Origin of the sequence: Deinococcus piscis, from assembly GCF_014653275.1 — a bacterium.
In the GTDB taxonomy this organism is placed as follows: domain Bacteria; phylum Deinococcota; class Deinococci; order Deinococcales; family Deinococcaceae; genus Deinococcus; species Deinococcus piscis.
Map to the genome: position 1 here is coordinate 1 of NZ_BNAL01000005.1, position 104,134 is coordinate 104,134.

Genomic DNA, 104,134 nt, shown 5'->3' on the forward strand with positions numbered 1-104,134 from the left:
ACACAAGACATTTCCGCCTGGATGACCCACGCCTATCCTGGAATATTCTTATGTCAAATGCTCTAGAACTCGGCTGGGACACAGTCAAGCATGTGATGGGCGGCCAGTTTATTCCGGCGCTGTGGTATGTGCGGCCCGGCCACACCGTCTTGGACATCGGTGGCACCCGCTGCCTGGAGAACCGTCACCTGTACCGGCTGTGTGCCGCCCACTCGGTGCAGTACAGCCGCGCCGAGCTGGTCGCGCTGGCAGAAGCCGCCCTGATAGACCACGACCAGGATTCGGTGCTTCACGTTGTGGCAACGGAGGCTGAGGTGCCCGCCCTACAGGCCCAGGGCTACGTGGTCAGCGCACAGGAGGTGTACTACGACGCGCTGCCCTGAATGGAGAAAGCCTGAATGCAGGTCAGTGCCATACTGCGCCCATGTCCCTCAGCGTTCAGCCCCTCACCGCTGCCGACGAAGCTGATCTGCTCGCCTTTGAGGGGGAGAACCGCTCCTTTTTTGCGCGCACCATTGGGGACCGGGGCGACGCTTTTTTTTGCCGAGTTTGCGCAGCGTCACCGTGCCCTGCTGGCTGAGCTGAAGCGCGGCGAAACACTGCCTTATCTGGTCCGGGACAGTGCAGGCAAGCTGGTGGGCCGGGTCAATTTCACGCGGGTTCAGGCAGGCCGCGCCGTGCTGGGTTACCGCTTTGCCGAGGAGGTGCCTGGGCGCGGCTACGCTACGCAGGCAGTTCGGCAGGCGCTGGCTTTGGCCCGTGCGGCAGGTATCCGTGAGGTAGAAGCTGTCGCCGCGCTGGACAACCCCGCTTCAGCGCGGGTGCTGGAAAAGCTGAGCTTTCAGGCCGTGCCGGGTGGTCTGGAAGAAGTGGAGCGAGGTGGGCAGCCAGTCACGGTACAGCGGTTTCGCCAGCAGCTCAGTTGAAGGGGCAGGCCCACTAGGTTTATCCATCCTTTATGCTGTAGGCCAATGGATGCCAGAGACGAGCAGAAAAGCGCTTACGCCCGCGCCGGCGTGGATATTGACGCCGGCCACCGCGCCGTAGAACTGATGAAGGACGCTGTAGCCCGCACCCATACGCCTGCCGTGCTGGGCGGCATCGGCGGATTCGGTGGCCTGTTCAGCCTCAGCGGTCTGAAGGACATGGCAGACCCGGTGCTGGTGGCGAGCACCGATGGCGTAGGCACCAAGACCAAGGTGGCGGTGAGGACCGGGCGCTTTGGGGGGCTGGGCCAGGACATTGTCAACCACTGCGTGAATGACATTTTGGTGCAGGGGGCGCGCCCACTGTTCTTTCTGGACTACGTGGCGATGGGCCAGCTTTCGCCGGAGCGGGTGGCCGAAGTCGTGACGGGTGCGGCCCAGGCCTGCGAGGCGCTCGGTGTGGCCCTGCTGGGCGGCGAAACGGCCGAAATGCCCGGTGTCTACGTGGAAGGCGAGCTGGATATCGTGGGCACCATCGTGGGTGCGGTGGACCGCCCGCGCCTGATTGACGGGCAGCGGATCGAGGCAGGCGACGCGGTGATCGCGCTCCCCAGCAGTGGGCTGCATACCAACGGCTACTCGCTGGCCCGCATGGCGTTGGATGACCTGGACTGGCAGGAAGCCAGGGACGACCTGAACGGCGAACGCCTCGAAGACCTGCTCACTGTGCCCCACCGCGCTTACCTGGGGGCTTTTGACGCGCTGGAGGCGGCGGGCGTGGACGTTCGCGGCATGGGCCACATCACGGGCGGCGGCCTGGTGGACAACCCACCCCGCGTCTTCCCTGAGGGCATCGGTATGCAGGTGGACCTGAGCAGCTGGACCGTGCCGCCCGTCTTTGAACTGATTGTACAGCGCTCTGAGGTGGACCGACAGGAAGCGTTCCGGGCGCTGAATATGGGCGTGGGCTTCCTGTTTATCGTGCCAGCCGCCCACCGAGAATCCGCGCTGTCGGCCCTGCGTGGGGCGGGCGAGCAGCCCTGGGTGATTGGTGAAATGGTGAAGGGACAGGGCGGCAGCCTTGGCTAAGGCAGAGCAACCGCGCCGCGCCCCTTTTGGCTTTCAGTTGCCTGGGGGCGGCGCATCCGCCGAATTCTGGGTGGTGCGGCACGCTGAAAGCAGCTGGAACGCGTCAGGCCGCTATCAGGGCCAGACCGATGTGCCGCTGAGTCCTCTGGGTGAGCAGCAGGTGGCCTCACTGGCCGGGCGGCTGGCTGGACAGCCTTTTGCAGCGGTGTATTCCAGTGATCTGGAGCGGGCCCGCCTGACCGCTGAGGGCCTGGCAGCGGTCCTGGAAGGCACGCCAGCCGTGCAGCTGGAGCCGGGGCTGCGCGAGATTCAGGTGGGCGAGCTGGCGGGCCTGACGTCTGGGGAAATCGCGCAGCGCTTCCCTGAGTATCTGGAGGCGCTGCACCGCGACCCCTGGGACACGCCCCGGCCCGGTGGCGAGAGCATGCATGACCTGTTCAGCCGCAGCCGCCTGGTATTTGACACGCTGCGCGAGCGGCACGCGGGCCAGCGGGTGCTGGTGGTGACCCACGGCGGTCTGGTGCGGGTGGCCGTGGGCCTGGCGCTGGGCGAGGAAGCAGGCCGCCAGGTCTGGTCGCGCCTGTCGGTGGCCAACGCTTCTTTGACCCGCGTGATGCTGGGCGCGGAGCATGGCACCTTGCTGGGCTTCAATGACGACGCCCACCTTGAAGGGCTGCTGGAAACCTGGGAGAGCCGTGGCCCGGCGGGTCCCGTGACCTGAGTCCTGTGGCCTAATCATCTGTGGCCTGATCAATAGGAAAGCCCCGCCATTCCGTGTCGGCGGGGCTGATGCGTAGGGCTTAAAGGCTGAGGACAGCTTTACTCGTCGCCGGACGGTTCTTCCGAAGTGATAAAGGGCAGATTGCGGTCCAGTTGGGCGCGGTCCAGACCAAAGCCGTAGACGTAAGCGTTGGGAATGGTAAAGCCGAGATAGTCGATGGTGATTTCGACCTTGCGGCGCGAGGGCTTGGACAGCAGCGAGGCGATGCGCAGCGATGAAGGATGGCGGCCCTCCAGGTAGCTCATCAGGTAGCTGAGGGTCAGGCCCGTATCTACGATGTCCTCCACCACAATCACGTCCCGGTCCTTGATAGGGAATTGCAGGTCCTTGACCAGTTTGACCTCGCCGGTGGATTCCTGGCCGCCGCCGTAAGAGCTGGCCTGCAAAAAGTCCACCGTGACCGGCATCTGAATGGCACGGACCAGGTCGGCAAAAAAGGGAAATGCGCCGTTGAGGACGCAAATCAGGTGCGGGACGCTTCCCACGTGGTCAGCTTCGATCTTGCGCGCCAGTTCCTGAATACGGGCCTGAATTTCTTCGGCAGTGATTTGAACGGGCCCTTGCCCCGGCTGATGAGTCATGGCGACAGATTAACACCCAGTCAGCTGGCACACAGAAGACTGACACAGAGGCCCCCTTCAGGCGTTCTGGTGAGTCTTCTGTGCTGCGGGCCGGTGGCGCTACTCCCCGCGCCTGGGCAGCTGATAAGCGGCGCTGCGCCCCCCACCGGTCCGGGCCAGGTGCCCGCTTTGGACCAGGCCGCGCAGCACCCGCCAGGCTTGCGGCTGCGTCAGGCCGCAGGCTTCCCGCAGGTCGGCGTTGCAGACGCTGCCCCGCTCACGGGCCAGGGCCAGGGCGATGGCGCGGATTTCGGCGCGGCTGGGGCCGTGCAGGTGGGCCGCCTCGGCTGCCGGCAGGTCGGTGAGGTCAGGGTGCGGCGGTTGAGCGGCAGGAGCGGCGGTGGACGGAGCGGGCTGGCTGGGAACTGGCTGGCTGGGAAATGGCTGCTCGGGAATTGGCTGATGGGGAGCCGCTGCGGCAGATACAGCCGGCACCTGCTGGCTCTGAAGCGCCGTGGTGGGCACTGATTTGCCCCAGCCGCCTGCCCAAAAGTTGGGCGCGCCACGCTCTGCCAAGGCCGCAGCCGGCGCAGGCACAGGCGCAGCCACTGGAGCCTGCATGGCCTGGCGCAGATTGGCCCGCTGAAGCGCTTCACGGGCCTCAGCGCCCAGCAGGTAAGCGATACCCCGGCCGACGCCTGCTCGCTCAATCAGCCCGATGTCTTCCATCTGGCGCAGTAGCCGGGGCGTGCGGTCTTCGGCCAGTTGTAGGGCGCGGGCCAGCGCCGCGCGGGTGGCTTCGCCCTCGCGGGCCAGCACGCTCAGCACAATCAGCATGTCCAGCGACAAGGTTTGCAGTTCTTCTTGCTTGCGGGCCACAAAGCGCACGAACTCGGCGTCAAACCCCATCGAGTGCAGGCTCAGCTCCACCGCGTCGGGGTAGGTGGTGAACTCGGGCGGTTCTTTGCCGTGGCGCAGCATCAGGCCAAACATCTTGTCTACGCCCACACCGGCTTGCTCAATCAGTCCCAGGCGAGCCAGCACCTCGGCCAGCAGGGGATTGCGGCGCTTGGGCTGGTGCCGCAGGATGTTGCCCGGTGTGATACCGCCCGGCAGCCCACCGGGGTTGAGGATATCCAGCCGGTTGGGGTACAGATGCACGTGCACGGCGTCGCGTGACTGATAGTCGCGGTGGGTCAGGGCGTTGAGCAGGGCCTCGCGGTATACAGTTTCGTCCTGCTCCCAGACCTCGATCCGGAACAGCCCCACCTGCACCGGCGTAAAGCGGTTGCGGGCCTGAATCAGCTCGGCCAGACGGCTGAGCGTGGCGGGGATGGGCCGCACCAGGTCTTCGCGGAAGTGAAATTCCACATCCAACGTCTGGTGATGATAGAAGCACACTTCGGCCTGCGGAATGTGGGCCCGGATGGCTGCTGGGGTTCCGGCCAGCAAGATGGCCGCCAGGTTGGGGCGCAGGGCTCCGCCGCTGGGGGAGAGCAGGCCCAGCTCCCGCAGAAAATCAATGTCGGGCAGCCCAGCGATAGGCGCGGCCCGCTGCCCCCCGCTGCGCTCGGCGAACAGGCGCAGGCGGCCCACCTCGGCGGTATCCAGGTCGGCCAGCGAGGCGTCGGGGGGAATGGTGGCGGTGTAGTCCACGTCCGCCACCGGCTCGGCTTCGGTCTGCGACACCGGCACCAGATGCTGTCCGTTCCAGGCCAGCACGGCGCCGCCGGGGTCCGACAGCACATAGGGCGCACGCGGCACGAATACAGACAGCACTTCGCGCCCGCCCGGCTGGCGGTGGCTCTGGACATTGACACTCAGCCGCCCGCCCGACAGCTCGAAGATGGCGTGGGTCAGCATCAGCGGGTGCAGGTCCTGCACGCCGTCATCTTCGCCGGCTCCCACCAGAATGGTGCCCCCCCGTGCGTTGGCCAGCCCGATGGCGTAGCGGGCCAGTTCATCCGGCAGGACTGCGGCACTCAGGTGAATGCATTCTGGTCCTGGCGGGGGTACGGCTCCCAGGGGAGACAAGGAAGAAGGGGGGGAAACGGCGTCTGTCACTCGGCCCAGTGTAGCCCCTGACGCGCTGGTGCGGGCGCGGGGAAGGCTTAGGACAGAACTGAGCTGGCAAGTGCTGAACTGCTGACCTAGTAGGCGGCCACCGGCTCCAAGATGGCCTGCTCCAGTCGCTGGGCCGCCACACTGCGTTCCTTGAGGCTAGAGCGGTGGCTGCGGACCAGGTCAGTCAGGGCCAGCAGGCGGTGCAGCTCCGGGTCACGCTGGGCCGCGGTGACTGCTTCGGGGCAAAGTGGCGTGAGGGGGAACCCCTCCGACTCGCCCCCTGCGTACGGCCAGACCAGCGGGGCCGTCTCCACACACGGCAAGGACACGGCCCCGCAGCCGGTGGCGACGCCGCAGACCAGCTGATCCCCTTGCTGCGGTGCAGGCAGGAAATAGGGCACACCCTTGACCAGCACATTGACCAGCGCGGCCCGGACGGGCGACCAAGTGCCGGGACGCAGCAAGCGGGCGTCGGTCAGGTGCTCGTAGGCTTGCTGCACCTGAGATTGGCTGAGGCCCAGCGGCTTGCCGAGCAGGGTGTGCGAGTGGGTCGGTGCGTCATGTTGCAGAAGTTTGAGGGCCACGAGGAGGTCTTGGGCGCTTAACATGCGCTTAATCTAGGAGTCAGTTGTCAGCGCCTTGCCAGCAGTCGGCGTGGAACTGTTCACCGGGTGAGGCTGGTTTCTCGCTCAGCTGCGAATCTTCTGGCGGCCCAGCAGGGCGCGGCCCAAGGTTACTTCGTCGGCGTATTCCAGGGCCGAGCCCACCTGCAGGCCATAGGCGATGCGGCTGACCTCTGCGCCTAGCGGCTCCAACAGACGCTGCAAATACAGCGCGGTGGCGTCGCCTTCCACGGTGGTCCCGGTGGCCAAGATCACTTCCAGACCTTCGCGGGCGCGGGGCAGCAGCTCCTTGATATGCAGCTGCTCAGGGCCTACGCCGTTCATGGGGCTTAGGACGCCGTGTAGGACGTGGTACAGGCCCTGATATTCGCCGCTGCGCTCCAGGGCGATGACGTCACCCGGTTCTTCTACCACACAGATCAGATTCTGGTCGCGGGCAGGGTCGCTGCACACGTCGCACAGCTCGGCGTCGGTGATGTTGAAGCATACCGGGCAGGTGTGCAGCTCGGATTTGGCCGCCAGTAGGGCCGCTGATAGCCGCTCAATGTCCTCGCTGGGCTGCTCGAACAGGTGGAAGGCCAGTCGCTGGGCGCTCTTGGGGCCGATGCCGGGGAGGCGCGACAGTTCACGGATCAGGGCGACCAGACTGGGGGGATATTTCACCGCAACAGCGTAGCGTCTGGGGCGCGGCGCGATTGTTGGCCAGTGCGGGGAAGTTTGGCCAGTGTGGGGAAGTTGGGCCGTGGCGTCCTCCCACAAAAAAGCCCCCACCCGGGCGGTAGGGGCTTGAGGGAGCCTGAGCAGAGGCAGGCGTCAGAAGCCAGGGATAGACAGGCCGCGTGTGGCTTCCTGCTGCAAGTCGTCTACCTGCCCAGCCGCGTCCTGAATGGCGGCCAGAATCAGGTCCTCAAGCGCTTCGACATCGTCGCCGTCCACGGCTTTGGGGTCAATCTTGAGGCTCTGAACTTTGCCGTGGCCGTTCATGGTCACGCGGACCAGGCCGCTGGCGGTGCCTTCAACCGTCTTGCCCGCCAGGTCTTCTTGGATGCGGTTGGCGGCGCTCTGGGCTTGCTGCATTTGCTTCATCAGACGTTTCATGTCCATGCGCAGCAGTTTAGAGCAGTTCTCAGCACGGACGCGGCACAAGACCGCCCTGAAGCCCAGAGCCCGGACCAAAGCAGCCATGCCGGAGTGGCCGGGCAAGAACCGGGCTGCAAAGAGGCCGTGCTAAACTGAGCTCCGTTTGGTTCCTCTGACTGGCAGCAGGGACCGTGTGGCAACCGGGCCACAGGGATTTGAAGAAGGCCGTACTGGCCAAAAAGAGACAATAGCCGCTGCTCCCGCGCCCAGTGCCAAAGAGCGTAGTGCCAAAGCGCACAGTGCGGAAGTGGCGTGCGGAGGTGATAGCTATAGCGAAAGATCATAAGGTCAACGAGCAGATTAGAGTCCGTCAGATTCGCCTGATTGGGGCGGATGGAGAGCAGGTCGGAATCATCGATACCAGAGACGCCCTAAGAATGGCGCGCGAAAAGAATCTGGATTTGGTGATGGTCAGCCCGCAGGCTGTGCCGCCGGTCTGCAAACTGCTCGACTATGGCCGCTTCCGCTACGAGCAGCAGCAGAACGAGAAGGAAAACCGCAAGCGGGCCCGTACCCAAGAAGTCAAGTCCATCAAGTACCGCGTCAAGATTGACGACAACGACTTCAAGACCAAGACCAATCATGTCCGCCGCTTTCTGGAAGCTGGTCACAAGGTCAAGGTCACGATCATGTTCCGTGGCCGTGAGCGCACCCACCCTGAGCTGGGCGAGCGCATCTTGGTGCGGGTGGCCGAAACCCTGCAAGACATCGGCACCCCCGAGAGCCGCCCCAGCATGATGGGCATGGACATGAACATGGTCATGGCTCCCAAGCCCGGCGCGGTCAAGAAGAATGTCAAGGTGGAGGACATCGAAGCGCAGAATGCCGCCGAAGATGCTGCAGCTGCCGCAGCTGAGGCCGTTGAGGCCGCTGCCCCGGCCAGTGAGGCAGCCGAGTCTGCTGAGCCCGCCGAGCAGCCCAGCGCCTGACTTTAGGACGCCGGGGATAGTGCCCTAAAAGAAAAGAAGAGTGCCCCAAGAAGAGCCGCTCCATTGGAGCGGTTTTTTCATTGTTCCTGCGGGTAAGGGCACAGTTTAGTTATGCCAGCGCACGGTCATTCCAGCTCATGCAGCTCGGCGGGCAGCGTGCCGCCTACGGCCACCCAGGCTTCCAGCAGGTCGTCCGGTGGGGGGGCCAGCAGGTGCAGCGGCTGCTGTGTGAGGGGATGTGGCACAGTCAACTGCCAGGCATGCAGTGCCTGACGGGGCATGGTTTCACTGGGGCGGCCATAGACTGTGTCGCCCAGAATCGGACTGCCCAGGTGCGCCAGATGTACCCGAATCTGGTGGGTGCGCCCGGTACGCGGCTCACAGCGGACCAGGGCCAGCGTGCGCCCGTGCCCATCCGGATGTGCGGCGAGTGGAATGAAACGGGTCTGCGCTTCACGGGGATGTGCGCCGCCCACGGTCATCTTTTGGCGCTGCACCGGGTGGCGGCCCACTGGGGCGTCCACACTCGCCGGTCCCGCCGCTTTCCACTCGCCAGCCGCAATCGCCAGATAGACCTTCTGCGTCTCGCGGGCCTTGAAGCTGCCGCTCAAAGCCGCGTGGGCCTGCACCGTTTTGGCAACCACGATGACGCCGCTGGTGTCCTTGTCCAGCCGGTGCACGATGCCGGGGCGGTAGCCTGCTGGGCTGTCGTGGTCCTCTTGCTGCGGCAGCGTCATGCGGCCCAGCAGGGCATTGACCAACGTGCCGCTCACCAGGCCAGGGGCCGGGTGCGTGACCATGCCGGGCGGCTTATTGACCGCAATCAGGTGGTCATCCTCAAACAAGATGTCCAGTGGGAGGTTTTCTGGCGCTACGGTCAGTTCGGCGGGCGGCGGAGGCGAGACGGTAAGAGTTTCGCCCCCGCGCAGCCGGTGGCTTGCTTTGGTCACGGCCCGGCCCTCCACTTGGACCAGGCCAGCCGCAATCCAGCCCGCCACCTGCGAACGGCTCTGGCCGGTCAGCTCGGCGGCGGCGGCGTCCAGGCGGCCAGGAGGGGCTTCGTAGGTGGTGGAGTCGGGTGGAGTCAAGGGGGTCTTTTCCTTTGGCACGTGGCGAGAAGAGGTGGGCTGTCTGCTGCCTTGGGCGCTCGCTGTGGCTTCCGCGCAGCCGCCAGAAGCGAACCTCAGCCCAGGCTCAGCCTCTGAGGGCCGGAATGCGTAGCCCGCCGCGTCCGTCCCAGCCCTTGAAGGCATAGAAGCGGCCCGGTTCGCCGGTGCGCAGGTAGTCCAGCAGGGGTTCACGCATAGGGGGCGAGTCCAGCCGCTCGCTGGCATCTTCCGGAGTACAGAAGCGGGCCTCGGTGATAAAGCCGTCGGGGTCGCTGGGGTTGAGCAGACCCTCCCAGGTGGCCTCGAACGCCACGGCAATGGCCCGCTCGCCCCGGCGCTCATCCTCGATGTGAACGGTGTACACCATGTGCTGAATTCCGGTCAGCTTGAGGCCGGTTTCTTCCCAGATTTCGCGGTACAGCGCTTCGAGCAGCGTCTCGCCTGGCTCAACCACGCCGCCCGGCAGGGTATAGCGGACCCGGCCCTGACCCTGCCAGTCGTTGCCGACCAGCAGCACCCGGCCAAAGCGGTCACGCAGAATCCCAGCGGCCACCAGCAGGTCACGCCGAGGCACGCTGGGCGCTCCCATCTGCCCCGGCGTCGGCGTCGGCCAGTTCCAGCAGTTGCCGCTCACGTTCGCTGCGGGCCAGAGCGCCCACCAGGTCTTCCAGGCGGCCACCGATGACCGTTTCTAGCGGGAAATTCTTGGTGTCACCTTCCAGGCGGTGGTCGGTCACGCGGTTCTGGGGGTAGTTGTAGGTGCGGACCTTTTCGCTGCGGTCCCCGCTGCCGATCTGGCTGGAGCGGGCTTCGCGCTCGCTGGCCTGCTGCCGCTCGCGCTCACGCTCGGCCAGGCGCGAAGCCAGAATCATCAGGGCTTTTTCGCGGTTTTTGATTTGGCTGCGGCCATCTTGGCAGACCACCATGATCTCGTCGGGGGTTCCGGCGCGGTAGGTGGCCCGCACAGCGCTGTCGGTGGTGTTCACGCTCTGGCCGCCTGCGCCCTGCGAGCGGAACACATCAATGCGCACTTCGCTCAGGTCCAGCTGCACCTCGCTCTGCTCCACCTGAGGCAAGACCGCCACCGTCACGGTGCTGGTGTGGATGCGGCCCTGGGATTCGGTGGCTGGGACGCGCTGCACCCGGTGGACTCCGCTTTCCCACTTGAAGGTGCGGTAAGCGTAGTCGCCCGTTACCTCGCAGACCACTTTGGCAAAGCCGCCCAGATCGCTTTCATTGCTGTCCAGCACTTCTAGGCGCAGGCCCGCTGCCTCGGCGTAGCGCGAGTACATCCGCAGCAGGTCGGCGGCGAACAGGGCCGCTTCGGCTCCGCCCGCGCCCGAGCGAATTTCGAGGATGGCGTCGTTCGGGTCGAGTGGGTCGGTGGGCAGCAGCAGGAGTTCCAGCTCGCCTTTCAGCTCGCCCAGGCGCGTGTCAATGCGCTCCAGCTCGGCCTGCGCTATCTCACGCAGTTCGGGGTCGGCCAGCAGCTCGCGGCTGCCTTCTTGCTCGGCGGTTAGGGCTTCGTACTCACGGTAAAGGTTCACCAGCGGCGAAAGTTCGCGGTGACGGCGGGTCAGCCGGGCATATTCGCGCCCACCTTCTGCCAGCACCGCCGGGTCACCCAGCGCACGCTCGACCATTCCAAATTCACTGACCAGCTCGGACAGGCGTGGGCTTAACATCCTGGCCCCCAGTCGTCTGGCTCGCGCTCGGGGCCAGCGCCCAAGAATTGTTGAGAGAAGTACACAGCTTGCATGAGAGACAGTGTACCGGCTGGACGGATGAGGAACGGGGAGGCAGGCTGGATTGCGCTGGCTGGAGCGACGTCCCCTTGATTTCTCTCTCTGCCTACCGTACGGTAAGTAAGAACACCGGCTTAGACTTCTGCTTCGGCTGCCGCAGCGGCCATTCCAGGCCAGCCAGTAACGGTCAGACCAGCCGGTAACGATAGGAGGAAAGAACATATGGACGAATTCATCATTCAACCGGCGCTGCATCAAGCGGTAGGTGGCGTGACCTTGCTCGTGGCCCTGGTCACGGCACTGCTGACCCTGCTGGGTGCCCGGCGCGGCCAATTGACCCCGGCAGCGGCGGCCTCGATGATTGCGCTGCAAGTGGCGCTGCTGGTTCAGGCGCTGATTGGGATCAAGCTGCTGGACCAGGGCATGGGCGTGCTGCAAAAATATGTCCACTACCTCGGTGGCGTGGGCGCGGTGGGCCTGCTGATGCTGTTTTATTGGCTGCCTCACCGCTCGGAAGCGTCCCGCGCCAGGATGGCAGCGGGCCTGACCGCCGCTTCACTGGCGTTCACGGCCATGACCTTTTTTATTGGCAACTACTATGTGAACAGCTTGCAGGGCTAGGTTTGCAGGCTTAGGCATAGGCTGCTAGATTGCGGCTCATGTGGGCCTGACTGCACCCCAATGCGGTCAAATCACGGCCCTGATTTCAGAGGTGACGTATGGACGACAACATTCAAACTACTGTCCGCGCCACCCGACCTGACGGCCTGAACTGACTTGGCCTGTCAGACAAATGCAGAGGGTGGCACATCGCGCCGCCCTTTTTCTATTTGTCTGGAGGCAGACTGTATGTCTACCCAATTTTTTGCCGCCGTCATCACGCCCGATACCGTCACGCCCACGCAGCGCCTGAGTGTGGGTCAGCTCATCAGCGAACGCTACCGCCGCAGCTGGCCCACCGAGCCGCCGCTCGCGCCCGCCGCCGAAGCCGAGAATCTGTTTGCGGGGCCGCAGAGCGAGTGGCGCGTGAACTGGGCCGTCTTTGATGACGCCAGCGGCGAAACTGCCCTGGCCTGGGCGCAGCTGACCGGCAGCCATAAACACAACACCCACTGGGTCGCTCTCTACTTGCTCACCCACCCCAGCGCTGAGGACGCGGGGCACGGCCCAGCGCTGCGGGCGGCGCTCTGGCCGCTTGCCAGAGCGGAGGCTCAGGCGCGGGGCGTCAGCGTCATTGGGTCGTGGGGCGTGGACCGCTATCCAGGCCACGTGCAGTTTCTGCGGGGCGCTGGATTCCGCCAGACCTTGAGCAACGCTGCGGTGCGCCTGGACCTGCGCGCCGTGCCGGACACACTGCTGGGGGCCTGGACCGCCCGCCCTGACTCTGTTTCTGGCGCTGATCCGTACCGCCTGCACCGCTGGACCCGCGTGCCGGACGAGTACCTGGAGCGCATGGCCGACCTGCAAGCGGTCATCAACGATATGCCCAGGGGTGACTCGGAACAGGGCGAGCTGGTCTACACCCCGCAGCACATCCGCGAGCGTGAGGCGCAGGTGGCGCTGGACGGCGAAATCCGCTTTCTGGTGGCGGCAGAGGACACGCGCACAGGGGAGCTGGTCGCCTACAGCGAAACCTACTGGGGGCCAGACCGCGCCGCGCTGGTGTATCAGGGAGCCACCGCTGTGCGCCGGGGCAACCGGGGCCAGGGCCTGGGCCGCTGGGTCAAGGCCGACATGGTGCGTTGGCTACAGGCAGCGGCTCCGGGTGCTGAGCACATCAGAACCAATGTGGCCGAGGAAAACGCTGCGATGAATGCGCTCAACGCGGCGCTGGGATTTCAGCCCTACGCGGTGACGTCCGAGTGGGAGGTGCGGCTCAGGTAAAGCCCGCGCCCGGTGCCATGGCCGCATACTGAGGCCATGACAAACTCATTTCCAAAAGGGTTTTTGTGGGGCGGTGCCGTGGCGGCCAATCAGGTGGAAGGGGCCTGGAACGAGGACGGCAAAGGCCCCAGCACCGCCGATGTGGCCACTGCCGGCAGCCGCGAGGTACCCCGCGAGTACACCGACGGGGTGCAGCCGGGGCGCTTTTATCCTTCGCATGAAGCGGTGGACTTCTACCACCGCTACCGCGAGGACATCGCCCTGTTTGCTGAGATGGGGTTCCGGGCTTTCCGCACCTCGGTGAACTGGAGCCGCATTTTCCCGAATGGGGACGAAGCAGAGCCGAACGCTGCGGGGCTGGACTTCTATGACCGCCTCGTGGACGAACTGCTGGCGCATGACATCCGCCCGGTGCTCACCCTGTCGCACTATGAAGTGCCTTACGGCCTAGTCGAGCGGTACGGTTCGTGGCGGGACCGGCGAATGGTGGAGTTCTTTGCCCGCTACAGCGAAAGCGTACTGGCCCGGCTGGGTGACCGCGTGGACCACTGGCTGACCTTCAACGAAATCAATGCGATTACCCTGTTCCCGTTCGTACCGGCGGGCCTGCGCTTTGCTGAGGGCGAGAACCGGGACGCCGTGATTTATCAAGCGGCGCACCATCAGCTGCTGGCCTCGGCGCGGGCAGTGGAGCTGGCGCGGCAGTATTCGCCGGGGTCGCAGGTGGGCATGATGATGCTGTATCCCACGACGTATGCCCAGACCTGCCACCCGCAGGACGCGCTGGAGCGGGTGCAGATGATGCGCCCCCACTGGCTGTTTCCGGAAGTGCAGGTGCATGGCCGCTACCCCAGCTGGGCGGAGGCGTTTTTGCGCGGCAAGGGCGTGACGCTTGACCTTCAGCCAGGTGACGCCGAGCTGCTGGCGCGGGGCACGGTGGACTACATCGGTATCAGTTACTACATGTCGGTGGTCGCCAGTCACCAAGACGGCGGGGAAATCTCGCACGGCAACATTGCGGGCGGCTTCCGCAATCCGTACCTGGCCGAGTCCGACTGGGGCTGGCAGATTGACCCGCTGGGCCTCAGACTGGCGCTCAACGAACTGAATGACCGCTACCACAAGCCCATCTTCGTGGTGGAAAACGGGCTGGGGGCCTACGACGAACTGACCGCCGACGGGCGCGTCCATGACCCTTACCGCAGCGAGTATCTGGCCGCCCACCTGCGCCAGATTCACGCCGCCATGACCGAGGACGGGGTAGAGGTGATGGGCTTTACGCCCTGGGGCTGCCTCGACTGCGTGAGTATGTCCACCGGGCAAATGAGCAAGCGCTACGGCCTGATTTATGTGGACCGTGACGACGCCGGGCAGGGCAGCCTGCGCCGCATCCGCAAAGATTCCTTTGAGTGGTACCGCGAGGTCATCGCCACGGGCGGAGCGAGCGTGCTGAAGGACTAAAGCAGGAAACGCAGCGCTCTAACAGGCTGCGTTTCCTCTGCCTGTCATCTGGGGATGCGCCTGAGCCTGGCCCTCAGTTGGCGGCTGCCGGTGTTGCAACTTTGCTGCCGAAACGGACCCGCAGCCCACGCAGCTCGTAGCCTTTGACCACTTCATTGTAGCTCAGGTTGGGGCTGCGTTTCAGTTCCAAGTCACGCCACATCAGCAACCGGCGCAGGAAGGCGTCGCTCTCACGGATGGCCAGGAAAGCGCCGGGGCAGCGGTGGTGCCCGTCTCCGAAGCTCAGCACTGGGGGCTGCACGCCGCGTGGCAGTGGACGGTGGGGGCACAGGTCCCCGGCATCCTCGCCGACCACGCGCCCGTCCAGGTTCGCCTGCTGCACGTTCAGCGCCACCAACGAGCCAGCGGGAATGTTGACGCCGCCCACCTCAATGTCGTTCTGTACCCGGCGAAACAGCTGGGTGACCACCGGCTCCAGGCGCAGGATTTCGTACAAGATGGCCGTCCGGTCTTGCTCAGGCGAATGCAGGTATTCGCTGCGCAGCTCGGGGTTTTGCAGGAAATGCCAGGCCGCCGACGAGATGAATTCGCGGGTGGTGACCATGCCAGCAGTGCCGTAGGTGAGGCATTCGGTCAGGATTTCCAGGTCGCTGTAGCCGCGTTCCAGCAGGTATGAAATCAGGTCGTCCTTGGGTGCTTTGCGGCGCTTGGCGATGGCGGGCTTGACATCCAGAAAGAAGAAATTGAGGGTGTGGGCCTGCATCAATATGGTCTTGGCAGCGGGCATGGGCGGGGCAGCAGGGTTGCTGTCGCCGCCGCCGTCCACAAAATGCATGATGCGGGTCTCCATGCCTGGCAGGGCCGAGTCGGTCAGGCCGATGACCTGCGCGGCCACCTGCACCGCCAGCCGCAGCGAAAGGTCATCCAGATTCATCTCGCCCCGCTGCCACAGCTCGGCAATCAGGTCGTCGGCCAGGCGGGCAATAAACGGCTGGTACTCGGCCACATGCTTGGGGGTGAAATAGCGGGCCGTAGAGCGCCGCATTTCGTGGTGGGGTTCGCCCTCAGCAAACAGCACCGGTGGGCGGCCCAGTACTCCGCCCGCTTTGCCAGCATTCTCGGCCATGAATCCAGCCTGCGCCACGTCGTCCGAGCGCAGAATCTGGCGCGAGAGTTCAAAAGAACCGATGTGATAGACGCCGTCACTGCCCTGGACCATGTCCTGGCCGGGCTCGGGCAGCAGGGTGCTGCGGTGGGTGAGGGAGCGGGTGGGGGTGTCCCCGTGAAAAGGGCAGCCGGAAGGGGGGGTGGTCATGCGGGGTCTCCTGAAGGTGGGACAGAGGAAGGCGGGGTTGGATGCAGGGCACTCAGGGCGCGGCTGACAGTGAGGATGTCCGGCAAGTCCGGCTGGGCAGAAAGCCTGGCGATGGACTGGCCGACGAACTCCAGCACGGTGGCCTGGGCCTGCGCCTGCGATGCCTGCCCCGCTGCGGTGAGTTGCAGGGTCGTGCGGCGGGCGTCTTGGGCGTCGGGCTGCCGGGTCAGCAATCCGGCCTCTTCCAGCCGCGCCAGCGTCCGGCTGATGTCGTAGCGCGGCACGCCCAGGGCTTCGGCCAGCGCACTGGGCTGCTGGGTGCCGCCCTGGACGTAACACAGCACGATAAATTCGCGCAGGCTGAGGCTGTGGCGCTCACGCAGCAGGCCTTCGCCAGCGCGGGTCAGGCCCTGCCAGACATCCCACAGGCTCATCAGAAACTGCAGGGCGGGGGGGGTGGAGTTCATTGATTGCATTATGCAACCAAACCATGACAGGAGTGTGACCGGAGTTTCACCGCGCGGCCCAAAGGTGCTGCGGCTCCCGGCACCCCGCCCGGCGGTTCGGGAATACTGCGCCTATGTCTTCCACGCGGCGCGAATTCCTGAAATACGGTGCCCAGTTCATTGGCACGGCGGCGGCGTTTGGCGGAGGGCTGACCTTGCTGACCCGGCGGGCCGCGCCTGCCCAGGAGCTGTCCGCGTCTGGCCTGGCCGCAGAAGTGCCGCCCCACCAGACCGACGAGCTAGGCGGACTGGTCACGCCATTCGCCCTGGCGACCTCTTATAACAACTTCTACGAGCTGGGCTGGGGCAAGGGCGACCCGGCGCGGCAGGCCGAGTTGCTGCGCCGCTATATCGCGGCCCAGGAGCCCTGGACCGTAACCTTTGGCGGCGAAGTGGAGCGGCCCGGCACCTACGACCTCGCCGCGCTGCTGGGCTGGACGGACGAGCAGGAGCGGACCTACCGCCTGCGCTGCGTGGAAGCCTGGAGCATGGTGCTGCCCTGGCGCGGGCTGCCGCTGGGCGAACTTCTCAGGCGAGTGGGCTACACCTCGCAGGCGCGGTATGTGCAGTTCACCTCCGTCTTTGCGCCGGATGCCCTGCCGGGCCAGCGTTCCAGCACGTTGGACTGGCCCTATGTAGAAGGTCTGCGGCTGGACGAAGCCCTCCACCCACTCACCCTGCTGGCAACGGGGCTGCATGGCGAGGCGCTGCCCGCCCAGAATGGTGCGCCCCTGCGGCTGGTGGTGCCCTGGAAATACGGCTTCAAGTCGGCCAAGAGCGTCACGCACATCACGCTGACCCGCGAGCAGCCAGCCACCACCTGGAGTGTGGCCGCACCCCGCGAGTACGGTTTTTATGCCAACGTGAACCCGCAGGTGGACCACCCGCGCTGGTCGCAGGCCAGTGAGCGGCGGCTGGACGGCACTGGCGGCCTGTTGGCAGAGCGCCGCGAAACCTTGATGTTCAACGGCTACGCGGACGAGGTGTCCGGTCTGTACACGGGCCAGGATTTGCGGAGGGACTTTTAAATGTCGGCTGTGACGCCCCCACGCTCCGCTACAGGCTCCGGGCCGCTCCCCTGGCTGAAGCCAGCAGTGTGGCTGGGCGGCCTGTCACCGCTGGCTGTGATGGCGCTGGACGCCTGGGCCGGGGCGCTGGGAGCCCATCCGCTGGAGCGCCTGCTGCTGCAAACTGGCCTGCTGGCCCTGCTGACTCTTATTTTGTCGCTGCTGTGTACCCCACTGCGCCAGTGGACCGGCTGGACCTGGCCCGCCCGCATTCGCCGCGAGCTGGGGCTGCTGGCCTTCGGGTACGCCTGCGCCCACCTGCTGCTGTATCTGCTGGACCAGGGCGGACTGGGCGGTCTGCCCGCCGACATTGCCGAGCGGCCCTTTATTACGGTGGGCCTGCTGGCACTGGCGCTGCTGCTTCCGGCGGCGCTCACCAGCGGCAAAGGCAGCGTGCGGCGGCTGGGTTTTGCGCGCTGGCAGCGGCTACACCGGTTGGTCTACCCGGCGGCGGCCCTGGGAGCGCTGCACTTTTACTGGGGTGTGAAGGGCGACAAGGCGGAGCCGCTGCTGTACGCCGGGGCGCTGGCGGTGCTGCTGGGCTGGCGGGTGTGGCGGAGCCGCTTCGGTGGCCGGAGGGTAAAACGTGACTCTAAGTGATGACCTCGCTTATCTGGAAAGTTGGATGCAGCAGCACACGCCGCTGGCCCATGCAGGCCTGTTCCCCCCACTCTCTGGCGCGGAATTGATCAGGCTGCGCGGGCAGTTGCTGCGCGCCGGATATGCTGCGCCGGATGACGTTCTGACGCTGTACAGCTGGCATGGCGGCTCGGAAGCGCCGCTGTTCGGGCTGGAATGGTCAGAGCCTGGAATGCCTACGCAGGGGATAGAGGAAGATGTTCCCTTCGCCGCTTCGCACCCGCCGGGCCATATCCGCGAAACTTTTGCACCACCAGGGTACTGGGGTTTTCTGCACGACAGCGGCGGCAATTTTGTAGCACTGGACCTAACACCCGGTCCAGCAGGCCAAACAGGGCAGGTGATAACGACGGGCCAGGACGAGCATCACCGCTTCGTGCTGGCGGCCAGCGTGGGCGAGTTTGTGCGGATGTATGTGGAGCGGCTGCGGGCCGGGGCCTACGCCATCAGGCCGCCGGAGGGAAGCAGCTTGGGCGAGCGGGTCTGCCTGTTGGACGGTGCCGGGCAGCCGGTCGAGGACTACCACTATCTGGCGGACCTGTTTCCTGGCTTTGGCGCGTCGCCTGCCGTCTACGCCGACCTTGGCTGACCCTTCACGGCCACACCGTTACCGTGCCTGTCCCGCCATCTAGCCGCACCCGTGCCCCCAGCGGAAGCGTCAGCTGCGGCGAGGTGTGCCCGAAGTCCACATTGGTGACCACCGGCAGGTCTTCGCGGCCCGCTTCTTTCAGCACGCGCCGCACTCAGCCATGCAGGTCCTGCACTATCTGCGGCGTGTAGTCGCGGGGCCGGGCCAGCATCAGTCCGCTTAGCTCCTGCAAGACGCCTTTGGCAGCCCAGTTCCGCAGCCAGTAGCCCACCTGTGAAGGGGCAGGTACGTCGTTGCTGGTTTCCAGCGCCATCACCGCGCCGCGCCAGAGGGGGAGCGGCAACTCGCCGGGCGTGCCGCTGAGCATGTCCAGAATCTCAATGCAGCCGCCCAGAAGGTGCCCTTCGCTGCTGCCGGGTTGCAGCCAGGTCCAGCCGTCCCCAGGTTGGAACTCGCGCCTTATACCCTGCGCGGCTTCGTCCTGCCAATCTTGCGGGGCTTGGGTCCACTCGGGCGCGGGAGAGAGGGAATAGGGGTTCAGCGCCGAACGCCTGCTGGATGCTTTGCACGGTAAACGGGTGCATTCCGCCGTCCTCGGCCAGGTCGGTCAGCACGGCGGGACCGTGGTAAGCCATCACGCCTGCTTTCAGGAATTGTGTCAGCGTGACGGTGGCGTCGGAGTAGCCCATAAAGGCCTTGGGGTGCTGCCGGAGCAGCTCACGGTCAAGGAGGGGCAGCAGCCGGATAGAATCGTCTCCGCCGATGACACTCACCATGCCGTCTATATCGGGATTTTCCAGCGCCCAGTGCAGGTCGTCGGCGCGGGCCTGGGGATTGGCGTACAGGTACTCCGGTCCCCGGAAGGCATTCGGCGCGGCCACGATCGCCCAGCCCAGCGACTTGGCGGCCTGGCGCACGCCCGCTGCGTAGCGGTGCGGCACCTCGGTCACGAAGCCGGCGCTCAGGCTGAGGGCGGCCACGCGGGAGCCGCTGACGAGGGGCCTGGGGCGGATGAAGTGCGGTGTCTCCATGCGTCAGGGTAGCGGGGTTCCGCCAGGGGCTGATAGGCAAAATGGCGGAGGTCGCTTGCTGTCTTCTATCAGAATCGGGGCAGATTGTGGCCATGACTGCGTTTAGCGGTGGTGGCCTTTCTGCTTTCCGTTCGTGACTCTGGGCCGTAAGCCTGCTGCGCCGCCTGCCCGGTCCACTCCGAGCGAGCTATTGCTGCGTGCCTTGCCGGCTGGGGACGTCATTTTCCCGAATGTGCGCCTCAATGACCTCTTCCGCATTCAGGCCAATGGCCAAAGACCCCGCAAAGATGACGGAACAGCGGCGGCAAGGGGTGCAGGCCCACGAATTTAGCAGTGTGCACTTACGCTGCTATCAATAAGCTGGAGGATGAACGGTCTACGCTGGGTTGACCTCAATTAACCAGGGTGTGGAGCAAGCAATTCCAGCGTGCGGCGCTGATGCTCCTCGCTGGGAGCAAGGTTGACCAGAATCAGTTCGTCCGCCTGTACCTCCTCTACAAAAGCAGCGAGGCGGTCAGTCACTTCAGCCTGCGTACCGACGAAGGTGCGTTCAAGCATCCGCAGAATCTGCTGTGCCTGGGGGTGCTGGCGCACCGCCACCAGGTCCTCAGGGCTAAAAGGCCGACGACTCCCACGGTTCAGGAAAGCGTCCAGCCATCCGTCCTCGGCGCGGCGGCGCTGCTCATGGGCGGTTGCGGCATCATCAGCGGCAATCACATTGGCAGCAGCAATAAAATGGGGTTTTGCAGCTGGGCCTGCCAGCGGGCCGCTGGGGTCGAAAGTCTCGCGGTAAATTTGCGCCGCTTCATTGAGCGCCGCAGGAGCAAAGTGCGAGGCGAAGGCGTAGGGCAACCCAAACTGTGCCGCCAGTTGTGCGCCGAACAGCGAGGAACCGAGAATGTACAGCGGCACATGGGTTCCTGCCCCTGGATAAGCATTCACACCTGCAACACGGGTCTGATCACTGAGATAAGCATGCAGTTCCAGCACATCCGAAGGGAAACGCTCGGCCTCATGCCCGTCGCGGCGCAGCGCCCGCATGGTCTGGCCGTCAGTGCCCGGAGCGCGGCCCAGTCCCAGGTCAATGCGGCCTGGGTACAGTGTTTCCAGCGTGCCGAACTGCTCGGCAATCACCAGTGGCGAATGGTTGGGCAGCATAATGCCGCCAGCTCCCAGACGCAGATTCTGGGTTTGGCCTGCCACATGTCCAATCACCAGTGCGGTGGCCGAGGAAGCAATGTTGGGTGCGTTGTGGTGTTCGGCAAACCATAGGCGGTGGTAGCCCAGCCCGTCAGCAGTCTGGGCCAGCCGCACGCTGCGGGCAATGCCTTCGGCGACGGACTCGCCTCTATTCACGCGGCTAAGGTCAAGAAGAGAGAGGGGAACGGAAACAGGCATAGGTCTTTTCTCCTGGATGTTGGGGGCCGCTCCGGCACTTCAGGCCGAGGCGGCGCGGTTGTTCTGCACGATTTCATCGTGGGTGGGCGTACGGCCCAGCACCATCAGGTGTTCCATCGCCGAGTCGCGGTTGAGCGGGGCACGCTGCTGGTCGGCTGCCGCGAGGGCAGTCCGCAGCTGTGGCAACGTCAACTCGGTGCAGTAGGCTGGCGTGCCGGGTTGCTGCCGCCAGGACTCGGTCAGAGGGCCAGCGTCTAGTGCGTCGAAACCGCTGTCGTGTACGAGTTGCGCCGCAATCTGCTTGCCCCCGGCATCATCTCCCGCGACGGGCAGGGCAATGCGTTCTGCTACTCCAGCAGGTTTGCCCCGGTTGCGCAAAGTCTCGGCCAGCACCGCATTCCACGCCTTGACGACTGGGCGGCCCAGTTGCTCACTCACCCAAAGGCTTTCTGGCTGACCCGCTTCCAGTTCCGGCAGCTCACCATCCCGGAACGGGTAATAGTTGGTCGTATCAATCAGCACGGTACTTTTGGGGACATGGCTGAGCAACTCGGCCAGCTGCGGAACATTCGCCAGTGGCACCGCGATGATGATGACCTCTACATCTTTGACCGCGTCTGTCTGGTCAGCAGCCGTCACGCCGATGCGGGCGGCGAGGTCGCGTAGGGAAGCTGCTCCTCTGGAATTTGCTAGTTTGACGCTATGCCCCTGAGCGGCCAGCTTCTGTGCCAGGGTTCCGCCAATATTGCCTGCTCCAAGTATGCCGATGTTCATGCTGTTTCTCCTGTAGTCCGTGTCGGCTGCTGATAGCCCTCGGCCATCAGGCGGCGTAGGCCCGCCAGAGAAGTGCCTTCCGTCCTATCCGCGCCTCTGACCCAGGCCACGGCGGCCACTCCCAGAAACAGGTCACGGCCTGTAAGGTCAGACCGGGCGTGTCCAGACTGCTGCGCGGCGCCGAGAAATTGCCCTGTGGTGTCTATCAGTTCGGTGCAGGGCCGGGTCAACGGGTTATCTGACTCGCTGGCCCGCGCCGCAGCCATCAGCGGTTCAGGCAGGCCGCTGAACGAACCCAGGTAATCCTCCAGGGCACTCAACCAGGTCTGAAGAGCCTCCAGAGGAGCTTCCAGTTGCTCAGCAGCCGTCTGGCGCTGAGCGAGTTCTTCTGAGCGGGTCTGTAGCACGGCGGCCAGCAGAGCCTCCCGAGTCGGGAAGTGGCGGTAGAGCGTGCCTGGGCCAATGCTTGCTTCCCTGGCAATGGCGTCAAGAGAGGTGTTCACCCCATGCTGCAAAAAGTGGCGCTGGGCCGTTTCCAGAATCAGGGCGCGGTTCCGCAGAACGTCAGCCCGGGGCTTACGCGTCGCTTCAGTGGTCAATGTCGTTCCTCCTTAGACTGTCTTGCAAAGTGGAGACTTCCTCCGTATCATCTTACCATGAACCGGAGAGATACTCCAGATAAGCAGATGATACTCGGGATGCACTTCGGCAACGGCTACGGCTCACAGCCGCACGCCTGGCGGATGCCGGGAGTGCCCAGGGGTGGAGCCACCGACTTTGATGCCCAGGTGCGCTACGCCCAGGCCGCCGAGCGGGGCAAGTTCGATTTCCTGTTCCTGCCCGACTTCCTGGGGCTGGACACTGACATTTCCCACCACCCTTCCATGCTGACGCTGGAGCCGCTGCTCACGCTGGCAGCGGTGGCGCGTGGGACTGAGCGCATCGGTCTGGTGACTACGGCGTCTACCACTTTCAACGAGCCGTACAACCTCGCCCGCATGTTCAAAACCCTGGACGTGATGAGCCACGGACGGATGGGCTGGAACGTGGTGCCGACTTCCGACCCCACCAGCGCGGCCAACTTCGGCAAAGCGCCCATGCAGCGCCAGGAAAAGTACGAACGCCTGCATGAAATGGTGCAGCTCGTACAGTCGCTGTGGGGCAGCTGGGGCGAGGACGCCTGGATTCATGACCCCGCAAGTGGCCGCTACGCCGACGCATCTAAGATTCAGCCCGTCAACTTGCAGGGCCGCCATGTGGCGACGCGGGGGCCGCTGCCCATTCCGCCTTCGGAGCAGGGACAGCCGGTCATCTTTCAGGCGGGCGGGGGAGACTACGGCCTGCAAGTGGCGGGGCAGTATGCCAGCGGCGTCATCGGCGCGACCTTCAGCATCGACGACGCCCGCGCCCAGCGGACAGCGCTGCGCCGCGCTGCTCAGGCGGCGGGACGCGACCCCGACGAAATCAAATTCTTCGCTGGCGTGATGCCCGCCCTGGGCGCGACCAAGCGTGAGGCGATTGACCGCCGCTTGCAACTGGGCCAGGACATCTTCCCCTCCCGCGTCCCTTACCTGGGGCAAATGCTGGGGTTGCGGCTTTCTGAAAGTCGCCTGGAAGAGCCATTGACTGAGCAGGAATTGCAAATGGCGCGGGCCAACCCGGGCGACCCCCGTTCCGCCACGGCGCTCAAGGTCGCCCGCGAAGGCTGGACGATTCGGGAAATCTTGGCGCACGGCGTCATCGACTACCATCCCACGCCCGTCGGCCCCGCCGAAGTGACCGCCGACCACATGCAGGAATGGTTCGAGGCAGGCGCGGTGGACGGCTTCTGGGTGTCTATCGACGTGTTCGAGGATGGTATAGACGCCTTCGTCGACGGCGTGATTCCGATTTTGCAGGAGCGTGGTCTGTTTCACACCGACTACGAGGGCACCACCCTGCGCGACCATCTGGGGGTGCCGCACCAGTACGGGCTGGATGCGCGGCTCGCTGGCGCTGAGGGGTGACTCTCAAAAGTTTCTCTATTCGTCCCGCATCTGGATGACGACTTTGCCCTTGGCCTTGCCGGATTCGGCATAAGCCAGGGCCTGCGCGGTCTGCTCAAACGGAAAAATGCGGTCTAGGTGTGGCCTGAGCGTGCCATTTTCCAGCAGGGGGGTCAGGCTTTCCAGCCTCCCGCCATCGGTGTGCATGAACCAGTAGCGGTAGTGGGCCTGCGCTTTTCTGGCCGCGGCGTTGGGTTTGGCCGACAGTGCCATAAACACAGGCCACAGCAAGGGGCTGAGTCCCCGTGATTTGGCCGTTTGTACATCCGGCCCATCCGAGATAGAGACCACCGTCGCCCCAGGGTTGACGGTCTGGAAACTCCGCAGCAGGTTCTCCATGCCGATGCCGTCCAGCACCGCGTCCATGCCGCGCACCACGTCCTCGAACTTCTGGGTGCGGTAATCCACCACGGTTTCGGCTCCCAGACCCTTCACGAAGTCGGTGTCCTTGCCGCTGACGGTGGTCGCCACCCGCAGGCCGAGGTGACGGGCCACCTGAATCGCCATGCTGCCCACCGCTCCAGCGCCACCGTGAATCAGCACCGATTGACCCGCCCTGAGCGGTGCGGCTTCGGTCAGGACTTGATGGGCGGTCAGCAGCACCATCGGCAGGGAAGCGGCTTCAGCGTGGGTCAGATTGGTCGGCTTGTGGGCCACGGCAGCTTCCGCCGTCACGATTTCCTGTGCAAACGTGCCGATTCGGTCATCCTGCACGCGGGAATACACGGCGTCTCCGACCTTGAAGCGGGTGACCTCGCGGCCCACCTCGCTGACCACGCCGGAGCAGTCGTTGCCCAGAATCAGCGGGAATGTGTAGGGCAGGATGACCTTCAGCGCCCCACTGCGAATACGCCAGTCCAGCGGGTTGACGCTGGCCGCGTGAATCTGAATCCGAACGTCCTTGGGGCCGAGCGGCGCAGGTGGGAACTCGCCCCACTCCATAACCTCGGGGCCGCCGTATTTGCTGATGTAAAACGCTTTGTTCATGCTTGCTCCTCTGCGTGTGGGCTGGCCGTGCGTTCGCTGCGGCGCTTGATGGCCTGATTCAATGTCTCGAAGGCGGGCAGCAGTTGACGGGTCAAGAGGGGACGCAGCAAGGGAGCGAGTGCGCCCTTGTAGTCCTCGCCGTGATGGAGCACAGTTTGGCCTCCGTACGTCGTGCTGAGCAGGAAAAAATGGTCGATGTCGAGCAGTCCCGGTAAGGGCAGGCCGCCCTGCCAGCGCAGTTCAAACCCCGGCTCGGCTTGCATCACGTTGGCCCTGAGCCGGATGCTTTGCCCTGCCGAGGGCTGAAGCACAAAGCGGATTGGCTCGCCGGGACGCAATGGGCCCGTCAATTCGGTGATGAGTGGATTCCACCCGGGATAGCTGGCGGTGTCGGTCAGCACAGCCCACACTTCTTCATGGGAAGCGGCGATGGTGGTGTCGGTGCGGAGAGTGAAGCGCTGGCGGGTGGCCCATGCGAGTCCGGCGATGCCGAATAGAAAGGTTCTTTTCTTCATCTCAGCGCCCCAGAAACTCGGCGGCGATGGGGGCAAACTCCGCGTGATACTGGAAGATGCCGCCGTGTCCTGAATTGGGGTAAATGATGAGTTCACTGCCCCGGATGCGCCGGTGGAGGTCATGCGAAAGCGCCGTGGGCACCATCCGGTCATGGTCGCCATTGGCAATCAGGGTGGGTTGAGTGAGTTTGGACAGGTCGGCGGGGGCTGAACGTCCGTACCTCTGAATCGCCTTCAGCTGGGTTTGGAACCCTTTGACACTCATGGCCTTGTCGCGGTCAGTCTGACGCTCCTGAAGCCGCCCAATGAAGGCCCGGCCCGCTGCCCGGCCAACCGCGTCACGATTGAAAAACAGGTATTCCTTCGGGTCGCAGCGCCCTGCGCCAGCCCGCAGCATGTCCCAGTAGGTTGTCATCACTACCTTGTCAATGTCCCGTCCGCCGCGTGGCCCCGTGCCCGTCAGCACCATCTTCCGCACCAGCTCGGGGTGCTTGACCACCAAGTCCTGGGCAATGAATCCGCCCATGGAAAAGGTGAAAAGGTCGACTTTTTCAAAGCCGAGGGCCTGGATGAAGGTGTAAGCGTCGTCGGCCATCGCCTCGATGCTGCCCGGCACTTCGCCACTGGCTGAGCCGACCCCACGCTGATTGAAGGTGATGACGTGGCGAGTTCGGGCAATCGCGTCGACAATGCGCGGATCCCAGTTGTCCAGCGTGGCCGCCAGATGGACAAAAAAGACGACGGGAAGGCCGCCCCGTGGCCCCAGTTCACGGTAAGTGTAGGCAACGCCCCCTGCGCTGAGGGTCTTGGTCGGCGCTAGGGCGTAAGAAGTGTTGATGGGGAGGGGATTGGTCATGGTAGTAGGGGTTCTCCTGGGCAGGAGGAGTGGCCTGCTTACCAATATCTCCTCTCTTTGCTATTTTATATTATGAGTATCATACGAAATAAAAGGTGATATGTACTACTTTATCTTTGGTGTAAACGCCTCCAGCGCGGCTTCGCGGATTTCCTCGCAAAGTGCTGGGTCATTAACTGCCCTCGCCAGGATGAGTGACCCGACCATCGCGCTGACGGTGGACAGAGCTTTTTGCCGCGCCTCCGCTTGAGTCCGCTCAGGCATCTGGTGGGCCACAACTTCAATCATCTCCCTGATCCTGGCCGTCGCGGCTTGCCGGACTTCTGGAGCCTGACGGGGCATTTCTGACCCCAGAGCGGCGATAGGACAACCGTGTTCGATGTCTTTCAGATGCTCGCCAGATAAGTAGCTCTGAATCATGGCGGCGGCGGCCTGCTGGGGCGGTACGGAAGCGGCTACGCGACTAGACCAGGCCACCGTTTCTGTCCCCGCACGGTCGGCGGCGGCGGCCAGCAGGGCTTCCCTGGACGGGAAATGGGCGTAGAAGGTGCCGTGGGTGAGTCCGGCTTCCTTCATGATTTCGGACACGCTGGGGCCGCCGTACCCACTGCGCCGAATGGCGCGGGCGGCCGCTTCGACAATCCGTTCGCGGGCCGCCTGCTTTTCTGCCGCCCGCTGGGTTCCTTTGTACTCTCGCATGACAGACATCATACGAAATTGTCGGGTCAGCGTGCCGTGATTACGGAGTGCCTGTGCCGCTGGAAATCGAAAAATGTTGTGCGGTACGGCCACTCTCGTCTAGTGTTCGATTTCGCGCGAATCGGGTGGTGACCGCTTGGAGTAGTCCCGACACCTGTCACGAAATATCGAAATGAACCCTTTTGTTAAGCCTAAAGTTGTCAGGTTGGGTCATATCCACAATCACCGTTGCTGCTGAAATAGGTGATGTCGGTCAGATCAACTTCTTCTCCTTCAGGACCGAAGAGGAAAGGATTGATTTCCACTTCCATTTCTCTTCGGCCTTTGGAGAGAACGACGGGTTCTGTGGAGGTGGAGTGCTTGGTGAACTTCTACAGCCCCAGCACGCCCAGCGGAGCCGTCACCTGTAGTTCACGGCTAAACTTCTCCACCATCGCCCGCTCTTCTGGCGTCGCCACCGTGACTTTGCTGCTCAGGTCCGGCAGCGAGCCACTGCCCTGTGAGCGTGCCAGTTCACCCAGCACGCCGGCCAGGTCCACCTGCGGCAGGCCCAGCGCCAGGTTCACCTTTTGCCGGACAAAGGCGTAGCGCTCGCGGCTGAGGTTCTCGGCCACCAGGCCCCGTTCCAGCGCGGCGCGGGCGTCGGCCACCGAAGTGCCCAGGGCGCGCACGGCCTGCACGGCGGTCCAGGCGTTCACCGGCTCACCGGCCTGAATGTCCGCGTAAATCTGCTGAAGCTGCGGGAACGTGCCGCCCATGCTCGCCCTGACTTCACGGCGAATCCGCACAAACTTTTCCAGCTCGGCGCGGGTGAGCGGAGCCTGAAGGTCCTCGGCGCTGCCAGCGCGGGGCTGCGGCGCACTCGGGCTGCCGTTCAGGGTGGTGTCCAGCTGGCCGGTCAGATTCCCGATGGCGGGCTGCACAAATCCGAACCAGCCCACGCCCAGCGCGATGAGGGTGACGGCAATAGAACCGAAGCAGCCCAGGGCGCTGCACCCCAGTTGACGGATCATAAGAGAGTCTCCTGCATGGCCCCAGCATAGGGGGGAGGAGTGAGCTGAAAGCTAGAGCGCCGCCGCTGCCTGCCTCTGCGCTTTGATCCGCTCACGGTCGCGGGCCTTCAGCCAGCTCCAGAACAGCATGCAGGCCAGCAGCGCTTCGGCCAGGTCGCCCCAGTAATACATTCGCCGCGCCGCCGCTTCAATCACTTCGGGCGCTTGCCCAGTCCCGCGTGGGTACAGCCCCGCGAACATCAGCTTGCCCAGCACGGCATGCAGCGCAGCTCCTGCCAGCAGCGTGCCCAGCCGCCAGGCAAAAGGTGCCCGCAGCGGCGATGGGTCTACCCCGGCGACCACAGAGCTGTACAGAAACCCGGCAGCGATGATGTGGAAGTGCGCCAGCAGGTGCAGCCACCCGCTCTCCAGCATGGCGGCGTACAGCGGGGTGAGGTACAGCAGGTACATCCCGCCCACATTCAGCGTAAGGGCTACCAGCGGATGCATCAGCCAGCGCAGTGGCGCAGCGTGCAGCAGTCCGGTCAGTCGGCGGGCTGCTGACACCGGCAGGCTCCGCAGCAGCAGGGTGAGCGGCTGTCCTAGCACCAGGGCCAGCGGCGCGAACATGCCCAGCAGCATGTGCTGCGTCATGTGGACGCGCAGGTCGGCGTGCCCGGCAGCCATCAGGGCGGGGCTGAGGCCATAAGCCACGAGGAGAATGCCCAGCGCGAACATCAGGCTGCGGCCCAGCGGCCACTCGCGTCCCAGCTGCCGCTGCCGCCAGAGCAGGGCCGCGTAGACCACGCCGCCAATAAAGACCAGCAGGTAAAGCGGGGCCAGGCTGGGGTCGGGCAGGCCAGGGCCAGACCCTACGCCGTGACTGGTGTGCCCAGCCCCCATCACTGCGGTTGGTGCGCCGCCGGGTCAGCCAGGCCGCGCCGCCACAGCGTCACGCCGGTCAGCAGCAGGGCCAGGGCCACCACGTTCCAGGTCAGGTCATAGGGCAGAATCTCCACGCCGTAGCGAATCTGGTGGATTGCCAGCACCTTGTGGTTGATGGTGCCGTCCCAAAGTTGAAAAGCTCCCATGCCGGTCACGACACCAGCCGCCAGCATCCGGCCCGAAAAGGCGCGGGCTTGCAGCATGTCTGCCGTCATAAAGGCCCCTGCGATCAGGGCAATCATCTGCGCAGCGTGAAAAACGCCGTCGCTGAACAGGCCCACCTTGGGGGTCGATTTGTCATAGAAGTGGTGCCAGGCGAGCAGCTGGTGCAGTCCAATCTCGTCGATGGCGGCCACCAGGCCGATGCCCAGCAGGACACCAATCCAGGCGTTGCGGCTGAGTTGCGCTGGGGTCAGGGTCGGGCTGGGCTGAGCTGAAGCAGCGGAAACGGTCATACAACCTCCAGGGGCGGAAAGGCAGCAAAAGGGGCAGCGTGGCAAACATGCTCGGGGGGCACCTTTACTCTGACAGGCTGACGCCCGCCAAACCCTGAAGTATTCGACATAGGTGAGGGAGCTGACTGGCAGGCGGGCACCGGGCCGCGGACTGAGAAACGCCGCAGAAGGTCAGCCTCTGCGCCGAGTGGCGGCGTCTGGGGAGTGCCACACGAGCAGCGCCCGGCCCTGATCCAAGCGGGCTTGTACTTCGCCGCTTGCCGCCTCGTTGCCCGCTGCCTCATTACTCAGCGTCCAGCCGCTGCCAAGGGGAATGTCGGCGCAGTCCAGCGGCCAGCGCACGCCGAGCAGGGTCAGCCCGCGCAGTTCACTGACCGCCACCACGCTGAGGACAGTGTGTGGAACCAGCTTCAGGCTCAGGTCTTGGCCCGCAATGAGTGGGCGGGCGTGTTCGTTGCCGCTGGTCAGCCAGATGTCCATCCCTTCTTCGGCCAGTCGCAGCGCTCCCAGCAACAGCGCCGCCGTGTGATCAAAGCGCCCCCCAAACGCCCCCACAAAGACCAGCCGGGTGCAGCCTGCTGCCAGCGCCAGGGCTGCCGCCAGCTCGCCGTCGGTCTGATCCTTGGCCGCCGGATGAACCTCACGCGGCGCGTCCAGCTCAGTACCACTGGAAGAGTCGAAGTCACCCACCCAGCGGTCTACTTGGAGGCCCAGGGCCAGGGCGTGCCGGGCTCCTCCATCGGCGGCCACCACCAGGTCGGGTGTGGGCAGCCAGCTCAGGTCAGCGGGCAGGGTCAGGCGGCCTGCCACCAGGATGAAGGCGGTCTTGGGGTCAGGGCTGCCCGTCATCGGCCTGCCCGTGATTGGGCTTCTACCGGTCCCCGGTCATCCGGCACTTGCAGCACACCCGCTTCATCCACCTGCACCGAGAGCTGCCCACCTTTTATCAGGCCATGTTCACGCGGGCTGAGGTGCAGCCGCAGTGGTCCCAGCGGATGATCTACCGTCACCTCGCTGCCGCTGTCAGTCAGGACCTGTGCGGTGATGTGGTAGGAGTCGCCTGCACCCAGGCGCACCGCCTGTTCGGGCACCACCCGTGCGGTTCCATTCGGTCCTTTGAAGATGTTGGCATGTCCCAGAAAAGCCGCCACCCAGGCCGTTGCAGGCCGGGCAAACAGGTCTGGCCCGGGGCCCACCTGCACAAGCTGTCCGGCCCGCATCACCCCCACACGCCCAGCCACCGCCAGGGCTTCGCGCTGGTCGTGGGTGACCAGCAGCGCGGCTGAGCGGGTCTGGGCCAGCAGCGATTTCAACTCGCCGCGCAATTCGTGGCGCAGTTTTTCGTCTAGGTTGCTCAGCGGCTCGTCCAGCAGCAGTAGCCCGCTGCCGGTGGCCAGGGCACGGGCCAGGGCCACTCGCTGCTGTTGCCCGCCGCTCAGCTGATCGGGGCGGCGATGTTCCAGCCCCGACAGGTCCACTAGGGCCAGCGCTTCACGGGCGCGGCGCTCGGCCTCGGCGCGGGGGGCGCGGCGCATCCGGGGACCGTAGGCCACGTTGCCCAGCACACTGAGGTGCGGAAACAGCGCATAGTCCTGAAACACCATGCCTATATCCCGCGCTTCGGGGGGCAGGCCCGTCATTTCCCGGCCCTCCATCATGATCTGACCGCTGTCTGGGCGTTCCAGGCCCGCCACGCAGCGCAGCACGGTGCTTTTGCCGCAGCCGCTCGGTCCCAGCAGCGCCAGAGTCTCGCCAGCGGCCACGTCCAGGCTGAAATCCTGTACGGCCACCGTCCGCCCATAGTGCTTGCTGAGTCGCTGAATGCTGAGGGCGGTTGGAGCAGTTGTGGGACTGGACATCTCCCGTCTATTGTGACCCATGACTCTTCAGCCTGACCAGCACACGGCCCTGCTCCTCGTGGATATTCAGGAGGGTTTCCGCTCTGTGCAGTGGGGCCAGCGCAACAACCCCCAGGCCGAAGCTCAGGCGGCGCGGCTGCTGGCCCGCTGGCGCGAGCGGGGCTGGCCGGTCATTCATATTCAGCACCTGTCGAATGAGCCCGATTCGCCGCTGAAAAAGGGCAGTGCGGGCGCAGCGTTTCAGGCGGCGGTGCAGCCTCTGCCGGGGGAGACAGTCCTGACCAAATCGGTCAATAGTGCCTTTATCGGCACGGGCCTGGAAGAACTCCTGCATGACCAGGGCCTGACGGGGCTGGTTATTGCGGGCCTGACCACAGACCACTGTGTCAGCACGACCACCCGCATGGCGGGCAACCTGGGCTTCCAGACCTGGCTGGTGGGCGACGCTACGGCGACGTTTGGCAAGGTGGATGCTCAGGGCCGAGCTTTTGACGCCGAAACCTTGCACCAGGCCCACCTCGCCAGCCTGCACGGTGAGTTTGCCCGGGTGGTGCAGACTGAGGAGCTGCTGCGGGACTAACCGGATTTACGTCACTTCGCCCTCGCCGCCGTCCAGCAGCCAGAAGCTCAGCAGGGCCAGGGCCAGCAGGATGGTCGCCAGGGCGCAGGCTTCGCCCAGGTTGCGTTCGCCGGGGCGGCCCAGGCGCTCGTACAGTCCCACACTGAGGGTGGCCCATTCCGGGCGGGTCAGGACCAGCGTGGCCCCGAACTCGCCCAGCACCGTTGCCAGTGACAGGGCCATGCCGCCGCGCAGGGCAGGCAGGGTCAGCGGCAGTGTGACCGTGCGCCAGCTCTGTACCCCACTGGCCCCCAGGGTGCGGGCGGCTTCTAGCGTGTGCGGTGGCAGTGCCCGCAGCGCTGGCAGCAGCGAGCGTGTGACCAGTGGGTAGGCCAGCAGCACATAGGCCGCCACCAGCATGGGCAGGGTCGCGGCCTGGCGCGGATAGGCCAGCAGGTAGCCCACCGCCAATGACACTGGCGAGACCATCAGCGGCAGCATGGACAGCAGGTCCAGCAGCCGTGAGCGGGCCAGATAAGCGCCCAGCGCGTGCAGCCCACCCAGCAGCGTGGCCCCGGCCAGCGCCCATAGCCCAAAGCGCAGGGTGTTGCCCAGCTCGCGCCCGGTCTGCGGGTCACTGACAACCGCTTGCCAGTAGCTCAGGGTCGGCCCCGCTGCGCCCAGCACACTGCGGGCCACCACGGCCAGCAGCGGCGCGAAACACAGTGTCAGGACCAGCGCCATCAGGCCCAGGCCCAGCCAGAGCGGTGCCCCAGCCGCACGTGGCAGCGTGTAGGCCGGGGTGCCCTGCCCGCGTCCGGTCAGGTTCACATACACCCAGGTCGCGGCCAGTGTCAGCGCCAACTGGCCCACAATCAGGGCGCTGGCCTCGCCCAGCCGCAGCTGGTAGGCAGTCAGGGTATAGATTTCCACTTCTAGTGTGGCGTACCGCGCCCCACCCAGGATCAGCGGTAGCCCGAAGCTGAGCGCCGAGTAGAGGAAGGTCAAAATGGTTCCGGCTGCAATGCCTGGCAGCGCCAGCGGCAGGCCCACGCTCAGCGCCGAGCGCCAGCCGGAGGCCCCCAGCGTGCGGGCCGCTCCCAGCAGCGAAGGTGAGACCCGCGAAAAGCCGCCGTGGCTGAGCCGAATCATTACCGGCAGATTGAAAAAGAGGTTGCCCAGCAGAATCAGCAGTGGCCCATCACTGACTTGAAAGGGGAGTGCCCCATTCAGCCAGCCTTGCGGTCCCAGCAGGGCATTGAGGCCCAGCACCGCCACCAGGACTGGCGTCACGAAGGGCAGTAGCAACAGCCGCAGCAGAAGTTGACCCCCAGGCAGCCGGTAACGTGACAGCAGATAGGCGAGCGGCACGCCCAGCGCAGCAGCCAGCGCAGCGGTCAGCCCAGCCTGGGTCAACGTCCAGGCCAGCCGCCCCTGAAAGTAGGGCTGCGTCCACACGTCCAGCTGAATGCCGCCGGCCAGCAGGGTACGCCCCAGCGGCAGGGCCAGCAGCAGCGCCAGAAAGGCGAGTGAAGGCAGGGCGACCAGCCAGCCGGCGGGAGCAGTTCGCCTCACTTCCGCTGAACGTTCTCCACCCAGGCATCTATCAGTGCCTGCGGGTTCTCCGTCAGCTCAGCCCCAACGGGTGCCAGCTCGGTGGTTTCGGCCAGGGCAAAGACCGGGTCTAGCGGCGTCTCTGCAGCGGCGGGGTACACCCACATGTTGGTGGGAATATCCCGCTGCACCTCGGGGCTCAGCATCCAGTCCAAAAAGGCCCGCGCGGCAGCTTCGTTGCCAGTGCTTTTCAGGATGCCCACGCCCTCAAGTTGCAAGTAAGACGTTCCCGGAATAAAGAGGTTGCCCGTCGGCGCTTCGCTGGGCAGTTTGGCGGGGTCGTAGCCCTCGGCGTAGAACACCTCGGCGGCGGGGCTGGAGCCGTAGCTCAGCACCAGCGGATACTGTCCGCCTGAGCGCGTAAATTCGGTGTTGTAAGCGTCACTCCAGCCGCCCACGATTTTCATGCCGTTTTGCTCGGCTTCGTTCCACCAGGCCCAGGCCCCCTGCTCGCCCAGCTCGTTTACGGTGGCCAGCAGGAAAGCCAGCCCCGGCGAGGACGTGGCCGGTGAGGGCACCACCAGGCGGCTGGCATAGTCTTTGCCCTTCAGTTCGTCCAGGGTTTGGGGCAGTGGCAGGCCGGTCTTGGCCCAGGCTGCGCGGTCATAGTTCAGGGCGACCACGCCGTAGTCCACGGTGTTGAGCAGGCCACTTTCATCCAGGCGGTAGTCTGCCGGTACGCCGCTCAGGGCGGGGCTGCGGTAGGGCAGCAGCAGGTCTTCGGCGCGGGCACGGGGCAGCATGGAATTGTCCAGGCCATAGACCACGTCGGCCAGCGGAGCTTGCTTGGTCAGAATCAGGCGGCTCAGCATCTGCCCAGCGTCCCCAGCTTTGATCAGTTCGACGTTGACCCCGGTGGTCTTCTCGAATCCTTCCAGCAGTCCCTCACTCAGCGCAAAGGAATCGTGCGTGATGACTTTCAGGGTGCCGCCGATTTTGTCGGTGTTGCTGGCGGGTGTGGCTGAGCTGGCGCTAGCCGTCCCCGCCGCACTGCTTACTTGTGCGGCTGAGGCCTGCCCGCTCTGTGCCTGCTGATTCTGTGGCTGAGTCTCCGTCTGCGGTTTGGGCGCAGTGCAGGCGCTCAGGCTCAGGAGTGCGGTCAGGGTCAAAGCGGGCTTCAGGGCAGAGTTTAGATTCATGTGGCATGCTCCTCCGGTCTGTAGCGCAGGAGCAGTGCGGGTAGGGCCTGGGCCGGTGGCCGCATCGCTTCCTCCGCTGGCACGACCCAGTTCAGGTTCAAAGGGTGTCTCTCAGCCTGCCGGCCTCTGTGCGGACCAGGCAGGCACCCCTGCGACGTTCCGCATGAGCATAGCAAACCGGTTCCTGAGCTACGGCACTTGACCAAGTCCGGTCCTGAGAGTTGGACACGCGCTACGGTGCGCCATGACTTCGCCTCTGCTGCTTGTTTGCACCACTGTGCAGGACGCTCAGGGCTGGTGCTGCCGGCTCGGTGCTGCGGTGCCCGCGTGGCCGATGGACTGTGGAATCTCCCAGGTGGACCCATGCAGCCAGGTGAAGACCCGCGCGACGTGGCTGCCCGCGAAGTGCTGGAGGAAGTCGGCCTGAAGCTGGAGCCGACGGAGCTTCGAGGTTTGGGCACCTGCTTCTTCAACTGAGTATCAGAGGAGGATGATTCGCGTGTTCGGGGAGCATCCTTCTTCTTTCATGCCCGGCTGTCTGCGCGGATAGGCTGCAAAGGAGTCCACCCCCTCGACAAGACCGACGCCGTGCAATGGGCTGATCCAGCGCGGCTGCGGCCCGGTTGTCTGCCCTGGCTCCCGGAAGCCTTACGCCTGCATCTCTTGCAAGATGTGCGGATGACCCAGCAACTGGAAGCCTCGGAGGCGGAGCACTGGACTGTGCTGGACGGAGCAAGTGGTCCGCTCCAGTGAGTGCCCGCGACCTGTGATTAGGTGTGTGTGCGCTATGCGGGATTTCAGTGTGCCTAAAGGCAAATTCATAAATACAGGTTCTGTAAACCCGCCCTTGAATAAATCTACAGTTTTCACTCAACAAGCTCCCAGGCAGGTGAGGCAGACTACTCAGCGTAACGGAGCGGGAATCACACTTGCCCGCGAGTTTTCCCGTCACGACTTCAAGTATCTGGAGGTACTTCTTATGACTATGATTAATGACCAGCTGGTGCGTTTGTCCGACCTGAGCCGCGATGAGCAAATGACTTTCTTCAACGACAGCGATGTCTTCAACCCCATCGGCGCTACCGCTTACGGCGCCGGCGGCGAGAAGATCGGCAGCGTGCGTGATGCGCTGGTCGTGGCCAACACCGGCGGTATCCGTTTCCTGATCGTGGACGCTGGCGGCTGGTTCAGCAGCAAGGAAGTGCTGGTGCCCGTGGGCCACGCCCGCATCGACGACAGTGGCGTGTACTTCGACAGCCTGACCAAAGACCAAGTGGGCAGCATGCAGGAGTACCGCTACGGCGAAACCTACACCGAAGACCAGTTCGTGCAGGACGAGCGCGTGCTGCGCGGCAACATGGACGAAGCCCAGTACCGTCAGCAGGCTTACGCCACCCCTGACCGTCTGCAACTGCTCGAAGAGCGCCTGACTGTCAACAAAGAGCGCTTCAAGGCTGGCACCGTCAGCATCGGCAAGCACGTGGAAACCCGTCAGGAGCAAGTTGAAGTTCCCCTACAGCGTGAAGAAGTGGTGATCACCCGTCACGAAGTGGCCGATGGCCGCGCCGTTGACGCCCGCCTGGGTGAAGGCCACCAGACCATGCAAGTGGACCTGGAAGCCGAGCGCGCCAACATTGGCAAGGAAACCTTCGTCACCGAAGAAATCGAAATCGGCAAGCGTGCCGTGACCGAAACCCAGACCGTGACCGAGACCGTGGGCCGCGAAGTGCTGGACGTGAACCGCGACGGCCAGATCGATGTTGACAGCGATCTGGACCGCCGTTCCTAAGCACCGTTCTTAAGCAATTTCAGCCGAGAAAGGGCGGGTCTAACCCGCCTTTTTTCGTCGCTTGATTCGGACTCGGTTCGAATTCGATTCAGGAAGGAGAAGACATGACCGACAATCTAAAACCCGGTGAACGGCATCTGGAGGCGGTAGGGGACCAGGGCACTCTGGATATAGAGCGTGACCTGCGCACTGAAGCGGCAGGGCTGCTGGCTGGTCAGAGTGACCGACTGGTGCTGTATGAGGAGCGTGCCCGCGTGGACGTGGTCCGTGAGTCGCGTGGCGTAGTCACCGTCCGCAAGGTGGTGACCGAGCGCGAGGAGATGGTGCCGGTGACCCTGCGTTCGGAATACCTGGAGATCGTGGTGAATGAGGGCGCTGGCCGCGTGCGCATGGGCGATCAGGAATTGCAACCGGGCCAAACCTATCAAGTTGAGCTGACCACGGAGCGGGCAAGCATCCAAAAGGAGCTGGTGCCTCTCAGTGAAGTGTCCTTTGAGAAGCGTGCTGTATCTGAAGCGGTGCAGCAGACCGTGACGCTGCGCCGTGAAGTGCTGGACATTGAAGACCCCCAGAATCTGGTGGCCAACCGCAGCGAACTGGAAGGCGGACTGCGCTAAGTTGGCGTTTGCCCTACAGGCTCCCAGGCCCTGCCTGCGGAGCCTTTTGTTGTAGGCGTCCCGTCTGCCGCCTATCATGGCCCCATGTCTTCTGAGCGGCCTATGGCCCACGAGCTGGGCACTGCCGACTTGCAGCCCACAGCCGACGGTTCACTGACGCTGCGCAGTCACCGCTTCGGGCAGACTTACGGCTCGGCGCATGGCGCTGAAACCCAGGCGCGGCACGTGTTTGTTGGAGGCACAGGCGTGGCAGTTCAGCGACGTGCACGCGTGCTGGAGATTGGATTTGGGGTGGGCCAGAACCTGCGGAGCACCCTGGTCGTGTGTGACAGGCGTCCCCTGGACTACCTGGCCTACGAGTACGACCCGGTGCCTGCCGAAGTGCTGGTGCAGCTTTCAGGCGGCGCGAGTGGCAATGGAGCCGGAGCCAATCACCCTGTCTGGCAGGAACTGATGCTGGCCTGGCCCCCGCCGGTGGGCGGAGAGCTGACCATCGGGGTGCAGGAACAGCGCTTGCGGGTCCGCTGCCTAGACGTGCTGAGCGCCGAGCTGCCACAAGGCTGGGCCACTACCGTCTATCTGGACGGATTTTCCCCGGAAGCCAACCCTGAACTGTGGTCGGATGAGTTTCTGCTGCGGGTTGCCGGGGCGTTGGCCCCAGGGGGTGTGCTGGCAACCTATTCGGCGGCTGGACGGGTACGCCGCGCCCTGGTGGCAGCTGGGCTTGACGTGGAAAAACGTCCCGGTCCGCCCGGAAAACGTGAATTCCTGCGGGCAGAGAAGCCTGTGGACAGGCCGTGATGGGCCACCTGCTGGTGGTAGGCGGCGGGATCGCTGGCGCTTCGGTGGCCTACTGGGCGGCGCAGGCGGGCTGGCAGGTCACGGTGGTAGACGCAGGACGGGCCACGGCGAGCCACGTTCCTTCGGCGCTCCTCAATCCGGTGCGTGGGCAATCCGGCAAGGTGCCGCCCCGCGCCTCCGAAGGCCTGGCCCTGACCTGGGCGCTGGTACAGGGCCTGACGGCGCAGGGGCACGACATTCCGCACGGTCAAACTGGGGTGCTGCGGCCAGTCCCTGACGCTGCTGTCCAGTCCCGCTTTCAGCGCCATCTGGGTGACCTGCCGCATGAGTGGTGGACGCCCGAGCAGGCCAGAGAACTGAGGCCCGGTTGGCATGCGGCGCTGTATCTGCCGCAGGGTGGCTGGCTAGATGGCGCTGCTCTGTGCCGGGGGCTGCTGGCTGCTTCTGGTGCCGCTCTGGTGGCTGCTGAAGTGCAGCAGGTCAGTCGCGAAGGTGCCCAGCTGGTGGGTGGCCGGGCGCTGTTCGCTGACCGGGTGGTGTGGTGCGGGGGCAGTTTGGGGGCTGGGCAGCGGACGCAGGGGCAGGGAGCGGCCAGCCAGAGTCACCGCGCAGGCACGCTGCTGACTCTGGCCGGGTCGCCGGGGCCGCGCCCGCTCAGCTTTGGGGCTTACCTGGCCCCGGCGGCGCAGGGTGGCGTGCTGGGGGCCACCTTCGAGCGCCCTGCGGCTGAATGGCAGCCCCCGCAGTTCCCGCTTTCGTCGCTGGACTGGCTGCTGGACAAGGGGCAGCGGCTGCGGCCCCTGGCCGGGCTGGACGTGACGGGCCGTTGGAGCGGCACCCGCCTGAGTGGACTGCGTGCCGGGCCGGTGGCCCCCAGCGAGTGGGAACTGAGCGGTCTGGGCAGTAAGGGCTACCTGCTGGGGCCACTGCTGGCCCGCGAACTGATGGGCCGCCTGTCTGCCGAACCCGTCTAGCGCGTCTAGTTTATGGAAAAGATGGGCTCTTGGTGCGGTGACGTGGGCCAGACAGAGGAGCCCTCAAGGCTTGGCCCTGGCCGAAGCGGGCATTCGTCCCAGTCCATTACAATAGAGAGCAATGTTGGATTCACTCTGTCCAGTTCCCGGCTGCACCCCGCAGGAGTACCTATGCTGATTGCCGCCCTGCTGTCTTGGTTCCTGACTGGGCTGTTTATTCAGCAGTCCAAAAAGCGCGGCTGGGGTCAGCCGATTCGTGCCGACGGTCCCCAGAGTCACCTAGCCAAGGAAGGGACGCCCACCGCTGGCGGCGTGGTCTTTACGCTGGTCACGCTGCTGGTGTGGCTGGTGCTGTTCCTGACCGGCCAGGGCGGTGACATGCGTGAAGCCCTGCTGGTGCTGGCTGCCCTGGGTATGGGCCTGATAGGCGGTCTGGACGATTGGTTCAAGATTCAGTCGCGCATGAAGGGCAGCGGAAAAAAAGAGCTGCTGGCCCGCGAGAAGTTCCCACTGCAAATCCTGATGGCCCTGATTTTTTCCTATCTGGCGGCTCCCTATGCCAGCCATGAGCTGGTGCCTTCGCTGGGGCTGATAGGAGACGTGCTGCTGTACACCTTCGTGATGGTCGGGGCAGTCAACGCCTTCAACTTTACCGATGGGCTGGACGGCCTGCTGGCCGGGGTCGCCATCATTGTGCTGCTGCCTTTTGTGGCCGTGTCGCCGGTCAGTGCGTTGCTGGTCGCTGCCTTGCTGGGGTTCCTGTGGTTCAACGTGCATCCTGCCAAAGTGTTTATGGGCGACATGGGCTCGCACGCCATCGGGGCGATTGCGGCGGGGGCGTACATCCTCTACGGCGATGTCTGGCTGCTGCCGATTGCGGCCATCATTCCGGTAGCTGCCGTGCTGAGCGTGGTGATTCAGGTGATTTCGTTCAAGACCCGTGGCACCCGCGTCTTCAAGATGTCGCCTATTCAGCATCATTTTGAGCTGAGCGGCTGGCCTGAGACCCAGGTAACGCAGCGGTTCTGGGTGATAACCGGGCTGGCGACGGCGCTGGTCTGGTATCTGCTGGGTGGGCGACCCTAAACCAGCGGCCAGGCCGTCAGCTGTAGACGGAAGCCGTAGCTCCCCGCCGGATGGCGGGGGTTTTTGTTGGGCCTGGCTGGAGAGGGGGCCAGGTAAGATTGAGCCCATGACTTCGCCGCACACCGACTGGGCTGCCAGGCTCCACCGCGCCGCTGCTGTGCGGGCCGGGGTGGCCGCCCAGGACACGACCTTTTACCGCTTGCTGCATACCACCGAGACCGGCGGGCTGTGTAGCCTGGACCGAATCGGCGCGGTAGGCGTACTCAGCCTGTACCGCGAGCTGAGCGCGGCGCAGGAAGCGGCGCTGCTAGAGGCGGTGCGCCCTCCGCTGGACGCTTTGAGGCTAGAGACGCTCTATCTCAAGCGCCGACCTGAAGTGGCCAGTCACCGGGCCAATACCGAGCGCGACTGGCTGGCCCCGCAGGAGCCAGTATGGGGCCAGCCAGTGCCGCAGCTGACCGCCACCGAGCGCGGCGTGCCGTTTCTGTTTCGGCCTGGGGGGGACCTCAGTGTGGGCCTGTTTGCGGATGCCCGGCCCATGCGTGAGTGGGTGCAGGCACATGCGGCGGGCCTGCGGGTGCTGAACACCTTCGCCTATACCTGCGGCTTTGGCCTGAGCGCGGCTCTGGGAGGGGCACTCAGTGTCAAGAACGTGGACCTGTCGCGCCGGGTGCTGGCCTGGGGACAGGAGAACTACGCCCTGAGCGGCCTGGATGCCCCGGACGGGGACTTTCTCTACGGCGACGTGTTCGATTGGCTGCGGCGGCTGCACCGACGCGGTGACCGCTTTGACCTGCTGATTCTGGACCCGCCCAGCTTTGCAAGGCGCGGGCGGCAGACCTGGCGCGCCGAAAAAGATTACGCGGCACTGGCACAGGCAGCCGCAGCTTTGCTGGCCCCAGGCGGGCAACTGCTGGCGATGACCAATCATGCGGGCCTGAGCGAGCGGGCCTTCGGGCGGCAGGTCGCGCAGGGGGTGGAAGGGGCTGGACGCCGCACCGCTGGCCCAGTGAAGCCGCTGGGTCCAGGCGCCGATTTTCCGGGGGCCACACACCTCAAAGCGGGGGTTTGGCGCTTGGCCTAAATGCTGGGGCAGCGGTGTGGGCCGGGCCGCCCGACTTTGGCCGCTGTGCTACCTTGTGGGCACCAGAAATTCGGGTATTTTAGACCCAGTCCAAAATCTATCCGCCCTTGACCGGCGGATTCGTTGTTGTTCCGGCCTGCCGGGGTGCTGGCCCGGCCTGGCTTCCCGCCCTTCCAGCAGAGGTGTCCATGATTGATTTTTCGCTGACCGATGAACAAAAGCAGCTGCAACAGCTGGCGCGTGACTTTGCCCGCAAAGAAATCATGCCTGTGGCCGAAGAATATGACCGCCGTGAGGAGCTGCCCTGGCAAGTGGTCGAAAAAGCCCATGAGGTCGGTCTGCTGAATGTCACTGTGCCTGAGCATGCCGGTGGCCTGGGTCTGGGCATGGTGGACGAGTGCCTGATTGGTGAGGAGCTGGCGTATGGCTGCATGGGCATCTTTACCATCCTGATGGCGTCCGAGCTGGGCATCACGCCGATTCTGGTGGGCGGCACCGAGGAGCAGCAAAAGCGCTTCCTGGGCCCGCTGGTCGAGAAGCCCGCCCTGGCTGCTTTTGCGCTGTCGGAACCCAACAACGGCTCCGATGCGGCTGGGATGCACACCACCGCCGTGCTGGACGGTGACGAGTGGGTGATCAACGGCACCAAGATGTGGATTTCCAACGGGGGCGAAGCCGAAATCACGGTGGTCTTTGCCACCACCGAGCGTGGCGGCGGACACAAGGCAACGGTGGCGTTGGTGGTGCCCAAGGACGCGCCGGGCTTTTCGTACAACAAGATCAAGCACAAGATGGGCCAGCGCGCCTCGCTCACCTCTGAGCTGGTGTTCGAAAACGTGCGTGTGCCCAAAGAGAACCAGCTGGGCGGCCTGGGCGACGGCTTCAAGATTGCTATGAAGACGCTCGACAAGACCCGCATTCCCGTGGCTGCTGGTTCAGTGGGGGTCGCCCGCCGCGCTTTGGATGAGTCGGTCAAATACTCCAAGGAGCGCGAGGCGTTCGGCAAGCCCATTTCCAGCTTTCAGGCCCTGCAATTCAAGATGGCCGACATGGCGGTAGGCATTGAAACGGGCCGCCTGATGTATCTCAAGGCTGCTTGGCTGGTGGACCAGGGCCTGCCGCACGGCTACGAGTCGGCCATCGCCAAAGCGTACTGCTCGGATATGGCTTTTGACGCTGCCAATGAGGCCATTCAGATTCACGGCGGCTACGGCTACGTGGGCGAATACCCAGTAGAAAAGCTGCTGCGCGACGTTAAGCTGAACCAGATTTACGAGGGCACCAACGAAATCCAGCGCGTGGTGATCAGCCGCCACCTGCTGAGAGACTGAGACTGGCCCGGACACCGCCCGCAGCCCAGATTGTGAAAGGACGGGGCCTGTGACAAAATGCAGCCCATCTTGTCCATCTCTGCCCCCGTTCGTGCGTGTCCGGGCTCCAGCCTGCACCCTTAGACCAGAGACTGCGCTGGGCAGGTGCCAGAACTGAGCTGACTCCACTGGCGGAGAAGGACTTTGCCCCACGGCAAAAAAGGAGAAACCGCGTGACCAACACCAAGCAGATCAAGCTGACCAAAGAAGGCTACGAGCGACTGGAAAAAGCGCTTGCCCAGGAACAGGAGCGGCTGACCGAGGCCACCCGCATCGTGCAGGAGCAGATGGAGAACTCCACCGACTCCGAAGACACCGGCCTGGAAGACGCCAAGCGTGAAAAGCGCCAGGTGGAAGCCCGCATTGAGGAGCTGGAAGACACCCTGGCCCGCGCCACGGTGATTGAAGGTGCCAGCGAAGATGGAGCCGTCAACCTGGGAGCCACCGTCATCCTGAGCAACGAAACCGCCAAAAAGGAAATGACTGTCAAAGTGGTCAGTGCGGCGGAAGCCAGCGTGCGCGGAGGCGACAAGACCCCCCGCATCAGCGATGACAGCCCAGTGGGCCGCGAACTGATGGGCCGGCGCGAAGGCGAGGCTTTCGTGGTGAATCTGGAAGGCGGCAAGCAGGTCAAGTACAAAGTGAAGGCCGTCAGCTACTAACTTTTTTTGCAAGTAGGGTGCGGCGCAGTGATAGGCTAGCCCCTGGTGGCTGCCGCTCAGAGGAAAGGGCAGAAGGTGTGGAACCAGTTTCCCCGCCTTCTGCCCTTTCCTCTGTCCTGAATCCTTTTTGCTTGGCCCTTTTCTGGCGGCCATATCCTTTAGACTTCTAGCCATGTCAGATGAAGGCCAGCAGCCCGCTCCACAAACCAGCACCCCCGAATCCAGCGCCCCCGACTACAGCCAGCTCCACGAGCAGACGGTCAGCCGCCTGAATAACCTCGCCGCCCAGGTGGAAGCGGGGTTTGAATCACATCCCTACAGCTACGACCAGAGCCACCACAGCCGCGACGTGCTGGCCGCGCACCCCGCCCAGAACGCAGAAGGCAAGTGGGAGCCGGGCCAGGAGTGGCGGGAGGAAAGCTACTCGCTGGCCGGGCGGATCACCCTGCTGCGTCACATGGGCAAGGCCGCTTTTGCTGAGCTGCAAGACGAGTGGGGTAGCCTGCAAGTCTTTTTCTCCAAGAGTGATCTGGAAAGCTTTGCCGCCACCAAAAAGATTGACTTAGGGGACATCATCGGTGTCAGGGGCTATCCCTTCGTGACCAAGACCGGGCAGCTGACCCTGCACGTGACCGAGTGGCAACCGCTGGTCAAGAGCCTGCACCCGCTCCCCACCAAAAAGGGCGGCTTGCAGGACGAAGAATTGCGTGCCCGCCGCCGCTACCTCGACCTGATCGTGAATCCGGAGCGCCGCAGCGCCTTCCGTACCCGCAGTCAGGCGATTCGCTACATTCGCAATTTTCTGGACAGTCAGGGCTTTATGGAAGTGGAAGGCCCGACCTTGCAGGTGGTGCCCGGCGGCACTGAGGCCACGCCTTTTACCACCCATCACAAGGCGCTGGGCCATGAGTTCAGCCTGCGTATCAGCCTGGAGCTGTACCTCAAGCGGCTGCTGGTGGGCGGTTTCGAGCGGGTCTACGAGATTGGCCGCAACTACCGCAACGAGGGCATTGACCGCACCCACAACCCCGAATTCACCATGCTGGAAGCCTACTTCGCGTATGGCGACTACGAGGACATGATGGCGCTGGTGGAGCAGATGCTCAACGGGCTAGTCAAGGAAGTGACCGGCGGCAGCGAGAAAATCACCTATCAGGGCCGCGACTTGGACTTCAGCCTGCCCTTCAAGCGCCTGGATTTTGTGACGGCGCTGCGGGAAAAAGCGGGTCTGGATTTTGACCCGTTGGACCTGGAGCAGCTGCGGGCCTGGGCCGACGAGCGGCACCCCGAACTGCGGAAAGTCCCCTCCTACAAGCTGCTGGACAAGCTGAGCGGCGAGTACATCGAGCCGGAGTTGCAGGACCCGACCTTCCTGGTCAACATGCCGCTGGTGATCAGCCCGCTGGTTAAGAAGCACCGGGAGCGCCCTGGCCTGAGCGAGCGGGCCGACCTGTTTGTGGGCGGCTTTGAGCTGGCCCCCATCTACTCCGAGCTGAACGACGCCCTGGACCAGCGCGCCCGCTTTGAGGCGCAGACGGCCCGCCGCGAGGCCGGCGATGACGAAGCCCACCAGCAGGACGAGGACTTCCTGCTGGCGCTGGAATACGGCATGCCGCCCACCGCGGGCATGGGCATGGGCATGGACCGCCTGGCCATGCTGCTGACCGACTCCGACTCTATTCGCGACGTGCTGCTTTTCCCACTGCTGCGCCCGGAAGCGGGCAAGCCGGCAGCGCAGGTGGAACCGGAGCAGGCTGAAGGGGAGAATTAAAAGCCTGCCTCTGCCGATTTTCCCGGTCCCCCTCTCGAGCCTGCTGAGGCTTCTGAGGGGGCTTTTGCTGCTGTGCATTCGGCCTAGACTGACCCTATGCCAAGGGGGGGATTCCGGTGAAGCGAGTGGTCGCTGGCCTTCCGCCAGAGCGCCGTCCATTCCAGTTTTTTGGGTGGGTGGCGCTGCTGTCAGTGCCGTTTTATCTGCTGGGCTGGCTGGCCCCTGAGCTGAAGCGTTGGATGCCAGTTCAGTTCCCGATCAGTGCGCTGATGGTCGTGGCTCCGCTCTTTGCTGCGGGCCTGCTGACCTGGCGCAGCGAAGGGCAGACTGGTGTGCGCCGCCTTCTGTCACGCACGTTCGATGCAAAGCGCGTACAGCACAAAGGCTGGCTTCTGGTGGCATTCGGATCATGCCGTTGGTGACGTTGGTTGCCTTCATGCTTCAGCGTAAGCTGGGCCAGACCTTACCACCTGCAGAACCCATCTGGCCGGCAGTGATTTTCTATATCGCCGTGTATGTGCTGGCTGCCGCCGCAGAAGAAGTGGGCTGGACCGGCTACGCCCTGGAGCCGTTGCGGCAGCGTTATGGTCTCCTTGGGGCCGGGTTGCTGCTGGGCGCAGTGTGGTGGTTGTGGCATGCCCTTCCCTTCCTGATGATGGGGCATGGTCCAGCCTTGATGTTCTGGACTGCGGTTGGCACGGTGGCTCACCGGGTCTTGATGACCCTGCTGTACGACCGGACCAATGGCGGTGTGCCCAGTGCTGTCATCTATCACACGATGATCAACGTGACCTACTCGCTGTATCCAGTGCAGGGATCGCATTACGACTACCGCATCGTTGGGGTGCTCCTTGTGCTGCTCTGCTCGCTGGGGGCACTGCTTCCCCGGCAAAACCATGTGCCGGTCAGGGGCGTACCCAGCTGAAACTGGGGCCGCGATTTGCCGACATAGGGGCAGAAAATCCAGGAGCTACTTCGGCTTCCTGCCGGCTGGGGTATCCTCTGAGACAACCCACAACTCAGTTTTCCCGGAAGCTGGCCGCCGCAGCGCTGTATTTGCGCGGTTCTCTCCCTTCCGGCCACAAGGAGATGACATGACCACACTTGACCGCCAGCCCGACCCTGCTTCCACCAGTCCCCGGCCCGCACATGGCCGCCTGCGCTTTGTAACGGCGGCCAGCCTGTTCGATGGACACGACGCCAGCATCAACATCATGCGGCGGATTTTGCAGGCCCAGGGCGCGGAAGTGATTCACCTGGCCCACAACCGCAGCGTGGATGAAGTCGTGAACACGGCCATTCAGGAGGACGCCCACGGCATTGCCGTCAGCAGCTATCAGGGCGGACATGTGGAGTATTTCCGGTACATGCGTCAGCTGCTGGAGGAGCGCGGTGCGGAGCACATTCAGGTATTTGGCGGGGGCGGCGGCGTGATTGTGCCCGCAGAAATCCGTGAGTTGCAGGAGGCAGGCGTGATCATCTACTCGCCGGAAGACGGCCAGCGCCTGGGCCTGGTGGGCATGATTGAGGATGTGATGCGCCGCGCCGCCGCTGCACAGCGCCCGCCGACCCCACCGCTGGAGGCTCTGGAGCAGGGCGGTGTCCGTGAACTGGCCCGCTTTATCTCCGCGCTGGAAGACGGCACCCTGCCCGCCGAGGAGCGCGGGCATCTGCTGACCCAGGCGGCCAGCATCCACACGCCCGTGCTGGGCATCACCGGCACCGGGGGCGCGGGCAAGTCCAGCCTGACCGACGAGCTGATTTCGCGCATTCGGCTGGACCAGCATGACAGCAAGCGGGTGGCGGTCATCTCTATTGACCCGTCGCGCCGCCGCTCGGGTGGGGCGCTGCTGGGTGACCGCATCCGCATGAACGCCATTGACACGCCGCAGGTCTATATGCGCTCACTGGCGACCCGTGAAGCGGGCAGCGAGATCAGCGCCGCGCTGCCGGACGTGATTGCGGCCTGCAAAGTGGCTGGCTTTGACCTGATTATCGTGGAGACGTCGGGCATCGGGCAGGGCGACGCGGCCATCACGCCGCATGTGGACCTCAGCCTGTATGTGATGACGCCGGAATTCGGCGCGGCCAGCCAGCTGGAAAAGATTGACATGCTCGACTTTGCCGACCTGGTCGCCATCAACAAGTTTGACCGCCGGGGCGCGCAGGACGCCGTGCGGGACGTGGGCAAGCAGTTGCAGCGCAACCGCGAAGCCTGGGACCGAATGCCCGCTGACATGCCGGTGTACGGCACGCAGGCCAGCCTGTTCAACGATGATGGTGTGACCGCGCTTTATTTCGGCGTCAAGGAGGCGCTGGCGGAGCGCGGCCACAGCTGGCCCGAAGGCAAGCTGACCCGCCCGGACGGCAAGGCCAGCACCCGCACCCACGAGATTGTCCCGGCCAGCCGCGCCCGCTACCTGGCCGAGATCGCCGAGACGGTGCGCGGCTACCACGCCGATACCGAGGCCCAGGCGACCCTGGCCCGCGAGGTACAGGACCTCCGCCACGCCCAGGAGCTGAGCGGCGCGGACCTCGGCTCTCAGATTGCCGAGCGCGAGGGGCGGCTGAGTGCAGAGAGCCGTGAGTTGCTGGGCGGCTGGCCCCAGACCCAGGACAACTACGCGGGCGACGAGATGGTGACCCAGGTGCGCGGGCGCGAGATTCGCACCGAGCTGACCACCGTCAGCCTGAGCGGGCTGCACATTCCCAAAGTGGCCTTGCCGCGCCTGTCGGACCACGGCGACCTGCTGCGCTTCCTGCGCTCGGAAAACCTGCCGGGCCGCTTCCCCTTTACGGCGGGCGTGTTTCCGTTCAAGCGCGAGGGCGAAGACCCCACCCGGATGTTCGCGGGCGAGGGCGACGCGGCCCGCACCAACCGCCGCTTCCGGCTGATTTCCGAAGGCATGCCGGCCAAGCGGCTGAGCACCGCCTTCGATTCGGTCACGCTGTACGGCCAGGACCCCGACCTCCGCCCCGACATCTACGGCAAGGTGGGCACCAGCGGCGTGAGCATCGCCACCCTAGACGACATGCGGGTGCTGTTTGACGGCTTTGATCTGAGCGATCCCAGCACTTCGGTCAGCATGACCATCAACGGCCCCGCCCCCACCATCCTGGCGATGTATCTGAATGTGGCAATTGAAAAGGACGCCACCAAGTTTGCCGAGCGCGAGGGCCGTGAGCCTACCGAGCAGGAGCGCGCCGAACTGCGGGCCGAGACGCTGCGGCAGGTGCGCGGCACCGTACAGGCCGACATTCTCAAGGAAGACCAGGGCCAGAACACCTGTATTTTTAGCACCGAATTCAGTCTCAAGGTGATGGGTGACATCCAGGAATACTTCGTTCACAACGAGGTCCGCAACTTCTACTCGGTCAGCATCAGCGGGTATCACATCGCGGAGGCCGGGGCCAACCCGATTACGCAGCTGGCTTTTACGCTCGCCAACGGCTTTACCTACGTGGAAAGCTACCTGGCGCGTGGCATGGCGATTGATGATTTTGCGCCCAACCTCAGTTTCTTCTTTTCCAACGGCATGGACCCGGAATACTCGGTGATGGGCCGCGTGGCGCGCCGCATCTGGGCCGTGGCGATGCGCGAGAAGTACGGGGCCGCCGAGCGCAGCCAGAAGCTGAAATACCACATTCAGACCTCGGGCCGCTCGCTGCACGCGCAGGAGATGGACTTTAACGATATCCGCACCACCTTGCAGGCGCTGATTGCCATCTACGACAACACCAACTCGCTGCACACCAACGCCTACGACGAAGCGATTACGACCCCCAGTCCCGAGAGCGTGCGCCGGGCACTGGCGATTCAGTTGATCATCAACCGCGAGTGGGGCGCCGCCAAGAACCAGAACCCCAACCAGGGCAGCTTCTTCTTTGAGCAGCTTACTGACATGGTCGAAGAAGCGGTGCTGGCCGAATTCGAGCGCCTCTCCGAGCGCGGCGGCGTGCTGGGGGCGATGGAAACCGGCTACCAGCGCGGGCGCATTCAGGAAGAATCCATGCTGTACGAGCACCGCAAGCATGACGGCACCCTGCCCATCATCGGGGTGAACACGTTCCTGAACCCCAACCCCGCCGAGGCCCCCGAGCTGGAGCTGGCACGCGGCACCGAAGAGGAGAAGCAGGCTGCACTGGCCCGCCTGCAAGCTTTCCAGGCCCAGCACTCTGCTGAGGCTCCCGCCATGCTGGAGCGACTCCAACAGGCCGTGCTGGAAGGCGAGAACGTGTTCGCCGTGCTGATGGACGCGGTGCGGGTGTGCTCGCTGGGCCAAATTACGAACGCGCTGTTTGAGGTGGGCGGCCAGTACCGCCGCAACATGTGACGCGGCTGGGAGAGGACTGGGTGCCGTGCGGTGGAGCGCGGCCAGGTCTTGCCCATCTGGTGGGGCAAAAATGCTTTAGGCTGGGAGGTGGATGTTGAGAACGACTGCTCTGTTCCTTGCCGCTTTGCTGACTCTGGCCGCCTGTGCGCCGCAGCCGGAGCCTCAGGCGACCTCGCAGCCTCAGGTGGAAGCCGCGCCGATACCGGCGGCACCTGGAGCTGAGCCTTCTCAGGAGGCCCAGGCCACTGGGCCAGCTGAAGCGGTGGCCGCTGCACCCCTGGCCGAGCCGGAAGTGGCCCCACCTCCCGCCCCCAAGACCGAGCGGGTAGAAGGGAACCTCACCTGCACGGCGCGGCTGGCCCACCAGTCGGTCAGTGGCAACGTGGTGGTGCCCACCGGGGCCAACTGCCAACTGTTCGAGAGCGCGGTGGACGGCAGCGTGGTGCTAGAGCGCGGCTCGGCGATCACCCTCTCGGCCACGCAGGTCGGCGGCAGCGTACAGGGCGAAGAAGTCTACGACCTGGTGATCGAGGGTGGCCGGGTCAAGGGGAGCGTGTCACTTAAGGCTGGCCAGACCGCCCGCGTGACTGACGCGGCGGTGGATGGCAACCTGGAATTCAGTGCTCAGCAGGGCAATGTGGACGTATCGGGCAACCGGGTGGGCGGCAACCTCCGCTGCGAAGGCAACGCGGGCGTGAGCGGCCAGAACAACGAAGTGAAGGGCAATCGCACCGGCCAGTGCGCCGGGCTGTAAAGACTGCCTCTACTGTGAAGCGTCCCCAGCCGGTGATGGCGGGGGCGCTTTTGATGTCTTGCTGGCTGCTTGTGCTGAATGTTTACTCATGAGTGCAGGCGTCTATTCAGTAGCCAGTTGAGTTGAACACATGGCTTTATGCTGATAAATCCGGGGAATTATCAGTTGACGGAAAATTCTATCCTATTGAAAATGGTCGGCGGTTTTGATTCGGCAAAATCTTGAGTCGATGTTTCCAGAGGCCTGGGTTCTATTGAATGAACCAGTGAATTGACCTGCTCCGCGCTAAGGTAATACTTTCCTCTGAGGCCGGAGACAATTACAAGCACCGTTCCTTTGTAGGTCTCTCCAGGCTTGAGCGGCTGGGCGGCTTTAAATTCGGTTGTGCAGCCGTAGTGTGCGGCATTGGGTGACGTCACGTCTTTGCCGGTAGTCGAATCAGAAAACGTTGAGATATAAGGACAGTCAAATACATCTGCTCTCTGTATCACCTCATCGCCTACGTTTGTATAACTTAGATAAATGGGATAGGTGTTTCTAAGATAAACTCCCTGAGGATATTTCAACGCTATCGCCATATCTTTTATAGTGGCGGTCTGGGTTGTCATGTTGCCCCATACGCCGAAGGCCCACCCAATGAAGGCACAGGTAACAATAAATAGGAGAAATCTCACTGATTGGATGTCATTCACCTCCCTGCTCAGCCAACGCTGTCCATCGTATGGATGCCGCAGTATATGCAAGTAGGGTGAGGAGGCGTGATGGTATATCCACGCCTCCTCGCCCCTTATTAGATGACCTCTAGGCCTGTGCGGGGAGCAGGTAACCTGCAGTCACCTCGCGGTACTCCTGCACCTGCTGGCGCTGCCAGGCTTCGTCGCGTCCCAGCTCCTCGGCCAGCACTGCGGCCACGCGGGGGGCCGCCTCCATGCTGGCGCGGGCATCCAGCAGTTGCGCACGCAGGCGGCGGGCCAGCACGTCTTCTACAGTGCGGGCACTTTCGGTGCGGGCGGCCCAGCGCACTTCGGCCTCGGTGTAGGGGAGAGCCGGGTGCAGCTGTCGGTCAGCGCCGGGAAGCGCCTGGATGCGCCACGCGTCGGTGCCGTACACCTTCCAGTGATCCGGCTGCTCCTCGTCGCTCCAGCCGTGCAGGTGCAGGGCCTGGGTGGTGCTGACGCGGCCCGGCAGGCCCGCCACCTTTTCAGCCTTGTTCACGGTGTCTTCGCCCATGCGGCGGTAGGTGGTCCACTTGCCGCCGGTTAGCGTGACCAGACCACCGTCGGAGATCACCACCGTGTGGTCGCGGCTGATGGCTTTGGTGTCGCTGGCGTCGGCGGGCCTCACCAGCGGGCGCAGGCCCACATACACGCTCTTTACATCGTCACGGGTAGGCGCTGGGCTCATGTACCGGCCAGCTGTCCGAAGAATAAAGTCGATTTCTTCGGGCAGCGGGCGCGGCTCAAAGGACGTGTCGGGCACGGCGGTATCAGTGGTGCCGATCACCACATGGTCATGCCACGGCACCGCAAACAGCACCCGCCCATCGTCGGTGCGGGGAATCATGATGGCGCTGTTGCCCGGCAGGAACTTCTTATCCACCACCACATGCACGCCCTGGCTCGGCGAAAGCATGGCTTTGATCGCAGGGTCTTCCATCCGGCGGACATCGTCCACCCACACGCCGGTGGCGTTCACCACGACTTTGGCGCGGGCTTCGTACTCCTGGCCGGTTTCGTCGTCACGGAAACGCACACCACTGACCCGGCTTCCGTCCTTGAGCAGACCAGTCACAGGAGCGTGGTTCAGCGCCGTGCCGCCGAAATCTTCCAACGTGCGCAGCAGCGTGATCGCCAGCCGGGCGTCGTCGAACTGGCCGTCAAAGTACAGGATGCCGCCGGTCAGGCCCTCTTCCTGCAAGGTGGGAATGCGGTGTAGCGCGGCCTTCTGATCGAGGTAGCGCGAGCTGCCCAGATTCAGTTTGCCGGCCAGCAGGTCGTACATTTTCAGGCCGATGCCGTAAAAGGGCGCAGACCACCAGGTGTAGCCGGGCACCACGAATTCCAGGTCACGGACCAGGTGCGGGGCATTTTTGCGCAGCAGCCCGCGCTCGTGCAGGGCCTCGCGCACCAGGCTCACGTTGCCCTGAGCGAGGTAACGCACGCCGCCGTGTACCAGCTTGGTGGAGCGGCTGGAGGTGCCCTTGGCGTAGTCGTGGCCTTCAAGCAGCAGCACCGAGTGGCCACGGGTGGCGGCTTCGACCGCTGTGCCCAGGCCCGAAGCGCCGCCGCCCACCACGATGAAGTCCCACTCGCGGGGCTGGGTCGCCGCCTGGAGTTGAAGGGTGCGGGGGTCGGAAAGTCGCTGGCTCATATCAGGGGTCATATCGGAACGTCCTTTCGAGAAAGAGAGATATGGAGAGGTTTGAACATATGTTCGCACATGATGAACATCTTTTCAAAGGCATTCCGCTTCACTTTGCCGTGTGCCTCACCTCATGGGGGCTGGGTCAGTGTGAAAAAGTCCCGGTGTGCGAAAGTCTCTGCGCAGGGGTAGGCTCCAAAAAAAGAAAGGAAGCGGGGCCACCTGCTGGCCGCTCCGCTTCCTGCGCCGAGGTGAGGCCGCTTAGGCTTCGGTCTGGACCCAGCCCCGGCTGCGCTCCACCGCGCGCCGCCACTCGGCCATACGCGACTGGCGCTCGTCCGCCGACATTTGCGGCTCGAACACTTTGTCCACGGCCCAGCCCTGCTCAATGGCGTCAGTGCTGTCCCAGTAGTCCACGGCCAGGCCTGCCAGGTAAGCCGCGCCCAGGGCAGTGGTTTCAGTGATTTTGGGCCGCACCACCGGCACGCCCAGCAGGTCGGCCTGGAACTGCATCATCAGGTTGTTGCGGCTGGCTCCGCCGTCCACACGCAGTTCCTTGAGTTCCAGTCCCGAGTCGCTCTGCATGGCTTCAAGCAGTTCCGCCGACTGAAAAGCCACCGCTTCGAGCGCGGCGCGGGCAATGTGTGCCCCACCAGTGCCACGGGTCAGGCCCACCAGGGTGCCGCGTGCGTACGGGTCCCAGTAGGGTGCGCCCAGACCGGTAAAAGCCGGGACCAGATACACGCCGCCGGTACCGGGCACGCTGGCGGCCAGCTGCTCGACTTCTTCGCTGGAGCGGATGATGCCCAGGCCGTCACGCAGCCACTGCACCACGGCCCCGCCGATAAAGACGCTGCCTTCCAGCGCGTAGGTGCGCTCGCCGCCCAACTGCCAGCCCACCGTGGTGAGCAGCTGGTTCTGGCTGGGCACCGCTTCGCCCTCGGTGTTCATCAGCATGAAGCAGCCGGTGCCGTAGGTGTTTTTCGCCATGCCACGTTCCAAGCAGGCCTGACCGAAGGTGGCCGCCTGCTGGTCCCCCGCGATGCCCGCAATCGGGATACGGCTCCCGAACAGCCCTTCGGCGGTTTCGCCGTACACCTCGCTGGAGTTGCGGACTTCGGGCAGCATGGAGCGCGGCACGCCCAGCAGCGCGAGCAGTTCGTCGTCCCAGTCGCCGGTATGGATGTTGTACAGCAGCGTGCGGCTGGCGTTGGACGCGTCGGTGATGTGCAGCTCACCTGCGGTGAGGTTGTAAATCAGCCAGGAATCTACCGTGCCGAAGGCCAGCGTACCTGCCTCAGCTGCTTCACGGGCACCGGGCACGTTGTCCAGAATCCACTTGACTTTGGTGCCGCTGAAATAGGCATCCAGCAGCAGGCCGGTTTTCTCGCGAATGACCGCGTCTTTGCCTTCGGCGCGCAGGCGGTCACACAGTTCGGCGGTGCGGCGGTCTTGCCACACGATGGCCCGGTAAATCGGCTGTCCGGTTGTCCGGTCCCAGACCACGGTGGTTTCGCGCTGATTGGTAATCCCGATGGCTGCAATGTTGCTGGCGCGCAGGCCAGCGCGGGTGACGGCTTCTTGGGCCACGCCGCTTTGGGTGCTCCAGATCTCTTCGGCGTCGTGCTCGACCCAGCCGGACTGCGGAAAGTGCTGCTCGAACTCGCGCTGGGCGACGGCCATGATGTGGCCCTGGCGGTTAAAGACGATGGCGCGGCTGGAGGTGGTGCCCTGGTCAAGTGCCAGGATGTACTTGTTCTGGTTGGTCATGAAAAAGCTCCTTGCGGGCTGGAAAGCCGGGAAAAGACCTACTGGGGGCCAGCGTTGGGGCTGGGGTCCGCGCCCTGCTGCGCGCGGGTGTCGGCCATGTTGGCCTGCGCCAGCGGGCGGCCAATGCCCCAGTCGTAGATAAAGGCACCCAGCACACTGCCGACCAATGGTCCCAGGATGGGGATGGTCCAGATGCTCAGGTCTTCAAAGCCGTTGTTCTGGAAGCCGGCCACCGCCGCAAACAGGCGCGGTCCCAGGTCGCGGGCGGGGTTGATGGCGTAGCCGTTCATGGCACCGAAGCTCATGCCGATGGCCATCACGACCATCGCCACAGCCAGCGGCCCCCAGGAAGCCCCGTCTTTGTTGTTCAGCTTGTCGCCGATGGCCAGGATCAGGCCCATCAGCAGGGCGGTGCCCACCACCTGATCCACGAAGCCGGGCCAGAAGCCAGGGTGCGCCGGGAAAGTCGCAAAGACGCCCGCCGTATTGGAGAGCGTGGGATCAGCCACAGCCCACTGTGCGTGGTACACGGCGTACACGATGGCCGCGCCCACGAAAGCCCCCAGCAGCTGCGCCAGCGAGTAGGGCAGCACTTTGGACCAGGGAAAGCGCCCAGTGGCCGCCAGGCCCACGGTCACGGCGGGGTTCAGGTGCGCCCCGCTGATGGTGCCCGACACGAAAATGCCCATCAGCACGGCAAAGCCCCAGCCCAAAGTGATGTTGGTATAGCCCCCGTTGACCACAGCGCCAGGCAGCTCAGGGTTGGCGAACAGCACCACCATCGCCACCACACCGACCCCAAACAGGATCAGGACCATGGTGCCCAGGAACTCGGCGATACATTCCTGCATCAGCGTAAATTTCATAGTTCTCCTTCCCGGCCTGCGGCAGCTGCCAGCCCTATGCCCTCAGCGTACTCCGGCTCGGATTGATTTCTCGGTGCCTGTATCGTGAAGGAGTCCTGAACAGTTGTCAAGCTTTCGTGAGCAGATGTTCAATTTTCGCGGGGCAAACGTCCTTTGCGGCGCTTCGCCACCGGGCAGCTGCCCCAAGAAGGGGACTGAGCGGGGAAGGAGCCTCTATGCTGAAAGGCCATGATTGCCTCTACACAGACTGCCCTGGCCGTTCAGGTGGCCCGGCTGTATTACCACCAGGGGCTGACCACGGGCGAGATTGCCGCTGAGCTGGGCCTGTCACGCCCCAAGGTGAGCCGCCTGCTGTCGTTTGCCCGCGAAAGTGGACTGGTCGAAATCCGTATTCACGATCCTGCCGCGCACCCGCAGTCGCTGGCAGGGCAGTTGCAGGAGCACTTTCCGGGGGTGCAGGTGCAGGTGGCTCCAGTGCCGCCAGGCAGCGCCGAAGACGACTGGCTGCCCCGCGTGGCGCAGGCCACCGCCGCCCTGCTCGACAGCCTGCTGCGTCCCGGCATGACGGTGGGCCTGGCCTGGGGCAACACGGTGGACGCCGTCTCACATGCGCTGACCCCGCGCAGGCTGAGCGGACTGGACTTTGTGCAGCTCAACGGCAGCGCCAACATTCAGGAACTGGTCAGCGGCTTCGTGACCGATACGGTGACCCGCTTTGCCCGCAATTACGGCGGACGCGCTCACCTTTTTCCAGTGCCCACCTTCTTTGACGACCCCCACACCAAGGAAATGATGTGGCAAGAGCGCTCGGTGCGGCAGGTGCTGGACTTGCAGGCCCGCGCTGACCTGCTGCTGTACTCGGTGGGCAGCCCGGCAGCCGAGCGGCCCAGTCATGTGTATACCGCCGGGTCGCTGGATGGGGACGACCAAGCTGAGTTGGACCGGTTGGGCGTGGTGGGTGATATTGCCACCGTTTTTTTCCGTGCTGACGGGTCCTGGGAGGGGCTGCCCATCAACGCGCGGGCCAGTGGGCCGGACCTGTCGTTGCTGGCGGCCCACCCGCAGTCGGTGTGCGTGGTCAGCGGGCGGGGCAAGGTGCCCGCGCTTCATGCGGCCCTGCGCGGCGGGCTGATGAAGCGCCTGATCGTGGACGAACCGACCGCCCTGGCCTTGCTGGAACACATGGCCGCGCCAGACGTCTGAAGGCCGCTGAGCCGTGCTGGAGAAGGGCTTAGAGGAAGCCTAGAGGACTTTGGGCATGTCGCGCCCTGTGGCGGCTTCAGCGGCAGCCGCAGCGAGGTCGGCCCCGCCCGCAGCGCTCACGGCGGCCAGCACCGCACCTTCCACAAGGGGGGCCTGGGCAATCTGCGCCCGCGTGCGCTGCTCGGGGGAAAGCAGTTCCAGCGCCAGAGCGGCGTTCATGGCGGCGCTGCCCAGGTCCAGCAGAATCAGGGCCGCGTCGTCCGGCACCTGCAACGCGTCTTCCAGGGCAGCGTGAATGCGCGGTGCCGAGGTGCCCAGCTCGCCTTCCTCGGTGCCGCCCGCGGCTATCAGGCGCACGCCCCCGCCGCCCATCTGCCCGGCCAGTTCGCACACACCCTCGGCAATCTGGGCACTGTGCGACACGATGACCAGATGCACGGTCATGCCGGGCCTCCTGCTGATTCGGCCAGCGCCTGAAACAGCAGGGCGCTGCTGGCCGCGCCTGGGTCGATATGGCCGCGTGCGCGCTCACCCAAATAGCTGGCCCGGCCTTTGCGTGCGATCAGGTCTGCTGTGGCGTTCCGGCCCTGCGCTGCGGCTTGAGCGGCAGCCTGGAGGTCGCCGCCGCTGTCCAGGGCGTCCAGGGCGGGTTGCCAGGCGTCAAGCATGGTCTTGTCGCCCGGCTCCGCGCCGCCGCGCTGCTTCAGTCCATCGTAACCAGCGTGAAGGGCGGCCCGCAGATCTTCGGCACTCCACTCGGCAGCCTGGGGCTGCACGCCCGCTGCCCGCAAAAAAGCCGTGCCGTACAGCGGCCCACTGGCCCCACCCACCTTGGAGATAAAGCTCATGGCAGCGGCTTTGAAGACGGCTGCCGGGGTGTCGGCGCTGGCGATGGCTTCGGCAGCGGCCTGTGCCCCGCGCTGCATCCCGCTGCCGTGGTCGGCGTCCCCGATAGCGGCGTCCAGCTCGGTCAGCTCGGCAGCGTGGCTGTCTATCAGTTCCCGGAAGCGCTCAAACAGGGCTTTGGCCTGCTCGGTGGTCAGTCCGCTCATCTCCGACATCTCAGGCCCCCCAGCGCAGCGCGGCGGTATGGACTGGGGCGTCCCACAGGCGCAGCATTTCGTCATCGGCCCGCAGCACGCTCAGGCTTAGGCCCTGCATGTCCAGACTGGTCACAAAGTTGCCGACCAGGTGACGCGCCACGCGCAGGCCGCGCTCTTCCAGCAGCCCCACGGCTCGGCGGTGGGCAATGTACAGCTCCAGCTGCGGCGTGCCGCCCATGCCGTTGGTCAGCAGAATCACCGATTCGTTTTCCGCCAGTGGCAAGTCGTTCAGAATCGGCTCTAGCAAGGCCTCCACCAGTTCGTCGGCAGGGCGCAGGGGGAGGCGCTCACGGCCCGGTTCGCCGTGAATGCCGATGCCCAGCTCATATTCACCGTCGGGGAGGGTGAAGTTGGGCTTTCCCGCAGCCGGAACGGTGGCCCCGCTCAGCGCCAGACCCATGCTCCGCACGTTGGCAATTACCCGCTCAGCGATGGCCTTGACCGCTTCCAGCGACTGGCCTTCTTCGGCGGCGGCTCCGGCGATTTTTTCCAGCAGCACGGTCCCTGCCACGCCCCGGCGTCCGGCGGTCCAGGTGCTGTCCTGCACGGCCACATCGTCGTCAATGGTCACGCTCTCTACCCGCAGCCCTTCGGCCTGCGCCAGTTCAGCGGCCAGCTCGAAGTTCATCACGTCGCCGGTGTAGTTCTTAATGATCAGCAGCACGCCCGCCTCTCCGCCCACCTCCTTGGCGGCGGCCAGCATCTGGTCGGGCACCGGGCTGGTAAAGACTTCACCGGGGCAAGCGGCGGCCAGCATCCCCCGCCCCACAAAGCCGGAGTGCAGCGGCTCGTGCCCGCTGCCGCCTCCCGAAATCAGGGCCACGCCCGCTGGCTTCTCACGCCGGGCGATAAACAGCGGCTCTGGATGCAGCGTGACCAGGTCGGCATGGGCCAGCGCAAAACCTTCGCAGGCTTCGCGGACCACGTTCTGGGGGGCATTGATGATTTTTTTCATGTGGCTTGCTCCTTGGGTGGGGGGGCGCAGAGGACGCAGGCCCCGGAACTGTGCCGGGGGGCCGAACAGGTTGGTATGAGACAGTCCCATTCTAGGGGGCCGCGTTATCCTGGCCCCCATGACCGCGCCCCAGCCCACTCTGGCCCAGCCACCTGCCCGCGCCCACGACCTGCTGCGCGAGTTGTGGGGCTACGATTCTTTTCGCTGGCGCCAGGGCGAAATCGTGGCGCGCCTGGCAGCGGGCGGTGACGCGCTGGTGCTGATGCCTACCGGCGGCGGCAAAAGCCTGTGCTACCAGCTGCCCTCGCTGCTGCGGCCCGGCGTGGGCGTGGTGGTCAGTCCCCTCATCGCGCTGATGCAGGACCAGGTGGACACCCTGCGGCAACTGGGCATCCGGGCGGCGTTTCTCAATTCCAGCCTGAGCGCTGAAGGCGTGCGCGAGGTGGAAGCGGCGCTGCGCGGCGGCGAGTTGGTCCTGCTGTATGTGGCTCCAGAGCGCCTGCTGATGGAGAGCACCCTGCGGCTGCTGGAGGGGGTAGAGGTGGCCCTGTTCGCCATTGATGAGGCGCACTGCGTGAGCCAGTGGGGCCACGATTTCCGGCCTGAATATCAGGGGTTGGGCGTGCTGGCGGGCCGCTTTCCAGATGTGCCGCGCATTGCCCTGACCGCCACCGCCGATGACCGCACCCGCGCCGACATCGTAAGCGTGCTGGGGCTGGAAGGCGCGCCGCAGTTCATCGCCAGCTTTGACCGGCCCAATATTCAGTACCGGATTGCCGGTAAGGACAGCGGCAAGAAACAGCTGCTGGACTTTATTCGCGCCGAACATGCTGGGGACGCGGGCATCGTGTACTGCCTGTCGCGCAAGTCGGTAGAGGACACCGCGCAGTTTCTGAGCGAGAGTGGTGTCCCGGCGCTGGCCTACCATGCTGGTCTGGACCACGCCCAGCGGCAGCAGGCCCAGGAGCGCTTCTTGCGTGAAGAGGGGCTGGTGGTGGTTGCCACCGTCGCCTTTGGCATGGGCATAGACAAGCCGGATGTGCGCTTTGTGGCCCATCTGGACCTGCCCAAGAGCATGGAAGGCTACTACCAGGAAACGGGCCGCGCAGGCCGTGACGGCGAACCGAGCACCGCCTGGATGGTGTATGGCCTGGGCGACGTGGTGAACCTGCGCCGCATGCTGGCGGGAAGCACCGCGCCCGAATGGGTGCAGCGCATTGAGGGAGCCAAGCTGGACGCCTTGCTGGCCTACTGCGAGAGCACGGCCTGCCGCCGCGAAAGCCTGCTGGCCTATTTTGGGCAGAACTATCAGGGGCCGTGCGGCAACTGCGACAACTGCATCAGCCCTCCCCAGGTCCGCGAGATGACCCGCGAGGCGCAGATGGCCCTGAGCGCCGCTGTCCGCACCGGCAACCGCTACGGCGCAGCGCACCTGACCGACGTGCTGCTGGGCCGCGAGACCGACAAAGTGCGGCAGTGGGGCCACCACGCCCTGCCCACCTTTGGCGTGGGGGCAGACCACGACGAGCGCACCTGGCGTGGGGTCCTGCGGCAGATGGTCAGCCTGGGCTATCTGGAAGCGGGCGAGCACTATGGCCTGAGTGCAACCCCTAAAAGCCGCGAACTGCTGAGCGGTGAAGTGCCGTTCCTGCTGCGCGAAGAAGTGCTGCGCCCGGCGAGCTTGGGCGCCCGCAAGGCCAGAGCTTCGGCCCCCAGCGACCTGCCCGTCAGCGCTCAGCCCGCCTTTGAGGCCCTGCGCGAGTGGCGCTCCCAGGAGGCCAAGGCTCAGGGCATGCCCGCCTACATCATCTTCGACAACAAGACGTTGGCGGCCATCGCTGCACTGCGCCCCAGCTCGCTGGCAACCCTGGGCACGGTGAGCGGCGTAGGGGCCAAAAAGCTGGAACAGTACGGCGAGGCGGTGCTGGAAGTGCTGAGCGGAGTGAAGTGAGAGATTCTCCCAGGAAGAGACAGCAAGAGAAGGGCAGAGTTCCTGAGCTTGCCTCTATCGGAGGCCGCTCAGAACTTTCCAACATCAGTCCGCATGAGCTTTGGTGCGGTCCCTTAGCGGAACACCACGGTCCTGTGCCCATTCAGCAGCACGCGGTGCTCGGCGTGCCAGGTCACGGCCTGGGCCAGCACGCGGCGCTCCACGTCCTGCCCTTGCTGCACCATCGCCGCCACCGAGTCGGCGTGGGTGATCCGGGTCACGTCCTGTTCAATGATCGGGCCTTCGTCCAGGTCGGCGGTCACGTAGTGGGCGGTGGCGCCCATCAGCTTGACGCCGCGTGCGTAGGCCTGTGCGTAGGGCCGCGCCCCCTTGAACGACGGCAGAAACGAGTGATGGATGTTGATAATGCGCCCGGACATCCGCTCACACAGCGTGTCCGACAGAATCTGCATGTAGCGGGCCAACACCACCAGTTCCACGTTCTCACGCTCGACCAGGTCCAGCAGCGCAGCTTCGGCACCGGCTTTGGTCTCAGGCGTGACTGGCAAGTGAACAAACGGCACCCCATAGAACTCGGCCAGGGGAGCCAGGTCGGCATGGTTGCCCACTACGGCCACGATGTCCAGCGGCAGGTGGCGTGAGCGCTGGCGGAACAGCAGGTCCGACAGGCAGTGCCCCTCTTTGGACACCATAATCACCGTGCGAATGGGGCGGCCCCGGCGGTCCAGCGTCCAGGACATCCCAAACTCTGCCCCCAGAGCCGCCATCCGCTCCCGGAAAACAGATTCGCCGCCGGGCAAGTCGGCTTCCACCCGCATGAAAAAGAGCCCGGTGTCAGTATCCCCGAACTGCTGCGACTGGATGATGTTGCCCCCGGCTCCGGCAATGGCTCCACTGACGGCGTGGACAATGCCGGGCCGGTCCACGCACGACAGCGTCAGAATGAAGGGATGGGTGTCAGCAGGCAGGCGGTCCAGGGCAGACATCCGGGCAGTGTAGCGCCTGCTACAGCCCGCAGGCCCTGGAGAGCAGCACGCCGATCTCGTCGCGGCTCATGCGGCGGCCATAGAGCCGCAGTGTGGGCGGCAGCGTGCCTGCCCCGTCCGCTGCGGGCCTGAACACGAACTCAGGCCGCACAATCAGTTCACGCCCGGCGGTCAGCGCCAGCACAAAGTCGGTGTGCAGGGCGTAGTGGGCATTCAGCTCTTCCCGCAGCGGTGCGGGGTCGCCACCCAGGAAAGCCAGCACCGCCGGGTGCGGCACAAAGTCGTGCTCCAGCTCGCGCTGCAAGCGGGCGCTGTCCAGCAGGAAACCGGCCCCCGGCACCGTGTACCCGCTGATGCGCCGCCGGCAGGTGTCCGGGTCGTCGCCGCGCACCAGGCCCACCGTGCGCCCCGCTGCCCCGGCCCCGCGCAGGTAGCGCCAGAAGGTGCCCAGGCTGGAATAGTTCGCCAGGCCCAGATAGCCGCCGGGCTTGGCGGCCAGGGGCTTTTTGGGAAGGCTGGCGGTCACGGCGCGGCGTCCTCAGCCGTCGCTCGGGGTGCGCTTTTTGGGCTTGGTCGCCGCAAAAGCAGTCAGCCGCGCCAGCAGTTCGGGCGGGGTGTTGGTCAGCAGTTTGCCTGCGCTGGGGTTGCGGTCTGCAAAGTCGTCCACCCGGTCCATCAGCTCCCCGAACAGTTCCTCGGGCATGTTCAGCGCGGGGCTCAGGCGCACCGTGCGCTTGCTGCTCAGGCTGAGGTTGGCGATCACGCCGCTTCTGTGCAGTTCGCGCATGGCGAGAATGGCGGTGGCTTCGTAGGCCAGCTCTTTGACGGCGCCGGGCAGCGGCAGCGTGCCCACCACCGGATGAAACTGCATCGCCAGCAGCAGGCCCTGGCCGCGCACGTCTTGCAGCAGGCCGGGGTAGCGGCCCTTGATGCGGTTCAGGCGCTCCAGGCCCTGTGCGCCCAGCTGGCGCGAGCGCTCCGGCAGGTTCTGCTCGACCAGCAGTTCCAGCGAGCGCAGGCCCACCGCCATGCTGAGCGCCCCGCCGCCAAAGGTGTTGGAGTGGCGCTTGGAGCTCAGGCCGCCCAGCATTTTCTTGTAGATGCCGTGCCGGGCGATGGTGGCCCCCACAGCGCTCAGGCCGCCGCCCAGCGGCTTGGCGAGGGTGATGATGTCCGGGTCCAGGCCCTGCGCCGCCGACTCGAACCAGTGACCGGTGCGGCCCAGTCCAGTCTGGATTTCATCGGCAATGCAGATGATGCCGTGCTCGCGGCACAGCTCCCCGATGCCGGGCAGAAACTCGGCGGGGGGAATAATCACGCCGCCCTCGCCCTGAATCGGCTCGACGATGATGGCGGCCACATTCTTGGGGCCGACCCGCCGCAGGAGCGTGCGCAATGCTTCGAGGTCACCGTAGGGGCTGTGCAGCGCTCCGGGCACCAGTGGCCGGAAGATGTCCTGATATTCGGGGTTGGGCGTCAGGCTCAGGCTGCCGTAGGTTTTGCCGTGATAGGCCCCCCGGAACGAAATGAAGTAGCTGGCACTTGGCCGCGACGCCTTGGCGAATTTCAGCGCGCCTTCCACCGCTTCGGTGCCCGACGAACAGAAGAAGACCTGGCTGTCCTTGTGGCTCGGCAGCTGCGAAGCCAGCAGGGCCACCAGATTGGCCCCCAGCGCGGCCCGCCAGGGGCTCACGCTCTGCTGCGGCAGGGTCATGGCCCGGTTTTTTTGCATGAACTCGGTCATGAAGCCGGTCAGGTCCGGGTGCATTTCACCAAACGGGGTCGCGGCGTAGCTGGCAGCCATAATCAGGCGTTCGCCGTTCACGTCCTGAAGTTCCCAGGGGCTCAGGCGGCTGAACGGTCCGGCCACGCCGAGCAGGTCGAGGCCGTACAGCAATTCTTCGTTGCCGTATTTCAGGTCCATAGCGCGGGCTTGCCCGGCGGTGAAGCGTTCGCTCAGGACGTCCTCAGCGCGGATGAGTGTGGGAAGAGCAGACATGCTCCGGAGTCTAGCGCGGCAGGCGGCGGCGCAAGGGGGCGGGCAAAGCCAGAGCGCTGTCCTGGACTTCTGGCATGAACGCTGCCGACAGACACCACCTGGCGTGCTGCGTACAGTTGGCAGAGCAGGCGCTGAACACGGGCAACGACCCTTTCGGCTCGCTGCTGGTGTCGGAAGATGGCCGCGTGCTGGCCTCGGACCACAACCGCGTTGCTTCCGGGGACGCGACTCGGCATCCAGAGCTGGCGCTGGTGCGCTGGGCCGCATCGTCTTCGCCAGTTCAGCGGCGCAGCTCGCGCAGTGGCAGGAGGAGTTCGGGCAGCCGCCGTCTCGGGTCAGGCCTCTGGCCATCAGGGAGGTGCTCTCTGCCGCCAATGTGGACGGCCCTGACAAGAGCCTTAGCGCCCGCGTGCGCGAACTGCACCGTGGCCCGCTGATAGTCCTACACTGGCCTTATGAAACTGGTCCGAATCCATCACGCTGGCGCTCCTCGCTGGGGGCGCCTAGAAGGCGAAACGGTACACCTGCTGGCGGGCACCCTCAAAGAAGGCAACTTCACGGACGCGGGCGAGACGGTGCCTCTTGACCGCGCCGCGCTGCTTCCTCCGGCGGAACCCAGCAAAATCGTGTGTGTGGGCCGCAACTACGCCGACCACATCCGCGAGATGGGCCATGCTGGCCCAGGCGGGGCCGATCTGCCGCTGGAACCCGGCATCTTCCTCAAAGGCCCCAACGCCCTGGCCGAGCCCGGCGGCGCGGTGGAATACCCGGCCTGGACCGAGAACTTTCACTTTGAGGGCGAACTGGCCCTGGTGATTGGGCAGCGGGCCAAGAACCTGAGCGCCCCCGAAGCGCTGGGCGCGGTGCTGGGCTACACCTGCGGCCTGGACCTGACCGCCCGCGACAAGCAGCGTGAGGACTTGCAGTGGTTCCGTGCCAAAGCGGCGGACCGCTTTTGCCCGCTGGGGCCCTGGCTGGAAACCGAGCTGACCCCCACTGACCTGCACATTCAGACCCGGGTGAACGGGGCCGTCAAGCAAGAAAGCCGCACCTCACACATGATTTTTGATCCGGTGCAGGTGCTGGTGTACGTGAGCCGCTACGTCACCCTGGAACCTGGCGATGTGGTGCTGACCGGCACTCCAGAGGGCGTCGGCCCGCTGGAGCGCGGCGATCAGGTCGAGGTAGAAGTCGAGGGCATCGGCGTGCTGCATACGCGCATCATTTGAGTGCTGCTCAAGCTGAGGTTGCTCAAGGGCGCTGGTCCAGCACCGAGCGCAGTTTGGCCGCCAGCGCCGCATAGAACACCGGGCGCTGCAAATAGGCCAAGTGGTCGCCGCGCACGTGGCCTGGCAGTGGAAAGGGCGCGTCGTGAGCGCTGGGAATCACCCCTTCAGTGCGGAAGCTGAGCAGGTCCGAGTAGCTCCACACGTTCCAGAGGTAGCCCAGGTGGTCGCTGAGGGTGCGCTCTGGCGCGGGTGTCCCTGGCGGCAAGCTGTCTTCGAGCATCAGGCCCAGTTCCTTGAACATTCCCAGTTGGCTGCCCACGGCGCACCACAGGTCTACCCGCAGGTCGGCCAGGTCCGGCTGCGCGGGGAGCAGGCTGCTCAGTACGTCATATACCAGCTGACAGCCCAGACTGTGGCTGACGATCACCAGCGGTTCGTCGGTGGCCTGCGCCTGGATGTGCGCCCGGCGCAGCGCCGCCAGGATGCGCTGCGGCACCGGTCCTGGCTGCTGCGGCGTGCCCCGCTGGGTCAGGTAGGTCAGGGCGTCGCCCAGAAAGATAGGCACGAAGTCTTCCAGTGGGCGGCGGACCTGCCCCATAAGGCGCTGAAGCTGCCGCCGCCGCTGCACCTGAAGCGCCGTGGGCAGCAAGGTGGGCTGAAAGGCGTGTCCCTGGGTTCTGGCTTTGGCCGCTGCCAGCAGCACTTCGCCCTGCATCTCTGCCTCCAGGGAAGCTGCCAGCAGCCGGACATTTTCGTCGCTGGCCGTGTAGGCAGCCGCCTCAATGGTGGCGGGCCACAGCTCGGCGGGGGTTGAAGGGAGCAGCGAGTCTTCTATCCACTGCGCCAGCTGGGCGACTGGGACGTCCAGCGGACGCTCCAAGTGAGGCAACTCGGCGTGAACAGCGCCCCGGAAGCGCCCACCGCTCGTGTAGTGCGCGCCCAGGTCGCCCCAGTAGAGCCACTCCAGTGCCGCTGCCTGCGGGGCCTCCGGGCGCATCACCGGGGCCACGTGCTCGCGCAGCAGCGCCTCGATGGCCCGCCACTCGACCCCCTGGGTCACCTGCTGCAAGGTGGCCCAGTCCGGTTCGTTGCCCTCGCGGACCGCAACGCCATGCACGAAAATCAGCGGCATAGCTCGCAGTCTAGAGCCTGCCCCGCTTTACGGAACGTCCCGCAGTTCTGCGCCAGGGCAGGAGGAATGCAGCTGAACGTGCCCTCAGCCGCTTGGCCTTGCGGATTGCTGAGGCTCGCGCTCAGAAGGTGCCCGCTGAACAGCGGATGGGGCGCAGTGGCGGCTAGACTGAGGAATGTCGCAAGCTCTGCTGCTGCCGGGTGTTCCCGGCCACCGGAAAGGAAGCCGATGACCCACAACCGTTACGATGACCGCGCCCGTCTGGTGTTCCACTACGCCCGCGAGGAAGGCAACCGCCTGGGGCACGCCATGGTCGGCCCCGAACACCTGCTGCTGGGCCTGATGCGCGAGGGCGGCAGTGCCTACGGCGTGCTGAGCGAATTTGGCGTGACGCTGGAATCGCTGCGCGAACGGGTTGAAGACATCATCGGGCGTGGGGAAGGGTCCCGCCTGAACGACGCTCCCGCGATCACTCCCCGCGCCCGGCGCGTGATGGAGCTGGCCGCAGCTGAAGCCCGGGAACTGGGGGCCGCCGTGACCTCCACCGAGCACCTGCTGCTGGGGATCTTGCGCGAGGGCGACGGGGTGGCGTACCGCATCTTGCAGGAAATCAGCAAAGACCCTGACACCATCCGCTGGCGGATTTTGGAGCAGGGCGAAAAGAGAAAGCCGGACCCCGCTTCGCTGCCCACGCCCATGCTCGATGAATTTGGCCGCGACCTCACCCGCATGGCGAAGGCGGGCCGCCTTGACCCGGTGATCGGGCGATCGGACGAAATCCGCCGCGTGACCCAGATTCTGACCCGCCGCGCCAAGAACAACCCGGTGCTGATCGGGGACCCCGGCGTGGGCAAGACGGCCATTGTGGAGGGCCTGGCGCTGGCGATTGCAGCGGGCAAGGTGCCCCCGGCGCTCCAGGACAAGCGTGTGGTGAGCCTGGACCTGAGCGGCGTGGTGGCGGGCACCAAGTACCGGGGCGAGTTTGAGGAGCGTCTGCGCCAGATTATCGAGGAGCTGCGGGCCAGCCGGGTGGTGGCATTCATTGACGAAATGCATACCCTGGTGGGCGCGGGTGGCTCGGAGGGCACCCTGGACGCGGCCAACATCATGAAGCCAGCCCTGTCACGCGGCGAGATTCAGGTCATCGGCGCGACCACCACCAGCGAGTACCACCGCTATATCGAAAAGGACGCGGCGCTGGAGCGGCGCTTTCAGCCGGTGATCGTGCTAGAGCCCAGCCCCGCCGAGACGCTGGAAATCCTGCGCGGGATTCGGCCCGCCTACGAGGAGCACCACAGTGTGCGCCTGCCCGACGCGGTGTTGGAACTGTCTATCCGCATGGGCGAGCGCAGCCTGCCAGGGCGTAATTTCCCCGACAAAGCGATTGACCTGCTGGACGAAGCCGCCAGCCGCGTGAACCTCAACCTCAGCCTGGAACTGCCGGTGGCTCTGGATGAGGACGGGCAGCCGTTCGTGACCCGCGAAGACCTGGAAAGCGTGCTGAACTCGATGGGCGGCGTGTACTCCGATGGCGGAGCCGCCGACCTGGCCGACCTGGAAGGGGTGCTGGGCGAGCAGGTGTACGGCCAGCCCGACGCCGTGCGTGCCCTGGCCTCGGCGCTGCGGCGGGCCCGCCTGGGCCTGGGCGGCCGCAACCGGGTGTCGGCCAGCTTCCTGTTTGCCGGGCCAAGTGGTGTGGGCAAAACCCACCTTGCCAAAGCCCTGGCGCGGACCCTGTTTGGCTCGGAGCGTTCGCTCATTCGGCTGGATATGAGCGAGTATCAGGAGCCGCACAGCGTGAGCAAACTGATCGGGTCGCCCCCCGGCTACGTCGGCCATGAACAGGGTGGCCGCCTGACCGAAGCGGTGCGCCGCCAGCCCTTCAGCGTGATTCTGCTCGACGAAATCGAGAAGGCCCACCCCGACGTGTACAACGCCTTTTTGCAGGTCTTTGAAGATGGCCGCCTGACCGACGGACAGGGCCGCACGGTGGATTTCCGCCGCACCATCGTCATCATGACCTCCAACACCGGCTTCAACATCAACCCTACCGTGGGCTTTAGCCCGGTACAGGCCGATTCCAATGCACCGCTGCGGCACATCTTTACACCGGAATTTCTGGACCGCCTGGACGATGTGATCAAGTTCCGTCCGCTGGGCGAGGCCGAACTGGAGCGGGTGGCCGGGCAGCTGCTGGCCGAGATGGCCGAGGAGCTGGGCAGCCGCGATATCGCCGTGACCTTTGCGCCTGAGGTGGCCCCCTGGCTGGTGGGCAAATTGAAGGCCCGCAGCCACAAGCACGCCCTGGGCAGCAGCCGGCAACTGCGCACGCTGCTGCGCGAGGAGCTGGAAGACCCGCTCGCGCTGAAATTGATGTCCGCTGCCCCTGACGCGGGTGGCTGGCGCGTGGTGCTGGGCGAGGCGGGCGAGGGCCTGGAATTCCGCCGCGACAAGCGGGTCAAGGGCAAGACGCAGATTCTGGCCTAGACCGACAGAAAAAGGCGAGCAGCAGGCTGTGAAGGCAATTTTCCGTCACAGCCTGCTGCCCTATGCTCTCTATTCCCCGCGTCCCAACTCATGCCCGCGCCGGGTGGCCGCTTCCACGGCGTCCATCACGCTGGCGCGGAAGCCGGAGCGTTCCAGCGCCCGGATGCCCGCGATGGTGGTGCCGCCGGGGCTGCACACCTCATCCTTGAGGAGGGCGGGATGGGGCCGTGCGGCCAGCAGCTCGCCGCTGGACACCAGCAGTTTCTGGGCCAGTTCGTTGGCCAGGGGCCGGGGCAAGCCCATCCGCACGCCGCCGTCGGCCAGGGCTTCAGCAAAGACAGCGGTGTAGGCCAGGCCGCTGGCGCTCATGCCAGTAAAGGTATCGAACAGCGCTTCGGGAATGTCGTAGGTGTCGCCCACCGCGCCGAACAGCCCCCGTGCAAAGGCCAGGTCACCGGCAGCTTCGGCGCCCGGAGTGGCGGTGAGCGCCGTCTGCGAGCGGCCAATGGTGGCGGCCAGACTGGGCATGGCCCGCACCACCCGCTCGCTGCCCAGGCGCTGGCATAGGGCTCCGGTGGTCACACCCGCCAGCGTGCTGATGTAGCCACCAGGGTGCCCGCCTGCCCACTCGGCCACCTCCTCAAAAGCCCCCGGCTGCACGCACAGCAGGATGTACTCGGCGTCTGCCAGGTCGGCGCGCCCAATGACCGCTGCCCCGAAGCGCTCCGCCGCCCGCTCCGTGTTCTGCGGGTCGCGGCCCAGCAACCCCACGTCCTGTGCGGCCAGCACGCCCCGCGAGAGCATGCCCGCCAGCAGGGCGCTGCCCAGTTTGCCGGTGCCGATCATTGCCAGTTTCATGGGGGGCAGTATACGGGGGGGCACTCAGCGCTGGCCGGAGGATTCTTTTGCCGGGCCGCTGAGCCGCTAGCATAGGCGGATGTTCAAAAGCTTTGATGGATTTACCGATGACTATGGCCGCATCACCGCCTGGCCCTCTGACAAGCGCACCCAGCACCAGATGGCGATTCTGGACCACCTGACCGGCCTGTTCGAGTCGGGCCGCATCTACTCGCCTGACGAAGTAAGCCAGATTCTGCGCGACCATGCCGACGAGAGCCTGGAAGAGACGCTGCTGACCGAGCTGCTGGACGGCGATTATCTGACCCGTGATGAGCGTGGGCTGTGGCGTGCCGACAGCCGCCCGACTGGGGCCAACACGCCCACGCGGGAAGAGTAATGGCGCGCAGCCGGACACAGTACCTCTGCCAGAGCTGCGGCTACATTTCGGCCAAGCCGCTGGGCCGCTGTCCCAACTGCCAGGCCTGGAACTCATTTGAGGAGCAAGAAGAAAAACCGGCGGGGGGCAGTCGCTCTGGCCTGGGCGGGGCGTACGGCGGCATCAAGGGCGGCAAGATCACGGCCCTGAGTAGCGTAGGCCGGCGCGAGGAGCCGCGCACTTCCAGCGGTATTCCCGAACTGGACCGCGTGCTGGGCGGCGGGCTGGTGGCGGGCGGCGTGACCCTGATCGGGGGCGAACCGGGCATCGGCAAGTCCACGTTGCTGCTGCAAGTGGCCGACCAGATTGCGCGGGGCGGCGGCACCGTGCTGTATGTGGCCGGTGAAGAGTCGCTAGAGCAGATTCGCCTGCGGGCGGACCGGCTGGGCGTGACCGGAGAGATTCAGCTGACCCGCGACACCCGCGCTGAGCACGTGGCGGCGCTGATGGAAGAACACAAGCCCGCGCTGTGCATCGTGGACTCGATTCAGACGGTGGTGGCCGAGGGCGACGGCGTGAGCGGCGGCATCGCCCAGGTGCGCGAAGGCACCGCCATCCTGACCCGCGCCGCCAAAGAGACCGGCACCGCCACCGTGCTGGTCGGCCACGTCACCAAAGAAGGCACAGTGGCCGGTCCCAAAGTGATCGAGCACATCGTAGATACCACTGTGTTTCTGGAATCGGTGGGGGCCTTCCGGCTGCTGCGGAGCGTGAAGAACCGCTTCGGGCAGGCAGGCGAGCTGGGGGTGTTCGAGATGCGCGGTGAGGGCCTGATGGCGGTGGAAAATCCCAGCGCTGCTTTCCTGGCCGAGCGTCCCGTGGGCGTGCCGGGCAGCGTGGTGGCTGCCACGATTGACGGGCAGCGGCCCATGCTGCTGGAAGTGCAGGCCCTGGCAGCCAAGACGCCTTTTCCTAACCCGCGCCGCGTGGTGGTGGGCCTGGATCCACGCCGGGTGGATGTGGTCCTGGCCGTACTGGAGCGGCGACTCGACCTCACGCTGGGCGGGCTGGACATCTACGTGAACCTGGCGGGCGGCCTGAAGGTGGCCGATCCAGGTCTGGACCTGGCCGCCGCGCTGGCGGTGTACTCGGCAGTCGTAGGCCGTCCCCTGGCCGAGAATGTGGCGGTGTTCGGTGAAGTGGGTCTGGCTGGCGAGGTGCGCTCCACCACAGCCAGCCTGCGCCGTGCTGAGGAAGCCCGCCGAGCTGGGTACAAGCGCCTGATTGTGCCGCCGGGCCTGGACGGTGTCAGTGGCATTCGCAGCGTAGAAGAGGCGGTGGGCTTGGCCTGGAAAAAGCAGGCGTCTGCTTAAGCGGAGTGCATTGAAAGGAGAAGGGGCAGGGCTGAGAATCTTCCCAGCCCTGCCCCCATGCTGGTTGCCGCTGAGACAGCTTAGCCGCGCAGCTCGTCCAGGTCTTCATCCTCCAGGGTGCGTCCAGCGTCTGGCGTGGGGGTTTCGGGGTGCGCCTCGCCGCTGCCCTGGCTGCTCAGCAGGGTGCTGGCGACCACCAGTGCGCCGCCCAGCAGCCCACGCGGCCCGATCTTCTCGCCAATCAGCAGAAAGCTGAAGATACTGGCGCTGACCGGCTCCAGCGAGTAGATCAGGCTGGCGACGGGGGCGCTCACGAAGCGCTGGCCGACAGTCTGAAGCAGCGTGGTCAGCGCCGTGGCCAGAACGCCCAGATACAGCAGCGGCCCCCAGGCCAGCGTCCAGGCCGCCGCGCCGCTGGCTGCGGGCAGAGGAGCCGACCCACTCAGCAGGGTCCAGACCCAGCCCAGGACCGCCACCCACACCACCTGCGCCAGCGTGAAGGGCAGCGCCGGGTGCCGCCCGGCCATGCCTTCCAGCGCAATGATGAACCCGGCGTAGGTGACGGCACACCCGACGGCCCAGGCGTCGCCTATGTTCAGCGAGCCGCCTTCCCACGACAGCAGGCCCAGGCCGCCCAGTGCCAATGGCAGCGCCAGCCACACCGCAGCCGGAAGCTTGCGGCCCTGTACGGCGGCCAGCCACAGTGGCACCAGCACCACACTCAGCGCCGTAAAAAAGGCGGTGCGGTTGGCGGTTGTGGTTTGTAGGGCCACGGTTTGGGTGCCGTAGCTCGCCAGCAGCCAGCTGCTCAGGATGGCGGCGTCGCGCCACAGCGGCACCGTCCAGGGCCGACGTGCGGCATATTTGCGGCGGCGGCGCTGCATTTGCCAGAGGGTGGCCGGAGCCAGGACCGCTGCCGCCACCGTAAAGCGCCAGGCGACCATGGCGGCAGGGTCCAGCTGCGCGCCCAGGGTCTTGATGACCGCGAAGGTGCTGCCCCAGATCAGGGTGACCAGGCCCAGCATCGCTATGCCGCGCAGGGCTGGCGTGGCAAGAAAGGACGCGGCGTTGGGGGCGTCTGGCGTAGGGGAGGAAGTCGCCGTCATGCGCGGCCTTTGCCAAGCTTGCTGAGCGTTGGCGACACCAGAAAGCCGGGAGCCGCGATCAACCCCGGCAAATGGTGGTCTTCCTGGAAGGCTTTAGGAATCCTGATGTTGACCAGCCTGGCGGGAGCCTGATCAGAGGCCGTATGGCCCAGCCGCGCTGAGCCCGGCACCGGCCCCCAGAACCCAACCTGAAGCACCTCCATGTCAGGCTTCCTTTCGCAGCAAGATGCTCTTGAGGTACAGGCTTTCGGGCACGCTTAGCAGGTGCGGGTGATCGGCAGGCTGGTAGGTGATGTCCACCACTTCCGCGCCGCAGCCCGCAGCCCCGGCGGCCACGCGGGCGCTGTCCAGCAGGTCGTTGACGCCGATGTAGTGGGCACAGGTGCTGATCAGCAGGTGTCCGCCGGGGTTCAGCATGTCCAGCACCTGTGCCGCGCCGTCGGTAAAGATTTTTTTGGCACGCGGCAGGTCGTCGCGGCGCTTGGCAAGGGTGGGCGGGTCAAACACGGCGGCGTCAAAGCGGCGTTTTTCCTTTTGCAGGGCGCTCAGTGCTTCCAGTGCGTCGCCCCAGCGCACCCCCACGCTGACGCCGTTACGGCGGGCCACGCTTTCCAGCGTCGCCAGTGCCACGTTGTCCTTGTCAATCGCTGTCGCTCCTGCGCCTGCCTTGGCAGCGTGCAGGCTAAAGGAGCCGGTGTACGAGTACACGTCCAGAAAGTGCTGGCCCGGCTCTATCAGCGAGCGCATCAGCCGGCGGTTGTCGCGCTGGTCCAGAAAAAAGCCAGTCTTCTGGGCTTCTAGGGGCCGGAAAAACAGGGTCAGGTCGTCCTCGAAGAACTCCACCGTGCCCGGCAGTTCGCCCCACAGCGCTCCGCTGGTCAGCTCCAGGCCCTCTTTGCGCCGCTCGCCGGTATCGCTGCGCTCAAAGGCAGCGCTGGCTCCAGTCACTGTTTGCAGGGCTTTCAGAATTGGCTCGCGGTGACGCTCCACGCCCGCGTTGCGCAGCTGCACGCTCAGCACGTCCCCGAACTGGTCGGCCACCACGCCCGGTAGCCCGTCGGCTTCAGCGTGCAGCACGCGCAGGGCATCGGTGCCGTGAATGCGCCCGGCGCGGCGCTGCAGGGCTTCTTCTATGCGCCGGCGGTAAAAAGCGGCGTTGATGTCCTCATCCTGCCAGGTCAGCAGCCGCAGCGGGGTCGCGCCTCCCTCATTCCAGTAGCCGCGCCCCACAAAAGAGCCGTCGGGGCCGCGTACCGTGACCACCTCGCCCGGTTCCAGGCCAGTGGGAGCGTCCTGAATATCTTTGCTGTGGCCGAACGGGTAGCGTCCGGCAATGCGGCGCACGGCCTGCGGCGTAAGGGTCACGGCGGGGCCAGCGGCGGAGGCTTTGTGGCCCCGGAGTTGGCCCACCTGGGGCGGATTGCGGCGGGAGGAAGGGGGACGAGTCATAACGGACAGTCTAGGGCAGGGCTCTGGGGAGCGAGAGGCGGGCGCTGAGTCGCGTGGCTCTTGCGTGCAAAGCCGTCGCCTTAGGACCTCTGAGCGGGCTCCCAAAGCCAGCAGCTTCGGTGGCAACTTCGTACACAGGCAGCTGTGGTATTTCATTCCAGCCCTTTCACGGCCCATCCGGTACTCACCGCGTTGGGTCCTGTGTCAGAGGTCTGACTCTGCTCAGCCTCTGCCGCAATCCCGCCGCTGTCAGCATCACGCCCAGCAGACCCAGGGCCAGCGTGACGGCAGCCATCACACCGCCCCCGTAAGCAGCTCCCAGCGGGAGGCCCAGTGCGGCCACCCACTTGGCGAGGGTAAACAGCTGACCGTTGACCGCCAGATAAGCCCCGCGGCCCTCGGCGGGCATCAAGTCGGCCAGTTGGCTTTGGCGGGTGGGGACATACATCAGTTCGCCCAGGGTCAGCACTACGGTGGCGGCCAGCAGCGCCTTGAGCGACACCGAGTAGGCCAGCACTGCAAAGCCTGCTGCGAACAGCACGAACCCCAGGTACATGGTGCGGAGCTGGGGTTGCTTCGTGACCCAGGCGGTCACAGGTGCGGTGAGCAGCACCACCAGCGCCGTATTGAGCGCGGTGAGCAGGCTGAGGGCGCGGACTCCATCTACTGGTTGGCCCAGCAGGGTGAGCGGCACGAACGACTGCGCCAGGTGCACGGCGGCCCAGTTGCTGCGCGAAAATTCGATGCTCAGAATGGCGATGCCACCTGCCGTAAAGAGCAGAAATGCCGGGTCACGCGCCACTGCCGCATACGAGCGCAGCAGCGGCCTTAGCCCAAGCTGCGAGCGGACCGCCTGCCCACTTTGGCCCGCCCGCGTTTCGGTCAGAAACCGCCACGACACGAACAAAATCACCAGGGACATCCCCAGCAGCAGCGCAAGCAGCAGCGCGAAGTGGTCGCGGTACAGCCAGCCGCCCAGCAGTGTGCCCACCAACAAACTAGCGTTGATGGCCCAGTAGTTCACGGCGTACATAAAAGCGCGGCTTTCTTCAGTAGAGACGTCGACCAGCATGGCCTCGGAAGCGGGGTTAACCAGCCCACCAGCGATATTGTTCAGACAGACGGCGGCGAAGGTCAGGTACGGGTAAATGTGGTCCACGTTCGCCAGCAGCAGCACGCCAAATGACACCACCTTGAGCGATTCGCCCAGCAGCAGCGTGCGGCGGCGGCCCCACAGGTCGGCCAGGTGTCCGCCGTACAGCCCCGCTGCGAATTGCACAGCCACCAGCGCTGCCAGCAAGAGTCCGGCGACGCCAGCGCCCAGGTGCTCGGCAAAATAGACCGCCAGCAGTGGGAAAATGGCCCCGCCCACCAGCCGCGCCAAAAAAGACGTGATGATGCGGATTTTGATGTTGGGGTGGAGCGTCTGCCACATGCCCGGCAGTATGCGCCGGGACAAAAGGTGGTAAAAAGTCCCAAGCGATGGCCCATTTGTCCTCTTTTCTGCCTGTCTGGCTTTGGCCTACGCCTGATTGGCAGTGGCTCTCTCTGCGTGAGGCGTTGGTGCGTGAGCAGAGCGATGAATTGCAGCTGCGCGTGCGAATGGCCGACGTCGCTGCGCTTTGGGGATGCAGCCCCAAAACAGCGCGCCGCACCTTGCAGCGGTGGCAGGCGCAGGGCCGCTGCCGGTACGAAGCTGGGCAGGGACGCGGGCAGTGGTCGCGGCTCACCTTTGCTGAGTTGGCCGAACCGCAGGTGCGTGCTCTGGCGGCAGCGCTGGCGGGCGCAGGGCGGCTGGATGAATGGAGCCGGCTCAATACGCTGGGGTTTCCCGCTCCCTGGACCCGTCCGCCGGAAGTGCAGCGGCTGTTCGGGCTGCACCACGGTGAAGAGGGTCAGGACCGTCTGCGCTTGCTGGTCACCCGCCCCCTGACCAGTCTGAACCCGCTGAACAGCTGGGTCACGCTGGAGTCCTGGCTGCTGCATCAGGTGTTTGATGGGCTGACGGCGCAGTCTCCCGAATCAGGGCCACCGCGTCCGGCCCTGGCCCACCACTGGGCGGCAGACGCGGTGGGCCTGACCTGGCACTTTTATCTGCGGAAAGGTGTGCGGTTTCATCACGGCGAGCGCCTGACGGCTGAGCATGTGATCAGGACGCTGGAACGCGTCCAGGCGCATGCGGCGTGGAGCCTGCCCAGTCTGCGTGAGGCACTGGCGCTGGATGACTACACTGTGCAGCTGCGCTTGGCTGCTCCTGACCCGCTGCTGCCGCGCCGCATGGCCCAAACGCCGCTGCTGATCCAGCCGCATGAGCCGGTGTCTGCGCCCCCAGCAGGCGGACTGCCAGAGCTGAGCGGCACCGGAGCTTTCCGCTGTCAGGCCTTTACAGGTGGCCTCCGGTTGCAGGCGTTTGACGACCACTGGGCAGGCCGCCCCCTGCTGGATGAGGCGGAGTTCTACTTTGCGCCGCCGTCAGCGCGGGGTGGCCGCATGGAACTGCGGGGGGCCGACCCCGCTGCCGCGCAGCCGCATCTGGCGGTAGAGAAGGGCGTACAGTTTCTGATTTGGAACAGTCGCAGGCCCGCTGCACATGAGCTGGCCCTGCGGCAAGCCGTCGCCGAATTGCATGACATCCGCGCCTTCTGGTCGGAGATGGGCTGGCCTGCTCAGCCCCTGGCGAGTAGCTTTTATCCAGAGTTTTCCGCCCAGCGGCCTGCACCTGTGCGCTCCTTACAGCGGGCGCGGGCCTGGCTGGAAAGGGTGCCGCGCCCGCTTCCTCCACTGACGCTCTATGCCCTCCCATTCCCGGACGCCTGGGCCGAGGCGCAGTGGCTGGTGGCACGGGCGCAGTCGCTGGGGCTGGAGATTCAGGTCAGGCGCTTGCGGCTGGAAGATGACTGCGAGCTGGAAAGTCAGGCGGACCTCGTCCTGATGGGAGAGGTTGGCGGGGCAGATACCGGGCTGTCATTCTGGACGGCGCTGCACTCGCCCAAGTTACTCTTTCGCCGTTTGCTGCCCCCTGGGCTCCTGCGTGAAGTGGAGCACATCCTTGGGGGGGTGGGTCAACCGGAAGCGGACGAACCCGCCCTGATTGCGGCGGCAGAGCGGGCCCTACAAGTTTCGGGTTGGGTGAATCTGACGCATCACCGGGTCAAGGAAGTGAGCCTCAGCGCGGGCTTGAGCGGCGTGGCCCCCGACCTTTACGGGCGCGTAGGACTCAGGGGATTATGGGTCAACCGCTGGCCCGTGAAGTAGTTCAGGGTCGCCTCTTTCCTTTAGCTCGAAGGTCCAGACTCTACGCGCCTGTGCTTTGGGGGCTGCGCTGATGCACCGTGAAGGTGGCTGGTATCTGGGCAGGTAGGGCCAATGGGCAGGTAGGGCCAAAAGACGCCCTACCACCCCGCCCGTGCATAAGGCTGCGGCAATGCCGGGACCATGCCGAACTCGCGGGCTGCCCGCTGCGGCCAGTGGGGGTCGCGCAGCAGGGCGCGGCCCAGCGCCACCCAGTCGGCCATGCCTTCTTGCAGCACCTGCTCGGCCTGCATCGGCGTCTCAATCAGGCCCACGGTCATCACCTCCAGCTCGGGCGCGGCCTGCTTGATGGCCTGCGCAAACGGCACCTGATACAGCGGCTCTACGGCAATGCTCTGCCGGGGGTCCAGGCCGCCGCTGCTCACGTCCAGCACGTCTACGCCCTCAAAGCGCAGGATTTTGGCCAGCTCGGTAGACTGTGCGAGGTCCCAGCCGCCTTCCACCCAGTCGGTGGCGCTGATCCGGACCAGCAGTGGCAGGTGCTCTGGCCACACTTCACGCACCGCCCGGACCACGTTCAGCAGCAAGCGGGTGCGGTTCTCGAAGCTGCCGCCGTACTCGTCGGTGCGGGCGTTGCTGAGCGGCGACAGGAACTGGTGGAGCAGGTAGCCGTGCGCCGCATGGATTTCCACCGCGTCAAATCCGGCCACCTCGGCGCGGCGGGCCGCAGCCGCGAAGGCGGCGGGCGTAGCGGCAATTTCTTCAGGGGTCATCTCGCGGGGCTGCGGGTAGTGCTCGCTGTAGGCAGCGGCGCTGGGCGCAATCACCTGCCAGCCTCCCCGCTCCTCCGACACGGCCCCCTGCCCGTCGCCGGGGCGGTGGGTGGACGCCTTGCGCCCGGCATGGGCCAACTGCACACCGATTTTGGCTCCGTGGCGGTGCGCGAAATCGGTGATGTGGCCCAGCGGCAAGGTCTGGTCGTCGGACCACAGACCCAGGTCGTAGGCGCTGATGCGGCCTTCTGGGCTGACGGCGGTGGCCTCCAGCAGAATCAGGCCTGCGCCACCCAGCGCGAACGAGCCGTAGTGAACAAGGTGAAAGTCGTTTGCCAGTCCATTTTGGGCCTGGTACATGCACATGGGCGAGACAGCAATGCGGTTGGCCAGGTCCAGGCTTTTCATGCGGGCGCTCTGGAGCAGCGTAGGCGTCACCACCGGGTCTTCGGAGCGGTGCTGGGGATGGGTGGGAATCGTCATGGCGTTCAGTCTAGGGTGGGGGGCAAGCGTGACAAAACTGAGCATTTTAGGAATGCCTTGTGGCTTATGCTGTCGCCCTATGTCAGAGCTTTCCGTGTCAGACCCCCAGGCCGCCGCTGGCCGCCAGCAAAGCGCCGAGCAGGTGCGTGAGTTCTTCGCCGGGCACCGCACCGTGCGCCAGTACCGCACCGAGGCGGGCCAGCCCATTCCTCTGCCCCAGGAGCACTTGGACGCCGTGCTGTACGCGGCGCAGCGTGCCCCCACCCACTCCACTTCGCAGCTGTACTCCATCGTGCAGCTTGTAGACCCTGGCGTGCGTGCCCGCATGGCGGAGCTGACCGGCAACGCGCACATCGCTGCGGCGGGCGCGGCCTTCGTGCTGTGCGCCGACATCCACCGCACCGCACAGATTCTGCGGCTGGACGGGGTAGAGCCCGGAGCCTGGCCCGACGTGGCCAATCATTTCGCGGTGGGTGACGCCGTGATGGCCGGCCAGAACCTGCTGACCGCTGCCGAAATGCTGGGCTACCAGGGCTGCTGGATTGGCGGCGTGCTGAACCACTTGAGCGAAATCGTGGAGCTGCTGGACCTGCCTGCTGGCGTGCTGCCGTTCTCGGCGCTCACGGTGGGTCTGAGTGCCGAAGACACTCCCTACCGCCCCCGCTTGGAGCGAGACACGGTGGTGCACCAGGACCGCTACCGCCAGCCGGACGAGGCCGAACTGCGCCGCAACATTGAGCAGATGAATCCCATCGCGGCGCGGGGCGGCCAGCCGGGCGACTGGGCGCGCCTGCTCAAGATGTACTGGGGCGCGGGCGGTGCGATGGAGGCGCGCGAAGCTGGCCTGAGCACAGTCAAGGAGCGTCAGGGCCTGAAGTAGCTGTGTCTGGGGCTGTGGCAAGAGAGTGGTCCGGGGCAGCCCCCGCCAGCGGCCAGCACTCCTGCACGGCATAAGCCCCGCCCGGCCCTGGTTTGCGCAGCAGCGCAAGGTGGTCGGCAGTCCAGCTGAGGCCGGGCAAGTCCGCCAGTTCGGCCTCAGCGGCGGCGCGTAGTCGGGGCAGGTCCACGCCTCGCCGCCCCAACGCCAGCGAGAGGTGCGGCTGCATGGCGGCCCCCTCATATCCGAAGCGCCCACTGGGCCGGACCGCGTCCAACAGGGCCAGATGCAGCGCTACAGCACCGGGACTCCTCACCGGGAGGTAGAGGGCCTGCCCGCGTGGAAAAAGCTCCGGACCGCCGAAAGTAAGCATGACCGGCGCACTCTGGGCCGCCACCGCCTGAGCTGCTGGTATCCAGCTCCGCTCTAGTCCCAGTCCGCTGCGGGCCTTGACGGTGATATGTGGTGTGGCGGCAGCGTCCCGTACGCCGTGCTGCTCTCGCCACACTTGCACCCGCTCGGTCACGTCCGGCGGGGGCAGCAGCGCCAGCAGGAAGCTGGGGCCATCGCTCACCGCTTAGTCCTGCGGGCGGCTGGCGTTTTGCAGCAGCATGGCGTCACCCAGCGAATAGAAGCGGTAGCCCTCATCCAGCGCCGCCGCGTAGGCCGCCTGGATGCGCTCTATCCCTGCGAACGCCGCCACGAGCAGCATCAGGGTGGACCCCGGCAGGTGCAGGTTGGTGATCAGCAGGTCCGGCACCTGCACCTGCTGGCCCGGCGTGATGAAAATCCGGGTGTCGCCTTCGCCGCTCTGTACCTCGCCGCGCTCATCCACGCTGCTTTCCAGTGCCCGCACGGTGGTCGTGCCCACCGCCACGACCCGCCGCCCTTCATTCCGGGCCGCATTGATCGCCGCTGCCGTCTCGGGGGAGATGTGATACCTCTCGGCGTGCATGACGTGTTCGGACACCGCGCCCTGAATCGGCTTGAAGGTGCCGGCCCCGACGTGCAGCGTGATGGCATGTTGCTCTACACCCATCTGCTGCAAAGTGGCCAGCAGCTCTGGCGTGAAGTGCAGCCCGGCGGTGGGGGCCGCCACCGAGCCGTTCTCGCGGGCGTACACCGTCTGGTAGCGCTCACGCCAGACCGTATCGTCTTCGCCTGCCTGGATATAAGGCGGCAGCGGCAGCCGCCCGATATCGTCCAGATAGGGTTTGATGTCGTGGTCAAAGCGCAGCAGCCGCGCCCCATCCTCCTGCACGCCCACCACTTCGGCGCGGTGCTGCACGCCGCCGGGTGCCCCCAGCCACAGCTCGTTCCCGGCGCGGCGGGCGGGCTTCAGGTAGGCGCTCCACACGTTATTTTCTTCTTCGCGCAGCAGCAGCACTTCTATCTGCCCGCCGCCCAGGCCATTCACCACTGGCTTGTAGGCCAGCACGCGGGCGGGAATCACCCGGCTCTGATTAAAGACCAGCACGTCTCCTGCCCGCAGCAGCCCCGGCAAGTCGCGGAAAATGTGGTGCTGCACGGCTCCGGCAGGCGGCACTCCCATCAGCCGCGCAGCGTCACGCGGCTCGGCCCCGGTCTGGGCGATACGGTCTGGCGGCAGCTCGAAGTGCAGGGCGGCCAGCGCGTCGTCAGGGTTCTGGCTGCTGGGGCTCCCGCTGCTGGCGTGCTGGCTCATTCTTCCTCGGCACCTGCGTCGGGCGTTTCGGCCTTGCGGCGAGCGGGCATCAGTGCGCCGCTCAGGTCGGGCAGGTGGGTGAATTTGTCGGCGGCGTCAATCAGCTTCTGGGCGGTGTGTTCGCGGAAGGCCAGCACCTCGACCCGCTTGCCGCGCTCCTGAAGCACCTCCACGATGTCGGTAAAGTCGCCGTCGCCGCTGCCCAGCACCACGATGTCCAGGTGATCCATCAGCCGCACCATGTCGGCCACCATGCCCATGTCCCAGTTGCCTTCATAGATGGGCCGCCCGGAGTCGTTCGTAAAGTGCAGGGTCAGGTTCATGCGCCGCACTTTGTAGCCCAGCGTGGACAGCTTGTAGATAAAAGGCCGGGCGGTGCTTTCGTTCTCGCGCTCCACCGTGTAGGCGATGGCGTGAACCAGCTCGCGGCCATCTGCGCCAGCATGCAGCAGTGTCTCAAAATTCACGGTGCGCTCCAGCAGGTCGCGGGCCGAGTGATAGAGGTTCTGGGTGTCAATAAAAATGCCCACGCGGGGCTTTGGGGTAATGAACTGCATTGTCGGTTCTCCTGTTGTGGGGTGACCGGCCTAAAAATGAAAAAATGGGGCCAGCTCAGCGCTCAGCCTAGCGCATCTGCCGCTGTGGGCGCAGAGCAGAAGCGGAAAACATGCAAAGGAAGACACTCCTCGCCGGAGTGGGCGGGGATGTCTTCATAGCAGTTGGCGTGCTGCTCCTGTGGGCTGCTCCGGCCTTAGCGGGCCTGACGCCACAGGTCCCCGAGCACCTGCTGGACAGCGGCGGTCTGCTCCCACTGCGGCAGGCCATCGGTGCCCGCAATCCGCACGGCGGCCACGTTGCGCTTGGCGGCGAACTCCGGCAGACGGTCAAAGGAGACAAAGGCATCTTGGTCGTACAGCACAGCGGTCGGTACGGTCAGGCGGCTGTAGATCGAGTCATAGGCGTCCGGGGTGAAGAGGGTGCCACTCACGAAGTACAGCGGAGCATGTACCGCGCCGGGCTGACGGCTGGTTTCCCAGGCGTACTGCACCACTTCTTCGGGCACGGGGCCACGGAAGCTCTTGCCCAGGAAATACTGAATGCTGGGACGGCTGCGAATCAGGCCATAAAGTGGGCCTTCAAAGCGGCTGAGACGCTCGTAGGTCTGTTCGGAGCGCCCGTCTTCGCGTGATTCCTGGCTGCCGCCGCGTGACTTGCCCAGGCCGCTGGGGCTGAGCAGGGCCAGGCTGCGGATGCGCGGTTCTTCCAGCGCGGCGCGGGCGGCGAACTCGCTGCCCAGCGACAAGGCCACCACGTCCACGTCGCTGTCAAGTTGGTCCACCAGGGCCAGCAGCGCCTGGGTCATCAGCTCGGCGCTGTAGCGGGTGTCGGGGCGGTCACTCTGGCCGAAGCCGGGCCATTCCAGCGAGTACACCGGGCGCTTGCCAGCGTAGGCGTCCCACAGCGGCTTCATCTCGTAGGAGCTGGCAGCGGCGTTGACCGAGTGCGTAAGTACCAGTGGGCGGCCCTCGCCGCTGTCGCTGGCGTAATAGCGCACCGTGCCGAAGCCAGGCAGCTCCAGCGAGCGCAGTTCACCGCCTACAGCGGGGCGTAGGCTGGCAGCGGCCTGCAGTGCTTGGGCTTGGGCAGTCTGAGCCTGGCTGGCTGTGGGCGCACGGGTCACCTGCACCGACTGGGCGGCAGCACTGCCGAGCAGCGCCAGGGCCAGCACGGCGGGAACAATATTCAGCAGCTTTTCATTGGCTTTCTTTTCTCTACGGTTCATTACAGACCTCCTGTAGTCAAAACCATATTAGTCAGTTCTGACTATTCTAGAATGAGTGGGTGACCAAGCTTTCTTCAGACCGGCTGCCGGATGACGAGCGGACCCTGCTGCTGCTGGGGCTGCTGACCGAACAGGACCGGCACGGCTACGAGATTAATGACTTTATTGAGCGCAATCTGGAAGCGGTGATTCGGCTCAAAAAGGCCACGGCCTATCAGTTGCTGGCCCGGCTGGAGGAGCATGGCCTGATTGAGAGCCGCGCTGAGGCTCAGGGCCAGCGCCCCACGCGGCGGGTCTTCCGGCTGACCGAAGCGGGCCGGGCACACTTCCAGCACCTGCTGTTGGGGCACCTCCCCCGCACCGAAGCGCTGATCCCCGAAGGCAACGTGCCGGTAATGTTCTCTGAGCATCTGCCCCCGGCAGTGGTGCTGGCGGCGCTGCGTGAGCGGCTGGCGGGGGCAGAAGAGCAGCTGGCAGCGGCGCAGGCGGCGTCGGAACGTTCGCCCTGTACGTCCAGCGTTGGGCTGGCACTGGAGCGCATCCTGTGGCTGTCCCGCGCAGACCGCGACTGGCTGCGGGCGGCGGTGGCGCGGCTAGAACGAGAGCTGGACACAGCGGCGGTGCGCTGAGCCGGATGAGGCCGTTATGATGGCCCTCATGACACAACCAAGCTCCGCCGACCTTGCCGCCCTGCTGGACCGTGACTCGGCCCAGGCTGAACTGTTCGACCTGCTGCGAATTCCTTCGGTCAGCTCCGACTCTGGCCGCAAAGAGGCGATGGGCCGCACCGCCGAGTACCTGCGGGCCAAGCTGGCGGCCCTGGGCTTTAGCGCCCGCGTGGACGAGACGCCAGGGCACCCCGTGGTGTACGCCGAGCGCCTGGACGCCCCTGGCAAGCCCACGGTGCTGGTGTACGGCCACTACGACGTGCAGCCCGAAGACCCGGTGGAGGAGTGGGTCAGCCCGCCCTTTGAGCCAGAGGTGCGTGAAGGCCGCATCTACGCACGCGGGGCCACCGATGACAAGGGCCAGGCCTACGCCCACGTGCGCGGCGCAGAACTGCTGCTCGCGCAGGGCGACTTGCCGGTCAACCTTAAGTTCCTGCTGGAAGGCGAGGAAGAAATCGGCAGCCCCAACCTGGAGCCCTACCTGGAAGCCCACCGGGACGAGTTGGGGTGCGATGTGATCGTGATCTCTGACGGCAGCCGCTTTGCGAAGGACGTGCCCACTGTGACCTACGGCCTGCGCGGGATTGCCTATGTGGACGTGTTGGTCCAGGGTGCGGCCCGCGACCTGCACTCCGGGTCGTACGGCGGCGCGGCGCCCAACCCCATCAATGCGCTGTGTGAAATCATCGCCCAGCTCAAGGACGAACAGGGCCGCATCACCATTCCCGGCTTCTACGACTCGGTAGAGCCCCTGACCGAAGAGGAACGTCAGATGTGGGCCGAGCTGCCACACTCGGACGAGGAATTTGCTGGCAGCATCGGTGCGTCGGCGCTGCCCGGTGAAGAGGGCTACAGCACGCTTGAGCGCATCTGGGGTCGGCCCACGCTGGACGTGAACGGCATCTGGGGCGGGTTTCAGGGCGAGGGCAGCAAGACCGTGATCGCCGCCAAGGCCGGAGCCAAAGTGTCGTGCCGCCTGGTGCCTGGTCAGGACCCGGACGACATCCTGCGCCGCATGCAGGAGTACATCCCCACGCTGGCCCCCGCAGGCGTCCAGGTAGAAGTGCGGGCCTCGCACGGCGGGCAGCCGGTCAAGTTTGACCTGGGCAGCCCCTTTATCAAAGCCGCTGACCGCGCCCTAGAGCGCGTCTATGGCCGCCCCGCCGCCTTTGGCCGTACCGGGGGCAGCATTCCCATCGTGGCCGACTTTGCCCGCATTCTGGGGGCGCCGGTGCTGCTGGTGGACCTGGGCGTGAACGAGGACGGCCTGCACAGTCCCAACGAGAGCTTCTCGCAAGAAGACTACTTTAACGGCATCCTGACCAGTGCCTATCTGATGCAGGAAATCGCCGCAGCGGGCAAAAGCGAGTGAGCGAGCAGGAGCGGGGCGGGCTGCCGCGCCTGGGCTTCTTGGCCTCGCATGGCGGCAGCGGGGCGCGGGCCATCGCTCAGGCGTGTGCGGCGGGTGAGCTGTCTGCGCTGCCGGTGGCGCTGGCCAGCAACAATAGCGCGTCATCGGCCCTGGCCTGGGCGCGGGCTGAGGGGCTGGCCGCCGCGCACCTCAGCAGCGCCCGCTTCCCGGACCCGGCGGCACTGGACCGGGCTGTCCTGGCCTTTTTGCAGGAGCAGCGGGTGGATGTGCTGGTGCTGAGCGGCTATATGAAGGTGCTGGGACCGCAGGTGCTGGCGGCTTACGAGGGCCGCGTCCTGAACATTCACCCCAGTTTGCTCCCTCTTCACGGTGGGCCTGGTATGTATGGGGACCGGGTTCACGCCGCTGTCATCGCGGCGGGCGAGCGCGAATCAGGGGCCACGGTTCACCTCGTTACGGCTGGAGTGGACGAAGGCCCTGTACTGGCACAGAGCCGGGTGCCGGTGCTGCTCACCGATTCGGTTGAGGGGCTGCGTGCCCGCGTGCAGGCCACCGAAGGGCCGCTTTATGTGCGGGCGCTGCGGGAGTTTCTATCTGCGCCATAAGCTCCATGACCTTCGCGAGTGGACGGGAGCGCTGACCTATACGCAGCACCTCGTCCATTTGGCCCCTTCCTGATGGTGGATTTCACCGCTCACCGCGTCCGGCAGCCGCTCACCGTGGATTTCGGCGGCGAAGCGCTGCGGCTCTTTGACCACGGCTGGCGCTGGATTTGGGCGCATCCGTTAGAGGCTCCGCCGGGAGTGGTCGGCGATGCCCTGACGGTGCTCTTGGACGCGGCGGGGCAACCGCTGGAGCTGTACGTGGACATTCACCAGAGCGGCGGCTGGGATGAGGCCGCTGGCCTGCCCTGGATAGATGACCTGTATTTGGATGTCGCGGGGCTGTTCGGCCCTGGCTGGCAACCCCGGCATTTGCTGCTGCTGGATGAAGACGAGCTGGCAGGCGCGGTGGCGCGGGGTGAACTGACAGGGGCGCAGTCGGCGGCCATTGGCCGTCAGGCGGACCGGGTGACAGGAGCACTGAAGGCTGGAAATTACGGTCCTTTGTGCGCGGTGCAGGACTATTTGCAATCCGGGGCAGCTTTGAGCTAAGCTGCTTGCCGCTGGATCGGTGTCCGAGTGGTTGAAGGAGCACGCCTGGAAAGCGTGTATAGGGGCAACTCTATCGAGGGTTCGAATCCCTCCCGTTCCGCCAAAAGCCAGACAGAAAGCCGTGGCCGCCCTGAGAGGGGCGGTTTTCTGCTGCGTCTGAGAGCATGGAAAGAAAACGCCGCAAAGAAGGCACTGAAGATAAGGCGCTGAAAAAAGGGGGTCCAACACTTCCCCCTGAATGGCGCGGCGACAACATGCCCTGCACAGCGGAGGTGTGCTCAGAGGTGCTGCGGAAGTCATATTACCTGGAGGACTATGGCCCTGGCCTCTATTTGGGAGAGTCCTGCGGACCGTGGACCGCCTGCACGCGCCACGCGCTCCACAGCGGCAGCAGCGCCAGCACGCCAGCGGCAGCGGCCAATGCGGGGAATCCGGCCCGCGCCATCAGCAGGCCGCCCAGCAGGGTGCCCAGCGCCGAGGCGGCAAAAGCCAGCGAGTCGCTGGGGCCCTGCGCCGCTGGAAAGCGGGCCAGCACCTTGGATGAGGTGAGCGAAATCAGGTTCCAGCCCAGGCCCAGCACGAACATGCTGAGCAGCAGCCCGGCGTGACTGCCCGACACCGAAGTGGCCGCAGCCAGCACGAGCAGCGCCCCACCCGTCACAAAGCCGAAGCGCAGGCCCAGGCGGTCAATCAAGGGGCCAGTCAGCAGACCGAAGGCGAACATGCCCGCGATATGGCCCGAAATCAGCTCCGCGATAGAGCCGTGGTCTAGCCCCATGTGGTGGGCCCGCAGTGGAGTCAGGCTCATGAGCGTGACCATGATGGCCTGCGCGGCAGCAAAGGCAGCGGCGGTACTCTTGACGCCGGGCACGGCCAGGGCGGCGGCCAGTGAGGGGCTGGCGGGGGCAGTCTCACTGGCCGGTGCGGCAGCCGGGGACAGCTGTCGCACCGGCTGCCACATGGCAATCAGGCCAGCGGCCAGGCCCAGCAAGCCTGCCCCCACCAGCCAGCCGGTGATTTCCTCGCCGGTGCCCAGCCGCTGGCCCAGGGCGGTGATCTGCGACCCAAAGCCGGTCATGACCCATGAGCCCAGCACGCTCATCAGCATCAGGATGCCCAGCGCCAGGCCGCGCACTGCCCTAGGCACGCTTTCGGCGGCGGCGTAGCGGGCCTGCTGAAAGCCGCCCTGCGCTGCCCCTAGCGTGGCTGCACCCACCAGAAATAGGGGTGTCAGGCCCTGGCGGGCACCCAGAAAGCCCAGTACCCCGCCCACTGTGCCCAGGACAAACGCGCTCGCCAGCCCCAGCCGCCGGCCCCGGCGCAGCATCAGCGCGCCGAAGAAGGCCGCTGACAGCGCCGCCGACACGCTGATCAGGGTGGCGGGCAGGCCACTGAGGTGCTCACTGCCCAGGTTCGACATCACCAGCGAGGCCAGAATGGTGCTGACCGTGGTGGCCCCAGTCGCCAGCGCCTGTGACAGATACAGCGGCCACAGCTGCGCGGCCAGGCGGGCAAAGTTAGGGGGGGCGGAGACAGGCGCAGAGGAGATGCTCACGCTGTCAATATGCCACCCCCGGATAGGGCATCTCCTGATAGGGCATACCCTGACAGCTCTGCCCCACGCCGTGTTATAGGGCTATGGGCCAGTTCCGTCACCCGGCAGTCACCTTACAGTCAGCGGCGGGTGATAGAACGCAGACTATGGACAAGCAAAAGAAACTGAACCATGTCCGATTCAACCTGGGCGGGCTACGCTGCGGGCTGCTGAGCGTGGCCCTGCTGGGTCTGGGAACGGCTGCTGCCCAGACGGCCCCCGCTTCCCTGGCCGGTGAATGGACCGTGGTAGGCCCGGACAGTCTTCTGGGCAAAGGAAATGCTGCCCCGTCCTTGACGCTGGATGGTCGCTCCGACCTGAGCGGCTTTGCGGGCTGCAATCGGCTCAGCGGGCGCTACGCTGCACGCGGCAGTGTCTTTCTTACTTCGGGGCTGGCCGTGACCCGGATGGCCTGTGACCCTCAGGCCATGCAGCTGGAAAGTGCCGTTTTGGACCGCTTGAACCGCGTGAACCGCTTTTCTCTGGACGGCGAGCTGCTCACCCTGAAAGGCAGCCAGGGTGACTTGTTGCTGCGCCGCTCTGGCCCGGCTTTGAATCTGGGGACGTCCCTAACTCCCGCCCCACAGGAGCCTTCCATGACCTTGCCGCCTTCTTCCGATCCTGCAACTCCCGCTGCTCTCAGTGCTGTTACGGGCGCTTGGCAGGTACGTTCGCTGACCGTGGGTGGGCAGTCGGTGCCGGTCCGTCCTGAGGCAGCCGTAGACCTGAAGCTGACCGGCGAAAAGCTGGAACTGTCAGGCACATTGGGCTGCAACCGGCTGCGGTCCACTGGACAGATGCAGCCGCAGACACCGGGCAGTGACTCGCCCGAGTGGCGCTTTATAGGGGTAGGTACGACCCGCATGGCCTGCGAGCCCGAACTGATGGCCGCTGAAACCCAACTGACCGAGTTTCTGCTGGGGGCGCTGCGCCTGGACCTGTCCGGTGACACACTCACCCTGCGCTCAGCGGGTGGCGAATTGGTGTTGGAACGTGCGGTGCCGCAGGCTGCGGCCGAGTGGGCTTCCAGCTACCAAGCAACGCAGCTGCGACTGGATGGGCAGGATGTGTCCTTGACTCTGCCCGTGACCTTCAGCTTCGAGCCTCAGGCGGACGGCACTCTGCAACTGAGCGGTGACGCCGGGTGCAACCGGCTGTTTGCCAGCGGTCAACCTTGGGAAGGCGGCTGGGCTTTCGATGGGCTAGGAGCCACCTTGATGGCCTGCCCCGATATGAGCGCCGAAAGCAGCGTGGGTGCGCTGCTGGGCGAATCCTTCAAGCTGTTCCGTGAAGGAAATACCCTGGCCCTGCGCTCGGAACGCGGCGAGTTGCAGTTGGCTCCGGCTTCTGAAGCCACTCAGCCCGCGCCTGCTGTGCAGCCAGCAGGTCAGTACACCCTGACCGAACTGCGCCGGGATGGACAGACGCTGGACCTGTCCGCTTTTGACCGTCCCGTGATCCTCAACTTTGCGCAAGATGCCCAGGGACAGCACACGCTGGGCGGCTCGGACGGCTGCAACACTTTTGGTGGCAGCTACGAGTGGGTGGCTGGTGGTGGGCTGCGCCTGCCGGAGCCTCCCCTGGGCACGTTGATGTTCTGCCCCAGCCTGGACACCATGCCCAGCCTGAGCGCCGCCCTGGCCGACTCGCCTGATATCACGCTGACGGGCGACCGCCTGACCCTGCGTCACGGCGATACCGAGTGGGTGTTCCAGCAGGACTGAGGCGGATTCCTCACACTCAAGTAGCGCTGAGCCGCCCTCTCCGGCCTTCTGAGCGGGGAGCGCGGCCCATTTGCCACCCAGCCAATGCTCTAGGCTGAAGCTTATGGCTGTTTCCGGCCCTGCCTCCTCCGCTCCTGTTCTTTCCAGTCCTGCCTTACCAGGCCAGCTGGCGCTGCCGACTGACCCGCCCGACCCGGCAGCGCTGGACACGGCCCTCGCAGGCAGTAGTGCGCTGCATGGACACCTGTGTCCCCGGCAGATTCTGGGCGCGCGCTCGGCGTTGCTGGCGGGGGCGCTGCTGGACCTGGACCTGCCGCGCACCGACAAGCGGCTGCTGGTGCTGGCCGAAACCGACGGCTGTTACGCCGATGGCCTTTCGGCGGCCAGTGGCTGCTGGCTGGGCCGGCGTACCCTGCGGCTGATGGACTATGGCCGGGTGGCGGCCACGTTTGTGGATACCCGCAGCGGGCGGGCCGTGCGCGTCTGGCCGCAGACCGACCTGCGTGAGCGGGTGCGCGCGGGCAAGCCAGAGGACCAAAAGCGTTATCAGGCGTATCTGGACGCTTACCGGGTCTGGCCTGACGCCGAGCTGCTCACGGCGCGGGAAGTGACGCTTCAATTTGACCTGGACGGCTTGCTGAGCCGTCACGGACAGCGTGCGGTGTGCAGCAGCTGTGGCGAGGAAATCATCAATGAGCGCTGGGTTCGCCGGGGCGAGCGGGTACTGTGTCCGGCCTGCCTTTCGGGCGCTTATTACGTGTAGGAGTAGCGTCTGGGAGCTGCCTTTAACCGAGTTGTAACTCCCTAAGCGCAGCATGGCCCCATGAATAGAGTCCTTCCTGCCCTGGGAATCACGGCGCTGCTGGCTGCTGGTGCTTACGGGGGCTATCAGTTTTCCGAACTGCGTGGCGAGCCAGCCCACGTGGTGCAGCTTGACCCTGCCGCCGACGCCGCTTCGGGTGTGACCACCGCCACTACGGCCCAGACCGCCTCCACGGGAACTGCACAGAATGCGCCCGTCCTGGCTGCCGAAACCAGCGCCCGCACCGAATCCGAGCAGAACACCGCCAGCGTGGTCAAATCCAGCTCCGACGGCTTGGTCTTTATCGAAACCACCAGCACGGTGCAGCCCAACTTGCAGCAGCAGATGCTGGAGCAGCTGTTTGGCGGGCAGGGTCAGGGTCAGCTGGCCCCGCAGCAAGCCCAGGGCCTGGGCAGCGGCTTTTTTGTGACCGAAAGCGGCGATATTCTCACCAACTACCACGTGGTGCAGGACGCCGACCAGATCACTGTGCGCCTGCACAACGACGCACGCTCTTATCCGGCGGAAGTGGTGGGCACGGCCCCTGACTATGACCTGGCCCTGATTCGCGCCAAGGAGCTGCCCAAAGACGAAATCCGCGCCCTGCCGCTGGGTGATGACAAAACGCTGGAAGTGGGCCTCAAGGCGATTGCGCTCGGTGCGCCGTTTGGACTGGATTTCAGCGTGTCGGAAGGCATCATCTCCAGCTTGGAACGCGAAGCGCCGGTGGGCGTGGGCGATGTCTTGCAGCCCGTGATCCAGACTGACGCTGCCATCAACCCCGGCAACTCCGGCGGCCCGCTGCTCAACTCGGCGGGGCAGGTGGTGGGCGTGAATACCCAAATTCTGACCGGCGGCATTGGCCAGAGCGCGGGTGTGGGCTTTGCCATTCCGGTCAGCACGGTCAAGCAATTGCTGCCCCAGCTGCAAAGCGGCGAGGAAATCAGGACGCCGGTCATGGGGATTTCTATGCTTGACCTGAGCAGTGCCAACCCTGAGATGCGCAAAGAGGCGGGCCTGCCCGAAACTGGTGTGCTGGTGACGCGGGTGTTTCCCAGCAGTCCTGCGGCGGCAGCTGGCCTCAAAGCCGCCGAAGCCGTGCGGCGTGATGACGGCAGCGTGATTCCCAATAGCGACGCCGACGTGATTACCGCTGTGGATGGACGGCAGGTCGAAAGCGCGGAAGATATCCGCACCGCCATGATTGGCAAGCAGGTGGGCGACTCCGTCCAGCTGACGGTCCAGCGCGGCAAGGAAACTTCGGAGCTGACCATCAAGCTGACTGACTTCCGCTTTGATTGAGCTTTGGTTTACCCTGAGCAGAGCCTAGGTGTGGCCGGGGCGAGACCGCCCTATACTCGGGCTCATGGAAATTTTGCAACTTTTGGCGGGTCAGATGCAGGCCCAGCAGGTCAGCCAGCGCGTGGGTGCCAGCCCCGAACAAACTCAGGACGCCCTCCAGGCCGCTGTACCTCTGCTGCTGGGTGCGCTCACCCGCAATGCCCAGCAGGGCCAGGCCGCCGCCATCGAGCAGGCGGTGGCCCAGCACGGCGAGCAGGAGCTTGAAGGTTTTGCCCGCGCAGGTCAGTTGCCAGACATGCAGGACGGTCAAGCGGCGCTGCAGCACATCTTCGGTGGGCAGCAGCAGGCCGCCGCCAATGCGGTAGGTCGCCGCTCGGGCATCGATCCCCAGCTGGCCCTACAGATTCTCAGCATTGCTGCGCCGCTGGTGCTCAGCTACCTGAACCGCCAGCGTCAGCAGGGCGGAGCTGAGCAGACTGCTGGCCTGCCCGGTGGCTTTCCTGGAGGTCTGCCAGGCGGTCTGGGCGGACAAACGGGCGCGGCTGCGCCGGTGGGCGGCGATATTACCTCGGTGCTGACCAGCGTGCTGGGTGGTTTGCTGGGCGGCGGGATGGCGGGCGGCCTGGGCCAACAGTCTTCTTTGCCGGGTCAGCCCCTGCCCGGTCAGACGGTCCCGGCCCAGACCCTGCCTGGCGGAGCCGCTGCGGGCAACCTCGGCGGTCTGCTGGGAACCCTGAACCGTGCTCTGGACCGCGATGGAGACGGCAGCGCTCTGGACGAGATGATGGACATGTTGGCCCGACGCCAACGCTGACCAGCGGCGCTTTGAGGGCATGACAAGAGGGAGTAGGCCACTGGTGCTGACTCCCTCTTGTCATGGTGCTGAGCTACGGACCCCTTTGAGCGTTTTCTCACATTCGCAGAAATGTCAGTTTGGCGTCAGCTTGGCTGCCATACTGATATTTACTATGCGCGTGGCTCTCTCGGTGCCCCGGGTTTCTCCCCCTAGAGGATGGCCTCAGGTGGCCGGTGCTTTTGTGGCCCTGCTGCTCGTGCTGGGGCTGCTGACAGCAGGCCTCACCCTCTGGCGACTGGACGGCACAGGCCCAAACTACAAGCCGCTGGACTTCGTGGCCTGGCGGTTGGTCAGCCCCGTCTCCGCGCCGCTGACCCATCCCCGCCGCGATATGGCCTATGCCGCTCAGGACTGGCTGGAAGCCAAGCACCCGGACCGCTCTGAGGTGTACAGCCTGCTGGGACCTGCTGACGCTTTTCCAGCGGCTTCGGCGGAGGCTTACCGGGTGGGGTGTGGCTTCACAGCGCACGGTTGCCAGACCGAGGACTGGCTGGTGGTGGAGTACGGCGCTGATGGCCGGGTGGTCAGCACCGCCTTTCAGCCGGCTGGGTATCTGCCGGCTGCCGCTCCCGATTAGAACGCCAGCAAGCTCGCGCCGGGGCAAGCGGGATGATTAGCGCCAGACAGCAGGGCATTGCCCCTTAGCACTGCTTCTGACGCCATCACGGGGCCTGGCTCCATCACTGTGGCCGCCTGCGCAGACACGCTAAGCTGCCAGTTATGCAGTCTTCTCTCTCCCATACCCCCGAACCCGGCACCTATTTGATTGAGAAGGTGGTGTCGGGCGGCCTGGGGCTGGCCCGCGATGAATCCGGCGTGGTGCTTATTCGCGGCGCACTTCCTGGCGAGCGGGTCCGCGCCGAAATCCGCAGCGGGAAGGGCGTACGCCAGGGCCGCGTGACCGAGGTGCTGGAGGCCAGCCCTGACCGGGTGAGCGGCTCCAATCTGCCCACGACTGACCTGGCCCACGCCCGCTATGAGGCGCAGCTGCGCTACAAGCGCGACTTTGTGGTTGAGGCGCTGACCCGTATCGGCAAGCTGAGTGGTCACCGGGTGGAGGAGACGGTGCCCAGCCCGGCGCAGACCGGCTACCGCAGCGGGGCGCAGTATCTGATCACGCCCCAGGGGCTGGCGTACCGTGAGCGCCGTGAGCACCGCCCCCGGCTGGTGGAACACGACCCTTTGATAGCCCCGTTCGTGGCCGACTTGCTGAACCGGCTGGACCCGCAGCTGCTGGCTCCAGCGGGTGAAATCGCCGTGCGCGGCTCCTTCTTGACTGGCGAAGTGGTGGCGGCCCTGATCGGTCCCGGCGAACCACGCGCCTACCTGCGGGCCGCCGACCACCTGATGGACGCCGGGGCCGTCGGGGTCAGTCTGGCTGCGCCTGCCGGCAAGCGTTTCAGCGCGGGCGTGCGCCTGATTGCCGGCGAAAGCACCGTGGCCGAGCGCTTTGGAGATGTGATTCTGCCGGTGAGCGCTGTGGGCTTTTCGCAGGTGAACCCAGCGGCGGCTGGCCTGGCTTATCTTCAGGTGGCCGAACTGGCCGGGCAGGGCACCCACGCGGCTGACCTGTATGGCGGGGCTGGAGCCATTGCCCGTCACCTGACCCGCAACTTTGAGCAGGTCACCGTGTTGGACAGCTCAGCTGAGGCCCTGAGCCGGGGCCGTCAAGCTGCGGGCGAGGCCGAAATCCGCAACATTACTTTCCAGCAGGGAGCTGCCGAAGAACTGGAGGAGCTCAGCGCCGAAGTCATTGTGGTGGACCCGCCCCGTGCTGGCCTGGACCCAGCCGTGCGGGCACATATTCAGGCTTCTACCGCTGACCGGCTGGTGTACGTATCGTGCGACCCAGCCACCTGGGCGCGTGATGTGGGCGACTTGGTGGGCCGGGGCTGGAAACTGGGCCGCGTGGTGCCGCACGATTTCTATCCGCAGACCAGCCACGTGGAAGTCGTCAGCGTGCTGGAGCGCTGAGCACCGGCGATTAAGCTGCCGTCAGCTGGGCATCATCAGGGCAACATCTGCCCCAGTGTGCCCAGCGTTACGTTGGAGGCATGAGACAAAAAGGTTGGGGGAGCTGGGGCGTGGCCCTGGTGCTAAGCGGAATTCTGGGGGCGGCACCAGCGGCTGCAGGCAGTGCAGAAGCGCAGGCTGCGGCGATAGCTGCGGGGGCCACTGTACAGGCGGCCCCGGCTGACCCAGCCGCCCTGGAGCGTCTGCTTGACCGCATGTCTGATGGCAACTATGTGCTGGGCAAGTTGCCTCCCGGAGTGGAGTTGCCGCTGCCTGCACGCACCGAAGTCATCGGCAGCCAGTTCAGTCCCCAGGGCAGCGATGCCGTGGTCTATTTGGACACTGTCCTCAACGCCGCCGCACTGAGAGAGTTTTACCTGGCTCAAAGTGGCTGGAAGCAGGGACAGCCCGGCTGGGGCGAGGAAGTAGGTGGCTTCGTGGCGGCGGAGGGGCTGGATGCCGCAGGACAGCCTCTGATCTTTTACCGCAGTGCGCCGGCCACTGTGATTCATCTGAATTTCAGCGGACCGGCGGACGCGCAGGGACGCCGCCCGCTGGTCGTGTGGTTCAGAAAAGGGGCTGACGCCGTGCGGCAGGTCAGTTCTCCCCGGCAGTCGGGAACGAGATTTGGCCTGCCCAACCTTCCCACCCTGCGGGCACCAGCAGGCGTGACGGTGGGCGGCGGTGGCAGCGGCAGCAGTGACCAGGACTGGAGTCAGTCCAGCAGCCTGCGCGGAGAGATCAAACTGCCTGCGCTGCACGAGCACTACGCCGCGCAGCTGAAGCAGCAGGGCTGGACCCGGGCCGGGGAGCTGGTGCAGGAGCGGTCCGCCACTTCACTGTGGACCCTGCCCGCCCGTGAGGGCCAGGGACCGCGTGAGCTGGTGCTGAATCTGGGCGCACGCTCCGGCGGGGAATTCTCGGGCTTCTTGTTGCTGCGCGAACTGAATCCCTGACCCGGCCCGTCGCTACGGTGTGCGGCGCTCGCTGGCCGCTACACTGGGCGCTGTGTTACGTCTCGCATTTTGGCTGACCGCGCTGCTGCTGCTCCCGCTGGGGCTGGGCCTGTACTGGCTGCCCCAGGAGACAGCCGACTTGCTGGGTGCTTCGCCGCTGTGGCTGGTGCGCGGCGCGGGCGCGCTGCTGACCGCCTGGAGTCTGGGCCTGCTGTACGCGGGCTACCGCACCGATCCCACAGGCCGGGTCAATCTGGTGTCTGGCAATCTGCTGCTGGCGGCCACGCTGGGGGCCGCTGCGCTGCGGCTGGATCTGCCCAGCGAAATCACCGTGTTGGCCCTGAGTGCGCTGCTGCTGGCTTTTGGATTGGTAGGTCTGCTGGCGCGCCCCCCGGCAGTAGCTGCCCAGCCTGCGTCTGTTCGGGACGCGGCTGTCCGCGACGAAGCGGTGCCTCATGACTGATTCGGGCGAACGCTTGCAGAAGGTGCTGGCCCGCGCTGGGGTGGCCTCGCGCCGCGCTGCCGAGGAGCTGATTGAGGCAGGCCGCGTAGAGGTCAATGGCATGCAGGCCAGTCTGGGTGTGCGCGTGCAGCCCGGTGACCGGGTGACGGTGGACGGTGAAGCCATCACGGCCCCGGCGCAGCACGTGACCTATATGCTGCACAAGCCAGCAGGATTCGTGACCAGTGCGCAGGATGAGTTGGGCCGCATGACTGTGCTGGACGCCATGCCAGCGGTTCCGGGCCTGCATCCGGTTGGCCGGCTCGACAAGGACTCCGAAGGGCTGCTGATCCTGACCACCGACGGCGACCTCACCATGCGGCTGACCCATCCCCGCTTCGAGCACGAGAAAGTGTACCGGGTGTGGTGTTATCCGGAGCCCGGCGAACGCGAACTGGCGGCGCTGCGGCGCGGCATAGAGCTGGAAGAAGGCTTTGCCCGCGCCGAGGTGGAGCCCGCTCTCGGCGGCGCTCTGGCCCTGCTGCGCGAGGGGCGCAAGCGGCAGGTGCGCCGCATGTTTGCAGAAGTGGGCTGCCCGGTAGACCGGCTGCTGCGCTACCGCGTGGGCGGCCTGTGGCTGGGCGACCTGGCTCCCGGCGAGTTCGCCCAGCTCAGTGAGCAACAGCTGGGCTGGCTGCTGCAGCCCGGCGCGGCCCAGCAGTCGCCGGAGCAGCAACAGCAAGAAGCGCTGACCCGCCGCTTATGGCTCTGACCCCCGCAGTCTGCTAAACTGTCCCGCCGGGAGACAGACGGCCGCGCTGCCACGCCCACCCGGGCGCAGGGCAGTGAGGAAAGTCTGGGCACCATAGGGCAAGGATGCCAGCTAACGGCTGGTCGGCGAGTCCAGCGCCCCTGCCGCACGCCTGCGGAGGGGAAAGCGGCGAAGCCGAAGGACAGTGCCACAGAAACAAGACGGCCCGCGGCCAGGTATGCCAGGCGTGGCAGGCCGCAGGTCAAGGTGAAACGGTGCGGTAAGAGCGCACCAGGTTCCCAGGAGACTGGGAGCGCTGGTAAACCCCATCCGGTGCAAGACCCGACAGAGCGTGAGGGCGGCCCGCCCGTTTGCAGCGCCAGGATGGTCGCTAGAGGTGTCTGGCAACAGGCATCCCAGAGAGATGGTCGTCCCTGCCTCAGGGCAGGACAGAACCCAGCTTATCGTCTCCCGGCAAAGGAGCGCTTCCCCTGTGGGCGGCGCTCCTTTCTACTTGAATGCTCTGGGTTCTGGTGGGAGGCAGACCAGCCAGCGTCGCTCGGCCTGGACCGCGCGCCCACCGTCCAGCCACAGCAGCGCTGCCCGCGTGCCGCTGCCGCACAGCACGGCGGCTTGCCCGAAGTCGCGGCCCAGCCTCGCCAGCTCGCCGGGGCCGATGTCCTGAAGAATGAAGGTCGGCTCCTGCCACTCGCCCTCGCCGTTGTGGCCCGCACGGAAGTGCTGCCCCAGCCGCCTCAGTTCTGCTTCCAGCGCCCGCTGACGCTGCTCGTTGTCCCGCCTGGCCCGACGGCTGCCCAGCTGGATTCCAGGCAGTCACGACGCCCCAGCGGCCCACTGCCCAGCTGGGAGCGGGGCCGGGACCGGGATGCTCACTCAACCAGGCCCGCTCGGCGGTGGTGCCATAGCTGCTGCTCAGGAAAGCTCGGCGCAGTTCAGGGTCGGGCCGGAAGATGGTGTCCCTCCTGCGGCAGGGGCAGGGTATCCACTTCGCCGCCCATCAGCTCGCGCAGCACGGCGGTGGCAAAGCTGCCACGCGGCAGGGCGAACTGCACCGCGTAACCGTCCGGGGTGGGGGTCAGCTGCGGCGCTTCCAGAAAAAAGATGCGGGTGAGCCGGGTGTCGCCCCGTAGTCCAGCGAGGGGGGCCGCAAAGTCCGCCGAGTCCAATCCCAGCTCATCCAGCGCTTCACGTTCCAGCAGGCTGCCCTCCGCCCGCAGCGGCTGACTTTTCTTGCCGAACAGGTTGCCCAGAGCACTCACCTCGCCCCGCGCGGCCCGCTCACTTTCGGCAGAGCTGTCCACCCAGAATTCACCACCGCTGTCATGCTTTTTGGCGCGGTCACCGGGCAGGAGGCCCGCGAACAGGCCGCGCTCCAGCCGCAGGCTGAGGTAAGCATTGAAGACCGCGCTTTGCAGCGCCGACACCAGAAAGCGCCGCAGGCGGGTGTCGCTCAGCGCCGACTCGCCGCGCAGCACCCGCACGCCCTCGGCGGCGTTGATGCCGCCCAGCCCGAAGCGCTGCGGCCCGAAGTAGTTGGGAATGCCCTGCGCCTGAAGCTCACTCAGCCGTGCCGCTGCCTGCTCCACCGTGCCGGGTGCGCCGCGCACTTCCACCCGGAAGCGGTTGCCACGCAGGTGCCCCAGCCCCAGCTTGTTGGGATGGCGGCCGGTGTCCAGAATCTCCACGCCGTCCAGTGCAAAGTGCGCCAGCCTTTTTTCGGCGGCGGCAGGCACCGAGACCCACTGCGTGGTCACGGCGTGGCGGTCCTTTTGGCCTGCGCTGCCGATGTCGCGGTCCTTCACGCGCAGCTGACGGGCCAGTTCGCGCAGCAGGTGGCCTGTGGTGTGACCTTCCTTGCGCAGGTGAATCATCAGGTGGTCGCCCTCACCGGCGGGCAGATACAGCGGCAACTCCTCGACCTGGAAGTCGGCCAGCTCGCGGCGCAGCTCCCCTCCGGTGCCTGCTTCAGTCGGCAGGCTGCCCAGCCGCGCCAGGGCGCTCCAGCGAAAGGTCAGCGGGTCGGATGTGGGCAAGGAAGTCGCCGGAGAAGTGGGGTCGGTCACGCCGCGTAGCTTAGAGCAGTTCTTGAGCGGCGCGGGCGGTGAGCGATGCGGTGGACTGGGGCCGGGGCTTGCCAAGCTGCTAGGCAGAGCAAAGGGGAAACAGGATGGACTTTGCGGGATGAAGCAGCTGGGAGAGGCGCAGCCGCGCAGCTGCTGTGGGATGAAGCGGAATCCGTATTAGACTGGCTGGCATGCCTACGGCGGAACTTCGCGCCTCCTTGTTCGCCCATCCTGCGGCCCACTCGCTCTCACCGGCTCTGCACCGCGCCGCACTGAAGGCCGTGGGTTGGAAGGGTGGCTACCGTGCCGAAGATGTGCTGCCCGCCGAATTGCCAGCCCGCGTGCAGGCGCTACGTGCGCGGGCGGCCAGCGCCGAAGTCCTGACGGGTGCCAACCTCAGCCTGCCGCACAAAGTGACGGTGATGCCGCTGCTCGACGGCCTGACTCCGGCTGCGGCGGCGGTGGGGGCAGTCAATACGCTCTTCTGGCAAGGGGGGCAGTTGATGGGCGACAACACCGATGCTCCCGGCCTGCGGGCCGCTCTGCTGGACGCTGGCTACTCGCCCGCTCCTGGCCTGCGGGCCGTGCTGCTGGGTGCCGGAGGAGCCGCCCGCGCCGCGCTGTGGGTGCTGCGCGAGTGGGGGATACCCACCCTGATGCTCAACCGCACCCCGGAGCGTGCCCAGGCCCTGGCCGCCGAGTGGGCGGTAGAGGGCTGGGACGTGCAGGCTGCCCAACCGGGGGGCGTGAACTGGGCTGAGGTGGGACTCATTCTGAACGCCAGCAGCGCGGGCCTGGACCGCCCAGACGAAACCCCGCTGGACCTGACCCCAGCGCAGTGGCGGGAGTTGCCGGGCAGCGCACTGGTTTATGACATGGTGTACCGGCCCGAACAGACCCGGCTGCGGCGTGACGCGGCGGCGCAGGGCGTACGCACTGAGGGCGGCCTGGGGATGTTGGCCCACCAAGCAGCGCTGGCCTTTGAGCGCTGGACGGGGCAGCAAGTGGACGCTGGAGTGCTGCTGACAGTGGCCCGCCGCGAGCTGAGCGGGGCGGGGGACCAGGCATGATGCCGCCCAGTACACCTCCTGCGAGTCGGAGGCCTGCTTTTTTGCAGTTCTCGCTGGCGACCCAGTTACTGATCCTGATTGTGCTGGTCACCTTGATTTCGGCGGTGGCTGTCCACACATACGTGCGCCAGCAGCAGATCACCGAAACCCAAAACCAGCTGGATTCCCACGCCAAAGTGCTGACGGACCGCCTCTCCGACTACGAGACGCTGCTGCTGTCCACCTATTCATTCCTCTACGCCGACAAGATGCCGGGTACTGACATCAATACTTTTGTGGCGGGAATGCATTTGGAGCAGTATTTTCCCAGTGTCCACAAGCTGGATATCCTGCGCTTTGAGGATGGGCAGTTGGCCGAGGCACCCCGTGAAATCGGTTCGCTGACCGTCAGTTCTGAAACCGGTCAGATGATTCAGCAGACGATTAATGCGGCGGTAGGCAGTGGCACCACCAGCATCACGTCCCCCTTTCACACTCAGGACCGCGCTTTGCTGGCGGAGGACCACCACTCACTGCTGATCGTCAAGCCCTGCCGGGTATCTGCCGAGACGGGCAAAGTGAACTGCGTGCTGTACGCGCTGATCAATGTGGAGCAGCTGATTCAGGAGGTAGAGCAGCTCTCGCCGGTGCCCAGCGGTCACGTACAGATTCTGCTGGACGGTCAGCCCCTGGACCATGGGCTGGACCTGGCCGAAGTCCAACCGCTGGCCCTGCTGGGCGGGACAGCGGCTCAGCAGGGGGCAGGCGGCGACCTGCTACAAGTGACGGTGCCGCGCTTGGGCCACAACTGGTCCTTGCAGGTGCGCGTACCGCAGCTGTCCGTGCAGGACCCGTCCACTCTGCTGGCCCCACTGGTGGTCATGATGGGGTTGCTGGCCGGTCTGCTCACGCACCGGCTGGTCAGTGATCAGTTGCGGCTCAACCGCCGTTTGCAGCAGGCCAACTCGGACCTGAGCGCGTCGCAGAGCTTCTTGGAGCAGTCACGGGCCGACTTCTCGGCCATTTTTCAGGCGATGGACGGCGGCGCGGCCTTTACCACGCCCGACGGCTTTGTGCGGATGATCAACCGGCGGTATCTGGACTTGCTGGGTCTGGAGTTCCGGGGTCTGGCCGGTGCCCACATGGATCAGGTGAGCGAACAAAGCGTGGTTAATGAACCCGGCAACCGCCAGGGGCTCTTTTCTGCTGAGGCTCCAGAGGAATACAGCGGAGTGGTGCGCCGCCTCCACGGTCCGGGCGGTCAGACCTTCTGGGGCGAGATGAGCCGTATCCGCGTGATTGGGCAGGGGCAGGAGCTGCTGGGTTACCTGCACATGCTGCGGGACGTGAGCGTCACCTTAGAAAGTCAGCAGCGCCTGCGTGACCAAGAGCAGCAGTCGCGGGCGGCGCTCGACGGGGTGCCGCATGTGCTGTGGATGTCCAACCGCCGGGGCCGACTCACCTACGCCAATCAGCAGTTCCGCAATCTGCTGAGCGGGCCGGTGGTGCGGGGGCAAGTTCACCCCGAGGACCGCTCAGCCTACGATGAGCTGTGGGAAAGGGCATATGCCAGCGGCCAGCAGCAGGAAACCGACCTGCGTCTGGCGCTGCGGACTCCTGAGGCTGTGTTTCTGCACGGTCAGGAGGCCTCGGCTCCGGCCCCTGGCTGGCGCTGGGTGTCGCTCAAGGTGGCTCCGCTCTACACCATCAGCGGCGAGGTGAACGAGTGGATTGCGGTGGCCACCGATGTTCATGCCCGCCTGATGGCTGAGCAGCTGGCGCTGGCCGAGCAGGACCACTACCGCATGGTGCTGAGTGGGATGCCGCAGCTCGTCTGGACGGTGGACGCCGACTGGAACGTGACCTATGTGAACGGGCGCTGGTACGACCTGCAGCCGGGCCTGCCTGCGCCGGTGAATCTCAGTGACCTGGCGTCGCCGGTTCATCCAGATGATCTGGACAGGTTCCACTGGGCTGTGGCCGAGGCGCGGCACCTGGCGCGGCCCCTGGAAGTCGAGCTTCAGATGGTGGGCCCTGATGGGCTGTACCGCACCTATGTGATCCGCGCCGTGCCGCTGCTGGGAGCAGGGGACAACGTGGTGGAGTGGGTGGGCACCACCACCGATGTGGATGATCAGGTCCGCGCCGAGTTCCGTTCGCGCCTGATGGTGCAGATTTCTGATGCGCTGTCGCCTGTCCCGGCAGCGGCGCAGGGCAGTGAGCTGCTGATTCAGCGCCGCAGTTATCAACACGCAGTCGAGTTGATGGCGGCTTCGCTGGGGTCTGCTGTGGCCCTTTGGCGTACCGACCTTTTGCCTGCCGAACCTGGCGCGGAAGACACGTCGCCGCGTTACCAGATTCATTGGATGGGTCAGAGTGCCAAAGACGAATATCCGCTGACGCCTGAGATGATGCAGACCATAGAAGAGCTGCTGCACCAGGGAATCAGCCGGCGGGAATCTTTCGTGAACCGTGACTCGGAGCTGCTCAGTGTGGTGGGAGCGGCTGAGTTCCTCTTAATACCGCTCTGGGGCCATGACGGCAGTCTGCGCGGCATGTTGGGACTGGCCTACTTGCGCCCGGTCCATTCCTACGACTTCGAGCTGGCCGAGCAGGTGGCGCAGCGCTTCGCCCTGGCTCTGGACAATGATGTTCTGCGCCAGCGGGCGGTGCTGGCCCAGACAGAGCTTCAGCAGCTCAACCGCTCACTGGAGCAGCGAGTGCGTGAGCGCACTCAGGAGCTGGGCGAGGCCAACCGTGAGCTGGAAGCCTTTAGTTACTCGGTCAGCCACGACCTGCGCACGCCGCTGCGGCACATGACAGGCTTTGGGGAACTGCTGCGCAAAAAGCTTCAGGCTGAAAACGAAGACCTCTCCAACCAGGCCGAGCGCTACCTGAACGTGATTTTGGAATCGGGCCAGCGCATGGGGCACCTAATTGACGATCTGCTAGAATTCTCGCGCACTGGCCGCGCCGAGCTGCGCCAGCAGCAGGTGGACCTCGGTGCCCTGATCACTGGAGTCTGGGAAGGGCTGCACCCCGACCGCGAGGGCCGCAGCGTGGCCCTGCAACTGGAGCCCTTGCCGCAGGTCTATGGCGACGAGCGGCTGCTGGCGCAGGTGTTTACCAACTTGCTGAGCAACGCCCTGAAATACTCGCGCACCCGCGATGAAGTGCTGATCCGGGTAGACAGCGTGCCGGACGGCGATGAATTGGCCGAAATCCGGGTGCATGACAATGGTGTGGGTTTTGATCCGCACTATACCGATAAACTGTTCGGTGTGTTTCAGCGACTTCACAACAATGACAAATTCGAGGGCACCGGCATCGGCCTGGCGAATGTGCGGCGGATTGTCCAGCGCCACGGGGGCCGGGTGTCGGCCCACGGTGAGCCGGGCGTGGGGGCCACTTTCAGCGTGAGCTTGCCGCTCCAGCCCCGTCCGGAACTGCCCGCGGCCCCGGCCTCAGCCGACATCGGGGACCAGGGATGACCCAGCCCGACGAACGCGTGCTGCGGGTGCTGCACCTCGAAGACAACGACCTGGACCACGAATTGGTGATTGAATCGCTGCGCGCCGATCTGCCCTGGCAGCTGGAAGTGCGCCGCGCCGAGGACGAGGCCGGGTTTCTGCACGAACTGGATACCTTTTGCCCTCAGCTGATCCTGAGTGACTACGCCCTGCCCAGCTACGATGGGTTGCGGGCCTTCCACGCTGCCGAAGCGCACGATCCTTTCTTGCCGTTCCTGATTGTGACGGGCGCGATGGGCGAGGAAATCGCGGTGGACACGCTGCGCCAGGGCGTGACCGATTACATCCTCAAGCAGCGGCTGGAGCGGCTGGCTCCCAGTGTGCGGCGCGCCATTGCCGAGTACGACTCGCTGCGCCGTCAGGAGATGGCCGAGCAGGCCGTGCGTGAGCTGAACCTGTCGCTCCAGCAGCGCCTGGAAGAAGTGGAGCGGCTGCGTGGGGTGGCCGAGGCGCAGCGTCAGCGGCTGGAAGTGCAGGCCCAGCAGCTGTCCGAGTCACTGGATATGCAGCGGACTTTCCTGGCCGAAACCAGCCACGAGCTACGTACTCCACTGACCGCCCTGTTGGGATATCTGCACCGTCAGGAGCGCGAGAAGGGGCCGTCGCAGACCCTGTCGGACGCCCGGCGTGTGGCCGAGAACATGACCCGCCTGGTCAACGACCTGCTGCAAATCTCGCGGGGCGAACTGGTCCAGGACGTCGAAATGCACTTTGTGAACCTGGACCGGCTGGTGGAGCAGGTGGGCCGCGACTTTCAGGTGCAGGCGCACTTGCTGGACCGCCCGCTGGAAGTGCTGGGCGACCCTGGTCGGCTGACGCAGGTGCTGGTCAACTTGGTGGGCAATGCGGTGCGGGTGTGTGGCACCCCTGACAAGGTGACGCTGGAAGCCCGCCGCACCGACGGCTTTGCTGAAGTGTGCATCGTTGACCGTGGGCCTGGCGTGCCCGACGACATCAAGCCGCGCATCTTCGACAAGTTCTACCGGGGCAAGGAAGCTGGATCGGCGGGCCTGGGCCTGACCATTGCCCAGCAGGTGGTGATTGGACACCACGGCCAGATTGATGTGATAGATACGCCCGGCGGCGGCGCCACCTTCCGCGTCCGCTTGCCGCTTCTCGAAGAAGAAGATGAGCTGTGGGAAGCGGACGAGCTGGGGGCGCAGGACTAGGTTGTGTCTGCAAACCTTCAAAGCCACTCCATCAGGCAGGCAATGGTCACCATGGCCTCGTAGTAACAGGCGCGTTTCTCAAAGCGGGTAGCAATTCTCCGAGACCTCTTGAGACGACCGACAAGGCGCTCAATGACATTCCGCTTTCGATATAGGCCACGGTCATACGACCGTGGCCTGTTGTGATCCCGTTTCGGAGGTACAACCAGACGAATGCCCCGTCTGCAACACAGTCGATGAGCTTTCTCTCCGCTGTAAGCACGATCTGCCAGGACGAAGGTAGGGCGGAGTCGAGGTCGGCCTCGACTTCGCCGCTTGATCTTGCCCACATCCAGGAGAGCCTCAAACATCAACATCTCGTGGCGTTGTCCTGCGGTCAGCAGGAAGGCCATTGGCCTTCCCTTCCCATCACACTTCAGGTGGATTTTTGTACTGAACCCACCTTGTGAGCGGCCAAGTGCTTTGTCTCCCCCCCTTTTTTTGCACCCGCAGCACTTTGATGAGCGCGAATGATGGTGCTATCGATCATCTGGATCTCCCAATCCACCTTGCTGGCATGGTCGGCGTGTTCTTGGACACGGGTGAGTAATTCAGCCCAGATCCCCTGTTGTTGCCAGCGGTAGAACCTGGAACTGACGGTCTTCCAGTTGCCATAGCGTTCTGGAAGGTCACGCCATGCACTTCCAGAACGCTTGACCCAGAGGATGCCATTCAAGACGGTCCGGTGATCCAGGGAAGGCCGACCTGTATGGGGCCGCTGTGGTGGGAGCAGTGGAGCCAATTGGCTCCACTGCTCGTCAGTCAATTCATAACGTCGAACCACACGTCATTTTAAGTCTTAGGACAGTTTGCAGACACACCCGCAGGACTAGAGCGGCTCACTTGCCATCAGCGCCGCTCTCTGCTGCGTAGCCTGGCAAGGCCAAATGGAGTGGAGAAGGATTCTTGACTCACTCCATGCTCTGCCGTTCTGCATCACAGTTCGTATCCGCCTCGCTCCACCAAGCAAACACTTGAGCTGTCAGATGCTCTAGAGCATTTGACATAAGAATATTCCAGGATAGGCGTGGGTCATCCAGGCGGAAATGTCTTG

Annotated in this window: 101 protein-coding genes, 1 tRNA gene, 1 other RNA gene, 1 pseudogene and 1 riboswitch; of the genes and pseudogenes, 54 read left to right on the forward strand and 50 right to left on the reverse strand. The window is 65.2% G+C overall.

Annotation, left to right across the window (positions count from 1 at the left end; all coding sequences use genetic code 11):
* Nucleotides 1–50: 50 nt before the first annotated feature.
* From IE158_RS03035 to IE158_RS03050, 4 genes are all read left to right on the forward strand, one after another.
* Entirely contained in the window at nt 51–383 is a 333-nt protein-coding gene (locus IE158_RS03035) for a hypothetical protein (protein WP_189642205.1), read from the forward strand.
* Between the two features lie 120 nt (nt 384–503).
* Nucleotides 504–926: a GNAT family N-acetyltransferase gene (locus tag IE158_RS03040; protein ID WP_229838860.1), complete on the forward strand. Its 423-nt coding sequence runs from the start codon at nt 504–506 to the stop codon at nt 924–926.
* A 45-nt stretch (nt 927–971) separates the two neighbouring features.
* A complete protein-coding gene (gene purM, locus IE158_RS03045) occupies nt 972–2,015 on the forward strand; it encodes a phosphoribosylformylglycinamidine cyclo-ligase (protein WP_189642206.1) in 1,044 nt (347 codons plus the stop codon).
* On the forward strand, nt 2,008–2,736 hold the full coding sequence (locus IE158_RS03050) for a histidine phosphatase family protein (RefSeq protein WP_189642207.1): 729 nt from the start codon (nt 2,008–2,010) through the stop codon (nt 2,734–2,736). The genes purM and IE158_RS03050 overlap by 8 nt, the downstream gene beginning before the upstream one ends.
* A gap of 98 nt (nt 2,737–2,834) precedes the next feature.
* Here IE158_RS03050 and hpt read toward each other — a convergent pair whose 3' ends face one another.
* From hpt to IE158_RS03075, 5 genes are all read right to left on the reverse strand, one after another.
* A complete protein-coding gene (gene hpt / locus IE158_RS03055) occupies nt 2,835–3,377 on the reverse strand; it encodes a hypoxanthine phosphoribosyltransferase (protein WP_189642208.1) in 543 nt (180 codons plus the stop codon).
* A gap of 99 nt (nt 3,378–3,476) precedes the next feature.
* Nucleotides 3,477–5,420: an ATP-binding protein gene (locus IE158_RS03060; RefSeq protein WP_189642209.1), complete on the reverse strand. Its 1,944-nt coding sequence runs from the start codon at nt 5,418–5,420 to the stop codon at nt 3,477–3,479.
* Nucleotides 5,421–5,506: 86 nt separating this feature from the next.
* Nucleotides 5,507–6,028, reverse strand: coding sequence for a hypothetical protein (locus tag IE158_RS03065; protein WP_189642210.1), 522 nt, complete (start codon nt 6,026–6,028; stop codon nt 5,507–5,509).
* An 81-nt stretch (nt 6,029–6,109) separates the two neighbouring features.
* Complete coding sequence (gene recR / locus IE158_RS03070; protein WP_189642211.1) at nt 6,110–6,706, reverse strand: recombination mediator RecR; 597 nt, start codon at nt 6,704–6,706, stop codon at nt 6,110–6,112.
* A gap of 150 nt (nt 6,707–6,856) precedes the next feature.
* Nucleotides 6,857–7,147, reverse strand: a complete 291-nt coding sequence (locus IE158_RS03075; protein ID WP_189642212.1) for a YbaB/EbfC family nucleoid-associated protein — start codon at nt 7,145–7,147, stop codon at nt 6,857–6,859.
* A 296-nt stretch (nt 7,148–7,443) separates the two neighbouring features.
* On the opposite strand from IE158_RS03075, the gene infC reads away from it, so the two are divergent.
* On the forward strand, nt 7,444–8,112 hold the full coding sequence (gene infC, locus IE158_RS03080) for a translation initiation factor IF-3 (RefSeq protein ID WP_189642292.1): 669 nt from the start codon (nt 7,444–7,446) through the stop codon (nt 8,110–8,112).
* Nucleotides 8,113–8,237: 125 nt separating this feature from the next.
* Here infC and IE158_RS03085 read toward each other — a convergent pair whose 3' ends face one another.
* The 3 genes from IE158_RS03085 to prfA form a co-directional block, all read right to left on the reverse strand.
* Nucleotides 8,238–9,200 (reverse strand): RluA family pseudouridine synthase, encoded by a 963-nt coding sequence (locus tag IE158_RS03085; protein ID WP_189642213.1) that lies wholly within the window; start codon nt 9,198–9,200, stop codon nt 8,238–8,240.
* 106 nt (nt 9,201–9,306) lie between these two features.
* On the reverse strand, nt 9,307–9,795 hold the full coding sequence (locus IE158_RS03090; protein WP_189642214.1) for an NUDIX hydrolase: 489 nt from the start codon (nt 9,793–9,795) through the stop codon (nt 9,307–9,309).
* A complete protein-coding gene (prfA, locus tag IE158_RS03095) occupies nt 9,782–10,906 on the reverse strand; it encodes a peptide chain release factor 1 (protein WP_189642215.1) in 1,125 nt (374 codons plus the stop codon). The genes IE158_RS03090 and prfA overlap by 14 nt, the downstream gene beginning before the upstream one ends.
* 282 nt (nt 10,907–11,188) lie before the next feature.
* Here prfA and IE158_RS03100 point away from each other — a divergent pair, with 282 nt between their 5' ends.
* The 3 genes from IE158_RS03100 (at nt 11,189) to IE158_RS03110 (ending at nt 14,311) form a co-directional block, all read left to right on the forward strand.
* The gene (locus IE158_RS03100; RefSeq protein ID WP_189642216.1) at nt 11,189–11,587 is read left to right on the forward strand and encodes a hypothetical protein; all 399 of its coding nucleotides are present in this window, start codon (nt 11,189–11,191) and stop codon (nt 11,585–11,587) included.
* Nucleotides 11,588–11,815: 228 nt separating this feature from the next.
* Nucleotides 11,816–12,850: a GNAT family N-acetyltransferase gene (locus tag IE158_RS03105; RefSeq protein ID WP_189642217.1), complete on the forward strand. Its 1,035-nt coding sequence runs from the start codon at nt 11,816–11,818 to the stop codon at nt 12,848–12,850.
* 36 nt (nt 12,851–12,886) lie between these two features.
* On the forward strand, nt 12,887–14,311 hold the full coding sequence (locus IE158_RS03110; RefSeq protein WP_189642218.1) for a glycoside hydrolase family 1 protein: 1,425 nt from the start codon (nt 12,887–12,889) through the stop codon (nt 14,309–14,311).
* A 73-nt stretch (nt 14,312–14,384) separates the two neighbouring features.
* On the opposite strand, the gene IE158_RS03115 is transcribed toward IE158_RS03110, so the two are convergent.
* Nucleotides 14,385–15,626: a cytochrome P450 gene (locus IE158_RS03115; RefSeq protein ID WP_189642219.1), complete on the reverse strand. Its 1,242-nt coding sequence runs from the start codon at nt 15,624–15,626 to the stop codon at nt 14,385–14,387.
* A complete protein-coding gene (locus tag IE158_RS03120; protein WP_189642220.1) occupies nt 15,623–16,093 on the reverse strand; it encodes a MarR family winged helix-turn-helix transcriptional regulator in 471 nt (156 codons plus the stop codon). The genes IE158_RS03115 and IE158_RS03120 overlap by 4 nt, the downstream gene beginning before the upstream one ends.
* A 113-nt stretch (nt 16,094–16,206) precedes the next feature.
* On the opposite strand from IE158_RS03120, the gene msrP reads away from it, so the two are divergent.
* From msrP to IE158_RS03135, 3 genes are read left to right on the forward strand one after another with little or no spacing between them, the layout of a single operon-like run.
* Nucleotides 16,207–17,160 carry a protein-methionine-sulfoxide reductase catalytic subunit MsrP gene (msrP, locus tag IE158_RS03125; protein ID WP_189642221.1) on the forward strand — a complete coding sequence of 318 codons (954 nt, stop codon included), beginning with the start codon at nt 16,207–16,209 and terminating at the stop codon, nt 17,158–17,160.
* The gene (gene msrQ / locus IE158_RS03130; RefSeq protein WP_189642222.1) at nt 17,161–17,799 is read left to right on the forward strand and encodes a protein-methionine-sulfoxide reductase heme-binding subunit MsrQ; all 639 of its coding nucleotides are present in this window, start codon (nt 17,161–17,163) and stop codon (nt 17,797–17,799) included. It begins immediately after the preceding gene.
* The gene (locus IE158_RS03135) at nt 17,786–18,427 is read left to right on the forward strand and encodes an SMI1/KNR4 family protein (protein WP_189642223.1); all 642 of its coding nucleotides are present in this window, start codon (nt 17,786–17,788) and stop codon (nt 18,425–18,427) included. Before msrQ ends, IE158_RS03135 begins: the two co-directional genes overlap by 14 nt.
* Before the next feature lie 4 nt (nt 18,428–18,431).
* Here IE158_RS03135 and IE158_RS13500 read toward each other — a convergent pair.
* From IE158_RS13500 to IE158_RS03155, 5 genes and pseudogenes are all read right to left on the reverse strand, one after another.
* Nucleotides 18,432–18,794: pseudogene (locus IE158_RS13500) on the reverse strand (hypothetical protein).
* 10 nt (nt 18,795–18,804) lie between these two features.
* On the reverse strand, nt 18,805–19,458 hold the full coding sequence (locus IE158_RS13505) for an LD-carboxypeptidase (protein WP_229838861.1): 654 nt from the start codon (nt 19,456–19,458) through the stop codon (nt 18,805–18,807).
* A 396-nt stretch (nt 19,459–19,854) separates the two neighbouring features.
* A complete protein-coding gene (locus tag IE158_RS03145) occupies nt 19,855–20,856 on the reverse strand; it encodes an LLM class flavin-dependent oxidoreductase (RefSeq protein ID WP_189642224.1) in 1,002 nt (333 codons plus the stop codon).
* 39 nt (nt 20,857–20,895) lie between these two features.
* Nucleotides 20,896–21,630 (reverse strand): NADPH-dependent F420 reductase, encoded by a 735-nt coding sequence (locus tag IE158_RS03150; protein ID WP_189642225.1) that lies wholly within the window; start codon nt 21,628–21,630, stop codon nt 20,896–20,898.
* Nucleotides 21,627–22,229, reverse strand: a complete 603-nt coding sequence (locus tag IE158_RS03155) for a TetR/AcrR family transcriptional regulator (RefSeq protein ID WP_189642226.1) — start codon at nt 22,227–22,229, stop codon at nt 21,627–21,629. Before IE158_RS03155 ends, IE158_RS03150 begins: the two co-directional genes overlap by 4 nt.
* Nucleotides 22,230–22,286: 57 nt before the next feature.
* On the opposite strand from IE158_RS03155, the gene IE158_RS03160 reads away from it, so the two are divergent.
* Nucleotides 22,287–23,636 (forward strand): NtaA/DmoA family FMN-dependent monooxygenase, encoded by a 1,350-nt coding sequence (locus tag IE158_RS03160; RefSeq protein ID WP_189642227.1) that lies wholly within the window; start codon nt 22,287–22,289, stop codon nt 23,634–23,636.
* A gap of 15 nt (nt 23,637–23,651) precedes the next feature.
* On the opposite strand, the gene IE158_RS03165 is transcribed toward IE158_RS03160, so the two are convergent.
* The 9 genes from IE158_RS03165 to IE158_RS03205 form a co-directional block, all read right to left on the reverse strand.
* Nucleotides 23,652–24,662, reverse strand: coding sequence for an NADP-dependent oxidoreductase (locus IE158_RS03165; protein WP_189642228.1), 1,011 nt, complete (start codon nt 24,660–24,662; stop codon nt 23,652–23,654).
* Nucleotides 24,659–25,177, reverse strand: coding sequence for an SRPBCC domain-containing protein (locus tag IE158_RS03170; RefSeq protein WP_189642229.1), 519 nt, complete (start codon nt 25,175–25,177; stop codon nt 24,659–24,661). Before IE158_RS03170 ends, IE158_RS03165 begins: the two co-directional genes overlap by 4 nt.
* 1 nt (nt 25,178) lies before the next feature.
* A complete protein-coding gene (locus tag IE158_RS03175) occupies nt 25,179–26,033 on the reverse strand; it encodes an alpha/beta fold hydrolase (protein ID WP_189642230.1) in 855 nt (284 codons plus the stop codon).
* A gap of 105 nt (nt 26,034–26,138) precedes the next feature.
* Nucleotides 26,139–26,732, reverse strand: a complete 594-nt coding sequence (locus tag IE158_RS03180) for a TetR/AcrR family transcriptional regulator (RefSeq protein WP_229838862.1) — start codon at nt 26,730–26,732, stop codon at nt 26,139–26,141.
* Between the two features lie 371 nt (nt 26,733–27,103).
* Complete coding sequence (locus tag IE158_RS03185; RefSeq protein ID WP_189642232.1) at nt 27,104–27,745, reverse strand: hypothetical protein; 642 nt, start codon at nt 27,743–27,745, stop codon at nt 27,104–27,106.
* 51 nt (nt 27,746–27,796) lie between these two features.
* Nucleotides 27,797–28,627 carry a cytochrome c oxidase assembly protein gene (locus IE158_RS03190; protein WP_189642233.1) on the reverse strand — a complete coding sequence of 277 codons (831 nt, stop codon included), beginning with the start codon at nt 28,625–28,627 and terminating at the stop codon, nt 27,797–27,799.
* Nucleotides 28,627–29,124, reverse strand: a complete 498-nt coding sequence (locus IE158_RS03195; protein WP_189642234.1) for a DUF2243 domain-containing protein — start codon at nt 29,122–29,124, stop codon at nt 28,627–28,629. Before IE158_RS03195 ends, IE158_RS03190 begins: the two co-directional genes overlap by 1 nt.
* A gap of 171 nt (nt 29,125–29,295) precedes the next feature.
* Entirely contained in the window at nt 29,296–29,973 is a 678-nt protein-coding gene (locus IE158_RS03200; protein WP_189642235.1) for a thiamine diphosphokinase, read from the reverse strand.
* Nucleotides 29,970–30,983 (reverse strand): ABC transporter ATP-binding protein, encoded by a 1,014-nt coding sequence (locus tag IE158_RS03205; protein WP_229838863.1) that lies wholly within the window; start codon nt 30,981–30,983, stop codon nt 29,970–29,972. Before IE158_RS03205 ends, IE158_RS03200 begins: the two co-directional genes overlap by 4 nt.
* A 19-nt stretch (nt 30,984–31,002) precedes the next feature.
* On the opposite strand from IE158_RS03205, the gene IE158_RS03210 reads away from it, so the two are divergent.
* Nucleotides 31,003–31,563, forward strand: coding sequence for a cysteine hydrolase family protein (locus IE158_RS03210; protein ID WP_189642237.1), 561 nt, complete (start codon nt 31,003–31,005; stop codon nt 31,561–31,563).
* 6 nt (nt 31,564–31,569) lie between these two features.
* Here IE158_RS03210 and IE158_RS03215 read toward each other — a convergent pair whose 3' ends face one another.
* Nucleotides 31,570–33,117 carry an ABC transporter permease gene (locus IE158_RS03215; protein ID WP_189642238.1) on the reverse strand — a complete coding sequence of 516 codons (1,548 nt, stop codon included), beginning with the start codon at nt 33,115–33,117 and terminating at the stop codon, nt 31,570–31,572.
* Nucleotides 33,114–34,295, reverse strand: coding sequence for a thiamine ABC transporter substrate-binding protein (locus tag IE158_RS03220; RefSeq protein ID WP_229838864.1), 1,182 nt, complete (start codon nt 34,293–34,295; stop codon nt 33,114–33,116). The genes IE158_RS03215 and IE158_RS03220 overlap by 4 nt, the downstream gene beginning before the upstream one ends.
* 51 nt (nt 34,296–34,346) lie before the next feature.
* Nucleotides 34,347–34,456, reverse strand: a riboswitch (TPP riboswitch).
* A gap of 76 nt (nt 34,457–34,532) precedes the next feature.
* Here IE158_RS03220 and IE158_RS03225 point away from each other — a divergent pair.
* The 15 genes from IE158_RS03225 to IE158_RS03295 all read left to right on the forward strand — a co-directional run bounded on the left by IE158_RS03225 (nt 34,533) and on the right by IE158_RS03295 (nt 49,537).
* On the forward strand, nt 34,533–34,772 hold the full coding sequence (locus IE158_RS03225; RefSeq protein ID WP_373295821.1) for an NUDIX hydrolase: 240 nt from the start codon (nt 34,533–34,535) through the stop codon (nt 34,770–34,772).
* Nucleotides 34,773–34,883: 111 nt separating this feature from the next.
* Entirely contained in the window at nt 34,884–35,048 is a 165-nt protein-coding gene (locus tag IE158_RS03230; protein WP_189642239.1) for a hypothetical protein, read from the forward strand.
* A 226-nt stretch (nt 35,049–35,274) separates the two neighbouring features.
* Entirely contained in the window at nt 35,275–36,084 is an 810-nt protein-coding gene (locus tag IE158_RS03235; protein WP_229838866.1) for a PRC and DUF2382 domain-containing protein, read from the forward strand.
* Nucleotides 36,085–36,188: 104 nt separating this feature from the next.
* Complete coding sequence (locus IE158_RS03240) at nt 36,189–36,701, forward strand: YsnF/AvaK domain-containing protein (protein ID WP_189642240.1); 513 nt, start codon at nt 36,189–36,191, stop codon at nt 36,699–36,701.
* 84 nt (nt 36,702–36,785) lie between these two features.
* Nucleotides 36,786–37,502, forward strand: coding sequence for a tRNA (5-methylaminomethyl-2-thiouridine)(34)-methyltransferase MnmC2 (gene mnmC2 / locus IE158_RS03245; protein ID WP_229838867.1), 717 nt, complete (start codon nt 36,786–36,788; stop codon nt 37,500–37,502).
* A complete protein-coding gene (locus tag IE158_RS03250; protein ID WP_189642241.1) occupies nt 37,502–38,476 on the forward strand; it encodes an NAD(P)/FAD-dependent oxidoreductase in 975 nt (324 codons plus the stop codon). Before mnmC2 ends, IE158_RS03250 begins: the two co-directional genes overlap by 1 nt.
* Before the next feature lie 171 nt (nt 38,477–38,647).
* Nucleotides 38,648–39,562, forward strand: coding sequence for a phospho-N-acetylmuramoyl-pentapeptide-transferase (locus IE158_RS03255; RefSeq protein WP_189642242.1), 915 nt, complete (start codon nt 38,648–38,650; stop codon nt 39,560–39,562).
* Nucleotides 39,563–39,668: 106 nt separating this feature from the next.
* Nucleotides 39,669–40,646 (forward strand): class I SAM-dependent methyltransferase, encoded by a 978-nt coding sequence (locus tag IE158_RS03260; RefSeq protein ID WP_189642243.1) that lies wholly within the window; start codon nt 39,669–39,671, stop codon nt 40,644–40,646.
* A gap of 188 nt (nt 40,647–40,834) precedes the next feature.
* Nucleotides 40,835–41,977, forward strand: a complete 1,143-nt coding sequence (locus IE158_RS03265) for an acyl-CoA dehydrogenase family protein (protein ID WP_189642244.1) — start codon at nt 40,835–40,837, stop codon at nt 41,975–41,977.
* Nucleotides 41,978–42,189: 212 nt separating this feature from the next.
* Nucleotides 42,190–42,678, forward strand: coding sequence for a GreA/GreB family elongation factor (locus IE158_RS03270; RefSeq protein WP_189642245.1), 489 nt, complete (start codon nt 42,190–42,192; stop codon nt 42,676–42,678).
* A 172-nt stretch (nt 42,679–42,850) separates the two neighbouring features.
* On the forward strand, nt 42,851–44,449 hold the full coding sequence (gene lysS / locus IE158_RS03275) for a lysine--tRNA ligase (RefSeq protein WP_189642246.1): 1,599 nt from the start codon (nt 42,851–42,853) through the stop codon (nt 44,447–44,449).
* Nucleotides 44,450–44,574: 125 nt separating this feature from the next.
* Nucleotides 44,575–44,871, forward strand: coding sequence for a hypothetical protein (locus IE158_RS03280; RefSeq protein ID WP_229838868.1), 297 nt, complete (start codon nt 44,575–44,577; stop codon nt 44,869–44,871).
* On the forward strand, nt 44,868–45,374 hold the full coding sequence (locus tag IE158_RS03285) for a CPBP family intramembrane glutamic endopeptidase (protein ID WP_189642248.1): 507 nt from the start codon (nt 44,868–44,870) through the stop codon (nt 45,372–45,374). The genes IE158_RS03280 and IE158_RS03285 overlap by 4 nt, the downstream gene beginning before the upstream one ends.
* A gap of 169 nt (nt 45,375–45,543) precedes the next feature.
* Nucleotides 45,544–48,783: a fused isobutyryl-CoA mutase/GTPase IcmF gene (gene icmF, locus IE158_RS03290; RefSeq protein ID WP_189642249.1), complete on the forward strand. Its 3,240-nt coding sequence runs from the start codon at nt 45,544–45,546 to the stop codon at nt 48,781–48,783.
* A 91-nt stretch (nt 48,784–48,874) separates the two neighbouring features.
* On the forward strand, nt 48,875–49,537 hold the full coding sequence (locus IE158_RS03295; RefSeq protein WP_189642250.1) for a hypothetical protein: 663 nt from the start codon (nt 48,875–48,877) through the stop codon (nt 49,535–49,537).
* Nucleotides 49,538–49,698: 161 nt separating this feature from the next.
* Here the strand turns inward: IE158_RS03295 and IE158_RS03300 are convergent, their stop codons facing one another.
* The 4 genes from IE158_RS03300 to IE158_RS03315 all read right to left on the reverse strand — a co-directional run bounded on the left by IE158_RS03300 (nt 49,699) and on the right by IE158_RS03315 (nt 54,534).
* Complete coding sequence (locus tag IE158_RS03300) at nt 49,699–50,229, reverse strand: hypothetical protein (protein ID WP_229838869.1); 531 nt, start codon at nt 50,227–50,229, stop codon at nt 49,699–49,701.
* 109 nt (nt 50,230–50,338) lie between these two features.
* The gene (locus IE158_RS03305) at nt 50,339–51,919 is read right to left on the reverse strand and encodes a glycerol-3-phosphate dehydrogenase/oxidase (protein WP_373295818.1); all 1,581 of its coding nucleotides are present in this window, start codon (nt 51,917–51,919) and stop codon (nt 50,339–50,341) included.
* A 240-nt stretch (nt 51,920–52,159) separates the two neighbouring features.
* Nucleotides 52,160–53,668: a glycerol kinase GlpK gene (gene glpK / locus IE158_RS03310; protein WP_189642252.1), complete on the reverse strand. Its 1,509-nt coding sequence runs from the start codon at nt 53,666–53,668 to the stop codon at nt 52,160–52,162.
* Between the two features lie 38 nt (nt 53,669–53,706).
* Nucleotides 53,707–54,534 carry an MIP/aquaporin family protein gene (locus tag IE158_RS03315; RefSeq protein ID WP_189642253.1) on the reverse strand — a complete coding sequence of 276 codons (828 nt, stop codon included), beginning with the start codon at nt 54,532–54,534 and terminating at the stop codon, nt 53,707–53,709.
* Between the two features lie 228 nt (nt 54,535–54,762).
* Between IE158_RS03315 and IE158_RS03320 the strand changes: the two genes are divergently transcribed.
* Nucleotides 54,763–55,737 carry a sugar-binding transcriptional regulator gene (locus IE158_RS03320; RefSeq protein WP_189642254.1) on the forward strand — a complete coding sequence of 325 codons (975 nt, stop codon included), beginning with the start codon at nt 54,763–54,765 and terminating at the stop codon, nt 55,735–55,737.
* 39 nt (nt 55,738–55,776) lie between these two features.
* Here the strand turns inward: IE158_RS03320 and dhaM are convergent, their stop codons facing one another.
* Genes dhaM through dhaK form a run of 3 tightly spaced genes read right to left on the reverse strand, consistent with a single transcriptional unit; the run spans nt 55,777 to nt 57,795 of the window.
* A complete protein-coding gene (gene dhaM / locus IE158_RS03325) occupies nt 55,777–56,181 on the reverse strand; it encodes a dihydroxyacetone kinase phosphoryl donor subunit DhaM (RefSeq protein ID WP_189642255.1) in 405 nt (134 codons plus the stop codon).
* A complete protein-coding gene (dhaL, locus tag IE158_RS03330) occupies nt 56,178–56,789 on the reverse strand; it encodes a dihydroxyacetone kinase subunit DhaL (protein WP_189642256.1) in 612 nt (203 codons plus the stop codon). Before dhaL ends, dhaM begins: the two co-directional genes overlap by 4 nt.
* 10 nt (nt 56,790–56,799) lie before the next feature.
* Nucleotides 56,800–57,795 carry a dihydroxyacetone kinase subunit DhaK gene (gene dhaK, locus IE158_RS03335; RefSeq protein ID WP_189642257.1) on the reverse strand — a complete coding sequence of 332 codons (996 nt, stop codon included), beginning with the start codon at nt 57,793–57,795 and terminating at the stop codon, nt 56,800–56,802.
* A 118-nt stretch (nt 57,796–57,913) separates the two neighbouring features.
* Here dhaK and recQ point away from each other — a divergent pair, with 118 nt between their 5' ends.
* Nucleotides 57,914–59,746, forward strand: a complete 1,833-nt coding sequence (recQ, locus tag IE158_RS03340) for a DNA helicase RecQ (RefSeq protein WP_189642258.1) — start codon at nt 57,914–57,916, stop codon at nt 59,744–59,746.
* Between the two features lie 113 nt (nt 59,747–59,859).
* On the opposite strand, the gene purU is transcribed toward recQ, so the two are convergent.
* Genes purU through IE158_RS03355 form a run of 3 tightly spaced genes read right to left on the reverse strand, consistent with a single transcriptional unit; the run spans nt 59,860 to nt 62,731 of the window.
* A complete protein-coding gene (purU, locus tag IE158_RS03345; RefSeq protein WP_189642259.1) occupies nt 59,860–60,732 on the reverse strand; it encodes a formyltetrahydrofolate deformylase in 873 nt (290 codons plus the stop codon).
* Nucleotides 60,733–60,751: 19 nt separating this feature from the next.
* Nucleotides 60,752–61,258: a hypothetical protein gene (locus tag IE158_RS03350; protein ID WP_189642260.1), complete on the reverse strand. Its 507-nt coding sequence runs from the start codon at nt 61,256–61,258 to the stop codon at nt 60,752–60,754.
* A gap of 12 nt (nt 61,259–61,270) precedes the next feature.
* Nucleotides 61,271–62,731 (reverse strand): class-III pyridoxal-phosphate-dependent aminotransferase, encoded by a 1,461-nt coding sequence (locus tag IE158_RS03355; protein ID WP_189642261.1) that lies wholly within the window; start codon nt 62,729–62,731, stop codon nt 61,271–61,273.
* Nucleotides 62,732–63,186: 455 nt separating this feature from the next.
* Here IE158_RS03355 and IE158_RS03360 point away from each other — a divergent pair, with 455 nt between their 5' ends.
* Nucleotides 63,187–63,960 (forward strand): fumarylacetoacetate hydrolase family protein, encoded by a 774-nt coding sequence (locus IE158_RS03360; RefSeq protein ID WP_189642262.1) that lies wholly within the window; start codon nt 63,187–63,189, stop codon nt 63,958–63,960.
* Nucleotides 63,961–63,982: 22 nt separating this feature from the next.
* On the opposite strand, the gene IE158_RS03365 is transcribed toward IE158_RS03360, so the two are convergent.
* Complete coding sequence (locus IE158_RS03365; protein WP_189642263.1) at nt 63,983–65,092, reverse strand: hypothetical protein; 1,110 nt, start codon at nt 65,090–65,092, stop codon at nt 63,983–63,985.
* A gap of 228 nt (nt 65,093–65,320) precedes the next feature.
* Between IE158_RS03365 and IE158_RS03370 the strand changes: the two genes are divergently transcribed.
* On the forward strand, nt 65,321–67,579 hold the full coding sequence (locus IE158_RS03370; protein ID WP_189642264.1) for an ATP-dependent Clp protease ATP-binding subunit: 2,259 nt from the start codon (nt 65,321–65,323) through the stop codon (nt 67,577–67,579).
* Nucleotides 67,580–67,648: 69 nt separating this feature from the next.
* Here IE158_RS03370 and proC read toward each other — a convergent pair whose 3' ends face one another.
* A complete protein-coding gene (proC, locus tag IE158_RS03375; protein ID WP_189642265.1) occupies nt 67,649–68,437 on the reverse strand; it encodes a pyrroline-5-carboxylate reductase in 789 nt (262 codons plus the stop codon).
* Between the two features lie 79 nt (nt 68,438–68,516).
* Here proC and IE158_RS03380 point away from each other — a divergent pair, with 79 nt between their 5' ends.
* Together IE158_RS03380 and radA are read left to right on the forward strand one after the other, a co-directional pair.
* Nucleotides 68,517–68,816 carry a DUF2087 domain-containing protein gene (locus tag IE158_RS03380; protein WP_189642266.1) on the forward strand — a complete coding sequence of 100 codons (300 nt, stop codon included), beginning with the start codon at nt 68,517–68,519 and terminating at the stop codon, nt 68,814–68,816.
* Entirely contained in the window at nt 68,816–70,168 is a 1,353-nt protein-coding gene (radA, locus tag IE158_RS03385; protein WP_189642267.1) for a DNA repair protein RadA, read from the forward strand. The genes IE158_RS03380 and radA overlap by 1 nt, the downstream gene beginning before the upstream one ends.
* An 80-nt stretch (nt 70,169–70,248) precedes the next feature.
* Here the strand turns inward: radA and IE158_RS03390 are convergent, their stop codons facing one another.
* The 3 genes from IE158_RS03390 to IE158_RS03400 form a co-directional block, all read right to left on the reverse strand.
* Nucleotides 70,249–71,274: a DMT family transporter gene (locus tag IE158_RS03390; protein ID WP_189642268.1), complete on the reverse strand. Its 1,026-nt coding sequence runs from the start codon at nt 71,272–71,274 to the stop codon at nt 70,249–70,251.
* Between the two features lie 204 nt (nt 71,275–71,478).
* Nucleotides 71,479–72,723, reverse strand: a complete 1,245-nt coding sequence (locus IE158_RS03395) for a class I SAM-dependent rRNA methyltransferase (protein WP_229838870.1) — start codon at nt 72,721–72,723, stop codon at nt 71,479–71,481.
* A gap of 184 nt (nt 72,724–72,907) precedes the next feature.
* Complete coding sequence (locus tag IE158_RS03400) at nt 72,908–74,158, reverse strand: MDR family MFS transporter (protein WP_229838871.1); 1,251 nt, start codon at nt 74,156–74,158, stop codon at nt 72,908–72,910.
* A gap of 47 nt (nt 74,159–74,205) precedes the next feature.
* Here IE158_RS03400 and IE158_RS03405 point away from each other — a divergent pair, with 47 nt between their 5' ends.
* Nucleotides 74,206–75,978: an ABC transporter substrate-binding protein gene (locus IE158_RS03405; RefSeq protein ID WP_189642269.1), complete on the forward strand. Its 1,773-nt coding sequence runs from the start codon at nt 74,206–74,208 to the stop codon at nt 75,976–75,978.
* Nucleotides 75,979–76,115: 137 nt separating this feature from the next.
* Here IE158_RS03405 and IE158_RS03410 read toward each other — a convergent pair whose 3' ends face one another.
* Entirely contained in the window at nt 76,116–77,231 is a 1,116-nt protein-coding gene (locus tag IE158_RS03410; RefSeq protein ID WP_189642270.1) for an NADH:flavin oxidoreductase/NADH oxidase, read from the reverse strand.
* Nucleotides 77,232–77,310: 79 nt separating this feature from the next.
* Between IE158_RS03410 and IE158_RS03415 the strand changes: the two genes are divergently transcribed.
* Nucleotides 77,311–78,111: a nitroreductase family protein gene (locus IE158_RS03415; RefSeq protein WP_189642271.1), complete on the forward strand. Its 801-nt coding sequence runs from the start codon at nt 77,311–77,313 to the stop codon at nt 78,109–78,111.
* Here IE158_RS03415 and IE158_RS03420 read toward each other — a convergent pair.
* The 4 genes from IE158_RS03420 to IE158_RS03435 all read right to left on the reverse strand — a co-directional run bounded on the left by IE158_RS03420 (nt 78,086) and on the right by IE158_RS03435 (nt 81,575).
* Nucleotides 78,086–78,682 (reverse strand): 2'-5' RNA ligase family protein, encoded by a 597-nt coding sequence (locus IE158_RS03420; protein ID WP_189642272.1) that lies wholly within the window; start codon nt 78,680–78,682, stop codon nt 78,086–78,088. The two genes, IE158_RS03415 and IE158_RS03420, sit on opposite strands and share 26 nt — an antisense overlap.
* Before the next feature lie 3 nt (nt 78,683–78,685).
* Nucleotides 78,686–79,792 carry a tRNA preQ1(34) S-adenosylmethionine ribosyltransferase-isomerase QueA gene (queA, locus tag IE158_RS03425; RefSeq protein ID WP_189642273.1) on the reverse strand — a complete coding sequence of 369 codons (1,107 nt, stop codon included), beginning with the start codon at nt 79,790–79,792 and terminating at the stop codon, nt 78,686–78,688.
* Nucleotides 79,789–80,349: a LabA-like NYN domain-containing protein gene (locus IE158_RS03430; protein WP_189642274.1), complete on the reverse strand. Its 561-nt coding sequence runs from the start codon at nt 80,347–80,349 to the stop codon at nt 79,789–79,791. The genes queA and IE158_RS03430 overlap by 4 nt, the downstream gene beginning before the upstream one ends.
* 194 nt (nt 80,350–80,543) lie before the next feature.
* A complete protein-coding gene (locus IE158_RS03435; RefSeq protein WP_189642275.1) occupies nt 80,544–81,575 on the reverse strand; it encodes an alpha/beta fold hydrolase in 1,032 nt (343 codons plus the stop codon).
* Between the two features lie 59 nt (nt 81,576–81,634).
* On the opposite strand from IE158_RS03435, the gene IE158_RS03440 reads away from it, so the two are divergent.
* The 5 genes from IE158_RS03440 (at nt 81,635) to IE158_RS03460 (ending at nt 84,872) form a co-directional block, all read left to right on the forward strand.
* Nucleotides 81,635–82,204: a PadR family transcriptional regulator gene (locus tag IE158_RS03440; RefSeq protein ID WP_189642276.1), complete on the forward strand. Its 570-nt coding sequence runs from the start codon at nt 81,635–81,637 to the stop codon at nt 82,202–82,204.
* Between the two features lie 28 nt (nt 82,205–82,232).
* Nucleotides 82,233–83,615, forward strand: coding sequence for a dipeptidase (locus tag IE158_RS03445; RefSeq protein WP_189642277.1), 1,383 nt, complete (start codon nt 82,233–82,235; stop codon nt 83,613–83,615).
* Entirely contained in the window at nt 83,612–84,220 is a 609-nt protein-coding gene (gene purN, locus IE158_RS03450; protein WP_189642278.1) for a phosphoribosylglycinamide formyltransferase, read from the forward strand. The genes IE158_RS03445 and purN overlap by 4 nt, the downstream gene beginning before the upstream one ends.
* Before the next feature lie 18 nt (nt 84,221–84,238).
* The gene (locus tag IE158_RS03455; protein ID WP_189642279.1) at nt 84,239–84,769 is read left to right on the forward strand and encodes a DUF402 domain-containing protein; all 531 of its coding nucleotides are present in this window, start codon (nt 84,239–84,241) and stop codon (nt 84,767–84,769) included.
* A 13-nt stretch (nt 84,770–84,782) separates the two neighbouring features.
* Nucleotides 84,783–84,872: transfer RNA gene (locus tag IE158_RS03460), tRNA-Ser, on the forward strand.
* 225 nt (nt 84,873–85,097) lie between these two features.
* Here the strand turns inward: IE158_RS03460 and IE158_RS03465 are convergent.
* The gene (locus IE158_RS03465; RefSeq protein WP_373295819.1) at nt 85,098–86,324 is read right to left on the reverse strand and encodes an MFS transporter; all 1,227 of its coding nucleotides are present in this window, start codon (nt 86,322–86,324) and stop codon (nt 85,098–85,100) included.
* Between the two features lie 146 nt (nt 86,325–86,470).
* Between IE158_RS03465 and IE158_RS03470 the strand changes: the two genes are divergently transcribed.
* The 10 genes from IE158_RS03470 to rnpB all read left to right on the forward strand — a co-directional run bounded on the left by IE158_RS03470 (nt 86,471) and on the right by rnpB (nt 95,689).
* Nucleotides 86,471–88,087, forward strand: coding sequence for an META domain-containing protein (locus tag IE158_RS03470; protein ID WP_189642280.1), 1,617 nt, complete (start codon nt 86,471–86,473; stop codon nt 88,085–88,087).
* 103 nt (nt 88,088–88,190) lie between these two features.
* Nucleotides 88,191–88,850 (forward strand): FmdE family protein, encoded by a 660-nt coding sequence (locus IE158_RS03475; protein ID WP_189642281.1) that lies wholly within the window; start codon nt 88,191–88,193, stop codon nt 88,848–88,850.
* A 60-nt stretch (nt 88,851–88,910) separates the two neighbouring features.
* Complete coding sequence (locus IE158_RS03480) at nt 88,911–90,191, forward strand: S1C family serine protease (RefSeq protein ID WP_189642282.1); 1,281 nt, start codon at nt 88,911–88,913, stop codon at nt 90,189–90,191.
* A gap of 64 nt (nt 90,192–90,255) precedes the next feature.
* Nucleotides 90,256–91,005, forward strand: coding sequence for a DUF937 domain-containing protein (locus IE158_RS03485; protein WP_189642283.1), 750 nt, complete (start codon nt 90,256–90,258; stop codon nt 91,003–91,005).
* Between the two features lie 208 nt (nt 91,006–91,213).
* Nucleotides 91,214–91,624, forward strand: a complete 411-nt coding sequence (locus tag IE158_RS03490; protein ID WP_229838872.1) for a hypothetical protein — start codon at nt 91,214–91,216, stop codon at nt 91,622–91,624.
* A gap of 143 nt (nt 91,625–91,767) precedes the next feature.
* Nucleotides 91,768–93,021 (forward strand): class I SAM-dependent RNA methyltransferase, encoded by a 1,254-nt coding sequence (locus tag IE158_RS03495; protein ID WP_189642285.1) that lies wholly within the window; start codon nt 91,768–91,770, stop codon nt 93,019–93,021.
* An 80-nt stretch (nt 93,022–93,101) separates the two neighbouring features.
* Nucleotides 93,102–94,016 carry a hypothetical protein gene (locus IE158_RS03500; protein WP_189642286.1) on the forward strand — a complete coding sequence of 305 codons (915 nt, stop codon included), beginning with the start codon at nt 93,102–93,104 and terminating at the stop codon, nt 94,014–94,016.
* Between the two features lie 52 nt (nt 94,017–94,068).
* Nucleotides 94,069–94,479 (forward strand): hypothetical protein, encoded by a 411-nt coding sequence (locus tag IE158_RS03505; protein ID WP_189642287.1) that lies wholly within the window; start codon nt 94,069–94,071, stop codon nt 94,477–94,479.
* Nucleotides 94,472–95,230, forward strand: a complete 759-nt coding sequence (locus IE158_RS03510) for a pseudouridine synthase (RefSeq protein WP_189642288.1) — start codon at nt 94,472–94,474, stop codon at nt 95,228–95,230. The genes IE158_RS03505 and IE158_RS03510 overlap by 8 nt, the downstream gene beginning before the upstream one ends.
* Nucleotides 95,231–95,255: 25 nt before the next feature.
* An RNA gene (gene rnpB / locus IE158_RS03515) (RNase P RNA component class A) lies at nt 95,256–95,689 on the forward strand.
* Nucleotides 95,690–95,719: 30 nt separating this feature from the next.
* Here rnpB and IE158_RS13745 read toward each other — a convergent pair.
* Together IE158_RS13745 and truD are read right to left on the reverse strand one after the other, a co-directional pair.
* Nucleotides 95,720–96,043 carry a DUF3293 domain-containing protein gene (locus tag IE158_RS13745; protein ID WP_189642301.1) on the reverse strand — a complete coding sequence of 108 codons (324 nt, stop codon included), beginning with the start codon at nt 96,041–96,043 and terminating at the stop codon, nt 95,720–95,722.
* 119 nt (nt 96,044–96,162) lie between these two features.
* The gene (truD, locus tag IE158_RS03525; RefSeq protein WP_229838873.1) at nt 96,163–97,293 is read right to left on the reverse strand and encodes a tRNA pseudouridine(13) synthase TruD; all 1,131 of its coding nucleotides are present in this window, start codon (nt 97,291–97,293) and stop codon (nt 96,163–96,165) included.
* Nucleotides 97,294–97,484: 191 nt separating this feature from the next.
* Here truD and IE158_RS03530 point away from each other — a divergent pair, with 191 nt between their 5' ends.
* The 3 genes from IE158_RS03530 to IE158_RS03540 are packed head-to-tail and all read left to right on the forward strand — an operon-like array spanning nt 97,485 to nt 103,041.
* Nucleotides 97,485–98,363, forward strand: coding sequence for a shikimate dehydrogenase family protein (locus IE158_RS03530; RefSeq protein WP_189642289.1), 879 nt, complete (start codon nt 97,485–97,487; stop codon nt 98,361–98,363).
* Entirely contained in the window at nt 98,360–101,833 is a 3,474-nt protein-coding gene (locus tag IE158_RS03535; protein ID WP_189642290.1) for a PAS domain-containing sensor histidine kinase, read from the forward strand. The genes IE158_RS03530 and IE158_RS03535 overlap by 4 nt, the downstream gene beginning before the upstream one ends.
* Entirely contained in the window at nt 101,830–103,041 is a 1,212-nt protein-coding gene (locus IE158_RS03540) for a hybrid sensor histidine kinase/response regulator (RefSeq protein WP_189642291.1), read from the forward strand. Before IE158_RS03535 ends, IE158_RS03540 begins: the two co-directional genes overlap by 4 nt.
* Nucleotides 103,042–103,058: 17 nt before the next feature.
* Here the strand turns inward: IE158_RS03540 and IE158_RS03545 are convergent.
* Nucleotides 103,059–103,864 (reverse strand): IS5 family transposase gene (locus IE158_RS03545; protein ID WP_373295820.1). Its coding sequence is split into 2 segments (ribosomal slippage): nt 103,059–103,522 and nt 103,522–103,864, totalling 807 coding nucleotides; the frame shifts between segments, so codons are not numbered across the junction.
* Nucleotides 103,865–104,134 lie beyond the last annotated feature (270 nt).

Bases quoted from the DNA above. Each gene is read 5' to 3' on its own strand.
- IE158_RS03035 (WP_189642205.1), top strand. From the start codon at position 51: ATGTCAAATGCTCTAGAACTCGGCTGGGACACAGTCAAGCATGTGATG.
- purM (WP_189642206.1), top strand. From the start codon at position 972: ATGGATGCCAGAGACGAGCAGAAAAGCGCTTACGCCCGCGCCGGCGTG.
- hpt (WP_189642208.1), bottom strand. From the start codon at position 3,377: ATGACTCATCAGCCGGGGCAAGGGCCCGTTCAAATCACTGCCGAAGAA.
- IE158_RS03065 (WP_189642210.1), bottom strand. From the start codon at position 6,028: ATGTTAAGCGCCCAAGACCTCCTCGTGGCCCTCAAACTTCTGCAACAT.
- IE158_RS03075 (WP_189642212.1), bottom strand. From the start codon at position 7,147: ATGGACATGAAACGTCTGATGAAGCAAATGCAGCAAGCCCAGAGCGCC.
- prfA (WP_189642215.1), bottom strand. From the start codon at position 10,906: ATGTTAAGCCCACGCCTGTCCGAGCTGGTCAGTGAATTTGGAATGGTC.
- IE158_RS03100 (WP_189642216.1), top strand. From the start codon at position 11,189: ATGGACGAATTCATCATTCAACCGGCGCTGCATCAAGCGGTAGGTGGC.
- IE158_RS03105 (WP_189642217.1), top strand. From the start codon at position 11,816: ATGTCTACCCAATTTTTTGCCGCCGTCATCACGCCCGATACCGTCACG.
- IE158_RS03110 (WP_189642218.1), top strand. From the start codon at position 12,887: ATGACAAACTCATTTCCAAAAGGGTTTTTGTGGGGCGGTGCCGTGGCG.
- IE158_RS03115 (WP_189642219.1), bottom strand. From the start codon at position 15,626: ATGACCACCCCCCCTTCCGGCTGCCCTTTTCACGGGGACACCCCCACC.
- IE158_RS03120 (WP_189642220.1), bottom strand. From the start codon at position 16,093: ATGAACTCCACCCCCCCCGCCCTGCAGTTTCTGATGAGCCTGTGGGAT.
- msrP (WP_189642221.1), top strand. From the start codon at position 16,207: ATGTCTTCCACGCGGCGCGAATTCCTGAAATACGGTGCCCAGTTCATT.
- msrQ (WP_189642222.1), top strand. From the start codon at position 17,161: ATGTCGGCTGTGACGCCCCCACGCTCCGCTACAGGCTCCGGGCCGCTC.
- IE158_RS13505 (WP_229838861.1), bottom strand. From the start codon at position 19,458: ATGGAGACACCGCACTTCATCCGCCCCAGGCCCCTCGTCAGCGGCTCC.
- IE158_RS03145 (WP_189642224.1), bottom strand. From the start codon at position 20,856: ATGCCTGTTTCCGTTCCCCTCTCTCTTCTTGACCTTAGCCGCGTGAAT.
- IE158_RS03150 (WP_189642225.1), bottom strand. From the start codon at position 21,630: ATGAACATCGGCATACTTGGAGCAGGCAATATTGGCGGAACCCTGGCA.
- IE158_RS03160 (WP_189642227.1), top strand. From the start codon at position 22,287: ATGAACCGGAGAGATACTCCAGATAAGCAGATGATACTCGGGATGCAC.
- IE158_RS03165 (WP_189642228.1), bottom strand. From the start codon at position 24,662: ATGAACAAAGCGTTTTACATCAGCAAATACGGCGGCCCCGAGGTTATG.
- IE158_RS03170 (WP_189642229.1), bottom strand. From the start codon at position 25,177: ATGAAGAAAAGAACCTTTCTATTCGGCATCGCCGGACTCGCATGGGCC.
- IE158_RS03175 (WP_189642230.1), bottom strand. From the start codon at position 26,033: ATGACCAATCCCCTCCCCATCAACACTTCTTACGCCCTAGCGCCGACC.
- IE158_RS03180 (WP_229838862.1), bottom strand. From the start codon at position 26,732: ATGCGAGAGTACAAAGGAACCCAGCGGGCGGCAGAAAAGCAGGCGGCC.
- IE158_RS03185 (WP_189642232.1), bottom strand. From the start codon at position 27,745: ATGATCCGTCAACTGGGGTGCAGCGCCCTGGGCTGCTTCGGTTCTATT.
- IE158_RS03190 (WP_189642233.1), bottom strand. From the start codon at position 28,627: ATGGGGGCTGGGCACACCAGTCACGGCGTAGGGTCTGGCCCTGGCCTG.
- IE158_RS03195 (WP_189642234.1), bottom strand. From the start codon at position 29,124: ATGACCGTTTCCGCTGCTTCAGCTCAGCCCAGCCCGACCCTGACCCCA.
- IE158_RS03200 (WP_189642235.1), bottom strand. From the start codon at position 29,973: ATGACGGGCAGCCCTGACCCCAAGACCGCCTTCATCCTGGTGGCAGGC.
- IE158_RS03205 (WP_229838863.1), bottom strand. From the start codon at position 30,983: ATGTCCAGTCCCACAACTGCTCCAACCGCCCTCAGCATTCAGCGACTC.
- IE158_RS03210 (WP_189642237.1), top strand. From the start codon at position 31,003: ATGACTCTTCAGCCTGACCAGCACACGGCCCTGCTCCTCGTGGATATT.
- IE158_RS03220 (WP_229838864.1), bottom strand. From the start codon at position 34,295: ATGAATCTAAACTCTGCCCTGAAGCCCGCTTTGACCCTGACCGCACTC.
- IE158_RS03235 (WP_229838866.1), top strand. From the start codon at position 35,275: ATGACTATGATTAATGACCAGCTGGTGCGTTTGTCCGACCTGAGCCGC.
- IE158_RS03240 (WP_189642240.1), top strand. From the start codon at position 36,189: ATGACCGACAATCTAAAACCCGGTGAACGGCATCTGGAGGCGGTAGGG.
- mnmC2 (WP_229838867.1), top strand. From the start codon at position 36,786: ATGTCTTCTGAGCGGCCTATGGCCCACGAGCTGGGCACTGCCGACTTG.
- IE158_RS03250 (WP_189642241.1), top strand. From the start codon at position 37,502: ATGGGCCACCTGCTGGTGGTAGGCGGCGGGATCGCTGGCGCTTCGGTG.
- IE158_RS03255 (WP_189642242.1), top strand. From the start codon at position 38,648: ATGCTGATTGCCGCCCTGCTGTCTTGGTTCCTGACTGGGCTGTTTATT.
- IE158_RS03260 (WP_189642243.1), top strand. From the start codon at position 39,669: ATGACTTCGCCGCACACCGACTGGGCTGCCAGGCTCCACCGCGCCGCT.
- IE158_RS03265 (WP_189642244.1), top strand. From the start codon at position 40,835: ATGATTGATTTTTCGCTGACCGATGAACAAAAGCAGCTGCAACAGCTG.
- lysS (WP_189642246.1), top strand. From the start codon at position 42,851: ATGTCAGATGAAGGCCAGCAGCCCGCTCCACAAACCAGCACCCCCGAA.
- icmF (WP_189642249.1), top strand. From the start codon at position 45,544: ATGACCACACTTGACCGCCAGCCCGACCCTGCTTCCACCAGTCCCCGG.
- IE158_RS03295 (WP_189642250.1), top strand. From the start codon at position 48,875: ATGTTGAGAACGACTGCTCTGTTCCTTGCCGCTTTGCTGACTCTGGCC.
- IE158_RS03305 (WP_373295818.1), bottom strand. From the start codon at position 51,919: ATGACCCCTGATATGAGCCAGCGACTTTCCGACCCCCGCACCCTTCAA.
- glpK (WP_189642252.1), bottom strand. From the start codon at position 53,668: ATGACCAACCAGAACAAGTACATCCTGGCACTTGACCAGGGCACCACC.
- IE158_RS03315 (WP_189642253.1), bottom strand. From the start codon at position 54,534: ATGAAATTTACGCTGATGCAGGAATGTATCGCCGAGTTCCTGGGCACC.
- IE158_RS03320 (WP_189642254.1), top strand. From the start codon at position 54,763: ATGATTGCCTCTACACAGACTGCCCTGGCCGTTCAGGTGGCCCGGCTG.
- dhaM (WP_189642255.1), bottom strand. From the start codon at position 56,181: ATGACCGTGCATCTGGTCATCGTGTCGCACAGTGCCCAGATTGCCGAG.
- dhaL (WP_189642256.1), bottom strand. From the start codon at position 56,789: ATGAGCGGACTGACCACCGAGCAGGCCAAAGCCCTGTTTGAGCGCTTC.
- dhaK (WP_189642257.1), bottom strand. From the start codon at position 57,795: ATGAAAAAAATCATCAATGCCCCCCAGAACGTGGTCCGCGAAGCCTGC.
- recQ (WP_189642258.1), top strand. From the start codon at position 57,914: ATGACCGCGCCCCAGCCCACTCTGGCCCAGCCACCTGCCCGCGCCCAC.
- purU (WP_189642259.1), bottom strand. From the start codon at position 60,732: ATGTCTGCCCTGGACCGCCTGCCTGCTGACACCCATCCCTTCATTCTG.
- IE158_RS03355 (WP_189642261.1), bottom strand. From the start codon at position 62,731: ATGTCTGCTCTTCCCACACTCATCCGCGCTGAGGACGTCCTGAGCGAA.
- IE158_RS03360 (WP_189642262.1), top strand. From the start codon at position 63,187: ATGAAACTGGTCCGAATCCATCACGCTGGCGCTCCTCGCTGGGGGCGC.
- IE158_RS03365 (WP_189642263.1), bottom strand. From the start codon at position 65,092: ATGCCGCTGATTTTCGTGCATGGCGTTGCGGTCCGCGAGGGCAACGAA.
- IE158_RS03370 (WP_189642264.1), top strand. From the start codon at position 65,321: ATGACCCACAACCGTTACGATGACCGCGCCCGTCTGGTGTTCCACTAC.
- proC (WP_189642265.1), bottom strand. From the start codon at position 68,437: ATGAAACTGGCAATGATCGGCACCGGCAAACTGGGCAGCGCCCTGCTG.
- IE158_RS03380 (WP_189642266.1), top strand. From the start codon at position 68,517: ATGTTCAAAAGCTTTGATGGATTTACCGATGACTATGGCCGCATCACC.
- radA (WP_189642267.1), top strand. From the start codon at position 68,816: ATGGCGCGCAGCCGGACACAGTACCTCTGCCAGAGCTGCGGCTACATT.
- IE158_RS03390 (WP_189642268.1), bottom strand. From the start codon at position 71,274: ATGACGGCGACTTCCTCCCCTACGCCAGACGCCCCCAACGCCGCGTCC.
- IE158_RS03395 (WP_229838870.1), bottom strand. From the start codon at position 72,723: ATGACTCGTCCCCCTTCCTCCCGCCGCAATCCGCCCCAGGTGGGCCAA.
- IE158_RS03400 (WP_229838871.1), bottom strand. From the start codon at position 74,158: ATGTGGCAGACGCTCCACCCCAACATCAAAATCCGCATCATCACGTCT.
- IE158_RS03405 (WP_189642269.1), top strand. From the start codon at position 74,206: ATGGCCCATTTGTCCTCTTTTCTGCCTGTCTGGCTTTGGCCTACGCCT.
- IE158_RS03410 (WP_189642270.1), bottom strand. From the start codon at position 77,231: ATGACGATTCCCACCCATCCCCAGCACCGCTCCGAAGACCCGGTGGTG.
- IE158_RS03415 (WP_189642271.1), top strand. From the start codon at position 77,311: ATGTCAGAGCTTTCCGTGTCAGACCCCCAGGCCGCCGCTGGCCGCCAG.
- queA (WP_189642273.1), bottom strand. From the start codon at position 79,792: ATGAGCCAGCACGCCAGCAGCGGGAGCCCCAGCAGCCAGAACCCTGAC.
- IE158_RS03430 (WP_189642274.1), bottom strand. From the start codon at position 80,349: ATGCAGTTCATTACCCCAAAGCCCCGCGTGGGCATTTTTATTGACACC.
- IE158_RS03435 (WP_189642275.1), bottom strand. From the start codon at position 81,575: ATGAACCGTAGAGAAAAGAAAGCCAATGAAAAGCTGCTGAATATTGTT.
- IE158_RS03445 (WP_189642277.1), top strand. From the start codon at position 82,233: ATGACACAACCAAGCTCCGCCGACCTTGCCGCCCTGCTGGACCGTGAC.
- IE158_RS03470 (WP_189642280.1), top strand. From the start codon at position 86,471: ATGGACAAGCAAAAGAAACTGAACCATGTCCGATTCAACCTGGGCGGG.
- IE158_RS03475 (WP_189642281.1), top strand. From the start codon at position 88,191: ATGGCTGTTTCCGGCCCTGCCTCCTCCGCTCCTGTTCTTTCCAGTCCT.
- IE158_RS03480 (WP_189642282.1), top strand. From the start codon at position 88,911: ATGAATAGAGTCCTTCCTGCCCTGGGAATCACGGCGCTGCTGGCTGCT.
- IE158_RS03485 (WP_189642283.1), top strand. From the start codon at position 90,256: ATGGAAATTTTGCAACTTTTGGCGGGTCAGATGCAGGCCCAGCAGGTC.
- IE158_RS03495 (WP_189642285.1), top strand. From the start codon at position 91,768: ATGCAGTCTTCTCTCTCCCATACCCCCGAACCCGGCACCTATTTGATT.
- IE158_RS03500 (WP_189642286.1), top strand. From the start codon at position 93,102: ATGAGACAAAAAGGTTGGGGGAGCTGGGGCGTGGCCCTGGTGCTAAGC.
- IE158_RS03510 (WP_189642288.1), top strand. From the start codon at position 94,472: ATGACTGATTCGGGCGAACGCTTGCAGAAGGTGCTGGCCCGCGCTGGG.
- IE158_RS03530 (WP_189642289.1), top strand. From the start codon at position 97,485: ATGCCTACGGCGGAACTTCGCGCCTCCTTGTTCGCCCATCCTGCGGCC.
- IE158_RS03535 (WP_189642290.1), top strand. From the start codon at position 98,360: ATGATGCCGCCCAGTACACCTCCTGCGAGTCGGAGGCCTGCTTTTTTG.
- IE158_RS03540 (WP_189642291.1), top strand. From the start codon at position 101,830: ATGACCCAGCCCGACGAACGCGTGCTGCGGGTGCTGCACCTCGAAGAC.